Below are 103809 nucleotides of genomic sequence, written 5' to 3'. Positions count from 1 at the left end.
GCGGGCCTCTCGGCGGCGGCCGGCTTGGGAGCCGGCGGGCGCGGGGCGGCCGGACGGGCGGCCTGCGCGGGAGAGGGGGCTGCCGGCCTGGCCGGGGCAGCCTTGCGTGCGGAGGCGGGCTTGCCGCCTCCGTTGCCCTGCTGGAGGGCGTCCGTCAACTTACGGACAACGGGCGCTTCGATGGTCGAAGACGCCGAACGGACGAATTCACCGAGTTCCTGGAGCTTGGCCATGACGACCTTGCTCTCCACCCCGAACTCCTTGGCGAGTTCGTATACCCGGACCTTAGCCACTTCGCTCCTTTTAGGTCCGGGTGCGTCCGGACCGTCGCTACTTCATGGGCGTACTCATCGCGTGCTCATCGAGTGCTCATCGCAATCTCGACCTACTTCCAACTCGCGGGGTACCAGGGCCGCACGGGGGTTCCGCGCGACGCTTCTTACGGTGTTGCCTGCTCAGCAACTGTCTGTCTGCTCGACGTACTGGCGCAACGCCTTTATGTCGAGCGCTCCCGGGGCGCGCAACGCCCGCGTGAACGCCCGGCGGCGTACCGCCTGGTCGAGACAGACCAGAACGGGGTGTACGTACGCACCCCGGCCGGGCAGCGTACCGCGAGGATCGGGGACGCATGCGTCCTCGATCGCCACGATGCGCAGCAGATCGGTCTTGGCCGTTCGCTGCCTGCAACCCACACAGGTGCGTTCAGGGCATGCTCGGGCGGGCGTCCGGCCAGACACTCTTAAGTCTACCTCCCCGTACCGACCTCACCCTTTGGGGGCAGCGATCGAACGGTTGTTGTCGTGATCTGAGCCACCTACGGCTTGGATCTATTCCCCGGTCCTATTCGCCGGCCTGCTCGGTGTCCGGCCGGATGTCGATCCGCCAGCCGGTGAGCCGGGCCGCGAGCCGGGCGTTCTGCCCCTCCTTGCCGATGGCGAGGGAGAGTTGGTAGTCGGGGACCGTCACCCGCGCGGAGCGGGCGGCCATGTCCACGACCTCGACCTTGGACACCCGGGCCGGCGACAGCGCGTTGGCGACCATCTCGGCCGGGTCGTCCGACCAGTCGACGATGTCGATCTTCTCACCGTTCAGCTCACCCATGACATTGCGCACACGTCCGCCCATGGGGCCGATGCAGGCGCCCTTGGCGTTCAGGCCCGACCGGGTGGACCGTACGGCGATCTTGGTGCGGTGACCGGCCTCGCGGGCGATCGCGGCGATCTCGACGGACCCGTCGGCGATCTCCGGCACCTCCAGGGCGAAGAGCTTCTTCACCAGATTGGGGTGTGTGCGGGACAGGGTGACGGACGGACCACGCACACCCCTGGCCACCCGTACGACGTACGACCGCAGCCGCATCCCGTGCGGATATGTCTCACCGGGGACCTGCTCCTGCACCGGCAGGATGGCCTCCAGCTTGCCGATGTCGACGAGCACGTTCTTCGGGTCGCGGCCCTGCTGGACCACACCCATGACGATGTCGCCCTCGCGCCCCGCGTACTCGCCGAGCGTCGCGTCATCCTCGGCGTCGCGCAGCCGCTGCAGGATGACCTGCTTGGCGGTGGTGGCGGCGATACGGCCGAAGCCGGACGGGGTGTCGTCGAACTCGCGGGCCTCCTGACCCTCCTCCAGGTCCTCGGGATCCTCCTTCGCCCACACGGTCACATGGCCGCTCTCGCGGTTGAGCTCCACGCGCGCGTGACGGCGGCTTCCCTCGGTGCGGTGGTAGGCGATGAGGAGGGCCGACTCGATCGCCTCGACCAACAGGTCGAAGGAGATCTCCTTCTCCCGTACCAAGCCCCGCAGGGCACTCATGTCGATGTCCACGGCTACGCCTCCTCTTCCTGCTCGTTTTCGTTCTTGCTGTCCTTGCGGCTGAACTCGACCTGCACGCGTGCCCTGTCGAAGTCGGAGAAGGCGAGTCTGCGGGCGGTGGCCTTGCGGCCCTTCACGCCGGGCACTTCGAGGTCGAGGCCCTCGTCGTCGACCTTCAGGATCCTGGCGACCAGTTCACCCCCGCCCTCGGTCAGCTGGAACTTCACCAGCCGGTCCACGGCGCGCACGTAGTGACGGTGCTCCTTGAGAAGGCGCTCCGCGCCCGGGGTGCCGACCTCGAGGGTGTACTCCCCCGCGCCCATCGCGTCGGTCTCGTCGAGCGTCGCCGAGAGCGCGCGGCTCACATCGGCGATCTGGTCCAGATCGGCACCGGTGTCCGAGTCGACCACGACGCGCAGCACTCGCTTTCGCCCTACGGAGTCCACGGCGATCTCTTCGAGATCCAGGCCCTGGGAGGTGACGAGCGGTTCCAGGAGCTCTCGCAGCCTCTCGCTCTGGGTGGTGCTCATCCGGGTGACTCCTCGGCCGCGTGTGCTGTTGTGGGTAGGTCGCGTGTCTGGTCAAAGGGTATCCGGTCGCAGGGGGTGTTGCCGTCCAGGTGACCTCGGATGCGCGGGTACCGTGATCGCCGGCGGGCTCGACCTCCCGCCCATGTGTTCGTACGAGCTTCCTGAGGACGTCTGTCGTGCCGTACCCCCCTCCGCCGCGCGTCCCCTCGGGGCCGCGCAGAAGATCCCTGCTCGCCTCGGTCGCCGGGGGCGCCCTGCTGGTCGGCTGCTCCGACGGCAGCGGGAACAACGAGGAGGACACCGCCGGCAGTCCGTCCGTCGTCGAGCGGGCACGCCTGCGTGCGGCTCGGGACAGCCGGGGGATCGTCGAGCGGTACGACGCCGTTCTCGCCGCCCATCCGGCGCTGGCGGAGCGGCTGGGGCCGTTGCGGGCGGAAGCGGTGCGGCATGCGGAGGCGTTCGGGGAGACGGTCACCAAGTCCTCACCCACCGCGTCGCCGGCCTCGCCCTCACCGTCGGTCACGGTGCCCGCGGCCGAGAAGGACGCCCTGGCCCAGCTCGCCGCCGCCGAACGGGCGCTCGCGGACCGGCGGGCCAGGGCGCTGCTGGACGTACCGGGCGAGCTGGCCAGGCTGCTGGCCTCCGTGGCCGCGGCCGGTGCGGCGCACGCCTATCTGCTGATGGAGGGTGCCCGGTGAGCGACGACGACAAGGAGCTGGAGGCCTTCCAGAAGGCGCTGGCCGCCGAGCACGCGGCCGTGTACGGCTACGGCGTCGTCGGCGGCCGGATCGGTGCGGGCCGCCGAACGGAGGCCAAGTCCGCCTATGACGCCCACCGGGCCCGGCGGGACGGGCTGGTGCGCCAGGTACGGAACATGGGCGGGAAGCCGGTGGCCGCGGCCGCGGCGTACGCGCTGCCCTTCCCGGTCGCGGACGCGGCCGCGGCGGTACGGCTCGCCGCCGATCTGGAGGAGCGGGTGGCCGGGGTGTACTCCGACCTGGTGCGGGCAACCGAGGGCGGGCGGCGGAGCACGGCCGCCGAGGCGCTGCGGGAGGCCGCGGTGCGGGCGGCGCGCTGGCGCGGCGGGAGCGTAGCCTTCCCTGGGCTCGCCGAGCGGGCGGTCAAGGTGTCGCCTTCGGCCTCGGTCTCGGCTTCCTCGTCGGTTCACACGGCGTAACGCCGTACAGGAAGGAAACGACTCGCGCATGGCTTTCGAACCACCGCAGCGGCTGGTGCGGGCGCTCGGCGAGAGCGCGCCGGACGGTGACGACTGGGTGGAGAGGCTGCCCGAGACCGCCGAACAGGCCGTCGCGCTGCGCGAGTTGACCGTGGAGCGGGTTCAGGTGCCCGGCGGACGCAGCAGCCTCGTGGTGCTCGTGCGGCGCGCTGACGGGACCCCGGCCGTGCTCAAGCTGGCCCCGGCCCGGTCCCGGCCGGAGAGCGAGCGGGCGGCGCTCGCGCACTGGGACGGGCGGGCGGCCGTACAGCTGCTGGAGCCCTTTGTCGCCGAGGGAGTGCTGCTGCTCGAGCGGCTGCATCCGGATGTGTCCGTGCGGACCCTGCCGGAGGCGAAGGCGCTGCTGGAGGCTGCCGGGGCGCTGCGGCGGCTGTGGGTGGAGCCGCCCGGTGACCATGTCTTCGAGACGGTGGCCGCGCGCACCGGGCGGCAGGCCGCGGCCATGCGGGGTGCTTCCGCGGAGGTGGCGGGGCTGGTGAGCGCCGCTCTCGATGCGCGGGAGTCGCTGCTGGCCGCGCCGCCGGAGGAGCGGCTGCTGCATGGGACGTTCCGGCAGAGCAAGGTGCTTTCCGGGGTGCGCTCACCCTGGCTCGCCGTCGGCCCTGATCCGGTCGTCGGGGAGTGCGCGTTCGATCTCGCCCGGCTGGTGCGGGACCGGGTGGAGGACCTGATCGCCTCACCGTCGGGGGCGGCGACGACCCGCCGGCGGATCAAGCGGCTCGCGGAGTCCCTCGAGGTGGATCAGGAGCGGCTGCGGGGCTGGACGTTGTTCCGTGCCGTGGAGTCGGGGGTCCGGGCGCTGCGGGTGGGACGGCCGAAGGACGCCGAGTTGCTGCTGGAGTTCGCCGGGTGGCTCTGAGACCGTAGGGCGGCGGCCGCCGGTGCGGACGCCGCCGTACGCGCTCTGTCAGGCGGTCAGGCGGGCGATCGCCTCGTCCACCGTCAGCTCCTCGCGCTCACCGCTGCGGCGGTCCTTGAGCTCCAGGACGCCCTCGGCGGAGCGGCGGCCCGCGACCAGGATCTTCGGTACACCGATGAGCTCGGAGTCGGTGAACTTCACACCCGGGGAGACCCCGGCGCGGTCGTCGACGAGGACCCTGAGACCCGCCGCACGCAGCTTCTCGGAGACGTCGAGGGCCAGTTCGATCTGGAGAGCCTTGCCGGCGGCGACGACGTGCACGTCGGCCGGGGCGACCTCGGCGGGCCAGCACAGGCCCTTGTCGTCGGCGGTCTGCTCGGCGAGGGCGGCCACCGCGCGGGAGACGCCGATGCCGTACGAGCCCATGGTCACGCGGACCGGCTTGCCGTTCTGGCCGAGGACGTCGAGCTTGAGGGCGTCGGCGTACTTGCGGCCGAGCTGGAAGATGTGGCCGATCTCGATGGCCCGGTCCAGCTTGAGGCCGGTGCCGCACTTCGGGCACGGGTCGCCCTCCTGGACGACCACGACGTCGACATACTCGTCGACCTCGAAGTCACGGCCCGCGACGACGTTCTTCGCGTGCGTGTGCTCCTTGTTGGCGCCGGTGATCCAGGCGGTGCCGGGGGCGACGCGCGGGTCGGCGATGTACTTCACCTTCTCGCCCAGGCCCTGCGGACCGACGTACCCGCGGACGAGGTCGGGACGGCCGACGAAGTCCTCGGCGCTCACCAGCTCCACGGCGGCCGGCGCGAAGTGCGCCTCCACCTTGCCCAGGTCGACCTCGCGGTCGCCGGGGACGCCGACGGCCACGATCTCGCCGCCGACCTTCACGAGGAGGTTCTTGAGGGTGTCGGAGGCCTCGACGCCGAGGTGGGCGGCGAGGGTCTCGATGGTCGGGGTGTCGGGGGTGGGGATCTCCTCGAGGGCGGCCACGCCGTCCGCGTCCACCGGCTTCAACTCGTAGGTGATCGCCTCGGTGTTGGCCGCGAAATCACAGTTCGGGCAGTCCGCGAAGGTGTCCTCGCCGGCCTCGGCGGGGGCGAGGAACTCCTCCGACTTGGAGCCGCCCATCGCGCCGGCCGTGGCGGCGCAGATGCGGTAGTCCAGGCCCAGGCGCTCGAAGACCTTCCGGTAGGCCTCGCGGTGCAGGGCGTAGGACCGGGCCAGACCCTCGTCCTCGGTGTCGAAGGAGTACGAGTCCTTCATCAGGAACTCACGGCCGCGCAGGACGCCGGCCCGCGGGCGGGCCTCGTCACGGTACTTGTTCTGGATCTGGTAGAGGATGACCGGCAGGTCCTTGTAGGAGGACGCCTGGTCCTTCACCAGCAGGGTGAAGATCTCCTCGTGGGTCGGGCCGAGGAGGTAGTCGCCGCCCTTGCGGTCCTGGAGGCGGAACAGCTCGGGGCCGTACTCGTCCCAGCGGCCGGTCGCCTCGTACGGCTCCCGCGGCAGGATCGCGGGGAGCAGCACCTCCTGGGCGCCGATCGCGTCCATCTCCTCGCGGACGATCCGCTCGACGTTGGCCAGCACCTTCTTGCCGAGCGGCAGCCAGCTCCAGATGCCGGCCGCGGTCCGGCGGACGTACCCGGCGCGGACGAGCAGCTTGTGGCTGAGGACCTCGGCGTCCGCCGGGTCGTCGCGCAGCGTCTTCGCCATCAACTGGGACATGCGCTGGACCGGTGCGTTCGCCATGGTTCTCGTACTCCTGCTGCGTCTAGGTGATGCCAGGAGGGTAGCCGGGCGGGCTGGGCCGGTGGAAATCCGTCAGCGGCGGCGCAGCGGCAGGGGGGCGCCCATCACGGCGTACGGCTTCGGGGCGCTCGGGAAGAGGACCTGGCGGGCGAGGTCCTGGTAGCCGAGGGAGTGGTACAGGCCGCGGGCCGGGCTGTCGGTGTCGATCGCGGAGAGGATCGAGCGGGGCTCCGCGGCGCTGTCGGTGATCGTGGTGATCAGGCTGCGGCCGATGCCTCGGTTCTGGTGGTGGGGGTGGACATGCAGCTCGGTGATCACGAACGAGTCGTCGAGCCAGTTGTCGTTGTGCTGCGCGCGCAGGTAGGGCTCCACGACGGTGGACCACCAGTGGGTGCGGTTGTTGGGCATGCCGTACACGAATCCGACGAGGTGCCCTCCGACGGTCGCGCCGAGGGCCCTCGCACCGGGGTAGGTCATGTGGCGGAGCACGATCTGGCGGCGGACCGCTACCTCGTCGGCGCCGAGGCCGAATGCGATGGCCTGTACTGCCAGGGCCTCGTCCACGTGGGCGGACAGGTCCAGGGGGCCGATGACGAGGTCCATGCGGGCAGGGTACAGGGGGGTTTCAGGTGTGTGCCGGGGGCGGGTCGGCTCAGAAGAGGATGCTCATGAACGCGCCGATCTCCTGGAACCCCACCCTTGTGTACGTCCGCCTCGCCGGGGTGTTGAAGTCGTTGACGTACAGGCTCACCAGCGGGGCAACGTCCGCCAGGGCGTACCGCAGTACCGCCGCCATGCCCGGGGCCGCCACTCCCCTGCCCCGGTACTCGGGGGCCACCCACACACCCTGGATCTGGCAGGCCCGGTCCGTCGCGGCGCCGATCTCCGCCTTGAAGACGACCTTGCCGTGCTCGTCGAGGCGGGCGAAGGAACGGCCGGAACCGACCAGTTCGGCGACTCGGGCCTGGTAGAGGAGGCCGCCGTCGCCGGCCAACGGGGAGACGCCGACCTCTTCCGTGAACATCGCCACGCACGCCGGCATGATCGTTTCCATCTCGTCCTTGCGGATGCGGCGGACGTACGGATCCGGGGCGATGTCGGTGGGCATGCGGTCGGTGACCATGAGGGGCTGCTGGGCACGGACCTCTCGCGCCGGGCCCCAGCTCGGTTCCAGCAGGCGCCAGAGCTGGGCGGTGGGTTCGGCCGGGCCGACGATGGAGGAGCAGCGGCGACCGGAACGCCGGGCACGGTCGGCGAAGGCGCGGACGGCTCGGGGGGTCGCGCAGATCGGGACCAGGTTGGCGCCGGCGTAGCAGAGGGACGTGAGCATGCCGTCCTCGTACCAGCCCCACATCTCGCCGCCGAGCCGCCACGGGTCGAGGCCGGCGACCTGCACCCTCGACGTCACGAAGGCGTTCGCGACCGGATCGCGGTCGAGCACGGCGAGCGCGGCATCCAGGTCGCTCGGTTCGAGGACCCGGGAGGTCGTCTGGGTCAACACGGGCGGGGCCTCACACTGGGGTCTGCTGATCTCCGCACTGTACCTGCGGAAGCTGAGCCCCGCCGCCCCCGGTTCAGAGGCCGTTCGCTGCAGACACAGCCGACCCGCGCTGATATGAACGTCGGATGATCTCGACCCCTGTGCGATCCGACGCCCGGGCATGGCCCGATGAGCAGCTCGCGGAGTTGTTCAGCGAGGGCTTCCCCGCGTTCATCACCGCCGACCGGCTGGTGAAGGAGTACATCGGCCGGGTACGGGAGTTCTTCGCGGGGCTGGATCTGATGCTGCTGGACGCGGACGGGGTACCCGTCGCCGCCGGGTGGGCGGTGCCGCTGCGGTGGGACGGCCGGGCCGGCGCGCTGCCCTCGGGATACACGGACGCGCTGGTGCGGGCCGTCGAGGGTCATGAGCAGGGCGTCGAACCCGACACCCTGGTGATCTGCGGGGCGATCGTCACCCCGTCGCTCAAGGGGCAGGGGCTCGCCGGGCGGATGCTCACCGCCTTGCGGGAGGCCGGACACGACGCGGGGCTGGCACGGGTCATCGCGCCCGTGCGGCCCACGACCAAGGCCCGCTATCCGCTGACGCCCATCGAGTCGTTCCTGCGCTGGCGGCGGGAGGACGGGACCGCCCTCGATCCCTGGATCCGGACCCACGAACGGCTCGGCGCCCGGATCCTCGCACCGGCCCCCGTCTCACAGACGATGACCGGCACGGTCGCCGAGTGGGAGGGCTGGACGGACCTCGCCCTCCCCGAATCCGGCGACTACGTCATCCCGGACGGGCTGAGTGTGCTGCGGGTCGACCGGGACGCCGACGTCGGCCGCTATCAGGAGCCGAACGTCTGGATGCGGCACCAGTGAGCCACAGGCGTCAGCCCGCGACCGACACCGACGGCTCGCCGGAGGCGATGCCCTCCGCCTCCATCTGCTCGGCGATCTTCATCGCCTCTTCGATGAGGGTCTCCACGATCTTCGACTCGGGGACGGTCTTGATGACCTCGCCCTTGACGAAGATCTGGCCCTTGCCGTTTCCGGAGGCGACGCCGAGGTCGGCCTCGCGGGCCTCGCCGGGGCCGTTCACCACGCAGCCCATGACCGCGACGCGCAGCGGGACCTCCATGCCGGTCAGGCCCGCGGTGACCTCTTCGGCCAGCTTGTAGACGTCGACCTGGGCGCGACCGCAGGACGGGCAGGAGACGATCTCCAGGCCCCGCTGCTTGAGGTTCAGGGACTCCAGGATCTGGTTGCCGACCTTGACCTCCTCGACCGGCGGGGCGCTCAGCGACACCCGGATGGTGTCGCCGATGCCCTGGGAGAGCAGCGCGCCGAAGGCCACGGCCGACTTGATCGTGCCCTGGAAGGCGGGGCCGGCCTCGGTCACGCCGAGGTGCAGCGGGTAGTCGCACTGGGCGGCGAGCTGGCGGTACGCCTCGACCATGACGACCGGGTCGTTGTGCTTGACCGAGATCTTGATGTCCCGGAAGTCGTGCTCCTCGAAGAGGGAGGCCTCCCACAGGGCGGACTCGGCCAGCGCCTCGGGGGTCGCCTTGCCGTACTTCTGGAGCAGCCGGCGGTCCAGCGAACCCGCGTTGACACCGATCCGGATCGGCGTGCCGTGGTCCTTCGCGGCCCGCGCGATCTCCTTGACCTTGTCGTCGAACTGCTTGATGTTGCCCGGGTTGACGCGTACGGCAGCGCAGCCGGCCTCGATCGCCGCGAAGACGTATTTCGGCTGGAAGTGGATGTCCGCGATCACCGGGATCTGCGACTTGCGCGCGATGGTCGCCAGGGCGTCCGCGTCGTCCTGGGTCGGGCAGGCCACGCGCACGATCTGGCAGCCGGACGCCGTGAGCTCGGCGATCTGCTGCAGTGTGGCGCCGATGTCGGACGTACGGGTCGTCGTCATGGACTGGACCGACACCGGGGCGTCACCGCCCACCGCGACCGAACCGACCTGGATCTGCCGGCTCTTCCGGCGCTCGGCGAGCCTGGTCGGAACGGACGGCATGCCGAGAGAAATCGCAGTCATCTGCTGTGCAACCCCAAGTCGTGGATCAAGGTCCAGGTCCCGTCAGCGCCGGGCTCCGGACTTCGAGATTACGGCACGAGCCCCGGCGCGAGCACATCCCGGCCCTCAAACCCACTCAATGGAGAGCGGCCCGCCACACACCGTGCCGGGCCGCCTCGAACGCCGTATGGCCAGGAGATTCTGACCGGGTTAACCGCGCGGGCACCCACCAGCCGGTCCATCGTGAGCCACCTGTCGAGTCCCGGTTCCCCCAATGCCTGGTCGCAGCACTCAAGTACGGCCCCGGCATCCTCGATCTGCCAGAGACAGCACCAGATGGCTGCTTCGGTCCGCCCCAAACGGTCAAGGCTTGACACCAGTACGACGTCGAACCGGCCTGCGGCGATTTCCGCGAGCAGCTCATTCAGTGCAGGCCTCGAAGTCGTCGAGCCTGATTCGCCGAGGTCTTCCCACGATGCCGCGAGTCGCAACGCCGAGCGCTTCTCCACGAACGTTCGAGTGGCGTCGGCCTGAGCCGGAATTCCGTACCTTCTCTTCTGCTCCGCTGTCGAGACCCGCATATACGCGGCGACGGCGAGCGCCTCGGAGCCTTTGCCCTTGCCTTCTGCGCACGGCGCAGTACCTTGCTGCATGTCAGTCCCTTCGAGACTGGCCAGGCCCCAGGGTGTTGGCGCACCGCTGGGGTCACCCATGAACAGCAAGAACGTACGAAGTCCGCACCTGTTCCGTACGAATAAGCCTCGCCTTTCACCCGTGTGAGCTACACGAGGGAAAGGTGAGGCGTTATCACCGTGATAGAAAATGACCGATTCTCAGCTGAGTTTGACTGGATTAACTACATCCGCGACGAGCACCAGCAAGGTAAAGCAGATGAAGATCCCCGCCACCACATAAGCGACCGGCATCAGCTTCGCCACGTCGAACGGGCCCGGGTCCGGGCGCTTGAGGACCTTCGCCAGGTTGCGGCGCAGGGACTCCCACAGGGCGCCCGCGATGTGGCCGCCGTCCAGGGGCAGCAGCGGGAGCATGTTGAAGAGGAACAGGGAGAGGTTGAAGCCCGCGACCAGCATGAGCGCCATGGCGAGTTGCTGGGTCGGGGGGATGTCGAGTGTGAAGATCTCGCCGCCCACCCTGGCTGCACCGACCACGCCCATCGGGGAGTCCGGCTCGCGCGGGGCGTCGCCGAAGGCCGCGTTCCACAGGGCCGGGATCTTGCCGGGCAGGGCGGCCAGGGAGTCGACGGCCTCGCCGACACGGTCGCCCATCCACACCACGGAATCGCCGAAGTCCTGCTTGACGATACCGGTGGCCGCGCTGAAGCCGAGGAAGCCCGCGGTGACGTACTCGCCCTGGACGTACTGGCCGCTGGAGTCCTTCTTGGCGACCTGGTTGCTCGCGATCTTCGCGGTGAGGGTGACGTCCTTGCCGTCGCGCTCGACGACTATCGGGACGGTCTTGTCGGGGTTGGCGCGGATGAGGTCGGAGAGCTTGTTCCAGTCGTCCGTCCGCACGCCGTCGAACGAGAGGATCTTGTCGCCCGCCTTGAGGCCGGCCGCCGCGGCCGGGGAGGCCGGGTCGGAGGCCTTGCAGGTCTGGCGGTTCTGGCTCTGGGAGATCACGCACTTGGAGACGGAGCTGACCGTGTTGGTCTGCTGGGAGATGCCGAAGCCCATGAGGACCGTGAGGAACAGCGCCACCGCGAGGATCAGGTTCGCGAAGGGGCCGGCGAACATCACGATGACGCGTTTCCAGGGCTTACGGGTGTAGAAGAGTCGTTTCTCGTCGCCGGGCTGGAGCTCCTCGAAGGCGGCGGAGCGGGCGTCCTCGATCATGCCGCGCCAGGGGGAGGTGGAGCGGGCGGTGATACGGCCGTCGTCGCCGGGCGGGAACATGCCGATCATGCGGATGTAGCCGCCGAAGGGGACGGCCTTGATGCCGTACTCCGTCTCGCCCTTCTTGCGCGAGAAGACGGTCGGTCCGAAGCCGACCATGTACTGCGGCACGCGGATGCCGAAGAGCTTGGCGAAGGACAGGTGCCCCAGCTCGTGCCACGCGATCGACACCAGCAGGCCCAAGGCGAAGAGCCCTATGCCGAGGATGAACATCAGGGTCGTCATGCACGGGCCTCCGCCGTCTGTGCCGTCAGTTCCCGGGCCCGGGTCCGCGCCCAGGTCTCCGCTTCGAGGACGTCCGCGACGGTGAGCGAGGTTCCCTTTGACGGGGTGCCGTGCTCGTCCACCACCCGGGTCACGGTCTCCATGATCCCGTTGAACGGCAGCGCGCCGGCCCGGAAGGCCTCGACGCACTCCTCGTTGGCGGCATTGAACACCGCCGGGGCCGTGCCCGCGAGCTGTCCCACGTGTCTCGCAAGGTTGACCGAAGGAAACGCGTCGTTGTCGAGCGGGAAGAACTCCCAGGTCGACGCCTTGCTCCAGTCGAACGCGGGTGCCGCGTCGGGGACGCGCTCGGGCCAGCCCAGGCCGATGGCGATCGGCCCGCGCATGTCGGGGGGCGTCGCCTGCGCGATCGTGGATCCGTCCGTGAACTCAACCATCGAGTGGACATACGACTGGGGATGCACGACCACCTCAATGCGGTCGAAGGGAATGTCGTAGAGGAGGTGTGCCTCGATGACCTCCAGCCCCTTGTTGACGAGGGTCGCGGAGTTGATCGTGATGACCGGGCCCATGGCCCAGGTGGGGTGGGCGAGGGCGTCCTCGACGCTCACCCGGGCGAGGTCGGCTTTCGTACGGCCGCGGAAGGGGCCGCCGGACGCGGTGACGACGAGCTTGCGTACGTCGGCCCTCGTCCCGGAGGCCAGGGCCTGGAAGAGGGCCGCGTGCTCGGAGTCGACCGGGATGATCTGGCCGGGCTCGGCCAGGGCCTTCACCAGCGGGCCGCCCACGATGAGCGACTCCTTGTTGGCGAGCGCGAGGGTGCGGCCCGCCTCCAGGGCGGCGAGGGTCGGGGCGAGGCCGATGGAACCGGTGATGCCGTTGAGGACGGTGTGCGCGTCGGAGGCGGCGAGCTGCGTGGCCGCGTCCGGGCCGGCGAGGATCTCGGGGAGCGGCTCGCCCGTGCCGTAGAGACCGCTGAGCGCCTCGCGCAGCTGCGGTACGACGTCCTCGCGGGCGACCGCGACGGTCCGTGCCTGCAACCGGTGCGCCTGCTCGGCGAGGAGCGCGACCCGGCCGCCGTTGGCGGAGAGCCCGGTCACCCGGAACCGGTCGGGGTTGCGCAGCACGAGGTCGATGGCCTGGGTGCCGATGGAGCCCGTGGAGCCGAGGATCACCACGTCCTTGGGTCCGTCGCCCGGGAGGGGGTCGTAGACCAGGTGCGGGTCGGCGAGGGTGCGGGCCGGAAGCCCCGTCGTCCGCCCGGAGGGCGGGTCGTACGGCGCCAGGTGCGTGCTCTCGCCGTGCCGGGCGTCGGCCCTCGTACTGGATGTACTCGGGTCGGCGCCCGGTGTGGCGAGGGCGCGTGCTTGGCGTCGCGGGGCAGACGGGGCTTCCGGCCCGTGCCCTCGAGGGGCTGGACTGTCGCTCATGCCTCCATTGTGGCCGTAAGAGCGGCGTAGGAGGACAGCGCGTCCCTCTCGGGGGCACGCTGTCCTCGCGGGGTCACCGGATCGGGCGGTGGACGTTTTCCTTCTCGGAGGGGCCGGGGGTCGCGTCCGCGATCCAGACGCCCTCGCCCGAGGGGTCGACGATGCCGTCCTCCAGCCAGGAGTAGGTGCCGGACATGACTCCCTTGACGACCTTGCGGTCCTGGTCGTCGGTGTTGTTCCACAGGCGGCCGAAGAGTTCCTCGACGCGCAGGCGGGACTGGTGGCAGAAGGCGTCGGCGAGCTGGTAGGCCTCGCGGCCGTGGGACTCGGTGGTGTAGAGGAGTTCGGCGCGTACGCAGGCCGCGCTCATCGCGAAGAGTTCGGCGCCGATGTCGACGATCCGGCCGAGGAAGCCCTGCTTGGTCTCCATGCGGCCCTGCCAGCGGGACATGGCGTAGAAGGTGGAGCGGGCGAGTTTGCGGGCGGTCCGTTCGACGTAGCGCAGGTGTACCGAGAGGTCTACTTCGCGCTTGAACTGGGCGTACGAGTTGGGGAGTTGGCCGGGTCCCGCCACCAGCTTCGGGAGCCACTTGGCGTAGAAGACGCCCGCGTTCGCGCCCGCCTTCGCCTTGTCGCCGAGGGATTTCTCCGGGTCGATGAGGTCGCCCGCGACCGAGAGGTGGGCGTCGACGGCCTCGCGGGCGATCAGCAGGTGCATGATCTCCGTGGAGCCCTCGAAGATGCGGTTGATGCGCAGGTCGCGCAGGACCTGTTCGGCGGGGACCGCCTTCTCGCCGCGGGCCCTGAGGGATTCGGCGGTCTCGAAGCCCCGGCCGCCGCGGATCTGGACCAGTTCGTCGGCGACGAGCCAGGCCATCTCGGAGGCGTAGAGCTTGGCGAGGGCGCCCTCGATACGGATGTCGTTGCGGTTCTCGTCGGCCATCTGGCTCGAGAGGTCGAGTACGGCCTCCAGGGCGAAGGTCGTCGCCGCGATGAAGGAGATCTTGGAGCCGACGGCCTCGTGGTGGGCGATCGGCTTGCCCCACTGTTCGCGGGCCGCGGACCATTCGCGGGCGATCTTCAGGCACCACTTGCCGGCGGCCACGCAGGAGGCGGGCAGTGAGAGTCGCCCGGTGTTCAGGGTGGTCAGGGCGATCTTCAGGCCGGTGCCCTCGGGGCCGATGCGGTTGGCCGCGGGTACCCGGACCTGGTGGAAGCGGGTGACGCCGTTCTCGATGCCGCGCAGGCCCATGAAGGCGTTGCGGTTCTCGACGGTGATGCCGGGTGAGCCGGTCTCGACGACGAAGGCGGTGATGCCGCCCTTGTGGCCCTCGGACTTGGGGACGCGGGCCATCACGACGAGCAGATCGGCGACCACACCGTTGGTGGTCCACAGTTTCACTCCGTCGAGGATGTAGTCGTCCCCGTCGGGCACCGCGGTGGTCGCGAGGCGTGCCGGGTCGGAGCCGACGTCCGGTTCGGTGAGGAGGAAGGCGCTGATGTCGGTGCGGGCGCACCGGGGCAGGAACCGCTCCTTCTGTTCCTGCGTGCCGAAGAGCTTCAGCGGCTGGGGCACGCCGATCGACTGGTGGGCCGACAGCAGTACGCCGATCGCGGGGCTCGCGGAGCCCACGAGGGCCAGCGCCTTGTTGTAGTACACCTGGGTGAGGCCGAGGCCGCCGTACTTGGTGTCGATCTTCATGCCGAAGGCGCCGAGTTCCTTGAGCCCGTCCACGACGTCGTCGGGGATCCGGGCCTCGCGTTCGATGAGGGCGCCGTCCACCTTGGTCTCGCAGAAGTCGCGGAGCTTGGCCAGGAAGTCCTCGCCGCGCTGGGCGTCCTCCTCGGGGGGCATCGGGTGGGGGTGGATGAGGTCGAGCCGGAAACGCCCGAGGAACAGTTCCTTGGCGAAGCTGGGCTTGCGCCAGTCCTGTTCCCGGGCGGCCTCCGCCACCTCGCGGGCCTCGCGCTCGGTGACGACGGGCTTGGTGGACGGTGCGGACATCAGGCTCACCTCGTCGTGAATCGGGATCTTGGGGGCTGTATGGTTACCGACGGGTGCTACCCGATCGTATGTACCCGATCCGGGGCGAGGCCACCACCCTTCGTGCGGCCGTTCGGCCGATGTCGACGGAAAACGAGTTGATGTCCAGTCGGCCGACGCCCCTTGAGACCCGGGTGCCGGACCCGATGCCGGAGACGTACTTGCCGTAACTCGGCAGCTTCCGCCGGACGGGTGACTGGGTGAGGTCGTCGCGGTCGAGGGCGCTGACCTTCGCCGTGTGGGCCCGCCCCCTCCTTCTACGGCCCCCACCGGTGGCCGCGCGCCGGAAAGGGTGCCGCCGGGCCGGGGGCGGGCCTGGAGGCGGCGGTCGGGGAGGAAGGGGACGTCGACCGGTTCACTGCCGACGGCCTCAAGGACGCTGGGGGGCCGAGGGCGCGAGCTTGCCCCGAGGGCCCAGGCGGACCCGCATGCGCGGGGTGGACAGCCGCAGCGCCCTCGGGATGGGCGGTACTGCGGCGGATGGTCCGGCCCCATCGCACGTCGACGGCGGTGCCGCCGCGCACGGCCCCGGGCCCGTGGCGCATGCGGGTCTGGAGGCGGCGGTCGGCGAGGAACTGGACGTCGACCGGTTCACTGCCGACGGCCACAAGGACCCTGGGGGCCTGAGGGCCCCGGCGTGCCCCGAGCGCCCAGGCAGCCCTGCACGCGCGGGGTGACAGCCGCAGCGCCCTCGGGGTGCGCGGTGCCGGCGGTGGATGGCCCGGCCCCGTCGCCATCGGGGGCGGTGCCGCCGCGTATGGTCCGCCCCCGTCGCGCCTCGGGCGCGGTGCCGCCGCGGATAGCCCCCGCCCCGTCGCCCGTCGGCGGTGGTGCCGCCGCGGATGGTCCGGCCCCGTCGCGCGTCGGGGCAACGCCCGACGGCTCGAGGCCGGGGCGGACCGGTGCCGCTCGCCCGCACATCCTCACCCCCGCAGGCCGCCCGCCCGCACCCCGCCGCAGCGGTACCGTGCCCCTCCCGCTCTCGCCGGGCTCCCCGCCGGGCGGGTTCTCGCGTCTCCGTTCCATGGCTCCCCGCGGCCGGTCGTGGTAGGCAGGAAGCCGTGTCCCGTCGAGGCCGTGAACGGGCAGGCCGGAGTGGGTTCGCCGGTGTCGGGGGCCGCTCCGTGCGTCGCTCGCCCGAGACTGTCTGTCGAAGCGCTTCGACAACCTATGGACACCCACTCCCGGGGGAGCTACTGTCGAACCACCCTCACCCGCCACTGTTCCCACTGCGCACTGTCGAAGCGCTTCACAAAGCTTGGAGAGCTGGATGGTCACCCTCGCCGAGGTCGCCCAGCACGCCGGAGTCTCGGCGAGCACGGTGAGCTATGTCCTCAGTGGCAAGCGGTCCATCTCGACGACCACCCGGCACCGCGTCGAGGAGAGCATCCGCGAGCTCGGCTACCACCCGAACGCCGGCGCCCGCGCCCTCGCCAGCAGCAGGTCGAACATCATCGCGCTGATGATCCCGCTCCGCACCGACATGTACGTGCCGGTGATGATGGAGATCGCCATCGCGGTGGCCACCACCGCACGGACGCACGGGTACGACGTCCTGCTGCTCACCGGCGAGGAGGGTCCCGACGCCGTACGACGTGTCACCGGCAGCGGGCTCGCCGACGCGATGATCCTGATGGACGTCGAACTCGACGACGAGCGGCTGCCGTTCCTGCGCGGCACCGACCAGCCCTCCGTGCTCATCGGCCTCCCCGCCGACACCTCCGGGCTCACCTGCGTCGATCTCGACTTCCGGGCCACCGGCGCCCTGTGCGTCGAGCACCTCGCGAAGCTCGGTCACCGCGACATCGCTGTCATCGGCGAGGCTCCCGCCGTCTACGAACGGCACACCGGTTTCGCCGAACGCACTCTGGACGGACTGCGGTCGCGGGCCCAGGAGTTGGGCGTACGACTGCTGCACCGGCCGTGCGACGGCGGGTACGACGCGATGGCCGTGACGCTCGCCCGTGTCCTCGACGAGCGTCCGTCCACCACGGGCTTCGTCGTGCAGAACGAGCAGGCGGTCGAGCCGCTGCTCGCGCTGCTGCGCCAGCAGGGCCGGGCCATTCCCGAGGACGTCTCGGTGGTCGCGATCTGCCCCGAACAGGTCGCCGTCCAGGCCTCGGTACGGCTGACGTCGGTCGCCATTCCCGCCCAGGAGATGGGCCGGCACGCCCTGGAGCGGCTGGTCGCCAAGCTGGAGGGCCGCGGCGAGGACGAAGTCGTCCTGATCGAACCCGTGTTGACGGTCCGGGCGAGCACGGGCCCGGCGCCTTCGGTGTCCTGACACCTCACCCACCAGACCTCACACACCACGCCTCCCGTGCCTGTGCGGCACGCCCCTGTCTGCATTCCTTCAGGAGCACTCCTCGTGAATCAGCCTGCCGAAATCCAGCCCAAGGTCACTCTCGCGCAGTCGTCCCCCACCGTCGGCACGTTCCGGGAGCGGGACGGCGCGCTGGAGTGGAGCGGGCGTCAGGAGACCGTCCGGGTCGAGCCCTGGGGCCCGGACGCGGTCCGGGTGCGGGCCCGGCTCGGCGGGCCGATCCTCGAGGGGCTGCCGGGCGCCCTGCTCGACGAGCCGCCGGCCACCGAGAGCACGGTCAAGATCGGTGACGGGGAAGGCCAGTTGACGGTGGGCGCGCTGACCGTCCACGTCGACGCCGAGGGGCAGCTCCGCTTCCTGCGCACCGCGGACTCCGCCGAGCTCCTCGCGGAGGCCCGCGCCCACTTCTGGTGGCCCGGCTCGCGTCTGTACACCGCGGTCGGCAACGGCCATCACCGTCTCGAGCAGCGCTTCGCCGCCTACGACGACGAGAAGCTGTACGGCCTCGGCCAGCACCAGCACGGCAAGCTGGATCAGAAGGGCCTGGTCCTCGACCTGGTCCAGCGCAACGCCGAGGTGGGCATCCCGGTTCTCGCCTCCAGCCGCGGCTACACCCTCCTCTGGAACAACCCGGCGATCGGCCGCGTGGAACTCGCCCGCAACGGCACGCGCTGGGTGGCCGACTCGGCCCGCCAGATCGACTACTGGATCACCGCGGGCACCCCGGCCGACGGTCAGCGCCGCTACAGCGGGGTGACCGGCAGGACGCCGATGCTGCCGGACTGGGCGGCGGGCTTCTGGCAGTGCAAGCTGCGCTACCGCACTCAGGACGAACTCCTTTCCGTGGCACGGGAGTACAAGCGGCGCGGGCTTCCCGTCTCCGCGATCGTCTGCGACTTCTTCCACTGGACGCACCTCGGCGAGTGGAAGTTCGACCCGGCCGAGTGGCCCGACCCGGCGGCGATGGTCCGTGAACTGGAGGAGTTGGGCATCAAGTTGGTGGTCAGCGTCTGGCCGTCGGTGTCGCCGCTCAGCGAGAACCACCCGGTCATGGAGCAGCGCGGCTACTTCATCGGCACCCAGTACGGCCCGATGGCGCACGCCGACTGGCCCGACAAGGGGGTCGCCTCCACCGTCCAGGTCGCCTTCTACGACGCCACGAACCCGGAGGCCCGGGAGTTCATGTGGTCGAAGGTCCGTGACAACTACCTTGCCCCGTACGGCATCACGGCCTTCTGGCTGGACGCCTGCGAGCCGGAGCTCAAGCCCGGCTTCCAGGAGAACCTGCGCTACTGGGCGGGGCCCGGCCTCGAGGTCGGCAACATGTACCCGGCCGAGAACTCCCGCACCTTCCACGAGGGCCTGACGGCCGCGGGCGAGGAGGTCATCACCCTCAACCGCTCGGCCTGGGCGGGCAGTCAGCGCTACGGCGCCGCCCTGTGGTCCGGTGACATCGGCACCGACTTCCCGACCCTGCGCGAGCAGATCGCCGCGGGTCTCAACACGGCGATGTCGGGCATCCCGTGGTGGAACACGGACATCGGCGGCTTCCACGGTGGCGACCCGGACGACCCGGCGTACCGCGAGGTCATGGTCCGCTGGTTCCAGTTCGGCGCGCTGTCCCCGCTCATGCGCCTGCACGGCTTCCGCGACCCGGGCATGCCGCTGGGTCCGGAGATGACCGGCGGCCCGAACGAGGTGTGGTCGTACGGCGAGGAGGCCGGCGCGATCATGGAGAAGTACCTGCGACTGCGCGAGCGGCTGAAGCCGTACGTCCTGAAGGTCATGCGCGAGGCCCACGAGGAGGGCCTGACGCCGATGCGCCCGCTGTTCCTGGAGTTCCCGGACGACCAGGCGACGTGGACGGTCGACGACGCGTATCTCTTCGGCGCGGATCTTCTGGTCGCCCCGGTCCTCACGGCGGGCGCGACGGCCCGTACGACCTATCTCCCGGCGGGCGCGTCCTGGACGGACGCGTGGACCGGTGAGACGTACGAGGGGGGCAGGACGGTGACCGTCGACGCCCCGCTGGACCGCATCCCGTTGTTCCTGCGGGACGGGGCGCGGCTTCCGGTGGCGGAGTAGCCCTGCAGAAGCGGCCGGTCCCACGGGGGTGGGCCGGCCGCTTCGTCGTGTGGGGGTTGTGGGGGTCAGTCAGCTTCCGCAGACCGAGCGCAGGGCGCGGGCCAGGGCCCTGGTGTGCAGGGCGTCGAGGTGGTCGTCGTGACGGACCTGGAGGGCGGTGAGAAGGAGTTCGGGTCGGCAGGTGACGGCGCCGCGGTCGTCGGCGGTGGTGGCGAGGGCCTCGACCAGTGCGCTGGTCACCCGGTTGATCTCCTGGCGTACGACGCTCAGGTCCGGCTTGGTCGTCGGCGCCTGGTCGGGGTGGTCGGTCCACCGCTGGAACAGGCCGTGCTGGACGGTCTTGTTCGCCTCGATCTGGTCGCGGAAGATCACTCGGATCTCGTCGGGGTCGGCGCCGAGCTGCTGGGCCTGGGCGGCGACGTTGTCGAGGACCTGCTGTTCGCGGGCGGGGTCGTCGATGGGGCTGTCGGTGCCCCACTTGGCCGCGGCGACCAGGTCGGCGGTGGCCAGGCGTGCGGCGGCGAGTTCGACGACGGGATGCAGGGCGGAGAGGGAGCGGGCGGTGGCGTGGGGTGCCGCGGCCGTCCCGGAGAGGGGAACCGCGACCGCGGAACCCGTCGCGGTGAGAACGACGGCCGCGGTCGCGGTCACGGTGATCAGGGCGCGTCGGAGGGGGGTGGTGGTACGCATGCCCCCATCAAACCCGACCCTGCCCCACGATCAGGTCAACTGCTGCTTACGGTCAGGTTGTTGGCGGCGAAGTCGAGACCACCGGACGAGCTGGTGATCTCGAAGCCGAACTGCACGTCGCCGATGGTCTCGTTGCCGAACCAGCCCTTGGTGTCCTTGATCCACTTCAGGATCGGGAGGATGTTGACCGTGCCGGAGGTGGAGTTGGAGGTGCGGACGAACGAGAAGACCTGGTTCGCGCCGTTGGTGCCCTTGTAGACGGTCCAGGTGTGGCCGCCGAGCGTCACGTTGCCCTGCGAGGTGCCGAGCGGTCCGACGGCGCCGGTCTTGTTGACCCAGAGCATGATCTCGTAGTCGTAGTCGGTGTCCCAGATGTCGTACGACGTGTTGTACGCGCCGGACGACGGGACGGAGACGTTGTAGCTGCTGGAGAGCGATCCGAGGGAGGTGATCGACTTGTTGATCACCTTCTTGGAGTTGGGGTAGGACTTGATGCCGCCGGTGTTGGGGTGGTTGGCGTTGACACCCCAGTTGGTGCCGGAGTTGGCCCAGATGCACTGGCTGCCGGCGCCGGAGCCCCAGATGTTGTTGTAGAGCGTGTAGCCGTTCAGGCTCGTGTTGCCGTACTGGGCGCAGGAGCTCCAGACGGCGGCGGACGCGGGGGCCGAGGCGAGTCCGACGGTGGCGCCGATGGCCATCGCCGGGGCCAGCACCGCCATGGTGATCTTACGAAGAGTGCTTGCCATGGTGTCCCTTTCCATGGGTGGGGGGAAATGCGGGGGGAGTTACCACGCCTCCAGACGGAGGACGTGGTCTTCTCCGGCGACGAGGTCGAGCGGCTCGGTGCCGGAGGAAGTCCTGACTTCGACGCGGTGGCTGCGGGTGGGGCGCAGCACCGCCGTCGCTTCGGTGGGGCTCCAGGTGAGGTCGAGTACGGCCCCGAACCTGGTGCGGACGCCCCGTAGTTCACCTCGGGGGCAGGTGGCGGGAACCGCCGGGAGCAGCACCAGCCGGTCCGGTGTCGACTGCACGAGCATCTCGACGAGGACGGCGGGCAGGGTGTGGGCGGCGTCCGCGTTGTAGACGCGCCGGTTCGGGTAGTGGGCGCTCATCAGCGAGGTGTGGAAGAAGTCGCCCTTGAGGACCTGGCCGAGGGCGTGCGCGACCCGTTTGCCGTCGCGCAGCCGGGCCGCGACGAGGGCGTGGTGGAGATGGCCGTGGGCCGAGTCGTTCTCGGAGCCGCGGAGTTCGAGGGCGCGGTGGGCGGCCGCGGCGAGGTCGGGGGTGTCGTAGGGGGTGATCTCGTCGAGCGGCCAGACACCGTAGAGGTGGCTGAGGTGACGGTGGTCGTAGGTGTCGTCGAGGTCGGGCCGGGCCCATTCGGCGAGGGCGCCGTCGGCGTTGACCCGGTGGGGAGGGAGCCGGTCGGCGAGGGCGCGCCAGGCCTGTGCCTTCTCGGGGTGGTAGGCGGCGGCCGTGCGCAGGGCGTGCCGGGCTGCCGAGAGGTCCATGGCCGCGTTGACCGCGCCCCAGCTGGCGTTCGCGGGGCGGTTCTCGGGTGAGTAGGAGGGGACGACGACGAGTTGGCCGTCGGCGTCGGTGCGGGTGAGGAAGTCCTCGTAGAACAGGGCGACTTCGGCGAGCGCACGGGCGGTCCGCGGGTCCTGTTCGCCGCGGGTCTCGTCGTGGTCGACGAGGGGCTTGAGCAGCCAGTCGGCGCCCGCGGTCCACAGATGCAGCGGGTATTCGCGGCTGAAGTGGTACGTCAGCCCGGACTCGCCGTCGGAGTGCGGCGGGGCCACGGCACCCCGGGTACCGAAGATCTCCCGGGCGTTGTCCTGCCAGTCGGGCAGCTGACGGTGGATCAGTGAGGCGAGGGCTTCGGTGACTTCGGGAAGGGCCGCGCAGGCGGCCGAAGCGGTCTGGAGGTTGACGTTGGCGTCGTTGGTGAACGCCCCCGACCATGCCGTGTCCCAGTCGCCGGTCCACAGGCCGGTGAGGCGGGGCGGCAAGAGGCCGGCGGCGGAGAGCAGGTGGTAGCGGCCGGCGGCGAAGAGGCGTTCCAGGAGGGCGGGGCTGTCTGGCCGCTCCAGCAACTGCGAGCCCGGAAGGGCGCGTTCGGCGGGGTCCGCGGCGAGGTCGAGGGTGACGCGTTCGTAGGCGGTCCGGTGGGACTCGATGTGGCGGGCCAGAAGGCCGTCGTAGGGATCCTGCCGGTCGGGCAGCAGCTCGCCCAGGGCGCGGGCCTCGGCGAGCGCGTCCGGATCGTCGGTGTGCCGCAGGACGCGGGTCAGCAGGAGGACGCAGTCCGCGCCGGTGACGCGGAGTCCGGGGGGCGTGAGTGTCGTTCGGCCGCCCGTGACCACGACGAGGGTCACGCCGGTGTAGGCGCGGTCGCTGCCGGGGTAGCGGGCGCTCAGGGTGAGCAGGGCGCCCTCGGGGGTGAGCACGGCGCCGTGGCCGACGGCGAGGCCGTGCGGGGCGTTCGGGAGCCGGTGGTCGAGGAAGATGTCCAGGTCGGGAGTGGTGGCCTGGTGGACGACGACGTCGTCGGCCCGGGAGACGAAGACGCGGCTGAGGCGGCCGTCGTACTCCGTCTGCGCGACGCCGGTGGTGAAGTCGACGGAGCGCCGGTAGCCGGAACCTTCGGCGGAGGCGGTGCGCCGCAGCCGGATCGCGAAGGCCGGGTGGAAGGGCTGCACCCACTGGAGCTCGCGCCGGTCGGTGAAGCTCTCGGCCGCGTGGACGTCACCGGCGAGCAATCGATCCTGGAGCGCCGGGAGTTCGGCGGCGAGCCGGGGCGGGCGGGCGTGTTCGGCACCGTTGGGGCGGACGAGGGTGTGGTGGGTGACGACGACCCGCTCGTCGGTCGGATCGCCGAACAGCAGGGCGCCGTGGTGGCCGTTGCCGCTGAGGAAGCCGTCCTCCCAGCGCGCGGTCGGTTCGGGCTCCCAGGTGCCGTGGACGAGGTTCATGGGCGCAGTACCGCCACGCCGTAACGTTCCAGGGTGAGCCGGTTCGTGACGGCCGTTCCGGTCAGCAGGTCGTGGTGAGTGCCCGGCACCGGGACCGTCACCGGCTCGCGGCCGTGGTTGAGCAGGAAGAGCAGGTCACCGCGGCGGACGGCCTCGACCTGGTCGGGCAGTCCGTCGAGGACCGGTCGCACGCCCGCCCCCGCGGCGATCCCGGCGAGGAGCTCGCGCAGGGCGCCCGGCTCGGGAAGCGTCGAGAGGTACCAGGCGCGGCCCCTGCGCAGCACGGCGGGCAGCCCGTCGAGCTCACCGCCCTTGTACGAGGACTCCGTTGTGGCGTCCTCGGTCTTGTCGATCTCCTCCGACCACAGGGTGCCGCGGAAGTCGTCGCATTCCGCGTATTCCCCCGCGTCCAGCGGCCACCACTCGTGCAGGGTGCGGACGCCGAACAGCTCGCGCAGCCGGGCGTCCATGCCGCCGGGGCGCACCCGGTCGTCCTGGTCGGCGACGCCGGTGAGGAATCCGGAGACGAGGGTGCCGCCCTGGCGGACGTAGGCGAGGAGGTTGTCGATCGCCGTGTCGGTGAGGGCGTACAGCTGGGGGACGACGACCACCTTGTAGGCGGTGAGGTCGTGTTCGGGGTGGGCGAAGTCGGTGGTGAGGTGGGCTTCCCAGAGCGCGCGGTGCCAGGCCCTGAGGACGTCGGGGTAGTCGACCTCGCTGGAGAGGCGGCCGTCCTGGGCGCCCGCCCACCAGGCGTGCCAGTCGTGCAGGACGGCGATGTCGTTGGCGGTGTGACGCTCAGTCACCTGGGGGGAGATCGTGGCCAGTTCGGCTCCGAGCCGCTTGACCTCCTGATAGGTGCGGCCCTCCTCCCCCGCGTGGCTGACCATTCCGGAGTGGAACTTCTCCGCGCCCTGCCGGGACTGGCGCCACTGGAAGTAGCAGACGGCGTCCGCACCGCGGGCGACGGCCTGCAGGGACCAAAGGCGGTTCAGGCCACGGGGTTTGGGGTGGTTCACACCCCGCCAATTCACCGGTCCGGCGGCCTGTTCCATGAGCATCCACGGCCCACGGGCCTGCGAGCGGGTCATGTCCTGCACGAGAGCGCCCTGTTGGGCTCCGAGAGGATCACGGGGGTCGGGATAGAGGTCGACGGAGACGACGTCCTCCTCCTCGGCCCAGCGCCAGGCGTCCTGGCCCACCCACAGCGGCATGAAGTTGCTGGTCACCGGGGTCTGCGGGGTGGCCCGGCGGACGATGTCCCGCTCGGCGAGGTAGCACTCGAGGAGCATGTCGGAGGTGAAGCGCTTGAAGTCCAGCACCTGGGTGGGGTTCTTCATGTAGTGGGCGTTGCGGGGTGTGTGGACCTCGGCCCAGTCGCTGTATCCCTGGCTCCAGAAGGCGGTTCCCCAGGCGGAGTTGAGGGCGTCGAGGGAGCCGTAGCGCCCCTGCAGCCAGCTCCGGAAGCGGGCGGCGGCCTCGTCGCTCCAGTCGTAGGTGCAGTACTCGTTGTTGATGTGCCACATCGTGAGGGCCGGGTGGCCGCCGTAGCGGGCGGCGAGGTCCTCGGTGATGGCGGCGGCGTAACGGCGGTAGGTGGCGCTGGAGTGCGAGAAGTGCTGGCGTCCGCCCCAGTACTCGGTGCGGCCGTCCTCGGTGACGGGCAGGGTGTCGGGGTGCAGGTGGCCCATCCACGGCGGTGGCGAGGAGGTGGGGGTGGCGAGGACGACGCCGATGCCGTTGTCGTGCATGAGATCCATCAGCCGGTCCAGCCAGCCGAAGTCCCGCTCCCCCGGCCGGGGTTCGAGCCTGGCCCAGGAGAAGACGCCGAGGGTGACGGAGTTGACGCCGGCGGCCCTCATCAGCCGGACGTCCTCCTGCCAGGTCTCCTCGGGCCACTGTTCGGGGTTGTAGTCGCCGCCGTAGAGGATGCGGCCGTTGGTCACCGCGCTCAGCCCGGCCATCAGACGGGCTCCCCGTACTGGATGCCCCGGCCGTTCGTGGCGATGTAGACACGGCCGTACAGCCGCGGGTCGGCGGCGATGGTCGCGCCGATCCAGCCCCACTGATGCCGGTCGTCGTTGACGCGCACCCAGGATTTCGCGCCGTCGTCGGAGCGGTACACGCCGGTGATCGCCTCCGTGGCGCCGACCTGGTAGATCGCCGGGTAGCCGGCGCCCTTGGCCGCCTTGCCGAAAGCGAGGGTGTGCGAGGCCCGGCAGCTGGTGAGCTTGGTGAAGGTCGCGCCGCCGTCGGTGGACCGGTAGAGGCCGTTCGTCTTGGTGCTCAGCCACAGGTCGCCGGAGCGCCCCGGGGCCGCGGCCAGCTGGAACTGGCTGTCGCCGGAGGGCAGTCCGCTCGCGCGCCCGGTGAAGGTGAGGCCGCCGTCCGTGCTGGCGAACAGGGTGCCGGTGTCGGTGTCGTAGGCGTAGAAGCGCGTCGGGTCGGCCGGGTCGGCGAGCGGGGTGGCGCCCTTGGGATAGGTAGGGACCTCTGACCAGGTCGCTCCGTTGTCCGTGGAGCGCTGGGCGGGGTACTTGGTGCCGTCCCAGTGCACGAAGGTCCACAGCAGCACACTGCCGTCGCTGTTGGTGGCGATCGGCCCGGGCGCGTCCTTGGCGAGGGCGGGCTGGGCCGCGAAGGGTGCCCAGGACTTGCCGCCGTCGTTCGAGAAGGCGCCGTTGCCGTGGTCGCCGAAGCCCGTGCGGACGACGTACGACGGTCTGGCCGCGGCCTGCGCGAGGCCCGTCGCCGACCCGAAAACGGGGTTGCTCGCCATACCCCGCGACGGCGACGCCGTGAGCCGCTCGTGGTACATCACCCCGACGTCGCCGAGACCGCTGAGCAGGTGCGCCTCCCCGGTCGGGGGCGAGATCAGCAGCCGTACGGAGGTCTCCTCCAGGCCGCGGATCTGCGGCGCCCAGTGCTTCAGGTCCCGGGTGCCGTAGAGGGTGGCGCCGGTGCCGTGGACGAGGTGCTTCGAGTCGTACGGATCGACGGCGAGGGCCTGGATCCACCAGCCGAACTTGGGCGCGTCGGCCCCGAAGGTGAGGAACGGGGTCTCGGACACGTCGAGGACCGCGGAGTCCTTCAAGGACGTCCAGGTGCGGCCACCGTTCGTGCTCCGGTACAGGGTGTCGACGGCCGCCCAGCGGTTGTTGGTGGAGACGACGATCGTGCCGGGCCGGCGGGCGTCGACGGCGACCCCGCCGTACCCGAAGGAGTCGGAGGAGCCGTCGCTCGTGGTCCCGCCGGGCTTCGCAGGTGTCACGTCGGTCCACTCGCCGCTCGCCGTGGCCAGCTTGTGCACACTGCCGTCGGACTGTCCGTTGGGGCCGGGCGCGTCGGCGTAGGTGACGTACAGCTCGCGGGTGTGGCAGTCGTAGGCGGCCCGGATGGGCACCTTGGCGGCGGCGCCGGAGGGCTGCGCGGGGACGGCTTCCCAGGTGGTTCCGTCGGCCGTCCGGTACAGGTTGGCGGCGGTGTCGTCCGAGTCGCCCCAGCCGGCGTAGACGCTGCGGCCCGCCGCGACGAGGAGGGTGATGCCCTGGCCGGTGCCGCTCGGGGTGGCCGGGAAGCTCACGGCCCGCCAAGTCGCTCCCCGGTCAGTGGACTTGAGCAGCCCGTCGTGTCTGGTCCCCAGCCACAACGTGTCGCTGTCCCGAGGATCGACGAGCAGCCGCTCGCCGGTCCCCCGCCCGTCCTCGTTCCCCCCGAGCTTCACGGCGAGATCGGTACGGGCCCAGGTGACACCACGGTCCTCGGACCGCAGGACCGCCCCGTTGCCGGCCCAGGGCTGGGCGTAGGTGCCGAGGGCGAGGTAGAGCCGGTCGGGATGGGCGGGGTCGACGGCGATGGCCTCGACCCCGAGGAGGTTCCAGTCGTCCCAGCCGAGATCGTCGTTGAGCGGAGTCCAGCGTGCGCTCCGGTCGTCCCAGCGATAGGCCCCGCCGATGTCGGTACGGGCGTAGGCGAGTCCTCGCACGGAGGGATGGAAGAGCACACCGGTGACGAATCCGGTCCCGCCGATGGCGACTTGGCGCCAGCGATAGGTGGGGGTGGGCGAGGTGGCGGCCTCGGCACGCCCCTCGAAGGACGGAAAGGTCGTGAACGCGGCAGCGGCCGCAGCTCCACCAAGAACGGCACGACGACTAGGCCCGGACGCGCGCATGACACATACCTCGCTGTATGAGAAAAGGGGAAGAGAGAACCACCTAGGGGCGCGGGGAACTGCGCGACCAGCCACAACGGACTCGCAGTCGCCTGCCTTCAGAAGCCGCCCGTTTATTGGGCGCAGGTCACCCCTTCACCGCACCCGTCAACATGCCCTTCTTGAAATGCCGCTGGACGAACGGAGAAGCAACCGCGACAGGAATCAGCGCCAGCACCATGACCGCCATCTGCAACCCCAGCGCCGACAACTGCCCCGTACGCACCGCCTGCTGCAACCCCGTGGGGTTCGCCGTGTTCTTCTGGACCAGCTGAATGAGCACGTTCTGCAACGGCATCATGTCCTGGTCGCTCAGATAGATCGACGCGTTGAACCAGGCACTCCAGTAACCCACCGCGTAGAAGAGGGAGATCACGGCCAGCACGGCCCGCGACAGCGGCATGATGATGGTCAGCAGGATCCGCAGGTCACCGGCCCCGTCGATGCGCGCGGACTCGGTGAGCTCGGGCGAGATGCCCATGAAGAAGGCGCGCAGCACCAGGATGTTGAAGACGCTGACCGCACTCGGCAGGATCAGCGACAGATAGGTGTCCGTGAGTCCCAGCGACTGCACGAGCAGGTAGGTCGGGATGAGCCCGGCGCCGAAGAACATCGTGGCCATCATGGTGATGAGGAAGAACCGATGGCCCAGACTCCCCGGCCGCGACAGCCCGTAGGCCGCCATTACCGACACCGCCATGGAGAACACCGTGCCGGTGAGCGTGACCCCGACCGAGACCATGATGGCCCGGCTGACCTGGCCGCCGCTGAGCAGTTCGGTGTAGTTGACGAAGGTGATGCCCTGGGGGATCACGACCAGGCCACCGACCCGGTCGATCACGGGCTTCGGGGAGAGGCTGGTGACGATCACGATCCACAGCGGACCGAGCACTCCCAGACAGCACAGGGCGAGGAAGCCGCTCTTCGCGGTGATGCCGGCCTTGCTGGGCGGCTCCTCCCACACCGGGCGGGCGGGGGCCTGGAGACTGCGCACGAGCTGCGTGTTGAGGCTCACTTCTGGTACACCCCCTGCTCGCCCAGCAGGTGCGCGAACTTGTTCGCGGCCAGGACGAGACACACTCCGATGGCTCCCTTGACGAGGCCGACCGCGGCCGCGTAGCTGAAGTCGCCGTTCTGGATACCCATGTTCCACACGTAGGTGTCGAGGACCTCGCTGGCACCCACCCCGACTGCGTCCCGCTGGAGCAGGAACTGCTCGAAGCCGACGCTGAGCGCGTCGCCCACCCGCAGGACCAGCAGCAGGGCGATCACCGGGCGCAGTGCGGGCAGCGTGACGTGCCACATGCGGCGCCAGCGCCCGGCGCCGTCCATGGCGGCGGCCTCGTACAGGTCGGTGCTGACGGCGGCCAGCGCGGCGAGGAAGACGATGATCCCCCAGCCGGCGTCCTTCCAGACGGCCTGCGCGGTGACCAGGTACTTGAAAAGGCTCGCGTTGGTCATCAGGTCGAAGCCGGACCACCCGTGGTCCTCCAGGGTCTGGGCGATGATGCCCGCGCCGCCGAAGACCTGCTGGAACACGGTGACCACGAGGACCCAAGAGAAGAAGTGCGGCAGATACATGATCGCCTGCGCCACGGCCCGGACCCGTGGCCTGATCACGCTGTTGATGAGCAGCGCGAGGGCGATCGGGATCGGGAAGAACAGCACCAACTGGAGCACGAACAGCAGGAGGGTGTTCTTCGCGGCGCCCCAGAACAGCGGGTCGTCGATCATCCGCGAGAACTGCTCGACCCCGACCCAGGGGCTGTGGAAGATCGCGGTGACGCCGTTGCTGGAGACGTAGGGGTCGTAGTCCTGGAAGGCGACGATGTTGCCGAGCAGCGGGACGTAGTTGAAGAGCAGGAGCAGGAGGATGACGGGCAGCGTCATGAGGATGAGCGCGCGGTCGCGGCGCAGCCGGACCCGGAAGGGGATCTTTCCCGCCCTGGCCGCCTTGCGCGGCACCCGCGTCCTCGTCACCGCCGCGGCGACCGCGGCCGTCGGTTCCTCGACGGCCGCGGGAGGACGGGTCCCGTCGGGCCTGCTCCCGGCCGTGAGAGACATCAGTTGCCGCTGCCGTTCTTGTCGATGAGCTCCTTGTACCAGTCGCGCAGCTTGTCGCCGCCGGAGGACTTCCAGGTGGAGATGGCGGCCTGGACGTCGGACAGCTTGCGGTTGCCGCGCACGTAGTCGATCTCCAACTGCTCGAACTGGCTGGAGAGGTTGGCGTAGCGGGTCGGTTCGACGATGTTCATGCCGAAGGTGGCCGTCTTCTTCATGAAGGCGCCCATCCGCTGCTGCCACTCGACCTGCTTGCGGGCGACCTCGGGGAAGTCGGGGTGGGCGTAGTAGGCGGCCGGGGCGGCCAGCATCACCCAGGCGTTGAGGACCTCCGAGTTGCCGAGGTCGTTCTTGACCGGGACGCCGTCCTTGACCGTGTAGTGGGTGCCCTCGACGCCGTAGTCGACGAGCATCCGCTCCTTGGTGCCGTACGGGGCCGCCGAGAAGTTGGCGGCGGCCAGGGCGTTCTCGATCGTCGTCTTCGAGGCGCCCTTGCGGATCAGCGACCAGATGGTGGCGGGCGAGGACGCGTACAGCGTCGGGTCGCCGCCGTCCGCACCGTAGAGGTCGATGGCGTCGATCTGGAGGTCCGGGTTGGACTGCGCCTGTTCGGAGACCTTCCCGTACCAGTCGGCGATGTTGGTGTTGTAGACCAGGATCTGCCCGGCGGTGAACCGCTGGCCCTGGTCGCCGGTGCGGGCCTTGTCGTCGGGATGGACGACACCGGCGTCGAACAGCTTGCGGACCCACTCCAGGGCTTCGAGGTACTCGGGCTGCTCGATGCGGTACGTCAGCTTGCCGTCGGACCCGATGTCCCAGCCGATCGGACCGGAGCCGCGGACACCGAAGTTGCTCCACGCGGACCAGGTCATGTCACCGCAGGCCCACACCTTGGCCTTGGCGCTGGTGGCCTCCTTGGCCCAGCTCATGAACTCGTCCGGCGACTTGGGTACCGAGTAGCCCTTCTTGTCGAAGAGGTCCTTGCGGTACAGCGGCGTGATCCAGTTCGCGGTGGCGGCCGGCATCGGTATGCCGCGCAGCGCACCGCCGAAGATGCCCATGCGCCAGGCGTCCGAGGGGATCGCGGCCAGGTTCGGATACTTCTTGACCTTGTCGCCCGCCAGGTAGGGGCCGAGGTCCATGAACTTCGCGGTGACCGCGTTGACGATCTTGCCGACCAGTTCCCAGCTGGGCACGACCACCATGTCGGGTATGGAGCTCGAGGCGAGGACGGCGCCGAGCTTCTGGCCGTAGGTGTTGCCGTCCTGGTTCTGCCAGGTGACCTTGGTGCCCGCGGCCGCGTCGAGCGCCGTGTAGTAGGCGCAGCCGGCCTTCGGCGGGGAGCCCCAGAACGGGGACATGATCTTGAAGCGGGCGCCGGTGCCGAGCTTCTCCGGGACCGAGGCCTTGAGGGCGGCGAGGTCGACCTTGCCCGTGTAGCCGGCGGCCGAGCCGTTCTTGGACGGCAGGTCCGGGTTCGCGACCGTGCTGGCGACGAACGCCGGGAGGAGCTTGTCCGCGGCCTTGCCCGACGTGGTCCCTTCGCGCTCGCCGCTGTCCGAGCCGCCACAGGCGGCAAGCAGCGGCATCCCGCCCGCCACCGCTGCGGTGGCGACCGCGGTGGAGGCGAGGAAGCTTCTCCGGCTGGGGCCGGAAGGACCCGAGGAGAGGGCAGCGGCGTTCGGCGTCATTGCGTCAACCCTTCATGGCGCACCAGGACACCCGGCGGTGGAGCCGTCGGCTGCGGTGTCTTGAGTGGATCTGGCTGAGCTGAAGCGATGCTTCGACCGTTGCGACGGAATCCGTAGTCGAAGCGCTTCGATGTTGCTGTGAGGTTAAGTGAACACCCAGGGGTGCACAAGGGTCGATCCCAAGATTCCTCAGAGGTATAGGGGGCGACCTTTTCTTATGCACCGCCTGAAGTGACGGTGTGGATCCCTTGACACCCGCCCTGATGTCGAATGAGCATCGAAGCGCTTCGAAAGCATCGAACCGATCCATCGCAAGGGGATCCCCACGTGACCGCACACCCGCCGCACACACCACCGTTTCGCGATCCGCACCTGCCGTTCGCGAAGCGCATCGACGATCTGCTGTCGCGGCTGACCCTCGACGAGAAGACCGGATTCCTGCACCAGTTCACCCCGGCCGTCGAACGGCTCGGCATCTCCGCGTTCCGCACCGGCCAGGAGGCGCTGCACGGCGTCGCGTGGATGGGACCCGCGACGGTCTTCCCCCAGGCGGTCGGTCTCGGCGCGACCTGGAACACCGATCTCGTACGCCGGATCGGCGAGGCGGTGTCCAAGGAGGTCCGGGCGATGCGCGCCCGCGACGACAGGGTCGGCCTCAACATCTGGGCGCCGACGGTCAATCTGCTCCGGCACCCGCTGTGGGGCCGTAACGAGGAGGGCTACTCGGAGGACCCGAAGCTCACCTCGGCCATCGCCACCGCCTACACCCAGGGGCTGCGCGGCGACCACCCCACGTACTGGCGCACCGCCCCGGTGCTCAAGCACTGGCTCGCCCACAACAACGAGACGGACCGGGCCACTTCGTCGAGCTCGGTGCGTCCGCGGGTGCTGCACGAGTACGACCTGCGCGCCTTCCGCGAGACGGTCGAGGCGGGCGCGGTGGCCGGGGTGATGCCGGCGTACAACCTGGTCAACGGCCGCCCCAACCACGTCTCGCCGTATCTGCGCGAGCACCTGCGCGCCTGGACCGACGAGGAGCTGCTGGTCTGCTCGGACGCGGGCGCGCCCTCCAACCTGGTCGACCACGAGCACTACTTCGACACCCACGAGGAGGCCACGGCGGCCTCCCTGCGGGCCGGCGTCGACAGCTTCACGGACCACGGCACGGACAGCTCGCAGATGGTCGGGCGGATCCGGAAGGCCTACGAGCAGGGCCTGTTGACCGAGGCCGACATCGACACCGCGGTCCGGCGGCAGCTCTCGGTCCGTTTCCGGCTCGGTGAGTTCGACCCGCACGCCGACCCGCACGCCGGCGTCAAGGACTTCGACACCCCGGAGCACCGCGCGCTCGCCGAGGAGGCCGCCGAGCAGGCGATCGTGCTGCTCAGGAACGACGGCGTGCTCCCGCTCGCCCCCGGCACCCGGCTCGCCGTGGTCGGCCTGCTCGCCGACGAGTGCAAGCGCGACTGGTACAGCGGCACGCTCATCCACCGCTCCACCCCGCTGGAGGGGCTGTACGAGCGGTTCGGCGCCGAGCAGGTGGAGTTCGCGGAGGGCGTGGACCGGGTCCGGCTGAAGACCTCGGCCGGGACGTTTCTGCATGTCCTGGCCGCCGAGGACGGCGAGGACGAGGTGCGCGGTGCCGAGGGCGCACTGGATCCGGCGCTGCTCGCGGGCCGCACGGATCTGCCCCCGCTGACGACCGACGTGACCGGTACCGAGTTCGCGCTGATCGACTGGGGCGAGGGCGTCCTCACGCTTCGCGCCCCCGACGGCCGCTATCTCTCCGTCGCCGAGGACGGTTACCTGCGCGCCTCCGCCGACCAGCCGGGCGGCTGGGTCGTCCAGGAGACCTTCCGCCTGGAACCGCACGCCAGCGGTCACCTCCTTCGGCACATCGGCACGGGCCGCCATGTCACTGTCGCCGCGGACGGAGTGAAGGTTGCCGACGACAACGCGGAAACTTTCGAGCTGATCATCGCCGAACGCGGCGAGGACGCAGTGACCCGCGTCACGTCCGAGGCGGACGTGGTCCTGGTCGTCGCGGGCAACGACCCGCACATCAACGGCCGCGAGACCGAGGACCGGGCGTCCCTGCGGCTCCCCGCGCACCAGGAGCGCCTGCTGCGGGCGGCACGCGCCGCCAACCCCCGTACGGTCCTGGCGCTGGTCTCGGCCTACCCCTACGCGGTCGACACGTCCGACCTGGCCGCGGTGCTCTGGACGGCCCACGGCGGCCAGGCGGCCGGCACCGCCCTGGCCCGCGTCCTGGCCGGGGACGTCTCTCCCGCGGGCCGCCTCCCCCAGACCTGGTACGAGAGCGACGCCGACCTCCCCGGCCTCCTCGACTACGACGTCATCGGCAGCCGCCAGACGTACCTGTACTTCGAGGGCACGCCCCTGTTCCCGTTCGGCCACGGGCTGTCGTACACGTCCTTCTCGTACGGCGACCTGACGTCCCGTGTGACGGAAGGGACGCTGCATGTGTCGTTCGCGATCACGAACACCGGTGACGTCACCGCCGACGAGGTCGCCCAGCTCTACACCCGGGCGGTGGACCCGGCACTCCCCCGCCCGCGCCGCGAACTGGTCGCCCACCGGCGGGTGACGCTCGCTCCGGGTGCCCGGGAGGAGCTGACCTTCGAAGTCCCCTTGCGCGCCTTCGAGTTCTGGGACGTGACGCAGGGCCGCCCGCGCCTGGAGCCGGGCCCGTACGAACTGCTGGCCGGTGCCTCCAGCGAGGACATCCGGCTGCGGACGACGGTGCTGCTCGACGGCGAGCCCGGCGCACCGCGCCCCGTGCTCCAACGGGGCCTGGACGGGGCGGACTTCGACGAGCAGAGCGGCGTCGAGATCGTCGACCGGACGAGGACGGCGGGCGACGCGGTGACGGCGGGCGAGGGCGGCACCGGCCAACTGGTCTACCGGGACTGCGACTTCGGGGACGGCGTCTCCGAGGTCACCGTGACGGTCGCCGGCGAGGGCACGGTCGAACTGTCGCTGGACGGGGGCACGGTGCTCGCCGTACTGCAGGTGGAGGAATCCGAGTCCGGCCCGTACGACTACACCACCCTCGGCGCCGGAATCGTCGCCGAGGGCGTGCACGACGTGCACCTCGGACTGCGCGGCCCGCTGCGGCTCGCGCACGTCGGCTTCTCCGGCTGAGGGTCCGGAGCGGCTGACGACAGGAAGAGGCCCGGCACCGGAAGGCATCGGTGCCGGGCCTCTGACCGGAGTCCGGCCCTAGAGGGCGAGCCCCGTCAGCACCAGCACCCGCTCGTACGTGTAGTCGTCCATCGCGAACTTCACGCCCTCGCGGCCCACGCCGGACTGCTTGACGCCGCCGTACGGCATCTGGTCGGCGCGGTAGGAGGGCACGTCACCGACGACCACGCCGCCGACCTCCAGCGCGCGGTGGGCGCGGAAGGCGGCCTGCAGATCATGGGTGAACACGCCCGCCTGGAGCCCGTACTTGGAGGCGTTGACGGCGGCGAACGCAGCCGCCTCGCCGTCGGCCTTCTGCACGGTGAGGACGGGGCCGAAGACCTCCTCGCAGGAGATCGTCGTGTCGGCCGGGACGTCGGTGAGGACGGTCGGCGCGTAGGAGGCGCCGTCGCGGTCGCCCCCGGTGAGCAGGCTGGCGCCCGCCTCGACGGCCTCCTTCACCCACGTCTCGACGCGGATCGCCGCGTCCTCGCTGACCAGCGGGCCCACGTCGGTCCTGTCGTCGCCCGGGTCACCGGTGACCTGGGCCTCGACGGCGGCGACGATCCGCGGCACCAGCCGGTCGTACACGGACGCGTCGGCGATCACCCGCTGCACCGAGATGCAGGACTGGCCGCCCTGGTAGTTGGAGAAGGTCGCGATGCGGGTCGCGGCCCAGTCGAGGTCCTCGTCGCTCGCGTAGTCGCCGAGGACGACCGCCGCGCCGTTGCCGCCGAGCTCCAGGGTGCAGTGCTTGCGCGGCACCGAGTCCATGATCGCGTAACCGACCTTCTCGGAACCGGTGAAGGAGATCACGGGCAGGCGCTCGTCCTGGACGAGGGCGGGCATCCGGTCGTTCGGGACGGGCAGGATGCTCCAGGAACCCGCTGGCAGCCCGGTCTCGGCGAGGAGGTCGCCGATGATCAGCCCGGAGAGCGGGGTGGCCGGGGCCGGCTTCAGGATGATCGGGGCGCCGGCCGCGATCGCCGGGGCGATCTTGTGGGCGCAGAGGTTGAGCGGGAAGTTGAAGGGCGCGATACCGAGCACGACGCCCTTCGGGAAGCGCCGGGTCAGCGCGAGGCGCCCCTGACCGCCGGGGTCGGTGTCGAGGCGCTGGGCCTCACCGCCGTTGAACCGACGGGCCTCCTCCGCGGCGAACCGGAACACCGAGACGGCACGGCCGACCTCCCCCCGGGCCCACTTGACCGGCTTGCCGTTCTCGGCGGAGATCAGCTGCGCGATCTCCTCCGTGCGTTCGACGAGCCTGCGGCTGACGTGGTCGAGGGCGGCGGCGCGGACGTGGGCGGGAGTGGCGGCGAACTCGTCCCGTACGGCGTACGCGGCGGCCACGGCCTCCTCGATCTGCTCGTCGTCCGGTACGGCGACCCTGCCCACGAGCCGGCCGTCCCACGGGGAGGTGACGTCGAAGGTGTCCTCGCCGGTGACCTGGCGGCCGGCGAGCCAGAAGGCGTGGGTGGAAGTCATGACTCCACCGTAGGGCCGGAACGACGGGATCGAATTTGTCCGGGGTGTAGCAGTGGGGCACTCGGACACTCCGGTTCGGCGCTCCCGGCGGTGTCTACTCCGCCGACGTCGTCGCCTTCAACGCCAGCCACAGCTCCATCCGCACATCGGGATCGTCCAGCGACCGGCCGAGGATCTCCTCGACCCGGCGCATCCGGTACCGCAGGGTGTGCCGGTGAACGCCGAGGTCCGCGGCCGCCGCGTCCCACTGGCCGTGCCGCGAGAGCCAGGCCCGCAGCGAGGCGACCAGGTCGCCCCGGCCGGTCGCGTCGTGCTCGTACAGCGGCCGCAGCAGCCCGTCCGCGAAGGCCCGTACCGCGTCGTCGGCGAGCAGCGGCAGCACCGACCCGGAGGCCAGCTGTTCGTGCTCGACGTACACCCGGCCCCGTCGCCGGGCGACCGACAGTGCCTGTTCGGCCTGCTTGTAGGCGGCCGCGGCGGCGATCGGTCCCACGGGGGCGGACACACCGACGACCAGTTCGTCCTCGTCCCCGGCGCCCGCCTGTTCGCCTGTCCGCGCCGCCTCCAGCGCCACCGTGTACTCGCCGCACGCGGTGACGGCGGCCCCGCCGTCCGCGGCCAGCACCACGAGCCGCTCCCGCTCGGGGACCACGAGCAGGGCCTCGCCGGAGCGGGCCGCCGCGGACTCCACGACCTCGGTGAGCGCCTCGAGCGGATCGCCGATCGCGCCGGCGGCCGCGGCGAGCCCGGCGGCGGACGGGACCCGGGCGGGGGCGTCGGCGGCGATCCGCACGGACGACACGGCGACCGTCTCCGCCACGATGAGCCGGAAGGGCGCGTCCAGGAGCCCGCCGTACAGATCACCCGCGACCGTGCGGGCGTGCTCCGGCTCGCCCGCGAGCAGCATCCGCAGCACCGCCGCCCCGATCCGCTGTTCGGCCGCCTGCAAAGAGCGGGACCGCTCGGTCGTGAGCGTCAGCAGCGCGATCGCCGAGTGCACCGCGTACCGCTCCGCCGTACCGAGCGCCGCGGCCGTCCCGACCGCCAGCGCGGACCGCGGCCGTCGCCCGGTGCCCAGGGAGTGCAGCTCCACCCGGTCGTCGTTGTCGGAAGTGCCCGGCCCCCCGACCACGGAGGAGGCGGGCGCGGGCCGTTCCCGCAGCCGTTCCACGTCGGCGGTCAGGCGCGCGGCCCGGCGGCCGGCCCACTCCGGCGCGGTGGCGACGACGGCGCCCGAGGCGTCGTAGAGCGCCGCCCAGCCGTCCACCTGGGAGGCGAGCGCGGCGAGCAGCCCCTCCGGGCCGCCGGTCAGGGCCTGCTTGGTCAGTTCGCGCTGGGCGGCGAAGCCCGCGGTGACGGACCGGTACTGGTCGGCGGCGATCGCCGCGGACACGGCCTTGCTGATCGCGAGGAAAGGAGTGCGGCGCGGCACCTCGAGCAGCGGGAGCCCCTCGTCGCGCGCCGCCTCGACGAGGGCCACGGGGATGTCGTCGTAGTTGACCCCGACGGCGAACCCGAGCCCCACCACCCCCGCCCCGGCCAGCCGCTTCACATACCGCCGCATCGCCTCCGGATCCTCCGCGTCCAGCTTCAGCGCGGTGATCAGCAGCAGCTCCCCGCCCTCCATGTAGGGGACGGGGTCGGCCAGCTCACTGACGTGCGCCCAGCGGACGGGGACGTCCAGCCGGTCCTCGCCCGCGCGCACGGTCAGCTTGAGCGCGGAGTGATGAACGAGCGAGGCGAGGGTGGGTGGCATGAGGTCCGGGACCTTCGGAGAGGAGTACGCAGAGGCGTGATCTTTTGGCCGCCGTGTATGAACGACCTGTGACGATTCTGCCTCACTGTACGGTCCTCAGCTCAGTCATCCCCGCAGGTCCACCAGCAGCGGCGGCGCGTGCTCCCCCTTCACCGTGGTCAGCGACAGCACCGCGTGCCCGGGCGGCACCCCGTGCGCGAGCTCGGACGCGGACCACCGCTCCCGCTCGACCTGCCGCACGGTCACCGCCCGCGCGGTCGGCGCCTTGCCGGTGATGACCCGGCGCACCGCGTGCAGCACCTTGCCGGCCGGGGTCTCGGCGATGATCTGCCGGTCGGTGACGTCCCGCGCCTCGATCCACTCCTTGCCCCACACCTCGGCGAAGTCCTGCCCGTCCCACGGGGTGAGCCCGGACAGCGCCATGCGGCACCCGGTGGCCCCGAGCAGGGGCCCGCGCAGCGGACGCGGTACGTCGTCCAGCGTCCGCAGCGTCAGCACCACTCCCGCGTTGCCGGACCGCAGCCGCTGGACGCCCCGTACGGCTTCGGGGGTCACGACCCCCGTGGCGTCGTCGATGACCAGACAGGCGAACAGCGACCGGTCCTCCCGCACCGCGACGCTCGCCGTGAACTGTGCGAGCACCAGCCGCGCCAGCATCCGCGAGGCGTCGGCGTGCCCGCGCTGGGGCAGGTCGATCCGGACCCGGACGGGGTGGTCGAGAGCCTTCAGCGAGAACGGCCGCGACTGTCCGGACGTGTCGAAGAACCCCGCGAAGGCGGGCCGGTCGAGCAGCGCGACCCGGTCCGCGAGGATGCCCCCCACATCACCCGGATTGCCCATCTGCCGCTCCCGCGCGTCGAGTTCACGCAGCAGCGACTCCTGCCGGGAGTCCTCGAGCCCCTTGCGCAGCGCGGCCATCGGCCCCGGCGCCCCGTCGAGCAGCTGACGCAGCTCCGGTACGGAGGGGAAGCGGCCGTGGACCGTCCGGAACGGTCCGAGGAGCTGGGCCAGCACGGTGGTGGACCGCCGGGTGTCACCTCCCTGGTGAGGCTCGGCGAGGTCTCCGACGAGCGCCTCGGCGAGCACGGCCGCGGCCTCGTCCGGATCGGACGTACCGCCGTACAGGTCGAGGTCGTACACCGACTCCGGATTCCCGATCTGTACGACGACGTCGTAGGCGTCGGCCGGCCCGAGCCCCGCGCCCGCGGCCCCGACCACCACGACGGCGGCCCGTCCGGCGAGGGCGTGCAGACACAACGACTCGGCGAGCGGCCTGATGACGGTCCCGGTCTTCCCGGACCCGGCCGGCCCCACGGCGAGCAGCGAGGTGCCGAGCAGCTCGGGCCCGAGCCCGAGTCCGGTCCCCCGGTAGGCGTAGGGATTACGGGCGTCGTCGGCGGTCGTCCCCAGCCGCACCTGCCCGGTGAGGAGATCGTGCCGAGCGAGCCGGGCGGGCAGATCCCGCTCCCCGGAGGGATGCAGACAGGCGGCCGCACCGTCCTGGAGCACGGCCCCGGTGAACGTGCCAAGCCCGAACCGCCCACTGCGCACACCCTGCCAGGCACGGGCGATGCGGGCGTGATCTACGTCGCGCATCTTCCCGGCCCTGGCCTCGGCGGCGAGCCGCTCGGCAGCGTCGACGGCACCGGCAGCGCGGAGCTGAGGCCATTCGGCGGGGTCCTGCTCGGGGGCGGGCGGCGGCTCGTGCACGGGGGCAGTCCGACGCCAGGCGGGGGGGCCGAAGCGGCGCCAGACCTCGCCCCAACGGCCGAGCTTGCCTACGACGACCATGATGATCAAGGCGATGAGCACCTTGTAACCCGTGTAGAGGAGGGCGGTGCCCGTCTGGCCGAGGGCGCCGTCGCGGCCGCGCCAGGAGTCAGGGGTGATCAGAAGAAGCGGAAGCCACCACCAGGTCCCGACATAGCCGTTCTGAAGCAGCGACCAGACGAGCCAGCCGACGAGGAACGCAATCAACGCGCCACTGATCAACTGGCGGCCAGGAATCAGTGCCGGTTCCGCCTCCGGCCGGGGCCGGTGTCCGAACCGCCACACCCCGGGCAGCGTCTCGGGTCGTGGCGTCCGCAGCCACGTCAGGAAAGCCGAGCTGTCCGGCAATGGTGGCACCCCAGGCGCCTGGGACGGCATCGGCGGCATATCGGACCGTGCCCGTGGCACAGGATTCGCATGCGTACCCCGCGCGTCCCGCGTCCCGTCGCTGTCCATCGCCCCTGCTCCCTGACCAGCCGTTCCGTCCACCATCAGCGGTCAATCTAACGCCCCCGCCAAGGGAGTTCACTGCTTACGTGGCCGGGCGTCGCGGCCGGCGCCATGTCCACCGCGGACAACCCGATCTCCTGACAACGCCCACATGGAGCATGCCCACCCCCCGGTCCCCGGCCTAGCCTGCGAGAAGAGAACGTAAGCGTCAGCACCACCCCAGGAGCCCCTCATGACCGCAATTCCGCAGGAGCGCCGCCTCGTCACCGCCATCCCCGGACCCAAGTCGCAGGAGCTGCAGGCCCGCCGGGTCGCCGCGGTCGCGCAGGGCGTGGGGTCCGTGCTGCCCGTCTTCACGGCGCGCGCGGGCGGCGGGATCGTCGAGGACGTCGACGGGAACCGGCTGATCGACTTCGGTTCCGGCATCGCCGTGACGTCCGTCGGCGCCTCCGCCGAGGCCGTCGTACGCCGGGCCTCCGCCCAGTTGGCCGACTTCACCCACACCTGTTTCATGGTCACCCCGTACGAGGGCTATGTGGAGGTCGCCGAGGCCCTCGCCGAGCTCACCCCGGGTGACCACGCCAAGAAGTCGGCCCTGTTCAACAGCGGCGCCGAGGCCGTGGAGAACGCCGTCAAGATCGCCCGCGCCCACACCAAGCGGCAGGCCGTCGTCGTCTTCGACCACGGCTACCACGGCCGCACCAACCTCACCATGGCGCTGACCGCGAAGAACATGCCGTACAAGCACGGCTTCGGCCCCTTCGCGCCCGAGGTCTACCGCGTCCCCGTCGCCTACGGCTACCGCTGGCCCACCGGCCCCGAGAACGCGGGACCCGAGGCCGCCGCCCAGGCCATCGACCAGATCACCAAGCAGGTCGGCCCGGAGAACGTCGCCGCGATCATCATCGAGCCCGTCCTGGGCGAGGGCGGCTTCATCGAGCCCGCCAAGGGCTTCCTGCCGGCGATCAGCCGATTCGCCAGTGACAACGGCATCGTCTTCGTCGCCGACGAGATCCAGTCCGGCTTCTGCCGCACCGGCCAGTGGTTCGCCTGCGAGGACGAGGGCATCGTCCCGGACCTGATCACCACGGCCAAGGGCATCGCCGGCGGCCTCCCGCTCGCCGCCGTCACCGGCCGCGCCGAGATCATGGACGCCGCCCACGCCGGCGGCCTCGGCGGCACCTACGGCGGCAACCCGGTGGCCTGCGCGGGCGCGCTCGGCTCGATCGAGACGATGAAGGAGCTCGACCTCAACGCCAGGGCGAAGAACATCGAGACGGTCATGAAGGCCCGCCTCACCGCCATGGCGGACAAGTTCGACGTCATCGGCGACATCCGCGGCCGCGGCGCCATGATCGCCATCGAGCTCGTCAAGGACCGTACGACCAAGGAGCCGAACCCGGAGGCGACCGCCGCGCTCGCCAAGGCCTGCCACCAGGAGGGCCTGCTGGTCCTGACCTGTGGCACCTACGGCAACGTCCTGCGCTTCCTGCCCCCGCTCGTCATCGGCGAGGACCTGCTCAACGAGGGCCTCGACATCATCGAGCAGGCCTTCACCCGTATCTGAGGAGAAACACAGCAGGTCGGAAGCGGACTCGTGCCTTCCGACACCAGCCGCCCCAGGCGTTGCATCCCCCGGGATTCCGGGGCTGCGACGGCGAACGGCAGAGCGTGTGAAGAAGGTGTGCGAGGTGGCTGTGAGGACGCGATTCTGCCTGTCGTACGCCGCCCCCCTGCCGTAGGTTCTACCCAGATGAGAGATACACCCCGCCCACAGGGGACTGTGGGCGACATCAGGCCGGGGCCTCCCCAGCTTCGACCTGGTCGTGCCCTCGCGCACACAACTGGAGCCTCCGGCTCCGGATCTCCTCACCGATCGGACAGTCGCCCGCCCCAAACCCCCCGGGGCGGCCGACCATCCGATCCGATCGGCCGCCCCGGAACCACCCCCCCTGTTCCGGGGCGGCCGGCCTTCCTCATCTTCCTTCTCGGAAGCGCGGTCCTCCTCTTCGCCCTGATCACCTGGCAGGTCGTCGAGGACGGGCCGCTTCTGCGCGTCGACGAGCGGGTCAGCCGCGCGCTGGTCCACCCGGACCTCGCCTCGGCGGGCCTCGCCGACCTGGGCAATGTCGAGGTCGCGGTGCCGGTCCTGATCGCGGCCATCTTCTGGTCGGCCCGGCGGGCCCGTCGCACGGGTACAGACCGCTGGTGGCTGCCGCCCACCGCGGCGGCCGTCCTGATGGCACTGGTCCCGGCCCTGGTGGTCCCTCTCAAGGAGCTCACCGACCGCTCGGGCACCCCGGTCGTCCCGCCCGGTACCGGCTACTACCCCTCGGGACACACCGCCACGGCCGCCATCGCCTACGGCGCCGCCACCCTGCTCGTCCTGCCCTGGCTCCGCACCACCCGCGCCCGCCGCGCCCTCGTCGTCCTCTACGGCCTGCTCGTTCTCGGCGTCTCCTTCGGCCTGGTCCGCCACGGCTGGCACTGGCCCCTGGACGTGGTGGCCAGCTGGTGCCTCTGCACGGCGCTGCTGCTCGGGTTCTGGCTTTTCCTGGCACGGCTCGACCGCAGCTGAGCTCCTGGGCACACTGGGCGTTGTCGCTGCCGGCGGGGGACGCCCGCAGCGCCGAACTCCCACTGTGCACAGGACGCTCCGGTTCACGTCGGCCGCACGGGCGGCCGACGACGGCGCGGTGGTACGTCGGTTCAGCCGTCGCCCTCCGTCGCCAGGCCCGCCGCCGCCTCGTGCATCGCCAGTTCGAGCAGCGCCGGATCGACGAGAATGCCGGAGCCGTCCGGCGGGACCAGCCAGCGCACCCCGCCCCCGGCCACCCGGCCCGGGTACGGCACCACGATCCAGGTGCCGGCACCGGCCGTACGGATACCGGTGCCGAGCCAGCGTGCCGCCGTGCCCGGCGGCACGAAGAAGCCCATCCGCGCGTCGCCGAAGTCGACGAGCACCGGGCCGAGCCGGTCGAGGATGCGGGTGAGGACGTCGAGCGTCGGATAGCCGAGTTCGCCCGGCAGGATCAGTACGTCCCAGGCCTTGCCGGCCGGCAGCAGTGCGACCCCGAGGGGGTTGCGCTCCCACTCCCAGCGGCAGGCCTCGGGATTCGGTGCGACGGATGCCAGCCACTCGACCGCCGTCTTCGCCCCAGTCATGACAGGACCTCCCTCTCTCTCATCGACGCTGATCACGTCATGAGAGAGAGGGAGGTCCCCTGCTGAGCATTACGCGGGTTCTGAGCACTCGTTGGAGTGAATCAGATCACCTACGACCGTTCAGCTGTCGAATCCCAGACCGAGTTTGTCCATGGTCCGCAGCCACAGGTTGCGCCGCCCGCCGTGCGCGTCGGCACGGGCCAGCGACCACTTGGTGAGCGCGATCCCCGTCCAGGCGAACGGCTCCGGCGGGAAGGGCAGCGGCTTCTTGCGGACCATCTCCAGCGAGGTCCGCTCGGTACTCTTTCCGGCCAGCAGGTCGAGCATCACGTCCGCCCCGAACCGGGTCGCACCGACACCGAGACCCGTGTAGCCGGCCGCGTACGCGACCTTGCCGTGGTGCGCGGTGCCGTAGAACGCGGAGAACCGCGAGCAGGTGTCGATCGCGCCGCCCCACGCGTGCGTGAAGCGGACGCCCTCCAGCTGCGGGAAGCAGGTGAAGAAGTGCTCGGCGAGCTTGGCGTACGTCTCCGGCCGGTCGTCGTACTCGGCCCGCACCCGGCCGCCGTACGGGTAGACGGCGTCGTAACCGCCCCACAGGATGCGGTTGTCGGCGGAGAGCCGGAAGTAGTGGAACTGGTTGGCGCTGTCGCCCAGGCCTTGCCGGTTCTTCCAGCCGATCGCCTCGATCTGCTCGTCGCTCAGCGGCTCGGTCATCAGCGCGTAGTCGTAGACCGGCACGGTGTACGCCCGCACCCGCTTGACCAGGCTCGGGAAGATGTTCGTACCGAGCGCGACCTGCCGGGCCCGGACCGAACCGTACGGCGTGCGTACGGCCATGCCGGCGCCGTACGGCTTCAGGTCCAGCGCGGGCGTGTTCTCGTGGATTCGGACACCGAGTCCCAGACACGCCCGCTTCAGGCCCCACACGAGCTTGGCCGGGTTGAGCATGGCCACGCCCCGGCGGTCCCACAGCCCCGCCTCGAAGGTCGGCGAGTCCACCTGCTCCCGCACCGCGTCGGCGTCCAGGAAGTCGACACCGTCGGCGAGGCCCTTCTCCTGGAGCTCCTCGTACCAGTCACGGAGTTCCCGGGCCTGGTACGTCTCGGTCGCCACGTCGATCTCGCCGGTGCGCTCGAACTCGCAGTCGAGGTCGTGCCGGGCGACCGCCTTCTCGATCTCGTCGAGGTTGCGGGCGCCCAGCTCCTGGAGCTGGTGGATCTCGTTCGGCCAGCGGGTCAGCCCGTTGGACAGACCGTGGGTGAGGGAGGCGGCGCAGAAGCCGCCGTTGCGACCGGAGGCCGCCCAGCCCACCTCACGGCCTTCCAGCAGGACCACGTCCCGCTGCGGGTCACGCTCCTTCGCGTTGAGCGCGGTCCACAGCCCGCTGTAGCCACCACCGACGACCAGCAGGTCACAGGTCTCGGCGCCGGTGAGGGCGGGCTCGGGGCGGGGCCTGCCGGGGTCGTCCAGCCAGTACGGGACCGGCCGGACTTCGGAAAGTGCCTTCGTCCACTGGCTCATGCTTACGCCTTTTGCCTGTTACGGCGGTTCCCGATGACCATCGAGAACAGCACGAGCAGCACGGCGACGAGGAACATGGTCGTACCGATGACGTTGATCTGGACGGGCGTTCCGCGCTGTGCCGAGCCCCAGACGAACATGGGGAAGGTGACGGTCGAGCCCGCGTTGAAGTTGGTGATGATGAAGTCGTCGAAGGAGAGCGCGAAGGCGAGCAGCGCGCCCGCGGCGATTCCGGGGGCCGCGATGGGGAGCGTGACGCGGAGGAACGTCTGGAGCGGTCCCGCGTAGAGGTCCTGCGCCGCCTGTTCCAGCCTCGGGTCCATCGACATCACGCGCGCCTTGACCGCCGTCACGACGAAGCTGAGGCAGAACATGATGTGGGCGATGAGGATCGTCCAGAAGCCCAGCTGCGCGCCCATGTTCAGGAACAGGGTGAGCAGCGAGGCCGCCATGACGACCTCGGGCATCGCCATGGGGAGGAAGATCAGCGAGTTCACGGCGCCGCGGGCGCGGAAGCGGTAGCGGACCAGCGCGAAGGCGATCATCGTGCCGAGGGCGGTCGCGCCGACCGTCGCCCAGAACGCGATCTGGAGACTGATGGACAGGGAGCCGCACATGTCGGCGACCCCGCAGGGGTCCCTCCAGGCGTCCAGGGAGAACTGCTGCCACTGGTAGTTGAAGCGGCCCTTCGGTTTGTTGAAGGAGAACACCGTGACGACGACGTTCGGCAGCAGCAGATATCCGAGCGTGATCAGCCCGGCGATGACGACGAAGTGGCGCTTGAGCCAGTTGACGAAGGTCATTTAAACCAGATCCTCCGTGCCGGACCTACGGATGTAGAGCGTGACCATGAAGAGAATCGCGGCCATCAGGATGAAGGAGAGAGCCGCGGCCGTCGGATAGTCCAGAATCCTCAGGAACTGCGTCTGGATGACGTTTCCGACCATGCGGGTGTCCGTGGAGCCGAGCAGATCGGCGTTGACGTAGTCACCGGCAGCCGGGATGAAGGTCAGCAGCGTCCCGGAGACCACGCCCGGCATCGACAGCGGGAAGGTGACCTTGCGAAAGGTGGTGACCGGCTTGGCGTACAGGTCGCCCGCCGCCTCGTGCAGGCGCCCGTCGATGCGTTCCAGTGAGGTGTAGAGCGGCAGGATCATGAACGGCAGGAAGTTGTACGTCAGACCGCACACCACCGCGAGCGGCGTGGCCAGCACCCGGTCGCCGGCGGTCCAGCCCAGCCAGTTGGTGACGTCCAGGACGTGCAGCGTGTTGAGCACGCTCACCACCGGGCCGCTGTCCGCGAGGATCGTCTTCCAGGCGAGGGTGCGGATCAGGAAGCTGGTGAAGAACGGCGCGATCACCAGGACCATGATCAGGTTCCGCCAGCGCCCCGCGCGGAACGCGATGAGATACGCGAGCGGATACCCCAGCACCAGACAGAGGACCGTCGCGGCACCGGCGTAGAGGATCGAGCGCAAGAACTGCGGCCAGTACTGCGACAGCGCGTCCCAGTAGGTCGCGAAGTGCCAGGTGACCTTGTAGCCCTCCTCCAGGGAGCCCGTCTGCACGGAGGTGGAGGCCTGGTAGATCATCGGCAGCGCGAAGAAGACCAGCAGCCACAGGATGCCGGGCAGCAGGAGCCAGTACGGCGTGAAGCGGCCCCTCTTGCGCGGGGGCTTCTTCTCGGGCGCGGTCGGGGTCAGAGGCGGCGGCGCCTCGGTGAGCGTCGCCATCAGACCGTCGCCTCTTCCTGGATGCCGGCGTCGATGTCCTGGTCGGCGTCCAGACCGAAGGTGTGGGCCGGGTTCCAGTGCAGGACGACCTCGGCGCCGGGCACGAGCCGGTCGTCGCGGTCGATGTTCTGGGCGTAGACCTCGAACTCGGGGCAGACGGGGCTGTCGATGACGTACTGCGTGGAGACACCGATGAAGGAGGAGTCGGCGATCTTCCCGGTGATCCGGTTGCGTCCGTCCGCGATCTCCCCGGCCTCGTCGGCGTGGGTGAGGGAGATCTTCTCCGGCCGGACGCCGACCAGCACCTTGCCGCCGGTCGTGGTGGGACCGGCGTAGCGCGCCTCGGGCAGCACCAGCTTCCCGCCGCCCGCCTTCAGCACGATCTCGCCGCCGCTCCTGGAGTCGACCTCGGCCTCGATGAGGTTGGAGGTGCCGAGGAAGTTGGCGACGAAGGTGGTGTTGGGGTTCTCGTACAGGTCGGTCGGTGAGCCGAGCTGCTCCACACGGCCCGCGTTCATCACGGCGACCGTGTCGGCCATGGTCATGGCCTCCTCCTGGTCGTGCGTGACGTGCACGAAGGTGATGCCGACCTCGGTCTGGATGCGCTTGAGCTCCAGCTGCATCTGACGGCGCAGCTTGAGGTCGAGGGCGCCGAGCGGCTCGTCAAGGAGCAGCACCTTGGGCGTGTTGATCAGCGCCCGCGCCACGGCGACCCGCTGCTGCTGGCCGCCGGACAGCTGGTGCGGCTTCTTGCGGGCCTGCTCCCCCAGCTGCACGAGTTCCAGCATGTCCTCGACCTGCTTCTTCACCGACTTGATGCCGCGTCGGCGCAGACCGAAGGCGACGTTCTCGAAGATGTCGAGGTGCGGGAAGAGGGCGTACGACTGGAAGACGGTGTTCACCGGCCGCTTGTAGGGCGGCAGCCGGGTGACCTCCTGGTCGCCGAGGTGCACGGTGCCCGTCGTGGGCTCCTCGAGGCCGGCGATCATGCGCAGGGTGGTCGTCTTACCGCAGCCGGAGGCGCCGAGCAGAGCGAAGAACGAGCCCTGGGGGACGGTCAGGTCGAGCGGCTGTACGGCGGTGAAGCCGTTGTCGTACGTCTTGCTGATGCCGGAGAGACGGACGTCGCCGCTGCTGTCGGTGTTCTTGTTCGTCATGGTGGTCACGCCCCAGTCAGCTTCGCGAACTTCTCTTCAAAGGCCGTCTCTTCCTTCGAGCTCAGGGAGCGGAAGGCGTGGGACTTCGCGGCCATGGCCTTGTCGGGGATGATCAGCGGGTTGTTCGCCGCATCCGGGTCGAGCTTTTCCAGCTCGGGCTTCACACCGTCGACGGGAGACACGTAGTTGATGTACGCGGCGAGCTCGGCGGCCGGCTTCGGCTCGTAGTAGAAGTCGATGAGCCGCTCGGCGTTCGTCTTGTGACGCGCCTTGTTGGGGATCAGCATGTTGTCGGTCGACGTCATGTATCCGCTGTCCGGGATGATGAAGTCGATGTCCGGGCTGTCCGCCTTCAGCTGTACGACGTCACCGGCCCAGGCGATACAGGCCGCGAAGTCGCCGCTGGTCAGGTCGGAGGTGTAGTCGTTACCGGTGAAGCGGCGGATCTGCCCCTTGTCGACGGCCTTCTGGAGCCGTGCGATCGCCGCGTCGTAGTCGTCGGCGGTGAAGTGCGAGGGGTCCTTGCCCATGTCGAGCAGGGTCATGCCGATGCTGTCGCGCATCTCCGACAGGAAGCCCACGCGCCCCTTGAGCTTGGCGTTGTCGAGCAGGTCGGAGACCGACTTGACCTCCACGCCGTCGAGGGCCTTCTTGTTGTAGGCGATGACGGTCGAGATGCCCTGCCACACATAACTGTAGGCACGCCCGGGATCCCAGTCCGGGTCACGGAACTGCGCGGACAGATTGGCGTACGCGTGCGGGAGGTTGGAGGCATCCAGTTTCTGGACCCACCCGAGGCGGATGAGCCGGGCGGCGAGCCAGTCCGTGAGGACGATGATGTCGCGTCCGGTGTCCTGACCGGCGGCCAGCTGCGGCTTGATCTTCCCGAAGAACTCGACGTTGTCGTTGATGTCCTCGGTGTACTTCACCGATATGCCGGTCTGCTTCTTGAACTGATCGAGCGTGGGGTGGTGCTTCTCGCTCTCGTCCACGTCGATGTACTCGGTCCAGTTGGAGAAGTTGACGACCTTCTCCTGGGCCGAGTGGTCCTCCGCGGAGACACCGCCCTTGGTGTTGCCGGCCGCGGGGATGCCACAGGCGCTCAGCGCCCCGAGACCGCCGACCGTGAGCGCGCCGCCCGCGGAGGCACGCAACAGGGACCGCCGGGTCATGGCGGCCCGGCCGCTTCGGAAGCTGCGCCGCATGGCGGCCACTTGGGCCGGGGACAGGCGGTCGGGCTCGTACTGCTCCATGCGCTGGTGCCCTTTCGGGAAAGTGGGCGGCCGCGGGTCGGGCGGCCTGAGATCGGCTATCGGTCCCCGAAGATCGTGCGGTGCCAGTCCTTCGCCGCCACCGCCGTGTTGTCGAACATGACGTGCTTGATCTGGGTGTACTCCTCGAACGAGTACGAGGACATGTCCTTGCCGAAGCCGGACGCCTTGTACCCGCCGTGGGGCATCTCGCTGATGATCGGGATGTGGTCGTTGACCCACACGCACCCGGCCTTGATCTCCCGGGTGGCCCGGTTCGCCCGGTAGACGTCCCGGCTCCAGGCGGAGGCGGCGAGCCCGTAGGGGGTGTCGTTGGCGAGCCGGATGCCTTCGTCGTCGGTGTCGAACGGCAGGACGACGAGGACGGGTCCGAAGATCTCGGACTGGACGATCTCGCTGTCCTGGGCGGCGTCGGCGACGAGGGTCGGCCGGTAGTACGCCCCCTTGGCGAGCTCCCCCTCGGGCACCTCGCCGCCGGTCACCACGCGCGCGTAGGCACGCGCGCGGTCGACGAACCCGGCGACCCGGTCCCGCTGGACGTGCGAGATGAGCGGGCCGAGATCGGTGCCGGCGGCGAAGGGGTCTCCCAGCCGGACGGTCTCCATGAGCGCGGCGGTCTTCTCGACGAAGGCGTCGTACAGCGGCCGCTGCACGTACGCGCGCGTGGCGGCCGTACAGTCCTGCCCGGTGTTGATGAGCGCGCCCGCGACGGCTCCGTTGACGGCGGCTTCGAGGTCGGCGTCGTCGAAGACGACGAAGGGAGCCTTGCCGCCGAGCTCCAGGTGCAGCCGCTTGACGGTGGCGGTGGCGATCTCGGCCACGCGCCTGCCCACGGCCGTCGACCCGGTGAACGAGGTCATGGCCACGTCGGGATGGCCGACCAGACGCTCCCCGGCCTCCTTCCCGGTCCCGGTGACGATGTTGACGACACCGTCGGGAATGCCCGCGCGGGTGGCGGCCTGGGCGAAGAGCAGCGAGGTGAGCGGGGTGATCTCGGCGGGCTTGAGCACGATCGTGTTGCCCGCGGCGATCGCCGGAAGGATCTTCCAGGCGGCCATCTGCAACGGATAGTTCCAGGGCGCGATGGACCCCACGACACCGATGGGCTCACGCCGCACATACGACGTGTGATCCCCGGAGTACTCACCGGCGGACTGCCCCTGAAGATGCCGGGCGGCCCCGGCGAAGAATGAAGCGTTGTCGATGGTGCCCGGAACGTCGAACTCCCGGGTCAGCTTCAGCGGCTTCCCGCACTGGAGCGACTCCGCGCGGGCGAAGTCCTCGGCGCACTCGGCGAGCACGGCGGCGAACCGGTGCAGGGCGTCGGACCGCTCACCGGGCGTGAGGGCCGCCCAGCCGGGGAAGGCCGCGCGAGCCGCGGCGACGGCGGCGTCCACATCCTCGACGCTCGCGAGCTCATAGGTGAAGACCTCCTCCCCACTCGCGGGATCCACGACCGCGTGCGTACGACCGGAGGTCCCCTTGGTGAGGCGTCCTCCGATGAACTGCGCGCCTTCGGCGAACCGCTCCTGGGCCGCGAACCGGTCCGGGGTGGCACTGCCCGGCTTGTGCATGTCGCTCTCCTCCGCCGTGACCCCGCGGCTTCCGCGGGTGGGTGGCGTAGCTCCAGCTCGATTTGAGTGCCGATCCTGACAGAGCAATGGCACTCCTACAAGGGATTCCGTTGTTGCCTTTCGGTTACGCGACGGAATCTGTCGACCACGTGTCGAGCCATCCCCGAAAAGAAAGGACGGAGTGTCAGTGGCAGCTGCCAGACTCGGATGCATGGGGAAGATCGATTCGCAGGACGCCCTTGTCAAGCAGGTCCGGGCCGGAGCGAAGATCAAGTATCTGCACTTCTGGGGCCACCGCCCACGTCCGGACGGCCGCGTCGGCGCGAGCTGTCTGAGCCAGTGGTGGCCCTCACCCTTCGTGGTGGACGGGGTGAGCTATGCGACCGCCGAGCACTGGATGATGGCGGGCAAGGCGCGCCTTTTCGAAGATCAGGAGGCCGAGCACCGCGTCCTGGCGGCCGGATCTCCGGCTCAGGCCAAGAACGTGGGCCGGCTGGTCCGCGGCTTCGACGAGCAGACCTGGCGCCGCGAGCGCTTCGGGATCGTCGTCGAGGGCAGCGTCCACAAGTTCGCGGCGCACGAGGACCTGCGGGAGTTCCTCCTGAACACTGGCGACCGAGTGCTGGTGGAGGCCAGCCCGATGGACCGGGTATGGGGCATCGGCCTCGCGGCGGACGACGAGGCGGCGGGAAACCCGGAGCGCTGGCGAGGCCCGAACCTCCTGGGCTTCGCGCTGATGGAGGCGAGACACCGCCTCAGAACGGCCTGAAGGGGACCACCGAACCCCGGCGATCCCCTCCCTGCTCCCTCCGGGACGACCGCTACGCCACCGAGACGGAGGCAGCCACGACGGCGAGGGAGCCGTCGTAGTAGTCGGAGTCGTCGTCCGAGTTGATGGCGGCGGTGATGCCGATGGCGAGCAGCACGATCACGGCGACGCCCAGGATTGTCCCGATGATCCCCATGATGAATCCGGCCTGCGCCTGCCCGTGGTTGGTGGCCTCACCCCGCTCGGCCCGTTTGCGTCCCTTGACCCCGAAGACGATGGCGAGAACCCCGAGCACCAGCGAAAGGATGCCGTACATGCAGAACAGCGCGCAGGACAGGATGCCCAGCACCATCGCCGCGACACCCATACCGTTCTGCGGGGGCATCGGCGGGGCGGGCCAACCCCCGTACCCCTGCGGGTAGTTGGGGTAGGCGTAGCCGACGGGCCCGCCGGGGCCCTCCGGCCCGACGGGCGGGGGCGGCACGGAGGCGGGCCCACCGGGTATGCCGGGTCCGGGTCCGCCGACGGGCACGCCCTGTGCCGGGCCGGGGTAGCCGTAGCCGGGAGTGGGGGCGGGTCCCGCGGCTCCGGGAGGCGGAAAGCCGTACCCGTCGTTCGGTACGGACGTCACGGTGGCCTGATCGTGCAGGGGCGGAGACGGCGGCTGACCGGCACCGGGCGACGCGCTCTTCTCCAGCGAAGGCCCACTCTCCGGCGGCGCCCACGGATCCCGACCGTCCCCGCTCGACTGCGTTCCGTCCGTCATGCTCACGTCCCCCTAGGTCGTTCGTGCGGCCATGCTACGGGAGCGGGGCGCTTGCGCTGGGCTTGGGCGGGGCGCCTAGGGGGGTGCCGGGTGCTGTCGTACGGCGGGTGCGGGCCGGTGGGGGCTGGTCGCGCAGTTCCCCGCGCCCCTAGGTGGGTGCAGTCACCCGCGCCACGACGGACCGATCCCCACCTCACGCACCACGACGGATCACTCGCCGCACCCCACGCCACGACAGGCCGTTGGCCGCACCGCGCGCCACGACGGACCGTTCGCCGCACCGCGCGCCACGACGGACCGTTCGCCGCACCGCGCGCCACGACGGACCGTTCGCCGTACCGTGCGCCACGACGGACCGTTCGCCGCACTGCGCGCCACGACGGACCGTTCGCCGCACCGCGCGCCACGACGGGCCGGTAGTCGCGTACGGCGCGAAGGGGCCGGGGTGGGGGGTGTCCGCCCGCAGCGGCCGGCGTCCGTCACCGAGCACATCCCAAAGCAACAGCAACCGCCGGACCGAGGACGGACACCCCCCACCCCGGCCCCGACCCACCCACCGAACCCCACGCGCTACACCCGCCCCCACCGAAGCCGAAACAGGCCGCCGCAGGCACCCAGGGGCGCGGGGAACTGCGCAAAAAACGCCCGCCCCCACCGAACCCGCACGACACCCCCGCCTAACATGTTCCGCATCGATCAGCCGATCAGCCGATCACCGCGCCAGGCGCCCAGCAAGGGAAGGCCCCCATGACGACGACCGACAACCTGCACGCCTTCATCGCCGACCTGCCCAAGGCAGAACTCCACGTGCACCACGTCGGATCGGCCTCCCCCCGCATCGTCTCCGAACTGGCCGCCCGCCACCCCGACTCCAAGGTCCCCACGGACCCCGAGGCGCTCGTCGACTACTTCACCTTCACGGACTTCGCCCACTTCATCGACGTGTACCTGAGCGTCGTGGACCTGATCCGCACCCCCGAGGACGTACGCCTCCTCACCTACGAGGTCGCCCGGGACCTCGCCCGCCAGCAGGTTCGCTACGCCGAGCTCACCATCACCCCGTTCTCCTCGACCCGCCGCGGCATCGACGAGCGCGCGTTCATGGAGGCCATAGAGGACGCCCGCAAGGCGGCGGAGTCCGAGTTCGGCACGGTCCTGCGCTGGTGCTTCGACATCCCCGGCGAGGCCGGCCTGGAGGCCGCCGAGGAGACGACCCGCCTCGCCACCGACGACCGCCTCCGCCCGGAGGGCCTCGTGAGCTTCGGCCTCGGCGGTCCCGAGATCGGCGTACCCCGCCCCCAGTTCAAGCCGTACTTCGACCGCGCGATCGCCGCGGGCCTCCACTCGGTCCCGCACGCCGGCGAGACGACCGGCCCGGAGACGGTGTGGGACGCCCTCACCCACCTCCGCGCCGAGCGCATCGGCCACGGCACCAACTCCTTCCAGGACCCGGCGCTCCTCACCCACCTCGCCGAACACCGCATCCCGCTGGAGGTGTGCCCCACCTCCAACATCGCGACCCGAGCCGTCCGCACCCTCGACGAGCACCCGATAAAGGCGTTCGTAGAGGCGGGCATCGTCGTCACGATCAACTCCGACGACCCCCCGATGTTCGGCACCGACCTGAACAGCGAGTACGCGGTGGCGGCAAGGCTCCTGAACCTCGACGAACGGGGTCTCGCCGAACTCGCGAAGAACGCGGTGGACGTGTCGTTCCTCGACGAACCGGGCAAGGCGCGGATCAAGGACGAGATCGACACGTACACCACCACCTGGCTCGCACCCTGAGCGAACGCCCCCACCACAATGGGCGCATGCAGAAGCTGACGGCCGTGGCACACCGCGGCGACCCCTACCGCGTCCGTGAGAACACGATCGACTCCCTGCGTTCCGCGCTCGACCGGGGCGCGGACGCGGTGGAGGTCGACGTACGGGTCACCAGGGACGGCGTACCGGTGCTGCTCCACGACGAGACGCTGAAGCGACTGTGGGAGCACGACCGTCCCCTCCTCGCCCTGTCGGCGGACGAGGTGCGAGGGCTGACGGACGGCAGGGTGCCGACGCTCGCGGAGGCTCTCCGGGCCACGGACGGCCACCGGCTGATGCTCGACCTGCCCGGCACGAGGGAGGTACGGGTCGCCCGCCGTGTCGTCGACGTGGTCCGCGAGTGCGGAGCCCAGGACCGCGTCTACTACTGCGCCGACGCCACCGCCATGCTCGCCGTACGCGCGGCCGACCCGGCCGCGGAGATCGCGCTCACCTGGACGACCCTCGCGCCCCCGCGTCCCACCCTCCTGGACGTGGTGCGGCCCCGCTGGCTCAACTACCGTTTCGGCCTGCTCGACCGCGGCCTCGCCGACCGGGTCCACGCCGACGGCTACCTGATCTCCGTCTGGACCCCCGACACCCGCCGCTCGATGCGCCGCCTCGCCGCTCTGGGCGTCGACTCGATCACGACGAACAGGGTGGACGTCCTGTGCGCACTGAGAGCACAGGCGAACGGGAGTGGGACGGAGACCTACGGTGCCGACACCCGGGACTCCTGAGCGACGGTCGCCGTGTCAGCAGGCGTCGAGCGGGTGACGTACTGCGGTACGGGGGTGTCGTCCTTGCCGGTGTCGCGGACCAGGCCGTAGCGCTTGACGCCCTGGTCGGGGCCGGTGGTGATGTCCTTCTCCGCCGCGTCCCAGCTGGACGGGAAGACGCTGAGGCCGTAGTCGGCGCCGCGTTCGTTGACCGTGAGGGTGACGCTGCCGTCGAGGTAGAAGTACTCGTTCTGCCACATCTGCTGGGTGCCGGCGGGCAGGACGGTGTAGCCGACGGTGGAGTTGCCCATGCCGGTGGCGGTGCTGTCGGTGGCGCTGACGGGGTCGTCCATACGGCGGCCGCCGCCCGAGGCGACGTGGAAGAGCTCACCCCTCAGCCCGGTCCAGGACGGCATGACCAGTCCGCCGGCCCGGTACTGCGGTGAGATCTGCCAGCGGACGAGGACGTAGCCCTTGCCGGTGAGCGTGACGCCGTCCCCGCGGTGGTTCAGGACGGCGTGCGCCCCGCCGGTGCTGGTGACGCCGGTCTCGGGCCGGTGCGGCAGGGCGGCGGGCGGAGTGTCGGGGTCCGGGGCGCGGTCGACGGCGTCGACGACGCTGCCGTAGCGGACGGTCTCCGTGGGTGTCGCCGACGGGGAGGTGGACGGCGACGGGGAGACCGCCGGGGTGTCCGCCACAGGCGGCGGCCGATGTGTACTCGCCGCCGTGGGCGAGACCGCCACCCGCGGTGGCGGGGCGTCCGGGGCCTGCGTGACGACGTACGCCCCGCCCGCGACGATCGTCGCCCCCGCTGTGGCCGCGACGACGGGCTGGGTGAGGGCGCTCAGCACCTTGGCGGACCAGCTGACGGACGCGACCGTGGCGCCGGCGGCCGCGGCCGTCTTGCCGCCGAGGGCCAGCGAGAGGGTGAAGCCGACGGGGACCGGCACCAGCGCGATCCCGACGAGCAGCCGCTCCGGCGGTACGACGGACTCGCGGGTGTCTCCGCAGTAGCCGCAGCCGCGGATGTGCCGGGCCAGCCGCTTGCGCCAGACCGAGTCGGGGCGGCCGTTCCAGCGGGTGGTCAGTTCGCGCAGGTCGGGGCAGGCCCCGTCGAGGGCGCGGACGATGCCCCGGGAGGTCTCCAGGCGCTCCTTCATCCGCTGGACGCGTACGGCGGCGTGCTGTCTGCTGATGCCGACGGCGGCGGCCAGTTCCCGTCGGGTGAGCTCACCGGCGACCTCCAGCCACCACAGCGAGAGCAGTTGCCGGTCCTCGTCGTCGAGCCAGCGCACGGCCTCCGCGACCTCGCGCCGCTGCCCCTCCAACTGGAGTCGCAGGACGGTGAGTTCGGCGAAGTCGGCGGCTCCGCTCGCGGCCGACTCGTCCAGCCGGGCGGGGGTCCTGCGGCGGGCCCGGTCCCGTATCTGCCGCATGGCGATGGCGACCAGCCAGGACCGGAAGCTGTCCGGGTCGCGCAGGCTGCCGAGGTTGTCCACGGCCCGCAGCATGGTCTCCTGGACGACGTCGTCGACATCGGCGTGGCCGTTCAGGGCGCGGCCGACGATGTTGTACACCAGCGGCAGCCAGCCCTCGACGAGCTCGTCCAGCGCCCGCCGGTCGCCGTCCTGCGCCGCCGCGATGGTGTCGCGCCACTGCCGCGTGTCCACGTGGTCCTTTCCGGCCGGTGCCCCCTCGTGCGTGGAGACGGAGTGAAGGGCTCCGCGATAACACTTTTTCGCCCCCTAGGGGACCTCACCCACAACTCCCGTGAAAGCAGCAGGAGTTGCTCAGGGTTGCGCCAGGGGTCGGCCCCTCCTCGCCGACGATCCCGTCACCTCGCCGGCCACGCAGGATGATCACACACATCCCACACCCCCAGGAGCCGACTCGTGCGTGACCTTCGTCGCAGAAGCATCCTCGCCGGCGCTCTCGCCGTACCCCTGACCGCCGGCCTGCCGACCGCGTCGGCGACCGCGCACAGCGCCGGCGCACCGGACGCCAAGGCGCTGCGCGCGGCGCTCGCGGGGCTCCCCGACGCGGACGCCACCGCGGCCCTGGTCCGGGTCGGCGGCACCGGCGGGGGCTGGCGCGGCAGCTCGGGCGTGCACGACCTGGAGAGCGGGCGGCCCGCCGATCCGGGCGCGCGGTTCCGGGCCGGTTCGACGACGAAGGTGGTCACGGCGGCGGCCATACTGCGTCTGGTGGCCGAGGGACGGATCGACCTGAACACGCCCATCCAGCGCTACCTGCCGGGCCTTCTGGGCGCGCGGTTCCGGCCGGTCACCGTACGGCAGCTGCTCAACCACACCAGCGGCATCCCGGCGGGCGACGGTCTGGGCGACACCTTCGAGGAGGTGTACGCCCACCGCTTCGACACGCTCACCCCGCAGCGGGTCGCAGCGTCCGCGGGCGCTAAGCAGCCGGAGTTCTGCCCGGGCAGGCAGCAGCACTACCTCAACATCAACTACACCTTCCTCGGCCTGCTGATCGAGAGGGTGACCGGGCGGTCGTACGCCTCCGAGGCCGCCCGGCTGGTACTGGCACCGGCCGGGATGCGGGACACGTACTTCCCGGGCACCGACCCGCGCATCCTCGGCCCGCACAATCGGGGCTACCAGGCGGTGAAGCGGGCCGACGGGACGACGGAGTTCGTGGACGTCACGGAGTGGAACCAGGCGGACCGGTTCGCGGCCGGGGACATGATCTCCACGATCGAGGACCTGGAGCGGCTGCTCACCTGTCTCTTCCGGGGCCGGATCGTCGAGCGGCCGCAGCTGAAGGAGGTGTTCTCGGTCCCGTCGGGCATCACCGGCGCGAGTTACAGCGCGGGCGGCCTCCAGCGCTACGAGTCCGGCGGGAAGGTCTACTGGGTCAAGTCCGGTGCCCGGTACGGCTACAGCTCGGCGATCGCCGCCACCCGCGATCTGAGCCGCACGCTCGTCTACTCGGTCAACTCCACCGACGCGAAGAGCGAGGACGCGAACCCCGTCGTCGTCCGGATCATCACGGCCGCACTCAAGTAGCGGGCACGGCGGCGGTGTCGTGCGGGGGGTTGTGCCGTGCGAGTGCCTCCAGCCGCTTGATCCTCCTCCGTACGACGTACAGCGGGAGCACCCCGCACACCCCGAACGCCATGTCGATCACGCTCCACCAGAACGGGATCCCCCGGATCGGTCCGCAGATCAGGGCGAGCGGGACGATCCCGGCGCAGGCGATCATGCCGAACTCGACGACCCAGATGTTGCGGACCGGGTCGCGGTAGGGGCCGTAGAAGGCGACCGCGATGACCAGGTGGGCGAAGGCCAGCCAGTCCGTGCCGTAGAGGAGGAAGGGGTAGTCGGAGTCGGCGGTGTCGAGCCCGCGCCGGACGCGGGCGATCCAGTCCGTCAGGGCGTCCGGCGCGGGAAGGTGCCGCAGCACGTCCTCGGTCCAGCGCAGTTCGTGGACCAGCGGGAAGGCGGTGGCGCCGCTGAGCACCAGGCAGACGACGAAGAAGACCAGCCATGCGCGGATGCCCCTGAGTTGGGCGGCTCTGTCGCTCATGGCAGCAGCGTACGCCTGGAATTGAACATGTTCAAAACATTGTGGGTGCGGGGATCGAGGTCAGGACGCCGCCGCCGTCTCGGCCAGCTTCTGGAACTCCCCCAGGTCGTAGTTGGCGAGCGTCGAGTCCAGGTTGGTCAGCGCGCCGAGGTGCTCGACGAACCCCTTGGGGTCGTACTCGATCTGCAGCGTCACCCGGCTCGTGGTGTCACCGAGCCGGTGGAAGGTGACCACGCCCGCGTGGTGAACCCCCTCCACCGTGCGCCAGGCGATGCGGTCCTCGGCGATGACCTCGGTGAGCTCGGCGACGAAGTTCTTGTCGGCGCCGGGCAGTTGCAGCTGCCAGGCGAAGCGGCGCTCGTCCAGCCGCTCCACCAGGCGTACGTGGCTCAGAAAGGTCGGCCACCGGGTCACATCGCTCCACAGGGCCCATGCGACAGCGACGGGAGCCTCGATGTCGACCGTTTCCACGAGGGACGCGGACATGCGGTACCTCTCCTTCCGATCAGCCGGGGGCCGGCGCTCGACGGTTGCGGTGGGAAGCGGATACCCCGGCCGGGACGGCACACACGGTCCTGCCCACGGACTACCCCGGAGGGGTCTCGGTGGTACCCGGGTACCACTCGGGCCCCGAGGATTCCCCCGCGGTCCCAGAGTCCTGGCCTGTGGCGCTCCTAACGTCGACAGCAGACACCGCGGCGCCTCGGCCGACGGGGTCGAGTCCCAGGCAGGAAAGGCCCCTTCCCATGATCGAAGCGCGTGAGCTGACCAAGCGGTACGGCGACAAGACCGTCGTCGACCACCTGAGCTTCACCGTCAAGTCCGGCGAGGTGACCGGCTTCCTCGGTCCCAACGGCGCCGGCAAGTCCACGACCATGCGCATGGTCGTCGGCCTGGACGCCCCCACCAAGGGATCGGTCACCGTGGGCGGCCGTTCCTACGCCAGTCAGGCCGCGCCCCTGCACGAGATCGGCACTCTGCTGGAGGCCAAGTCCGTCCATCCAGGGCGCAGCGCGTTCAACCACCTGATGGCGCTCGCGTACACCCACGGCATTCCGCGCCGCCGGGTGGACGAGGTGATCGAGCTGGCGGGGCTGACGAGCGTGGCCGGCAAGCGGGTGGGCGCCTTCTCCCTCGGTATGGGACAGCGGCTCGGCATCGCCGCGGCCCTGCTCGGCGACCCAGCCGTCGTCATGCTCGACGAACCGGTCAACGGCCTTGATCCGGAAGGCGTGTTGTGGGTGCGCAACCTGCTGCGCTCGCTGGCCGACGAGGGCCGGGCCGTGATGCTGTCCTCGCACCTGATGAGCGAGACCGCGCTGATCGCCGACCACCTGGTGATCATCGGACGCGGCCGGCTGCTCGCCGACACCACGGTCGACGACTTCACCCACGCGGCCGGCGGCGGGGGCGTGAAGGTCGCGACCGCCGAGGCGGCGAAGCTGCGCTCGCTGCTGGCCGGCCCCGACGTCACGGTCACCTCCTCCAGCGCCGAAGAGCTGCTGGTCAACGGACGCGACGCGCGTGAGATCGGGGCGATCGCCGCCCGGCACGGAGTGGCGCTGCACGAACTCACCCCACAGTCCGTCTCCCTGGAGGCGGCGTTCATGGACCTCACCCGCGATGTCGTCGAGTACCAGAGCGCTCCGGCCGACGCCGAACGAAAGGCCGCCTGATGACCGTCACCAGCCTCGCCCCCGCTCCTGCCCGCACGGCGGAGTACAAGGTCACCGGTGTCCGGGTGCTGCGCTCGGAGTGGGCCAAGTTCTGGTCCCTGCGCTCCAGTTGGATCACCCTGGGTGTCGCGGTGTTCCTGCTGGTCCTGTTCGGGACGATCGCCTCCTACACCTACAGTCCCGACGTCACCGCGCCCGGACCGGGCGGACCGGGAGGCGGCAGCGGTGACAGCACCGCGGTGAGCCTGGCCCTGACCGGAGCCACGTTCGCCTCGCTGGCCATCGGGGTGCTCGGAGTGCTGATGTCGGCCGGCGAGTACAGCACCGGCATGATCCGCTCGACGCTCACCGCCGTACCGCGCCGCCTGCCCGTCCTGTGGTCGAAGGCCGCCGTGATCGGTCCGGTCGCCCTGGTCCTCACCGGCGTCGGCGCCGTGGCCGCGTTCCTGCTGGGAACCCCGGGCCTGGACGGCGAGAAGATCGCCTTGTCCCTCGGTGACGACGGCGTCCTGCGCAGCCTGGCCGGCGCCGGGGTCTACCTCGGCCTGGTCGCCGTGTTCGGCGTGGCCCTGGGCGTGCTGATCCGGTCCTCCGCAGGAGCCATCGCGGCCCTGGTCGGCATCCTGCTCATCCTGCCCGGCCTGGCCACGCTGCTGCCCGACTCGCTGTACGACAGCATCAATCCCTACTTCCCCGGCAACGCGGGCTCGGCCGCCTACGCCCTGCACCAGTCCTCGGACGCCCTCTCCCCCGGCGCGGGCCTCGCGGTGTTCGCCGGATGGGTGGCCCTGGCACTGGCCGGGGCGGCCTTCCGGCTCGTGAAGTCCGACGCCTGACCTGGGCACGGGGACAATGGTGTCCATGACCGCGCACCGTGCCGCGGCCCCCGCGGACCCGGACCGGGGGACGGCGGCCCCGCCGTCCCCCGGAATCGACGCCGCGTGGGCGCACCCGCTCCTGGGCCGTATGCTGCGCGACCGGGGCCGCCTCACGCGGCTGGACCGCCGGCACCCGTGGCTGTTCGACACGGCCCTGGTGCTGGCCGTCGCCCTGTTCAGCCTGCCGGTCCTGCTCCGGGGCGGGGGCGAGCCCCCGTTCGCGGAGACCGAGGTCCGTGAGCTGCCGCCCGGTGTCCTGGTCGCCTGCGTCGCCGCGTTCGTCGTTCCGCTGTGGTGGCGCCGCAAGGTCCCGGCCGTCACGTACTTCGTGATCATGTCGGTGTCCCTCGTCCAGTGGTCGCTGGGGATCTGGCTGCCGGCCGGCGTCGCGGCGCTCATCGCCCTGTACACCGTGGCCAGGACCGCGTCACTGCGGCTGCTGGGCTGGGCCGCCGCGCTGACCGTGGTCGAGGCGGTGCTGGCGGTCTCCGTCCTGGTCCCGGTCGAGCATCCGCTGCTCAGCGCCTTCTTCCTGCTGGGCACGGCGACGGCGGCCGTCGCCACGGGCCTGACGCTGCGCATCCGGCAGATGTATCTGGCGGCGCTGGAGGACCGCGCCCGGCGTCTGGAGATCGAGCACGAGCAACGCGTCCGGCTCACGGCCGCCGCCGAGCGCTCCCGGGTCGCCCGCGAGATGCACGACATCGTCGGCCACAACCTCTCCGTCATGGTCAGCGTCGCGGACGGCGCCGCGACCCTCGCCGCCAACCGGAACGAGCGGTCCGCCGACGCCCTGCGCATCCTCGGCGACACCGGCCGCCAGGCCATGAGTGAACTGCGCCGTGTGCTGGGCGTCCTGCGCGATGAGCGGGGACCTGACGAAGACGCGCGGCCACTCAGCCCTCAGCCCGGCATCCGCGACCTGGACCCCCTTCTCGCGCGGGTGCGGGCGGCAGGCCTGCCGGTCACCTATAGGACTGTGGGCGATCTGGACGCACTGAGCAGCGGCGTACAGCTCACCGTGTACCGCATCGTCCAGGAGTCGCTGACCAACTCCCTCAAGCACGCGGGGACCGGCACGTCCGCCGAGGTCACCCTCGCCGCCGGGAGAGGAGACGTACGCGTCAAGGTCGCCGACACCGGCACACCGCCCGGCGCACCCGCGCCGGCGAAGCCGCCGACAGACGGCGACGGTCCCGGCCACGGCCTCGTCGGCATCCGCCAGCGCGCCGCCATGTTCGGCGGCACCGTCATCATCGGCCCACGCGACACCGGCCACGGCTGGCTCGTGGACGTCGTGCTCGACGTACCACCGGGAGATCCCCTGCCATGACCACCGTCCTCATCGCCGACGACCAGCCCCTGCAGCGCATGGGCGTCCGCATGCTCCTGGAGGGCACGCCGGGCCTGGAGGCGGTCGGCGAGGCCGAGCACGGCGCCGAGGCCGTCCGCATGGCCGCCGAACTGCGCCCCGACGTCGTCCTCATGGACATCCGCATGCCCGGCATGGACGGCATCGAGGCCACCCGCCGCATCACCGCCACCGGCGGCCGTACCCGCGTCCTGATCGTCACCACCTTCGACCTCGACGAGTACGCCTACGAAGGCCTGCGGGCAGGGGCCAGCGGCTTCCTGCTCAAGGACGCCCGCCCGGAGGAGCTCGTCGCCGGCATCCTCGCGGTCGCCACCGGCGACGCGGTCGTGGCCCCCCGCCTGACCCGCCGTCTCCTGGACGCCTACGCCCACCAGGTCCTCGCCCCGACCGACGCCGCCCCCGACGACCCCCGGCTCCGGACCCTCAGCGACCGCGAGCGCGAGGTCCTCGTCGCCATCGGGCAGGGCTGGACGAACACGGAGATCGCCGAGCGGCTCGTGCTCACCGAGTCCACGGTGAAGAAGCACGTCGGCCGCGTCCTCGCCAAGATCGGGGCCCGCGACCGCATCCAGGCCGTGATCACGGCGTACGACACCGGCCTGGTGAGAGCCAAGCCGTAGACCGGCGGGCCGGAGAGCCCCGTCACCTCGTCCGTGTCGATGCGGAGCGGCCGGTTCGCCCAGGTGAGCCGTCTGTCGGTGGCGGAGTGGCCGGTGACGGCCCGGTCGCTCGCGGCCATGTACGCGGCGGGCACCCCGCACCCGGCGAGCCCGCCGGGGACGTCTTCGCACCCCGTCGAGCGGGCGCCACCGTGACCCCGTAGCCATCTCGGCCGCGGGATACCGCAATTCCCCTCAGGGGCGCGGGGAACTGCGCAACCAGCCCCCACGCACCCGCGGCCGAAGGACCACCCGCGGAAGCGCACCTCCCGCGGCGGAAGAACTACGCGTCCAGCGACGTCATCACGTGCTTGATCCGTGTGTAGTCGTCGAAGCCGTAGCCCGAGAGGTCCTTGCCGTAGCCGGACTTCTTGAAGCCGCCATGGGGCATCTCGGCGACCAGCGGAATGTGCGTGTTGATCCACACACATCCGAAGTCCAGCTTCTTGGACATCCGCATCGCGCGGCCGTGGTCCTTGGTCCACACCGAGGAGGCGAGCGCGTACTCGACCCCGTTGGCCCACGACACGGCCTGCTCCTCGTCCGTGAAGGACTGGACGGTGATGACCGGCCCGAAGACCTCCTTCTGGATGATCTCGTCGTCCTGCTTCAGCCCGGACACGACGGTTGGCGCGTAGAAGTACCCCTTCTCGCCGACCTGGTGACCACCGGCCTCGACCTTGGCGTGCGCGGGCAGCCGCTCGATGAACCCGGAGACCTGCTTGAGCTGGTTCGGGTTGTTGAGCGGCCCGTACAGCACGTCCTCGTCGTCCGGCTGCCCGGTCTTCGTGTCGGCGGCGGCCTTCGCGAGCGCCGCGACGAACTCGTCGTGGATCGACGACTGCACCAGCACCCGCGTGGCCGCCGTGCAGTCCTGCCCGGCGTTGAAGAAGCCCGCCACCGAGATGTCCTCGACGGCCTTCGGGATGTCGGTGTCCTCGAAGACGACGACCGGGGCCTTGCCGCCCAGCTCCAGGTGCACCCGCTTCAGGTCCTTGGAGGCGGACTCGGCGACCGACATACCGGCCCGCACCGACCCCGTGATGGACGCCATCGCCGGCGTCGGGTGCTCGACCATCAGGCGCCCGGTGTCCCGGTCACCGGTGACGACGTTGAAGACGCCCTTCGGCAGGATGGACCCGATGATCTCCGCGATCAGCACGGTCGACGCGGGCGTCGTGTCCGACGGCTTCAGCACCACGGTGTTGCCCGCCGCGATCGCCGGCGCGAACTTCCACACGGCCATCATCATCGGGTAGTTCCACGGCGCCACCTGGGCGCAGACCCCGACCGGCTCGCGCCGCACGATGGAGGTCAGACCCTCCATGTACTCACCGGCCGACCGCCCCTCCAGCATCCGCGCCGCGCCGGCGAAGAAGCGGATCTGGTCGACCATGGGCGGGATCTCCTCGGACCGCGTGAGCCCGATCGGCTTGCCGGTGTTCTCCACCTCGGCCGCGATGAGCTCCTCGGCCCGCTCCTCGAACGCGTCCGCGATCTTCAACAGGGCCTTCTGCCGCTCGGCGGGGGTCTGGTCGCGCCAGCCCGGGAAGGCGGCGGCAGCGGCGGCCATCGCCGCGTCCACGTCCGCCGGTCCGGACAGCGGCGCGGTCGCGTACGCCTCACCGGTCGCGGGGTTGACCACCTCGGTGGTGCGCCCGTCGGCGGCGTCCCGGAACTCACCGTCGATGTAGTTGCGCAGACGACGCAGCTCGGTGCTCACTGCCGGCCTCCTGTGGGGTTTGGAACTGTCCACTGACTGAGACACCCACCCTAATCCGGCGGCCCACGTTTTCAACACCCCCGATCGCGCCAAGGCTGCGAAATCCGCAGGTCTCAGTCACGTAAACAACGAATTTCATCGCCCCGACCTTGCGTAAGTGACGAGACCTCGTGCACAGTGACGTCGTGGCCAGTCGAAGCGCAGACCCCAAGGACTCCCGCGAGTCCAGGAGCGAGTCCAGGAACGGCGCCGGCCCGAACCTGGACGCCGTCTCCCTCGCCATCATCGAGCAGCTCCAGGAGGACGGCCGCCGTCCGTACGCCGCGATCGGCAAGGCCGTGGGCCTGTCGGAGGCGGCCGTGCGCCAGCGCGTCCAAAAGCTGCTCGACCAGGGCGTGATGCAGATCGTCGCCGTCACGGACCCGCTCACCGTGGGCTTCCGGCGCCAGGCGATGGTCGGCATTCATGTCGAGGGCGACGTGGAGTCCGTGGCCGACGCGCTGACCGGCATGGCCGAATGCGAGTACGTGGTGATGACCGCCGGCTCCTTCGACCTGATGGTGGAGATCGTCTGCGAGGACGACGACCACCTTCTGGAGGTCATCAACCGCCGTATCCGGGCCATCCCCGGAGTGCGCTCCACCGAGAGCTTCGTCTATCTGAAGCTCAAGAAGCAGACCTACATGTGGGGAACCCGATAACCGTGAGGACCCGATAACCGTGAGCTCCAAGGACCTCAGCCGCACCGCGTACGACCACCTGTGGATGCACTTCACCCGCATGTCCTCGTACGAGAACTCCCCGGTCCCGACCATCGTCCGGGGCGAGGGCACCTACATCTACGACGACAAGGGCAAGCGCTACCTCGACGGTCTCGCGGGCCTGTTCGTGGTCCAGGCCGGTCACGGCCGTACGGAACTCGCCGAGGCCGCCTTCAAGCAGGCGCAGGACCTGGCGTTCTTCCCGGTGTGGTCCTACGCCCACCCGAAGGCCGTCGAACTCGCGGAGCGCCTCGCGCAGCACGCGCCCGGCGACCTGAACAAGGTCTTCTTCACCACCGGCGGCGGCGAGGCGGTCGAGACCGCCTGGAAGCTCGCCAAGCAGTACTTCAAGCTCACCGGCAAGCCCACGAAGTACAAGGTCATCTCCCGGGCGGTCGCCTACCACGGCACCCCGCAGGGCGCCCTGTCGATCACCGGCCTGCCGGCTCTGAAGGCCCCCTTCGAGCCGCTGGTCCCGGGCGCCCACAAAGTCCCGAACACCAACATCTACCGCGCCCCGATCCACGGCGACGACCCCGAGGCCTACGGCCGCTGGGCCGCCGACCAGATCGAGCAGCAGATCCTCTTCGAGGGCCCGGACACCGTCGCCGCGGTCTTCCTGGAGCCCGTGCAGAACGCGGGCGGCTGCTTCCCGCCCCCGCCCGGCTACTTCCAGCGGGTCCGCGAGATCTGCGACCAGTACGACGTGCTGCTCGTCTCCGACGAGGTCATCTGCGCCTTCGGCCGCCTCGGCACCATGTTCGCCTGCGACAAGTTCGACTACGTCCCGGACATGATCACCTGCGCCAAGGGCATGACCTCGGGCTACTCGCCGATCGGCGCCTGCATCATCTCCGACCGCTTGGCCGAGCCGTTCTACAAGGAGGACAACGTCTTCCTGCACGGCTACACCTTCGGCGGCCACCCCGTGTCGGCCGCGGTGGGTCTGGCGAACCTCGACCTGTTCGAGCGCGAGAACCTCAACCAGCACGTCCTCGACAACGAGGGCGCCTTCCGCGCCACCCTGGAGAAGCTCCACGACCTGCCGATCGTCGGCGACGTCCGCGGCAACGGCTTCTTCTACGGCATCGAGCTGGTCAAGGACAAGGCGACGAAGGAGTCCTTCAACGACGAGGAGACCGAGCGCGTCCTGTACGGCTTCCTCTCCAAGGCCCTGTACGACAACGGCCTGTACTGCCGTGCCGACGACCGCGGCGACCCGGTCGTCCAGCTCGCCCCGCCGCTGATCTCCGACCAGGGGACCTTCGACGAGATCGAGCAGATCCTGCGCGCGACCCTCACCGAGGCCTGGACGAAGCTCTAGCCCCCGGCGATTCAGCGGCCGGCACGGCCCGGCGTGCACCCGTCCGAGTGACAGGCGTGCACCCCGGGCCGTGTGCTGTACGGCGTCCCGCCCCCGTCTCCTTAGCGTGCCTGGTAACCGATCGGCCCTGCTTTCGTTCCCCCGCTCGGGGGATTGCAAGGCACAACGGACCAGAACGAGGTGTACGCCCATGGAGGCCCCGCCGGACAACGATGTGCTCTGGGCACGCTCCCTGCACTTCACCCACCGCGACGGCTCGCCGGCGCTGCAGGGCGTCTCCCTCGGCGTGCGCGAGGGCGAGATCCTCGCCGTGAGCGGCCCGCGCGGCAGCGGCAAGACCGCGCTGCTCAGATGTCTGGCGGGACTCACCCCGGCCCAGCGCGGCGAGGTCTGGTTCAACAGCGTTCCCGTGCACACGATGGGCCCGATGACCCGCGAGCGCCTGCGTCGCGACCGCTTCGGCTGGATCGACCCGGCCCCCGCGCTGGTCCCGGAGCTCAACGCCTGGGAGAACGTCGCCCTCCCCCTCATGCTGCGCGGCACCGGCCGCAGGCGCGCCAGGACGGCCGCCCTGGAGTGGCTGGAGCGCCTCGACATCGGCGACCGGACCGCCAGCCGCCCGCACGAGCTGACCCAGTCCGAACGCCAGCGCGTCTGCATCGCCCGCGCCCTGGCCCCGGCCCCGTCCGTGCTGTTCGCGGACGAACCGACGGCTCCCCTGTACCGGGCGGACCGCGCGCACGTCCTGCGGACGCTCACGACGGCCGCCCGCTCCCACGGCATCACCGTGCTCCTGGCGACGCACGACGCCCACACCGCAGCGCTGGCGGACCGCACGGTCACCCTCCTGGACGGACGCCGGGTGAACACCGTGCACCTGCCCCCGATGGCCGACTCGGAGGACCGTACCGCGTGCTCGCTCTCCGTCTGATGCGGGGCGCCCGTCCCGCCGTACAGCTGCGCCGCCTCCTGGTGGCACTCGCCTCGGCAGGCACGGGCTTCCTCCTCCTGTGCGCTCTCGGCCACGCGATCAGTCACCCCGGGGACCCGTCCGGCGCCCTGCTGCGCCTGGCATGGTGTCTGACACCCCTGGCGGCGACGGTCCACTTCGCCCTGGCGGTCGCCCGCACCGACCCGGGCACCCGCCCCCGCTCCGGTCTCGCGGCCATCGGCCTGGGCCCGGCCCGTCTGATGGCCGTGTCGGCCACGACAACTGCCCTGTCCTGCACCCTCGGCTCCCTGCTGGCCCTGCTCTTCTTCCTCCATCTCCGGGGCGACCTGACGGGCATGCCCTTCGACGGAGCGGCGGCGGACTTCCTGGCGGCGGACGTCCCGCTCCCGTTGCCGGCCGCCCTGACCCTGCTGGGCCTGGTCCCGGTGGTCGCGTCGGCCACGGTGGGATTCGTCCTGCGGCCACGGGACGACAGGCCGGCATCGGCGAAGAGGGAGGCGCGGTCGTACGGCCGTTTCGGCGCGTACGGCAGGACGGCGGCCAGGGAGACCTTCGGCTCGTACGGCCGTTTCAGGGCTCACCGGCCCACGGGCGGTCGCGCCGCCGGCACCGAACATGGGCGCAACCCGCAAGCGAGGGCGGCAGAAAGCACCCCTACGGCGCCCTTGGCCGAGGCCGGCCAGACCGAGGACCTCGGCCGAGAAGCCCTGCCCGCCCCCCAGGAAGCCCCCAAGGGCCTCCCCTGGGGCATCGCCGTGCTCGCCGCGGGCCTGGCGGTGGAGGCCTACGCCAACCGGCAAGGGACCGACCCCTCCGCTCCCCTGCCCGGCGGCCTGGCAGGCACCCCCTCCGTCCTCATCGGCTGGCTCCTGACCGCCGTGGGCCTGGCGGTCGCCGGCCCCGGCCTCACCCACCTCTGCGGCCGCCTCCTGCAGTCCACCCACCCCGGCGCCCTGCGCCTGCTCGCCGGAAGAGTCCTCATGTCGGAAGCCGCCCGCATCGGCCGCCCTCTGGGCATCGTCTGCGCGGTGACGTCCGGCATCTACGCCATGGCCACCCTGTACGACCCGGCAGGCCCCGAGGTGGGCCCCCTGACCACCCTCGGCCTGCTCCTGGTGTCGAGCTGCACGATCGCCACGCTGCTCACGGCCGCCGTCGAGGCCAAGCACGCGAGGTCGGACACCACAGCCGCGTTGCTCCGCCTGGGCGCCCCGGCGACCATGCTCCGCAGCGCGGCGGCCCTCCGCGCCAGCGCCCTGCTGGCCCTCTTCGGCCCGCTCACCCTGATCGTGGCCGAGCTGGCGGCCCTCCCCCTGACCTCCTGAGCCCCGTACGAAATAGCCGTACGAAATAGCCGTACGAAAAAAAATCACGGCCACCGATGAGTTCCGCCGCGTCCACCCGTCTACCCACCGAACAGCACGCACCCGATGGGAGAGACTCCGATGACCTCGCCGACCTACCAGCAGATGATCTTCGTGAACCTGGCCGTGAACGACCTCGACGCCTCGAAGACGTTCTTCACCGAGCTCGGCTACTCGATCAACCCGCAGTTCAGCAACGACGACGCGGCGTCCGTCGTGATCAGCGACACCATCGTCGCGATGCTGATGACGAAGGCGTTCTACGCGACCTTCACCAAGAAGGAGATCGCGGACGCGACGAAGACCAGCGAGGTCCTGATCGCACTGAGCGCGGAGAGCCGCGCGAAGGTCGACGAGCTGGTCGACAAGGCGCTCGCGGCGGGCGGCACCCTGTCCGGGGAGACCCAGGACCACGGCTTCATGTACGGCCGCTCCTTCGACGACCTCGACGGCCACAGCTGGGAGGTCGTCTGGATGGACCCGGCGGTGATCGAGGGCTGACCCACGGCCGCAACTCGGCGTGCGAGCATGGGCGGGTGCAGACGAGCCCCGCCCATGCGGCACACCACGACGACCGTGAGATCGAGACGCTGGAGGAGTTCGACGCGGTCGTACCGGCCCGCGGCACCCTCGCCGGTTTCCGGGTCCAGGCGGTCGATCTGACGGACCGGACAAGGGAGTTGCTGGCCACCGACACCGCGGGCGCCGTCTTCCTCGGCTGCCCGATGCGGGAGAACGCCGCCAAGAAGATCCGCGCGGACGGCGCCCTGGTCTTCCCGCCCGTCCCGAACCTGCCCTTCGACCCGTACCGCGGACTGCTCTACTCCCCCGACGAGTTGTTCGACGGGCTGGAGAAGGGATACGAGCAGACCCCCGACGCGCTCGCCTACGCCTGGTTCCAGCGCACCAAGGCCGACGGCGACATATACGCGTCGATGCTGCGCTCCGTCCATGACGACGCCGTCTCCGACGCCCTCGACGAACTCCTGCGCGGCACAAGGGTCGTGGGGGTGATGGGCGGCCACGCGATGGCCCGCGGCACCCGCGAATACGCCGGCGCCGCCCGCCTCGGCCGCGAACTGGCCCGCGCCGGGCTCATCGTGGCCACCGGTGGCGGCCCGGGTGCGATGGAGGCGGCCAACCTCGGCGCCTACGCGGCCCCCTTCGAGGACGCCATGCTCGACGAGGCGTGCGCAATCCTCTCCGAGGCACCGTCGTTCACGCCGTCGATCAGCGACTGGGCGCGCGCCGCCTTCGAGGTCCGCGCCCGCTGGCCCCGGGGCGGCCACTCCGTCGGCATCCCGACCTGGTTCTACGGGCACGAGCCGCCGAACGCCTTCGCTTCGCACATCGCCAAGTACTTCGCCAACGCCACCCGCGAGGACGGCCTGCTCGCCCGCTCCACCGCGGGTGTGGTCTTCCTGCCGGGCGCCGCCGGCACCGTGCAGGAGATCTTCGACAACGCGACGCCCAACTACTACGAGTCGCGCGGCGAACCCACGCCGATGGTGCTCGTGAACCGCGTCCACTGGACGGAGAAGCTGCCCACCTGGCCGCTGCTCCAGGCCCTCGCGCGGGAGCGGTCAATGGAGGCCCGAATCGCCCTTGTTGACCGGATCGAGGACGCCGGAGAGGCGCTGAAACGTCTCACACCTTAATAAGCAGGCAAAGTCAACACTTGTAGGGCGCCTACACGTTGACACTTCTTATGCTGCGCTTATAGACCTGTGAGACTCCTGGGGACGGTGATGTCACATCACCATCCCTTCAGCCCCCCGCATTTGAGCTTCCTGTGAAGGACGAACGTGGCATTTACGCCCATATCCCGCCGCACCGCCCGCGTCTCGCGCTTCCTCGGCGTCGCCGCCGCATCGACCGCGATCGTGCTCGGTGCCTCCGGCAACGCGCTTGCCTGCAACATCAATGAGTTCTCCGCCGAAGCCAAGTGCGACGGCACCCAGGGCGTCATCACCGTCACCGACGTCGACAAGTCCGGCGTCGAGGCGACTGTCTCCGTGTACCTGCAGAGCAACGGCGCCGACGCGAAGAAGGTCGGCGAGCAGACGGTGAAGGGCTCCAAGGAGGGCACCACCATCACCTTCGAGGAGGACTGGGCGCCGAACGCGGAGTACCGCGTGCACGTCGAGGCCCAGCCCTACATCAAGGGCGCGGACATCAAGCCGAACCTGACCACCCCGGCGACCGCCTGCAAGACCGAGGACACGCCGACCCCGACGCCCACGCCCACCCCGTCGGACTCCGCCAGCACTCCGGCCGAGGAGTCCGCGACCCCGACCCCGTCGGCCTCGGAGGGCACCACCGCTCCGGCCACCGTCGAGAGCAACGCCCCGTCGCCCGCGGCCGGCGACTCCAACCTCGCCGAGACCGGTGCGAACTCCAACACCGGCCTGATCGCCGGGATCGCGGTCGCCCTGGTCGCCATCGGCGGCGGCGCCGTGTTCTTCGGCCTGCGCCGTCGTGGGGCCGGCACCCGCTGACGACAGTCGTGCGTGGCCCGTCCCGAGTTCGGGGCGGGCCACACCCATGTCATCCGAAGCTCGCCCGCTCCAGCCAGAACTCCAGCAGCTCCCGCTCCCCGAGGACTTCCAACTCCGGGCTGTCCAGGGGCAGTCGGCGGTAGAACGCGAGCATCACGGCGGTCAGCGGGCCCCGCAGGGCGACCGTCGCCTTCTCGTGCCCGCGCCGCCACACGATGACGTCCTCGGTGAACTCGATCACCCACTCGGCGTTCAGTCGAGGCGTCCCGTCGGTGGCGTGCAGATGGATACTGCGCCCTGAGCCGCGCAGTTCCCTCGACTCGTCGTCCGGAATGGTCCGCTGTGCGAACTCCACGATCTGCAACCACTCGTCGATCGCGTCGGCGGCGATCTCCGGGGCCACTTCGTACGGCTGTCCGGCGGCGAGCGCGGCGTCGGCACGGTGGACCGTGAGTTCGTGTGCCATCCGGCGGGCCCAGAAGCCCGAGGTGGGGATCCCGGCCCAGGACCACACCCTGGCATCCCGCCCGGCCTCCCGAAGCGCGGCGACGAGCATCTGCCCCGTCTCCGCGAGCCAGGCGTCCAGCGCCCCGGCGTCCTCGGGTCCCTCCCCCGACGGCACCCGGTCCTCGGGCACTTCCTCCCCGGCCCGGGTCCGCACCATCAACTCCACCCAGCGCAGGGCACCCCCGGTGTGCCGCACCAGCTGCTCCAGCGACCACTCCGGGCAGGTCGGCACGGTCAGGGACAGGTCGGCCCCGGACGTCAGTACGTCCCTCAGCAGGCCGACTTGGTGAGTGATCTCGTCGCAGTACCGGTCATGTGCGAGCAGGGTCATGCCCCGCACCTTATGTCCGCCCCGGTCAGTTCAGCACGACGATTTCGGCCGGGTCGAACTCCACCCCGACGGTGTCCCCGACCTCCGGCGCCTCGCGGAGCGCGCACGCGGCCTCCAACCGCGGCCCGCCTTCCTGAGGGTGCACATGTACGGCCACGTGGGTGCCCTTGAAGGTCCGCGCGGCCACCGTGCAGCGCAAACCCTCGTCAGCCGCCAGGAGCCGCACTCCCGCCGGCCGCACCAGCACGCTCCTGACCCCCTGGGCGGCTCCCGAAGGCACCGGAACCTTCCCCCACGCCGTGTCCGCGACCTCTCCCGCCACCGTGCCCTCGACGACGTTCTCGAAGCCGAGGAAGCGGGCCACGAACTCGTCCGCCGGCCGCTGCCACACCTCAAGAGGCGTACCGGACTGGGCGATCCGCCCGTCCCGCATCACCACGACCCGGTCGGCGAGCGCGAAGGCCTCACCCTGGTCGTGGGTGACCGCGAGCACCGTGGTGCCCAACCGCCCGAACAGCTCCCGCAGTTCGACGACCAGCCGCTCCCGCAGCGAGCGGTCCAGCTGTCCGAGCGGCTCGTCGAGCATCAGCAGCCGGGGCCGGGGCGCGAGCGCGCGGGCCAGTGCGACCCGCTGCTGCTCACCGCCGGAGAGCGCGCCGACGGCCCGGCGGGCGGCACCGGGAAGCCCGACGAGGTCGAGCAACTCCCGTACCCGCTCGTCCTGTTGTGTCCTAGTGGCCCCGTGCATCCGCAGTCCGAAGGCCACGTTGGCGCCCACGTCCCGCTGCGGGAAGAGCTGATGGTCCTGGAACATCAGCCCGACGCCACGCTTGTGCGCGGGCACTCCGCCCTGGTCACGCCCGTCGAGCAGGACCCGGCCCTCATCGAGCGGTTGCAGGCCGGCCACCACCCGCAGCAGCGTCGACTTGCCGCTGCCGCTGGGCCCGAGCACACACACGATCTCGTGCTCGGCGACATCGAGACCGACCTCGTCGAGCACGGCCCGCCCGCCGAACCGTACCGTCGCGTCCGCAAGGCTCAGCAGCATCAGAACTCCCCGGTCCGGTCGGTCCGCAGCCGTTCGAGGACCAGCAGCGCCACCGCGCACACCACCATCAGGATCGTCGAAAGGGCCATCGCCTGGCCGTAGTTGAGATCACCGGCCCGCCCGAGCAGCCGTGCCACGGCGACCGGCAGGGTCGGGTTGTCGGGCCGTGCGATGAACACCGTCGCCCCGAACTCGCCCAGCGACACGGCGAAGGCGAAGCCCGCGGCGATCAGCAACGCTCGGCGCACCATGGGCAGATCGACCTCCCGCCACACCCGCCACGGCGAGGCCCCGAGCACGGCCGCGGCCTCCCGCAGCCGGTGGTCCACGGCCCGCAGCACCGGCAGCATGGTCCGGACGACGAAGGGCACCCCGACCAGGGCCTGCGCGAGCGGCACCAGGATCCAGGACTGCCTGAGGTCCAGCGGCGGCTCGTCGAGCGAGATCAGGAACCCGAACCCGACGGTCACCGCGGACACCCCGAGCGGCAGCATCAGCAGCGCGTCGAAGCCCCGTACGAACCGGCCCGCGTCCCGCCGCGTGAGCGCGGCCGCCGCGAGGCCCCCGATCACCACCGCGATGGCGGTGGCGGCGAGGGCGTACTCGAGTGAGTTCCCGACCGCCTCGATCGGCGCGACGAGGAAGACCCCGCCGTCGCTGTGGGTCAGCGCCCGGTAGTAGCCGAAGTCGGCAGCGCCGAGCGACCGCTGCACCAGCACCGCGAGCGGCAGCACCAGGAGGACGGCGACGCTGCCCACGACCCCGGCCAGCAGCCCCCACTCCCCCGCCCCGCGCGGCCGCCGGGCGGTGAGGGACTCGTCCACGAGCCGCAGCGCGGTCTCCCGGCGCCGTACGGTCCACGCGTGCAGGGCGAGGACAGCGCCCACCGCGACGAACTGGATCAGCGTCAGCACGGCGGCCGTGGACAGGTCGAAGATCTCGGATGTCTGCCGGTAGATCTCCACTTCGAGGGTCGAGAAGGTCGGCCCACCGAGGATCTGCACCACGCCGAAGGAGGTGAAGGTGAAGAGGAAGACCATGAGGGCGGCGGCGGCCACGGCGGGCCCGAGCGCGGGGAGCGTGACGGTCCGCCAGGCCCTGAGCCGGGACGCACCCAGCATCCGCGCGGCCTCCTCCTGACGGGGATCCAGCTGGGCCCACAGTCCGCCGACGGTCCGTACGACGACCGCGTAGTTGAAGAAGACGTGGGCGAGCAGGATCGCCCACACGGTGGTGTCCAGCCGTACGCCCCACCACTCGTCCAGCAACCCGCCGCGGCCGACGAGCGCGAGGAAGGCCGTACCGACGACGACGGTCGGCAGCACGAAGGGGACGGTGACCACGGCCCGCAGGATCTGCTTGCCGGGGAAGTCGAAGCGCGCGAAGACATACGCGCCGGGGAGCGCGACCAGGAGCGTGAGCGTGGTGGAGACGAGGGCCTGCCAGGTGGTGAACCACAGGACGTGCCGGATGTCCGACTGGGAGAGGACGTCGGTGATCCGGCCGAACTGCCAGGTCCCGTCGGTCTTGAGGCCGCGCGCGACGATCGCGGCGACGGGGTAGGCGAAGAAGACGGCGAAGAACGCGACGGGCACGGCCATGAGACCGAGCCGGGCCGCCGCGTTCCTGACGCCCTTGCGGGGCCTTACTTCAGTACGAGCGAGGTCCACGACTTGACCCAGTCGTCACGGTTGTCGGCGATCTTCGCCGGGTCCATGGTCTCGGGGTCCTTGGCCTGCGGACCGTACTGCGTGAACTCGGCAGGCACCTGGGCGCCGTCCACGACCGGGTAGACGAACATGTTGAGCGGCATATCCTGCTGGAACTCCTTGGTGAGCAGGAAGTCCAGGAACGCCTTGCCGCCCTTGGTGTTCGCGGCGTTGCTCAGCAGTCCGGCGTACTCGATCTGCCGGAAGCAGGTGCCCTGCGCCACGCCGGTGGGGGCGGTCGTCGGCTTGGGGTCGGCGTAGATCACCTCGGCGGGCGGCGAGGAGGCGTACGACACGACGAGCGGCCGGTCGGCCTTGGCCTTCTTGCCCCCGGCGGAACCGGAGAACTCCTCGTTGTAGGCCTGCTCCCAGCCGTCGACGACCTTGACGCCGTTGGCCTTGAGCTTCTTCCAGTAGCCCTGCCAGCCGTCGTCGCCGTACTTCGCGGCACTCCCGAGGAGGAAGCCGAGCCCCGGCGAGGAGGTGGAGGCGTTCTCGGTGACGAGGAGGTTCTTGTAGGCGGGCTTGATCAGATCGTCGTACGACGTCGGCGGCTGGAGCTTGTGCTCGGTGAAGTAGGCCTTGTCGTAGTTGACGCAGATGTCGCCGGTGTCGATGGGCGTGACCTTGTCCCCGTCGACCCGGTACCCGGCCTTGATCCGATCGGCGCCCTTGGCCTCGTACGACTGGAAGAGCCCGTTGTCGAGCGCGCGGGACAGCAGGGTGTTGTCGACGCCGAAGAAGACGTCGCCCTGCGGGTTGTCCTTGGTGAGGATGGCCTTGTTGACGGCCTGCCCGGCGTCGCCGTCCTCCAGGACCTTCACCCGGTAGCCGGACTTCTTTTCGAAGTCGGCGAGGACGTTCTTGGAGACGGCCCACGAGTCGTGGCTGACGAGGGTGACGGTCTTGGAGTCGGAGCTCTTGGAGTCGTCGGACGACGAGCCGCACGCGGACAGCGTGACCAGGCCGAGGCCGACGACGGCAGCAAGAAACTTCTTGTTGTTCACGGTGATGACCGAACTTCCTACCCAGAATGACCTGGGCGAGGTTCAGAGGGTCTGCGGCCCTGTGGCCGCACTCTCAGCGCTGTGGCGCTCCCCTGTCGGATATGAAGATGTACGTACGTCCGTCAGACTACCGCTCGGTGGCCGCGAGCTGACCACAGGCCCCGTCGATCTCCTGTCCACGGGTGTCCCGGACCGTCACCGGCACACCATGGGCGGCGATGGCCTCGACGAAGGCCTTCTCGTCCTCGGGCCGGGAGGCGGTCCACTTGGACCCGGGAGTGGGGTTCAGCGGGATCAGGTTGACGTGCACCGGCTTGCCCTTGAGCAGGCGGCCGAGCCGGTCACCGCGCCAGGCCTGGTCGTTGATGTCGCGGATCAGCGCGTACTCGATGGACAGGCGCCGCCCCGACTTCTCGACGTACTCGAACCCGGCGTCGAGCACTTCGCGCACCTTCCACCGCGTGTTCACGGGGACGAGGGTGTCGCGCAGTTCGTCGTCGGGCGCGTGCAGGGAGATCGCGAGCCGGCACTTGAAGCCCTCGTCGGAGAACCGGTGGATGGCGGGCACGAGCCCCACGGTCGACACGGTGATGCCGCGCTGGGAGAGACCGAGCCCGTCGGGCGCGGGATCGGTGAGCGCGCGAATGGAGCCGACGACCCGCTTGTAGTTGGCGAGCGGTTCGCCCATCCCCATGAAGACGATGTTGGAGAGCCGCGCGGGTCCGCCCGGCACCTCTCCGTCCCGGAGCGCCCGCATCCCGTCCACGATCTGATGCACGATCTCGGCGGTCGACAGATTGCGGTCGAGCCCCGCCTGCCCGGTGGCGCAGAAGGGGCAGTTCATGCCGCAGCCCGCCTGCGAGCTGATGCACATGGTCACCCGGTCCGGATACCGCATCAGCACCGACTCAACGAGCGTCCCGTCGAACAGCCGCCACAGCGTCTTGCGCGTGGTCCCCTGGTCGGTCGACAGATGCCGTACGACGGTCATGAGCTCGGGAAGCAACGCCTCCTGGAGCTTTCCACGCGCCCCGGCCGGGATGTCGGTCCACTCCGCCGGGTCGTGCGCGTACCGCGCGAAGTAGTGCTGCGAGAGCTGCTTGGCGCGAAACGGCTTCTCCCCGATCCCCGCCACGACCTCCTTGCGCTCGGCGGGCGTGAGATCGGCAAGGTGCCGCGGCGGCTTCTTGGCTCCGCGGGGGGCGACGAAAGTGAGTTCTCCGGGTGCAGGCATAACCCTTCCAGTGTGGCAGATCAACTCTGGTGGCCCAGGCCGGAGGGGGGTGGGGGTGGTCACCTGTGGATGGCATTTGTCAGCGTTGTTCGACCTCGCGGGGCCGGGGACGGCCCAGGAGTCGGGTCGGCGACGCCGGTCAACGCATCGGGTGCCTGCGGGACAGGGAGCGGGCTTCCCGCGCGCGATGCCCGGAAGGCTTCTACGGTTGAGGGAGGACGCGGCGCCTGCGGATGCCCGTTTCCGTCCGCCTCCGCCGCACACCATCTCGGGGTCATCAGCGCCCTAGGAGGCACTCCGTATGTCCACCGCATCCGACACCCCTGTCCTGGACACCCTCGCCGCCATGACCATCGACTCCCTCGAGCGGTGCGGTCTTCCCCCGGACACGCTCATCCTGACCCGCATCGCTGCGCTCGCGGCCTCGGACGCGCCTCCCATCTCCTACGTCGCCCACATCGATCCCGCGCTCAGGGCCAACCTGACCGCCGCCCAGGTGCAGGACGTCCTGGTCGCCATCGCTCCCATCGTGGGCACCGCCCGCGTGATGACGGCGGCGGGCAACCTCGCCGCAGCGCTCGGCATCGCCATCGCGGTGGCCGACGCCGAGACCGCGGCGGGGGTCAAGGCCGGGAGCTGAGGTCGATCGTCGAGATCCACCTGACCCTGACGCTACGACGCCCCTGACCGGCCGTGCCCTCAGCTTGGGCAGCCGCCGTGACGTGACGATCAGCGGCGGAGCGACATGGCCGGCGCCCGCTGCTCGAGCGACGACGCGGCCCCCGCCCTGAAGAGGACGGGGGCCGGGAAAGTCGTACAAGCGGACTGAGTCAGCCGGAGCCCACGAACAGCACCAGGAGCAGCCACACCACCGGAGCCGTCGGCAGGAGGGAGTCCAGGCGGTCCATGATGCCGCCGTGGCCCGGCAGCAGTGTGCCCATGTCCTTGATGCCGAGGTCCCGCTTGATCATCGACTCGCCGAGGTCACCCAGCGTCGCGCTGGCCGCGACCGCGAGGCCGAGGAGCAGGCCCTGCCACCAGGTGCCGTCGTCGATCAGGAACTGCATGCACAGCGCGCCCGCCACCATCGCGAACAGCACCGCCCCGGCAAGGCCCTCGCGGGTCTTGCCGGGGCTGATGCGCGGCGCGAGCTTGTGGGTGCCGAAGCGCCAGCCGACGGCGTACGCGCCGGTGTCGCTGACGACGGTCAGGAGCAGGAACATCAGTACCCGGGCCGCCCCGTCCTCGGCCGTCAGCATCATCGCGACGAACGTGGCCAGGAACGGCACGTAGAACGCCGCGAAGACGCCCGCCGTGACGTCCTTGAGGTAGCCCTCCGGTGGTTCCGTCATCCGCCAGACCAGGACGGCGAGTGCCGTGAGCGCCATGGCGACCCACGCCCCCTCGGCGCCCCTGACGTACCCCGTGACGACCATCGCGGCCCCGCCGAGCGCCAGCGGCACGAGCGGCGCCTTGATGCCCTTGCGCTCCTGAAGCCTGCTGGTCAGCTCCCACAGACCCACGACGACGGCGACCGCTATCACGCCGACGAACGCGGCCTTGACGAAGAACAGCGACGCGATGATCACCGCACCGAGTCCGACGCCGACCCCTATGGCGGCACCCAGATCCCGCCCCGCGCTCTTCTTCTGCGGCGCGGGCGCCGGCTGCGAGGAGTCGGGCATGGGCTCCGGATTCTGCTTCTGCGGCGCTGCCGCGTAGGGCTGCGCCGACGTGGTCTCGTCGCGGAACCTGTCGTTCCGGAACGCCTCGTCCCGGAACTGCTCGTCCCGGAACAGGGGACCGCTCAGCCGAGCGGCCCCCCGGTCGTCATCCTGGTCGCCGCCGTACCGAGGTTCAGCGGGTCCGTCGGGCACGATGGGCATGGGCCGAGTGTGCTGCGCGTCATGCGCATCGTACGTGGGACCCGCCGGGGCAGCCCCCTGGGCAGGCCCCTGGTCGGACGGCCCCCAGTACCCGGCGTGGGGCGGCGTTCCCCAGGAAGAGTCGTTCATCAGACCTCGAGAAGCTCAGCTTCCTTGTGCTTGAGGAGCTCGTCCACCTGGGCGACGTACTTGTGCGTCGCGTCGTCGAGCTCCTTCTCCGCACGGCGGCCCTCGTCCTCGCCGACCTCGCCGTCCTTGACGAGCTTGTCGATCGCGTCCTTGGCCTTGCGGCGGACCGAGCGGATGGACACGCGCGAGTCCTCGGCCTTGGCCTTGGCGACCTTGATGTAGTCGCGGCGGCGCTCCTCGGTGAGCTCGGGGAACACCACCCGGATGATGTTGCCGTCGTTGCTCGGGTTGACGCCCAGGTCGGAGTCGCGGATCGCCTGTTCGATGTTGCGCAGGGCGGTCTTGTCGAACGGGGTCACCACGGCCATGCGCGGCTCCGGCACGGAGAACGAAGCCAGCTGGTTGATCGGCGTCGGCGCGCCGTAGTAGTCGGCCACGATCTTGTTGAACATCGCCGGGTGCGCACGCCCGGTGCGGATCGCGGCGAAGTCCTCCTTGGCGACCACGACGGCCTTCTCCATCTTCTCCTCGGCCTCGAGGAGGGTCTCTTCGATCACCACTTGCTCCTGCGTGTCTTGAGTAGGCCCGGCTGCTGTTCCATGTGCGTGGGGGCGGCGGCCGGCTGCGTCGCGTCTTCTTCCTGCACGGTTCCCGACCGGCAGGACATTGTCCATCCCCCGGTCAGGGACCGGGTGTATCCCGGGGTCAGTCCCGGCTGTCCTGGTCACCCACAAGCGTGCCGATCTTCTCACCCTTGACGGCGCGGGCGATATTGCCCTCCGCCAGGAGCTCGAACACCAGGATCGGAAGCTTGTTGTCGCGGCACAGTGTGACGGCGGTGGCGTCGGCGACCTTCAGGTCACGGGTGATGACCTCGCCGTATCCGAGGGCGTCGAACTTGACCGCGTCGGGGTTGGTCTTCGGGTCGGAGTCGTAGACCCCGTCCACGCCGTTCTTGCCCATGAGCAGCGCCTCGGCGTCGATCTCCAGGGCGCGCTGGGCGGCGGTGGTGTCGGTGGAGAAGTACGGCATGCCCATACCGGCGCCGAAGATGACCACGCGGCCCTTCTCCAGGTGGCGCACGGCACGCAGCGGGATGTACGGCTCGGCGACCTGGCCCATGGTGATGGCGGTCTGCACCCGGGACTGGATGCCCTCCTTCTCCAGGAAGTCCTGGAGGGCGAGGCAGTTCATCACGGTGCCGAGCATGCCCATGTAGTCCGAACGGGCGCGGTCCATGCCGCGCTGCTGGAGTTCGGCACCTCGGAAGAAGTTGCCGCCACCGATGACGACGGCGATCTCGGCGCCGTCCCGGACGACGGCGGCGATCTCACGGGCGATCTTGTGCACCACGTCGGGGTCCACACCCAGGCCCCCGCCACCGGCGAACGCCTCTCCGGACAGCTTCAGCAGAAACCGGCCGCGCACTTTGCCGTCGTCGCTCTTCTGGGCCTTGGTGGTCATGGGGATCCCGCCTCTTTCACCTGTTGCACATACGAAGAAGGCCATTGCCGGTGGGAACTGGTTCGCATCCCATGCGCGGCAATGGCCTCCTCGTCAGATCTGCTGTCGTCCGCCACGCGCGTGCGTGGCGGCGTACCGGACGACTGCTGACGACCCTATAGGGCCCGCGCGTCGCTCGCGGTACGGACTCAGATGCCGACCTTGATGCGCGTGAAGCGCTTCAGGGTGACACCGGCCTCGTCCAGAACCTTCTGGACCGACTTCTTGTTGTCGAGCGCGTACGGCTGACCGAGCAGCGTGGCGTCCTTGAAGAAGCCGTTGAGGCGACCCTCGACGATCTTCGGCAGGGCGGCCTCGGGCTTGCCCTCGGCGCGGGTGGTCTCCTCGGCGACGCGACGCTCGGACTCGACGACCTCGGCCGGCACGTCCTCCTTGGAGAGGTACTTCGGCGCGAAGGCGGCGATGTGCTGGGCGACACCGCGCGCGACCTCGGCGTTGGGCTTGTCCAGCTCGACGAGGACACCGATCTGCGGGGGCAGGTCGGGCATCGTGCGGTGCATGTACGCCGTCACGAAGCCGTCGGCGAACACCGCGAAGCGGTCCAGGACGATCTTCTCGCCCAGGTTGGCGTTGGCCTCGTCCACGAACGCCTGGACGGTCTTGCCGGCCTCGATCTCGGAGGCGAGCAGCGCCTCCAGGTCGGCCGGGGAGGTCTTGGCGACGTGCTCGGCGATCGTGTTGGCGACGGACTGGAACTTCTCGCCCTTGGCGACGAAGTCCGTCTCGCACTTGAGCTCGACGAGGACGCCGGAGGAGTTGTCGTCGGCGATGATCGAGACCACGGCGCCGTTCTCGGCGGAGCGGCCCTCGCGCTTGGCGACGCCCTTCTGGCCCTTGATCCGAAGCGCCTCGACAGCCTTCTCGACGTCGCCCGCGGCCTCGTCCAGCGCCTTCTTGCAGTCCATCATGCCGGCGCCCGTGAGCTCACGGAGCTTCTTGACGTCGGCGGCGGTGTAGTTCGCCATGAGTCTGTGAATCTTTCTCGAAGTCTGGAAGATCGAAGATCTACGGGGTCTACGGCCCCTATGTAGCCGGGGCCGCCGACTCTCCGCTGACCTACGGGTGAACGGCGGGAGCGGAGTTCATGCCCCCGCTCCCGCCGTCACCCCTGACGCTGACGGATCAGGCCTGCTCGGCGTCCGCGGCCGGAGCGGCCTCGGCGGCGGGAGCCTCGGCAGCGGGCGCCTCAACCGGGGCCTCGGCCGGGGCCTCGGTCTCGGCGGCGGGGGCCTCGGCAGCAGGAGCCTCGGTGGCCTCCGCGGCCGGAGCGGCCTCGGCGGGAGCCTCCTCGGCCTTCTTCTCGCCACCCTCGAGCAGGTCGCGCTCCCACTCGGCGAGCGGCTCGCCCGCGGCCTTCTCGCCCTTGTCACCGGTGGCGACGCGCGAGCGGGAGATGAGCCCCTCGGCGACGGCGTCGGCGATCACGCGGGTGAGCAGGGTGACGGAGCGGATCGCGTCGTCGTTGCCCGGGATCTTGTAGTCGACCTCGTCGGGGTCGCAGTTGGTGTCGAGGATGGCGACGACCGGGATGTTGAGCTTCCGGGCCTCGCCGACCGCGATGTGCTCCTTCTTGGTGTCCACGATCCAGACGGCGCTGGGCACCTTCTGCATCTCGCGGATACCACCGAGGGTCTTCTCCAGCTTGGCCTTCTCGCGCGAGAGCACGAGAAGCTCCTTCTTGGTCAGACCCGACGCGGCGACGTCCTCGAAGTCGATCTGCTCGAGCTCCTTGAGGCGCTGCAGACGCTTGTAGACGGTCGAGAAGTTGGTGAGCATGCCGCCCAGCCAGCGCTGGTTGACGTAGGGCATGCCGACGCGGGTGGCCTGCTCGGCGATGGCCTCCTGCGCCTGCTTCTTCGTGCCGACGAACATGACCGTGCCGCCGTGGGCGACGGTCTCCTTGACGAACTCGTAGGCGCGGTCGATGTACGACAGCGACTGGAGCAGGTCGATGATGTAGATGCCGTTGCGCTCCGTGAAGATGAACCGCTTCATCTTCGGGTTCCAACGACGGGTCTGGTGACCGAAGTGGACGCCGCTTTCCAGCAGCTCCCGCATCGTGACGACGGCCATGGCCGTTCTCCTTGGTGTTCTCGGTTGTGCCGCGCGCGCCGGATGGCACTCGCGCCTGACGCCCGCGATGCGCCTTGCCACTAGGGACCGAGAGGCGCTGACACCGGCTCTGTGAGGGCCTGATGTCGGGGCGTGCGAAGTCGACCCGGTGACCCGGATCGCCAGAAGAAGTGTACGGGACCCGCGAGGTACCGGGTGACGCCGATGTCCACAACCCGGGAGTAGTCCACAGGTCCCGGCCTTGGCGGGGGCGGATGCGGGACGGTTTCCGCATGCGAGCGAAGCGATACGGGCGATGCGGTACGTGGCTGGTGCTGGGGTTTGTGCTGCTGTTGACGGCGCCGACGTCCACACCCCGGCCGGCCTTTCTCACCCCGGCGGCCACGGACACGTCGGTCCCGGCGATCGGCCGCAGCTGGCCCGTGGGCGCCCGTCCGACGGTTCTGCGCGGCTGGGAGCCCCCGGCGACGGTGTACGGCCGTGGCCACCGGGGCGTGGACCTGGCGGCCCCTCCCGGAAGCCCGGTACGAGCGGTGGCGCCGGGCCGGGTGTCCTTCGCGGGGCGGGTGGCGGGCAAGGGGGTGGTCTCGGTGGAACTGACGGGAACGGACCTTCGAACGACCTACGAACCGGTGACGGCGTCGGTGGAGAAGGGCGCAGAGGTGGCGGCGGGCGAGGTGGTGGGCGCGGTCGAACCGACGGGCTCCCACTGCACGACCGCATGCGTGCACTGGGGCCTGCGCAGGGGCGAGGCCTACCTGGATCCGCTGTCGCTGCTCCCGCCGTGGCTGCTGCGCAGGGGTCCGTCGAGACTGCTTCCGGTACTGGACGTCCCGCTGCCCTGATGACCGCGGGCAGCAGCCGCTCGGGCCGGCTCCCGACCCACGGGGGCGGCACGCCGCAGGAGCGGGCAGGCGAAGCCACGCCCACCCGGCGTCAGCCCCGCACACCCCGCAGCGCCATGGAAACCGCGGCCTCGGTGATCACGGGCGGCTCCTCCGCGGCCCCCAGCTCGATCCTCCGCACGGCCGCGTCCACCACCCCCTGCACCAACATCGCCGCCAGCCGGGGCTCTTCATGTCCCATCTCGCCGAGCGCCTCGACGATCATCGCCACCAGCCCGCCGTGCGCCGCCCGGATCTTCTCCCGGGCTCCCGCGTCCAGCTCACTCGCGGAGATGGCCACGACAGCCCGGTGCCGCCGGTCCCCCACCAGCGCCAGCTGCTGCCGCACATACGCCTCGACCCTGGCCGCGGGGTCCTCCGCCGCGTCCATCGCCGCCGAGACCTCCGCGGCCCAGACAGGGAAGTCGACGGCGCACAGTTCCTCGACGACGGCGGCCCGTGACCGGAAGTACTCGTACACGGACGAGCGCGCGAGCCCCGTCCGCTCGGCGAGAGCCGGGAAGGTCAGCGCCTCCGTCCCGCCCTCGGACAGCAGAGAGCGAGCCGCGTCCAGCAGGGCGGCTCGCTGCATCGACCGGTGCTCGGCCACGGAGGCCGCTCGAATCCTTGGCACGTCAACCACTGTACGGACGCACCACCGCGGACGGGAGTCACTCCACCCGGCCGGCCGTGACCGAGACGCCGTTCGGCCAGGTCAGCGACCGAAACTGGCCAGCTTGGCCCGCAGTTGCAGCACGGACTTGGTGTGGATCTGACTGACCCGGCTCTCGGTCACGCCCAGGACGTTCCCGATCTCCGCGAGGGTGAGCCCCTCGTAGTAGTACAGGGTGACGACGGTCTTCTCGCGCTCGGGCAGGGTGTTGATGGCCCGCGCCAAGAACCGTCTGAGCTCCCGGTCCTCGGCGACCTCCACGGGGTTGTCCGCGGCGGTGTCCTCCAGGGTGTCCATGAGGCTCAGCCGGTCGCCGCCCTCGCCGCCGACGTGCAGCAGCTCCTCCAGCGCCACCACGTTGGCCAGCGACAACTGGCTGAAGACCGCATGGAGATCGTCGACCGCGATCCCCAGCTCGCCGGCGACCTCCCCCTCCGTGGGCGTCCGCCTGAGCCGTGCCTCCAGCGTCGCGTAGGCCCGCTCGACGTTGCGCGCCTTCTGCCGCACCGACCGCGGGATCCAGTCCAGCGCCCGCAGTTCGTCGATCATCGCTCCCCGGATCCGGGTGATCGCGTACGTCTCGAACTTGATCTCCCGGTCGATGTCGAACTTCTCGATCGCGTCGATGAGCCCGAAGACCCCCGAGGACACGAAGTCCGCCTGCTCGACATTGGGCGGCAGCCCGACGCTCACCCGCCCGGCCACGTACTTCACGAGCGGCGAGTAGTGCAGGATCAGCTGCTCACGCAGCCGCTCGTCCCCCGTCGCCTTGTACGACCGCCACAGCTCGTCGAGCGTCGAGGGAGCGGGCGGCCGCACGCTGCCACCGTCACGGGCGGCTGGGGGGATCGCCGCCCGGTCGGACCCGGAGGTGTGCTGGGGCATTCGTCGCCTTGTGCCGTTCTGCCGTGAAGTACGCGATGTACGTGAAGTGCGTCGGAATCCCCGTGAGCGTAGCGTGACTGAAGAGTCGCAGTGCGCAAACAACGTGGCCGGGTGCATGCGCAGATGCGTTCCGCTGACCGCTCCCCCGGGGCATGACTGTCACCCTGTGTGATCACCAGAACACTCCAACTGCGGTAAATCACAAGGGTTTCGGGCTTCGCCCGGACGGCCGAACACGCTCGGTCAGCACGGGCCGCGACCGCCTCGGACGGAGGTCATCGCCTGGCGTGTCAACTTCCAGCTGTCGCCGTGTCGTTCGACGTAACCCAGTGCACGGAGTTCGTACAGTCTCGCGACGGCGTCGTCCCGCGTCGTCTGCGCACCGCGCGCGATCTCCTCCACACCGGCCTCCCGTCGGCCGGGCAGCGCGGACAGCACCCTGCGTGCCGCAGGGGCCAGCAGATCGCGCGGCAGCACGGGCCCGCGCCGGTCCGGAGCCAGCTCCCCCATGTCGCCGACCAGCTCAACGACTTCCGCCGCGTCCGTGACCAGCGCGGCGTCCCCGCGCAGCAGCTCGTGCACTCCGGCCGACAGGCTGCTGGTGGCCGGCCCGGGCACTCCTATCGTGTGACGGCCCAACCGCTGTGCCGCGCGGGCGGTGACCAGCGAGCCGCTGCGGAGGGCGGCCTCGACGACCACGGTGCCCCGGGTGAGAGCCGCGATCACCCTGTTGCGCAGCACGAACCTGCTGGGCGTCGGATGATCGCCGGGCGGCAACTCCCCGATCACCAGCCCCTGTTCCGCGATCCTGTTGATCAACTGGGTATGTCCGCGTGGGTAGGGCCGGTCGACCCCGCAGGCCAGGACCGCCACGGTGGCGCCGCCCGCACCGAGAGCACCACGGTGGGCGGCGCCGTCGACCCCGTACGCCCCGCCCGACACGACGACCCAGCCACGCTCGGCGAGCCCGGTGCCGAGGGTGGCCGCCATGTGAGCCCCGTACTCGGTACAGGCGCGGGCCCCCACGAGGGCGACGGACCGCAACGCCCACATCCGCAGGCTGGGCAGCCCCCGCACCCACAGTCCGATCGGCCGCGCGTCTCCGAGATCGTCGAGCTGCCCCGGCCACTCGGCGCTCCCGGGGACGACGAAGCGCGCACCGGCCTCGTACGCGACCGCCAGATCCCGGCGGGGGTCGGCCACCCGAGCCCTGGCCCGCAACCCGCTCCACCGCTTCTCAGTCATCCCGGGCAACGGCTCCCCGGACCCCCGCAACCGCGAGGCCACCTCCGCCACACCCCACTCCCGGATCCACCGCCCCCCGACCTCGTCCCCGGGCTCGACGACCCGAGCCAGAAAGACACGGTCGAGCAGCTCGCCGTCGGGTTCGTCGCCGGTCATACCGTCGCGGGTCATACCGTCGCCGGTCATGTCAGCGCCCCGATGGCCAAGGGCACTCCCCGGGGCACTCCGGTGCGCAGTTGCAGCGCCAGGGCGACGTCCGTCGCGTCCGGACGGTCGTGGCCGGCGAGGTCCGCGACCGTCCAGGCGACACGCAGGACGCGGTCGAGCCCTCGGGCGGTCAGGACGCCCCGCTCCAGATTGCGCTCGGCCTCGTCCATCGCCCCGGACACGGCGTGCCAGCGGCTCCGCAGCTCGCGCCCGGGCACGTCGCTGTTGGTCCGCCACGGGGTGCCGGCGAAGCGCATCGCCGCCCTTTCCCTGGCGGCCCGGACCCGGTCGGCGACCACGGCGGTCGACTCACCCCGGGCACCGCGTCCGGCAAGCTGGTCGCGCGTGACCCGGTCCACCTGCACCCGCAGGTCGACCCGGTCGAGCAGTGGACCGGAGAGCCGGGCCTGGTAGCGCCGGATCGCCGAGGGCGGACACTCGCAGAAGTCGTCGGTCTGCGAGAAGCGACCGCACGGGCACGGATTGGCGGCGAGCACCATCAGGAACTTCGCCGGGAACCGTACGACGCCCGCGCTGCGCGCGATCACCACGTGCCCCGCCTCCAACGGCTGCCGCAGCGCGTCCAGGGCCCGGCTGGTGAACTCGGGTGTCTCGTCGAGAAACAGCACCCCACGATGGGACAGCGAGACGGCACCCGGACGGGCCACCCCGGCTCCGCCACCGACGAGGGCCTGCATGGTGGCCGAGTGGTGCGGAGCGCAGTAGGGGGCGACGTCGATCAGGGGCTTGCCCGGTGGCAGCAGACCCGCGACCGAGTGCACCGCCGTCACCTCGAGCGACTCCTCCCGTGCCAGCCGGGGCAGGACCGCGGGCAGCCGCTCGGCGAGCATCGTCTTGCCCGCGCCGGGCGGGCCCTCCAGGAACAGGTGGTGGCCACCGGCCGCCGCCACCTCCACCGCGGTCCGCGCCGAGCTCTGACCGACGACGTCGGCCAGGTCGTGACCGTGGTCCTGCTGCGCGGCTCCGGAGCTGTGCATGCCGGTGGCGGCGCCCGTGCCCGGCACCCGCAGTCCGGCCAGGAGCGGATCGGGGCGGCCCGGCTCGTCGGGTTCCTCGTCGGGCACCGGTTCGTCCGCGAGGACCGCGATCAGCTGCCGCAGGGTGCGCACGCCGAGCACGGAGACCCCGGGCACCAGCGAAGCCTCGGCGGCCGCGCACTCCGGCACCACGACCTGCTCGTAACCGGCGTCCGCCGCGGCCAGTACCGCGGGCAGGATGCCTCGAACGGGCCGCACCCGGCCGTCCAGCCCCAGCTCTCCGATCATCACGATGTCGGCGAGCACGCGCGGGTCGATCCGCTCGGAGGCACCCAGTACGGCACACGCGACCGCAAGGTCGAATCCCGAACCCGCCTTCGGCACCGATGCGGGACTGAGCCCCACCGTGAGCTTCTTCTGAGGCCATTCACCACCCGAGTTCACGACGGCCGCCCGAACCCGGTCCCGGCTCTCCGTCAAGCTCTTGTCCGGCAACCCCACCAGCGTGAACGCCGCCACCCCGGGCTCCAGGTCCGCCTGGACCTCGACCACGACTCCCTCGACGCCCACCAGCGCCACCGAGCACGTACGAGCGAAACCCATCTCAGGCCACCCCCCGCGCATGCTCGACGACGGGCGCGCCGCGCTGCGGCAGGACCACGCCCACCAGGTCGATGCGGACGCCTCCCGGTGGCGCGCCTCCGTGGGCGTGGATCCAGCAGGCGGCGAGGCCACGCAGGCGCTCCGCCTTCTCGGGGGTCACCGCGGCCATGGGGTGCTCGAAGGCACCCGTCCGCCGTGTCTTGACCTCGCAGACGACCAGGACCTCGCCGTCCCGCGCCACGATGTCGATCTCGCCCGTCCTGCCACAGCGCCAGTTGCGCTCCAGGACCGTCATCCCGGCCTCGGTCAGCCGCCTCGCTGCCAGACTCTCGCCGTACTTGCCGAGTGCACTGCGTGCGTTCATGTCGGCACCACCTCCGGTGTCGACGATCACGCAATCCCGTCCACCGAGTTGATCTTGGTGGACTACTCACCGGTTGTGGAAAACCGGGTCACCCGCAAGGGTCACCCGCCCGGCAACTCCAGATCGTTCTTGTTCAACTCCTCGATGTTCACGTCCTTGAACGTCAACACCCGGACCTGCTTCACGAAGCGAGCCGGCCGATACATGTCCCACACCCACGCATCCGCCATGGACACCTCGAAGAACACTTCGCCCTGGACCGAGTGCACCTGCATCTCGTAGTCGTTGGTCAGGTAGAAGCGCCGCTCGGTCTCGATCACGTATTTGAACAGACCGACGACATCGCGGTACTCCCGGTAGAGCTTGAGCTCCATCTCGGTCTCGTACTTCTCGAGGTCCTCGGCGCTCATGGCATGTTCCCCTTCAGCCGTGCGATCCCACCATTGTGCGCCAGTCCCGTCAGCCCCTAGACGATTTCGGTGTCCAGGGTCACGGGCCCGGCCGGGGGACCTTCGTCGAGCAGCCTGCGCAGCAGCTCGGCGAGTCTGGTCGGATACACCGTCTCATGTGCCTGGCTCAGTTCCTGACACGTCCACCAGCGCGCTCCGGCGACACTGCGCCGCTCGAGCTCGGTCAGGGCCGTGGCCCCGGTGGCCGTCACCGTCGTACGGGCCAGGTAGTACCACTCGTCCTGGTCCCAACGACGGCCCGCGAACGGGAACGAGCATGTCCGCCGCCAGAGCACCGGCCCGAGTTCCACCTCGGTGATGCCGGTCTCCTCGGCGAGTTCCCTCAGCGCGGCCTCTTCACGGGTCTCCTCGCCCTCCAGTCCGCCGCCAGGTGTGAACCACCAGTCGTCGGCCGGGTCGTCCGGCTCGTGGCCGTGCAGGAGCAGGATGCGGTCCTCGGGGTCGAGCAGGACCACCCGGGCCACCTTGCGCAGTCCGCCCTCGGGCGAGTCGTCGTGCCCGGCCGGCGCATCAGCGGGCACCGACGGTCTCCGTCCGGACGCGGGAGCGTCCGCCGAAGAGCTTGGCGACGGGCCCGTACGCCCCGCCGCCCAGCACAAGCACCGCGCCGGCCAGGATCACGATGAAGATCGCACGCAGCGGTCCTGGCGAGGAGAGCGCGCCGAGCGGCTCGAAGCCGGTGGGGCGCTCCAGCATGCCCTTCCAGGGCCATACGACAGCGTCCACCCGAGCAGTCACGGCAGACCGCGCGACGGTGCCCTGGGCGGCGTCGGTGAGGTGGGCGGAGGAGTCCAGCGAGCCCTGACGCTCGTCGCCGAGCAGGAACAGGCGGTCCTTGGGAACCTTCACCGTCGGGATGGACTTGTCCTCGACCGGGCCGCCCTTGAGATACGTCTCGTCGATCTTCTTACCGTTGACGGTCAGCTTCCCGTCGGTGCAGCAGGAGACGGTGTCCCCGCCGACCGCGACCACCCGCTTGACCACCGAGGCGCCGGTCACCCAGCTCGTGTCGGTGAAGACGACGACATCGCCCCGGCGTATCTCGTCGCCGTCGACGCGCTGTGCCAGCACCCGGTCGCCCGCGTCGATCGTGGGCGTCATCGAGCCGGTGGGCACGGTGTACGGCCGGTACAGCACCGCTCCCCAGGCGAATCCCCCGAGAAACAGCACCAGGCCCAGTGCGACGGCCAGTCCGGACAGTCGCTGTCCGGTCCGGCCGCCCACCGGGCCCGTGCTGGTGCCGCCGCTCCGCGGGGCCGTACGTGTAGTGCTCTCGCCACCCATGGATCCGCACCCTACCCGGCGGTACCCGGCCGGGGCAGCCCCTCCTCCCCGGCCGGGGTCACCCGCTCCGCAAAGCTTTCGCCAGGTCGCGCGGCACTCCCGGTGAAGAAGGTGTGATCAGCGGGACCGCTCCACGGTGATCCTCCTGCGCCGCCACAACGCCACCGGCACCACACCGACGAGGGCGATCCCCTGCGGCGCGACGGTCAGGGCGGCGGAGGCCGACGACCCGTTGTTGATGCCGGCCTGGTCGAAGGTGTCGGGCTTGGGCAGCGTGCCCCAGCGGTTGAGCGGCCAGGCCTTCACGACGGCGCGCCCGACGACGTCGTCGACCGGGACCATGCCGTGGTGCTTGTCCGACTGGTTGTAGCGCGAGTCACGGGAGTTCTGCCGGTGGTCGCCCATCACCCAGATGTAGCCCTTGGGGACCTTCACCGTGAACTGGCCGCCCTGGTCGTCCTGGCTGCACGGGGTGTTGCCCGCGTAGACGTAGGACGCCTCGCTCAGCGCCTTGCCGTTGACCTTCAGCGGGCCGGTGCCCTCGCAGGAGACCGTGTCACCACCCACGCCGACGACGCGCTTGATGAGGTCCTTCTCCTCGGCGGAGGGCATCAGGCCGATCCAGGAGAGGAACGTCTGTACGGCGTTCGGGTCCGCCGTCGGCTCGCCCGCCAGCCAGTTGTCGGGGTCGTGGAAGACGACCACCTCGCCGCGCTCGGGCTCGGAGCCGAACCACGGGGTGAGCTTGTCGACCAGGACGCGGTCACCCTCCTGGAGGGTGTTCTGCATCGAGTCCGACGGGATCGAGAAGGCCTGCACCAGAAACGTCTTGATCAGCAGCGCCAGTACGAGCGCGATGCCGACCAGGATGGGCAGCTCCTTCCAGAAGGAGCGCTGCTTCTTCGCCTTGGGGGCCGAGTCGCCGGGCCCCCCTCCCTTTACCTCCGTCGCCATGCCGTCCTCGGTCGCCCCGGAGTCACTCCCGGAGGTCACGGCGCTGTCCGCGGCCGGGTCGGCTGCTTCCACGGGGCGTCCGCGGTGCTCCTCGCCGTCGTGCCCGGATCGTGCGCCAACCGCCACATCCCCCACGCCAACTCCTTACTCTGTGCCGCCGCCTGCCCCAGGTTCGGCGCAGGCCCACCACTCCCATAACGAGCGGGAGTTCCGCAGGGCTCGGGAGTTGGATCGCTTCGTTCGGATCCTCGGGAGCAACCCTAAGCGACGCCTGGGAGCCTGAGGTCGTCCCTGGTGCCGAGTCGGCCACGGAAGAGTAAGTTTTCGGTTCTTTCAGTGTCGTCATGTGCCCGAAGGGCCAGGCGATGACCATGGCCCGCCCGACCACCGAGTCCAGGGAGACGGTGCCGCCGTAGTCGGTGTCCTGGTGGGCGCGCGAGTCCGCGGAGTTGCCGCGGTGGTCCCCCATGACCCACAGCCGTCCCTGGGGGACGGTGATGTCGAACTCCTGGGTGGAGGGGGCGTTTCCCGGATAGAGGTAGTCGGTCTCGCTCAGGGGGACGCCGTTGACGGTCACCCGCCCCTGGGTGTCACAGCACTTGACGCGGTCGCCACCGACCCCGACGACCCGCTTGATGAGGTCCTTCTCGTTGTCGGACGGCAGCAGGCCGATGAAGGTCAGGCCCTCCTTGACCTGCTTGACGACGACGGGGTCGTCCTTCTTCGTCGTGGTCTGCTCGTCCTGGAGCCAGCCGCCGGGGTCCTTGAAGACGACGACGTCCCCGCGCTGCGGCTCGGAGCCGAACCACGGGGTGAACTTGTCGACCAGGACGCGGTCGCCGATCCGGATCGTCTGCTCCATCGAGCCGGACGGGATCACGAACGCCTGGACGAGGAAGGTCTTCAGGACCAGGGCTATGAGGACGGCCACGCCGACGAGGAGGGGTATCTCCTTGACCGCGCCCCGCCTCCTGCGCCGCTTGACCTTGCGCTGGAGCTTGCGCCGCTCCGCGCGCGAGCGGCCGCCGCCCGCGGAGCCGGCGGAACGCCGGACGCCGGTGGGCAGCAGATTGTCGGCGGCGGAACTCGACACACCGCGCGGTTTGCCGCGGTTACCCATGCGCACCCTCCGCTGCGGGCACGCGCGCGTAGGCGGCGGAACGGTGCAGACGGGTGGCGTGGCCGGTGGGCCAGACGATCCAGTCGGCCCGTCCGAGCACGTCGTCGACGGGGATCATGCCGCCGCCCGGTGAGCCCAGATGGTTCCGGGAGTCGCTGGAGACGCTGCGGTGGTCACCGAGGACGAAGAGCGCGCCGTCGGGCACCTCGACGTCGAAGGACACCGAGGACGGGCTGTCGCCCGGGTACAGGAAGCCCGATTCGTCGACCGACCGGCCGTTCACCTCGATCCTCCCCACCTTGTCGCAGCAGACCACGTGGTCTCCCCCCACACCCACAACGCGTTTGATGTAGTCCCCGTCCCCGAAATACCCGGTTCCGTCGAACACGACCACATCTCCCCGCCGCGGCTCGGCACCGAAACGGTACGCCAACCTATTTACGAGAACCCGGTCCCCGATCCTCAATCCGTTTTCCATGGATCCGCTGGGAATCTGGAATGGTCTGACCACGAACGTACTGATCAACAGAAGAAAGACCAGGCAGAGCAGCAGGGCCAGGGAGATCCGGCCCCCTGGCAGCCCTTCGGTGATCCTCGACACCAACGCGAAACGCGACCGTCCCTCCACGGCCCCTGGTGCGGGGCGGGAGGAGCGGTCGCGCTCCGTCGGCTGTGCTTCGGTGTCCATCGGAGCCAGATGCTATCCGGCCCCGCTGTGACCTCCGAAAAGCGCTCAGTTGTCGCGCTTCTCCTTGATCTTCGCGGCCTTGCCGCGGAGCTCGCGCAGGTAGTACAGCTTCGCGCGACGCACGTCACCGCGGGTGACGAGCTCGATCTTCTCGACGATCGGGGTGTGCACCGGGAAGGTGCGCTCGACGCCGACGGAGAACGAGACCTTGCGGACCGTGAAGGTCTCGCGGACACCGGCGCCCTGGCGACGGATCACCACGCCCTTGAACTGCTGCACACGGGAGCGGTTGCCCTCGATGACGCGGACGTGGACGTTGACGGTGTCACCCGGGCGGAAGGCCGGGATGTCGGTGCGCAGCGACGCGGAGTCGACGATGTCGAGCAGGTGAGACATTTCGTCTGCTTTCTTCGCCCATGCCACAGGTCATCGGCGGTAGTTAGTGTTTCGTGAGGAGGCTGTCCGTGCCGGGGCGGGCGTCGTATCCCCCTGTGGCAGGGGCGCACGCCGGACGACGCACAACAGCGGCCTATTGTTCCACGCCTTCCGGCCTGCGCCAAAATCGGCCGTACGGCTCCCCCGCCGGGTCCGGCGCCCAGCCCAGGATGGAGAGCATCTCGCGGTCCTTCTTGTCGAAGATCCCCGGGTCACAGCGCTCGATGAGGTCGGGCCTGTTGGCCGCCGTACGCCGGAGTGCCTCGTCGCGGCGCCAGCGGGCGATCTTGCCGTGGTGCCCGCTCAGCAGCACGTCCGGGATGCCGCGGCCGCGCCACTCGGGCGGCTTGGTGTAGACGGGGCCTTCGAGCAGGTTCGCCATGGCTCCGGGCGCGAAGGAGTCGTCCCGGTGCGATTCGGCGTTGCCCAGCACACCGGGTAGCAGCCGGGCCACCGCCTCGGTGACCACCAGTACGGCCGCTTCGCCGCCGGCGAGGACGTAGTCGCCGATGGACACCTCGTGGACGGGCATGCGGGTGGCGTACTCGTCGATCACCCGGCGGTCGATGCCCTCGTAGCGCGCCGGGGTGAAGATCAGCCAGGGGCGCTCGGAGAGCTCCACGGCGAGTTCCTGGGTGAAGGGGCGGCCGCTCGGGGTGGGGACGATGAGCGCGGGCGCGTGGGAGCCCGTCTCGTAGCCGTCCGCGAGCACGCAGTCCAGCGCGTCCCCCCAGGGGTCGGTCTTCATGACCATGCCCGGGCCGCCGCCGTACGGGGTGTCGTCGACGGTGTTGTGCCGGTCGTGCGTCCACTCGCGCAGATCGTGGACGTGCACGTCCAGCTGCCCACGCGCGCGTGCCTTGCCGACCAGGGAGACGTTCAGGGGTTCGAGGTACGCGGGGAAGATCGTGACGACGTCGAGCCGCATCAGGACTCGTCCTCGGAGTCCCGGGAGGACGCGATCTCGGCGCGGTCGTCGATCAGCCCGGGCGGTGGTGTGATGACCGCCTTCTGCTCCGCCAGGTCGATCTCGGCGACGATCTCCTCGACGAAGGGGATCAGCACCTCACTGCCGTCGGGCCGCTCGACGATGAAGAGGTCCTGGGAGGGCAGGTGGGAGATCTCGGTGATCCGGCCGACCTCGACGCCGTCCGCGGTGACCACGTCGAGATCCATCAGCTGGTGGTCGTAGTACTCGTCCTCCTCCTCCGGCAGCTCCTCCGGATCGACCTCGGCGATCAGGAGGGTGTTGCGGAGGGCTTCGGCGGCGCTGCGGTCCTTCACGCCCTCGAAGCGCAGGAGGAGACGGCCGCTGTGGACGCGGCCGGTCTCGATGGTGAGCGGCCCCGTGGAGGCCGGGTCGGTGGCCAGGACGGCACCGGGGGCGAGCCTGAGTTCGGGCTCGTCGGTTCGTACCTCGACGGTGACGTCGCCCTTGATGCCGTGGGCGCGGCCGATCCGTGCGACTACCAGCTGCACTGTGCTTGCTCTCCTGTCATACGACTACGGGCCGGGGACGGCCCGATGGCCCTCCCCGGCCCGAGCCGGTGCTGCGTTTGACGTCAGCGGACGTGGTCGACGTCGACGAGGTCGACGCGGACACCGCGGCCGCCGATGGCACCCACGACGGTGCGCAGAGCACGCGCGGTGCGGCCGTTGCGGCCGATCACCTTGCCGAGGTCGTCGGGGTGGACCCGGACCTCGAGAACGCGCCCGCGGCGCAGGTCGCGCGAGGCGACCTGCACATCGTCAGGGTTGTCGACGATGCCCTTCACGAGGTGCTCGAGAGCCTCCTCGAGCATGCTCAGGCCTCGGTCGACCCGGACTCGGCCGGAGCCTCGTCCTTCTTCTCAGCCTTCTTCTTCTGGGTGATGGCCTCACCCTTGCCCTCGTCGTCGCCACCAAGGGCCTCGAACGAGGGACGCGCGGCCTTCTCGGCCGGCTGGAGCAGCGGAGCAGGGGCGGGCTCGCCCTTGAACTTCTGCCAGTCGCCGGTCTTCTTCAGGATGGCGAGCACGGGCTCGGTCGGCTGTGCGCCGACACCGAGCCAGTACGCCACACGGTCGGCGTCGACCTCGATGCGCGAGGGGTTCTGCACCGGGTGGTACAGGCCGATCTCCTCGATCGCACGGCCGTCACGGCGAGTGCGGGAGTCGGCGACGACGATGCGGTAGTGAGGCGAACGGATCTTGCCCAGACGCTTCAGCTTGATCTTGACTGCCACGGGAGTGGGTTCTCCTGGATTTGACGTGGTTGGGCACGGCGAGACTGCCGCGTGGGGTTGCGGTACCCGAGTGCCCGATGGACGCGTCAGCCGGAGGCGAGAGGGTTCCTGTGCGGCTGTCGAGTACAGCTAGCCATTGTGCCACACCCCGCGGCTCACCTCGGACCGAGGCCGCGCACGTGCATGCCTGAGGGGCACCCGGCGTGCCAGGTGCCCTCCGGCCGACCGCGACTGCCACGAGCAGCCGCGATCTCAGCCTGCCGCCGCGCCCACGACGTCGGGGATGCGGAACGGCTTGCCGCAGCCCCCGCAGACGATCGGCGCCTGGGCCAGGACGGAGGGGACGACCCTCACATTGCGGCCGCAGTCGCAGACCGCCTTGACCCGGACCCCGCCTCCGGAGGAGCCGTGACGGGCCGCCGGTCCCCGGAAGGAGCGGGCGGTGTCGGCGGAGGTCGCCGCCGTGTGGGCCTTGAGGGCGCGCTGGAGCTGATCGATGGTCGGGCGATAGCGACGCTTTGCCTCGGGGGTGAGCGTGACCAGTGAGAAGCCGCTGCTCGGGTGCGGCTCCTCGGGGTGGTCCAGGCCCATCTCCTCGGCGATCGCGAGGAATCTGCGGTTGTGGTAGCGGCCGGCGCGGGAGGTGTCGCGGATGCCTCGCGCGGCGGCGATGCCGTGGACTGCCTCATGAAGCAGTCGCTCGAAGGAGAGTTCGTGACCGCACGCGGACGACGACTCCCCGATCAGGGACTCTGGCGCGGCAAGGTCGGGCAGTTCGGGGTGGTACCGCTGAATGTCGGCCCACGCCTCTGCCAGCTCTGCGGCGAGAACAGGTGGTGTCTGTGTCGTGCTCACGTAATGACAACGAGCCGGGGTGCCCCAGTGTTCCTATTCCGGGGCATCCCAAATAATTTGCACGTACCCGTCAGTTGCCGCTGATGCGTGGAGACGAGGGCGGGTGCGCTGATCTGCGGAGAAGCCTCACAGCTCATACCAAGCTGGTGCGTAGTGTGAGGTACGCCCCAGCGCGTAGATCGTGTCCACGCGCCGGTGCGGTTGTGATCCGCAGTTGCGCAAGAGGCGTTTCGGCCGCTCTCGCACCGGAAGGGCTCTGCCTCAGTAAGCGCGCGCGACGACCGCGACGTTACCGGGCGCGTCGTCGGCACTCGGCACCGACCCGTCCTCCGCGACCAGACACCGTACGGTCACCGCGTGCTCGGCCAGCCCGGCCTCGCCTTCTTCGCCGAGGGTGGCCCACGGGATCCGCGCCCAGCCGCCGGCGACGGCGGCCTCGACGGCTTCGCCGAACGTCGACACCTCGGTCGTACGGGACTCGCGGCGCTCGCGGGACTGGGCCAGCAGCAGCGCCTGGTCCTCCTCGAGGACGGCCGGGAGCAGTCGTACGAGATCCTCGACGGCGATCGCTTGCTTGCCTCCCGGGATCCGCCGCGCCACCATCGCGGTGCCGCTCTCCAGGTCACGGGGCCCGACCTCGACGCGGACCGGTACGCCCTTGAGCTCCCAGTCGACCGCGCGGCGGCCGAAGGGGGTGTCGGTGCGGTCGTCGACGTGGACGCGGATGCCCGCCGCCCTCAACCGGTCGCCGATCTCGCGGACCTTGGCCAGAACCGGCTCGTCGCCCTTGATCGCGAGGACGACGACCTGGGTCTGCGCGAGCCGCGGCGGGACGCGGAGACCGTGGTCGTCGCCGTGCATCATCACCAGGGCGCCGATCATGCGGGTGGTCGAGCCCCAGGAGGTCTGCCAGACGAGTTCCTGGGTGCCGTCCTTGGACAGGTACGAGGTGTTGAAGGCCTTGGCGAAGTTCTGGCCCAACTCGTGGCTGGTGGCCATCTGGAGGGCCTTGCCGTCGCCCATCATGCCTTCGAGCGTCAGAGTGTTGACGGCCCCGGCGAAGCGCTCCTTGACGGTCTTGCGGCCGGCGACGACGTCCATGGCGAGGACATCGGTCATGAAGTCCTCGTAGACCTGCCGGTGGATGTGCGAGGCGAACGCACGCGCGTCCTCCTCGGTCGCGTGCGCGGTGTGCCCCTCCTGCCACAGGAACTCCGTCGTCCGCAGGAAGAGCCGGGGCCGGAGTTCCCAACGCACCACGTTCGCCCACTGGTTGATCAGCAGCGGCAGGTCGCGGTAGCTCTGCACCCACTTCGAGAAGTAATCGTTGATGATCATCTCGGAGGTGGGGCGGACGACCGCGGGCTCCTCGAGTTCCTTGCCGCCGCCGTGGGTGACCACCGCGAGTTCGGGCGCGAACCCCTCGACATGGTCGGCCTCGCGGGTGAGGTACGACTGCGGGATCAGCAGCGGGAAGTACGCGTTCTGGGTGCCCGTCTCCTTGATGCGGGCGTCCATCTCGGCCTGCATCCGCTCCCACAGTCCGTACCCGTACGGTCGGATGACCATGGTGCCGCGCACCGGACCGTTGTCGGCCAGTTCGGCCTTGCTGATCAGATCCTGGTACCAGCGCGGGAAGTCGTCCGCCCGGGGTGTGAGAACAGGTGCCTTTGCCATGGCGCGATGTTACGGGCGCAGATTGCCGGGATGTGAATTCTTTTCCCCGGCACATGCCAACCGGCAACCGGGCCCTTCTGCCTCTGGACGAGCGGTCGAGTGCGGAGTTACCTGGCATACGGGGGAAGTGCGAGCGCACGTCACGGGGGCTACGAAATCAGGCACAGAGACAACTCTCGGCGGATTGGGGCGCTTATCCATGACACCTACGCTCGTGCGGCAGCACCTGTCTCATACGGGAGCGGGATCCCGTGCGGACCTCGGTGCACGCGCGCGTGACTGGTCCGAGATCCAGGAGCGGATGCTGGTTCCGCTGTACGAGGCCGTCTACGAGCGACTGGAAGTGGGCTCCGCGACGCGGGTGTTGGGCCTCGGCTGCGGCAGCGGGCTCGCCCTGCTGATGGCGTCCTCAAGAGGCGCCGCGGTCGCCGGTGTCGAGCCGTCCTGCCCGGAACGGCTGGCGCTCGCGCGGCAGCGGCTGCTGCCGGAGACGGGGGGCACACGCGCGCGTGCCGGCACCCGGCTCGTCGAGGGAACCCCCGGGGACACCGCCGACGACGGCACTCCCCCGTACACCCTTGTGACCGCCTTCGAGCCGATCGGGTGTCTCGCGGGCGACTCGGAGGGGCTCGGTGAACTTCTCGCCTCGGCGATCCCGCTCACCCAGCGGGGAGCGCCCGTGGCGCTCGTCGGCTGGGGTCCGCCGGAGCGGTGCGCCACGTCGTCCGTGCTGCGGGTGGCCACCAAGCTGGCGGATCCGCTGCGCAGCACGGGCAGTTGGCGCCCGGCCCTGCGCGACGACCTGGAGGAGGTCGCCCAGCGGGCGGGCCTGAGGCCCGACGGCTCGGGGCGAGTGTCCTGCCCCTTCGGGTACGCCGGTCTCGACAGCGCGCTCAAGGGGCTGCTGTCGACCGGGCTCTTCGACGCGGCCATCGAGGCGACCGACCAGGCACAGGTGGACAAGGAAGTGACGGAAGCCCTGCATCCGTATCAGCGCCGGGACGGCACGGTGTGGATGCCGAACGTCTTCCGTTACCTGATCGCGAGGGTCCCCTAGGCCTCCCCTAGGGCCTGTTGCGAAAGTGGCCTCTGCCGTCCGACGCCCGGCACGCACTCTCGCCGCACCGCCCGAAAGCCCGAATACGCCCAGTACGAGGCCTTCCGGGCGGCACGCCGAGAGCACGCACCGAACGCCGCGCGGCCGCCCTCCGGGCGACGAGGCCACTTTCGCAACAGGCCCTAGACCTCCGTGTCCTTCTTCAGCCGTGTGATCCCGGCGATCCGGTACGCGTCCGTCTCCTCCAGCGTCTCGCTCGCCAGCAGGGCCTCGGCCAGCGCGTTCAGCTGCCCCCGGTGCTCGGTGAGCTTACGGAGGGCCTCCGCGTAGCAGTCGTCCACGATCCGCCGCATCTCACTGTCGATCACATCGAGGGTCTGGGGTGCGGCGGCGAGGCCGTACGCCTGCTGGGCGTCGCTGGGGAGGGCGGACAGGCGTCCCACCCGCTCGCTCATCCCCCACCGCGCGACCATCCCGCGCGCGATGTTCGTGACCTGTTCGAGGTCGTTCTCGGCGCCGGTCGTGACGACGCCGTACACGACCTGTTCCGCGGCCATGCCGCCGAGCGCGCCGATGATCCGGCCGCGCAGGTATTCCTCGGAGAGCGCGTACCGCTCCACCTCGGGCGTCGACATGGTCACTCCGAGCGCCCGGCCGCGCGGCACGATCGTCACCTTGCGGACCGGGTCGGCGCCGGGCTGCAGCATGCCGAGGAGGGCGTGCCCGCTCTCGTGGTACGCGGTACGACGCCGGTCCTCCTCCGGCATCACCAGCGTGCGCTCCGCCCCGAGCTGCACCTTCTCCAGGGCTTCCGACAGGTCGGACTGCGTCACCTGCTCCTGCTTGCGCTTCACGGCGAGCAGCGCGGCCTCGTTGGCGAGATTGGCCAGATCCGCCCCTGTCATGCCCGGGGTCGTGCGCGCCACCCGGGCCAGGTCCACCTCGGGCGCGAGCGGGATCTCGCGGGTGTGGATGGCGAGGATCGCCTCGCGTCCGGCGCGGTCCGGCGGGGAGACGTTGACCACCCGGTCGAAGCGGCCAGGCCGGGTCAGCGCCGGGTCCAGGATGTCGGCGCGGTTGGTCGCCGCGATGACGACGACGCCCTCGGACCCCGAGAAGCCGTCCATCTCGGTGAGGATCTGGTTCAGCGTCTGCTCGCGCTCGTCGTGACCGCCCACCGAGGCGCCGCCGCTGCGGACCCGCCCGATGGTGTCGATCTCGTCGATGAAGATGATCGACGGGGCCACCTTGCGGGCCTCGGCGAACAGCTCACGGACCCGGGACGCGCCGACTCCGACGATCATCTCGATGAACTCGGAGGCCGAGGCGGAGAAGAACGGCACGCCCGCCTCGCCCGCCACGGCACGCGCCAGCAGGGTCTTGCCGGTGCCGGGCGAACCGGCGAGCAGCACACCGCGGGGCATCTTCGCGCCCATCCTGCGGTAGACGTCGGGATGCTCCAGGAAGTCGACGACGTCGTCCAGCTCGCCCTTGACCTCGTCGATGCCGGCCACGTCGGCGAAGGTGGTGCGCTGGGTGCCGGGCCGCAGGCCCACCGGCTTGGGCGGCGCCTTGCGCCCGAGCATGCCGCCCGCACCACCCAGCCCGCCGCCGAGCCGCCGGGCGAAGAAGATCCACACGGCGGCCAGGAGGACGATCGGCACCAGCGAGAGCAGCAGGTTGGGCAGCAGACCGCGCTGCTGCACGACCGGTCGCGCGGTCACCGTGACGTCGTGTCTGCTCAGGTGCTGCCAGAGGGCGTCGTCGGCGAATGCCGGGCGCTGGGTCCTGAACGTGGTGTACTTGCCGCCGCCGTCGGGATCGTCCCGGGACTGCTTGAGCTGGCCCTGGATCGCGTCGCCCTTGGAGTAGATCTTGTCGACGTTGCCCGCGTCGACCTGTCTGCTGAACTCCGTGTAGGAGATCGTCGGCTCGTCGCCGCCGCCGAGGTAGTTCAGCCCGACGTACACCAGCAGGAAGACGATGACCGCGGTGACGGCCAGGCCCCACCAGCGGCCGCGCGGCCGCCTCCCGCCAGGGGGCCGTGGTCCGTCGTCCGGGGTGCCCTCGGTGCGCCAGGGCTGGTCGGGGGCTTTGCGCGCCGGAGCGGCATTGCTCATATCTGGACGTTACGGCAGACCTCGGGCCTCGGCACGCGCTGAGGGCGCCCTCCGGCAGGGAGGGCGCCCTCGACGTCGTACGGGGACTCAGCCCATGAACTTCTTGAACTCGTCCGGCAGCTCGAAGTCCTGCGGGGCCTGCTGGCCGGGCACGCCGAAGGCGCTGCCCGCCTGGGCAGCCCTGCGCTCGGCCTCCTCCTGCTCCTGCTGCTTGCGCTTCATCGGGTTGCCGGAGCGCTGCTTGCCCTTGGCCTTCTTGGGCTGCTTCTTGGAGCGGCCGGGGCCGCCGCCCATGCCCGGGACACCCGGCATCCCCGGCATTCCGCCGCCCTGAGCCATGCGCGACATCATCTTGCGGGCCTCGAAGAACCGCTCGACGAGGTTCTTGACCGCGCTGACCTCGACGCCGGAGCCCTTGGCGATACGGGCGCGGCGCGAGCCGTTGATGATCGTGGCGTCGGCGCGCTCGGCCGGGGTCATCGACTTGATGATGGCGGCCGTGCGGTCGACGTCCCGCTCGTCGAGGTTGTTGATCTGGTCCTTGATCTGGCCCATGCCCGGGAGCATGCCGAGCAGCTTGGAGATGCTGCCCATCTTCCGGACCTGCTCCATCTGGGCCAGGAAGTCGTCCAGGGTGAAGTCCTGGCCCTTCTTGGACGCCAGCTTGGAGGCCATCTTCTCGGCCTCTTCCTGGCTGAACGTCTTCTCCGCCTGCTCGATCAGGGTGAGCAGGTCACCCATGTCGAGGATGCGGGAAGCCATCCGGTCAGGGTGGAAGGCGTCGAAGTCCTCGAGCTTCTCGCCGTTCGACGCGAACATGATCGGCTTGCCGGTGATCTGCCGGATCGACAGGGCCGCGCCACCGCGGGCGTCACCGTCGAGCTTGGAGAGCACCACGCCGTCGAAGCCGACGCCGTCGCGGAAGGACTCGGCGGTGTTGACCGCGTCCTGACCGATCATCGCGTCGACGACGAAGAGGATCTCGTCGGGCGAGACGGCGTCGCGGATGTCCGCGGCCTGCTGCATCAGTTCCTGGTCGATACCCAGGCGGCCGGCGGTGTCCACGATCACGATGTCGTGGACCTTGGACTTCGCGAACTCGATGGAGTCCTTGGCGACCTTGACCGGGTCACCGACGCCGTTGCCCGGCTCGGGCGCGTAGACCGCGACACCGGCGCGCTCGGCGACGACGCTGAGCTGGTTGACGGCGTTGGGACGCTGGAGGTCGGCGGCGACGAGCAGCGGCGAGTGGCCCTGCTCCTTCAGCCAGTGGCCGAGCTTGCCCGCGAGGGTGGTCTTACCGGCACCCTGGAGACCCGCCAGCATGATCACGGTGGGCGGGTTCTTGGCGAACCGCAGCCGCCGGGTCTCGCCGCCGAGGATCGTGACGAGCTCGTCGTTCACGATCTTCAGGACCTGCTGGGCGGGGTTCAGCGCCCGCGAGACATCGGCACCGAGGGCACGCTCCTTGACGTTCTTGATGAACGTCCGGACGACCGGGAGGGCCACGTCCGCTTCCAGAAGGGCGATCCGGATCTCGCGCGCGGTGGCGTCGATGTCCGCCTCGGAGAGCCGTCCCTTGCCGCGCAGGTTCTTGAAAGTCGCTGAGAGGCGATCGGAAAGAGTATCGAACACGGCGCTCGCGGTCCTCGGGGTCGGTGGCAGCTGGGAATCGCCCTCCAGGGTATCCCGGCGACACACGTAGCCGGGATCCCCCGGTCAGCCCCGCAGGGTCTCCTCCAGCTTCCGGGCCACGGAAGCCGCTTCACCGGCCCCGAGCGGGGCGCCCTTGCCGTCGGTGACGTAGAAGGCGTCCACCGCGTTGGCGCCCAGCGTCGACACGTGCGCGCTGCGCATCCGCACCCCGGCGTCCTCCAGGGCGCGCCCGATGCGGAACAGCAGTCCCGGGGCGTCCTGGGCCCGCACCTCGATCACCGTCGCGTGCCGGGAGGCCGCCGGAGCGACCGTCACGCGGGCGGCGGGCGCGATAACACCCCGGCGCCTCGGATACGCGGCGTCGCGCTCGGCCAGCCGCCCGGCGACGTCCAGTGAGCCGTCCAGGGCCCGTACGAGATCGGCGCGCAGCCGGGCGGCCTGGGGCAGCGAGCCGTACTGGGCGGCGACCCGCCAGTTCAGCAGGAGCACGGAGCCCTCGACGCCGTCGGGCAGGTCCAGGGCCCGCAGCTCCGCGGTACGCACGGTCAGCCGGTGCACGGCCAGCACCCCGGCGACTGCGGGCAGTACCCGAGGCTGGTCCGGTACGGCGATGAGGAGCTCCACGCCGAGCGGCTCGGGGTCTCCGGCGGGCTGGCCCTCCGTGAGAGCCGGCGGTTCGGTCTGCGCGCGCAGGGACAGCACCGGG

Annotated in this window: 94 protein-coding genes and 1 riboswitch (1 of these 95 only partly in view); of the genes, 28 read left to right on the top strand and 66 right to left on the bottom strand. The window is 70.4% G+C overall.

The features are described from left to right. The 4 genes from BFN33_RS42015 to rimP all read right to left on the bottom strand — a co-directional run. The coding region (locus BFN33_RS42015; RefSeq protein WP_141758053.1) for a translation initiation factor IF-2 N-terminal domain-containing protein at positions 1-293 on the bottom strand (293 nt) is incomplete at its 3' end. A 162-nt stretch (positions 294-455) separates the two neighbouring features. Continuing rightward, positions 456-737, bottom strand: coding sequence for a YlxR family protein (locus BFN33_RS50795; protein ID WP_079141310.1), 282 nt, complete (start codon positions 735-737; stop codon positions 456-458). Between the two features lie 103 nt (positions 738-840). Further along, positions 841-1827 carry a transcription termination factor NusA gene (nusA, locus tag BFN33_RS42010; protein ID WP_057616701.1) on the bottom strand — a complete coding sequence of 329 codons (987 nt, stop codon included), beginning with the start codon at positions 1825-1827 and terminating at the stop codon, positions 841-843. A 2-nt stretch (positions 1828-1829) separates the two neighbouring features. Next, positions 1830-2345, bottom strand: coding sequence for a ribosome maturation factor RimP (gene rimP, locus BFN33_RS42005; protein WP_069765488.1), 516 nt, complete (start codon positions 2343-2345; stop codon positions 1830-1832). 176 nt (positions 2346-2521) lie between these two features. Here rimP and BFN33_RS42000 point away from each other — a divergent pair, with 176 nt between their 5' ends. From BFN33_RS42000 to BFN33_RS41990, 3 genes are read left to right on the top strand one after another with little or no spacing between them, the layout of a single operon-like run. Further along, positions 2522-3043 (top strand): hypothetical protein, encoded by a 522-nt coding sequence (locus BFN33_RS42000; RefSeq protein WP_069765487.1) that lies wholly within the window; start codon positions 2522-2524, stop codon positions 3041-3043. Continuing rightward, on the top strand, positions 3040-3522 hold the full coding sequence (locus tag BFN33_RS41995) for a ferritin-like domain-containing protein (RefSeq protein ID WP_069765486.1): 483 nt from the start codon (positions 3040-3042) through the stop codon (positions 3520-3522). Before BFN33_RS42000 ends, BFN33_RS41995 begins: the two co-directional genes overlap by 4 nt. A gap of 28 nt (positions 3523-3550) precedes the next feature. Beyond that, positions 3551-4441: an aminoglycoside phosphotransferase family protein gene (locus tag BFN33_RS41990; RefSeq protein ID WP_069765485.1), complete on the top strand. Its 891-nt coding sequence runs from the start codon at positions 3551-3553 to the stop codon at positions 4439-4441. A gap of 48 nt (positions 4442-4489) precedes the next feature. Here the strand turns inward: BFN33_RS41990 and BFN33_RS41985 are convergent, their stop codons facing one another. The 3 genes from BFN33_RS41985 to BFN33_RS41975 form a co-directional block, all read right to left on the bottom strand. Continuing rightward, on the bottom strand, positions 4490-6193 hold the full coding sequence (locus tag BFN33_RS41985; RefSeq protein ID WP_069765484.1) for a proline--tRNA ligase: 1704 nt from the start codon (positions 6191-6193) through the stop codon (positions 4490-4492). A gap of 72 nt (positions 6194-6265) precedes the next feature. Beyond that, positions 6266-6796, bottom strand: a complete 531-nt coding sequence (locus tag BFN33_RS41980; RefSeq protein ID WP_069765483.1) for a GNAT family N-acetyltransferase — start codon at positions 6794-6796, stop codon at positions 6266-6268. 49 nt (positions 6797-6845) lie between these two features. Then, positions 6846-7694: a GNAT family N-acetyltransferase gene (locus BFN33_RS41975; RefSeq protein ID WP_069765482.1), complete on the bottom strand. Its 849-nt coding sequence runs from the start codon at positions 7692-7694 to the stop codon at positions 6846-6848. 125 nt (positions 7695-7819) lie between these two features. Between BFN33_RS41975 and BFN33_RS41970 the strand changes: the two genes are divergently transcribed. Then, the gene (locus BFN33_RS41970) at positions 7820-8557 is read left to right on the top strand and encodes a hypothetical protein (RefSeq protein WP_069765481.1); all 738 of its coding nucleotides are present in this window, start codon (positions 7820-7822) and stop codon (positions 8555-8557) included. Positions 8558-8567: 10 nt separating this feature from the next. Here BFN33_RS41970 and ispG read toward each other — a convergent pair whose 3' ends face one another. The 5 genes from ispG to BFN33_RS41950 form a co-directional block, all read right to left on the bottom strand. After that, on the bottom strand, positions 8568-9725 hold the full coding sequence (ispG, locus tag BFN33_RS41965; RefSeq protein ID WP_059208583.1) for a flavodoxin-dependent (E)-4-hydroxy-3-methylbut-2-enyl-diphosphate synthase: 1158 nt from the start codon (positions 9723-9725) through the stop codon (positions 8568-8570). A gap of 68 nt (positions 9726-9793) precedes the next feature. Then, positions 9794-10357 (bottom strand): recombinase family protein, encoded by a 564-nt coding sequence (locus BFN33_RS50790; protein ID WP_176742606.1) that lies wholly within the window; start codon positions 10355-10357, stop codon positions 9794-9796. 180 nt (positions 10358-10537) lie between these two features. Next, on the bottom strand, positions 10538-11830 hold the full coding sequence (locus BFN33_RS41960; protein WP_088245503.1) for an RIP metalloprotease: 1293 nt from the start codon (positions 11828-11830) through the stop codon (positions 10538-10540). An 8-nt stretch (positions 11831-11838) separates the two neighbouring features. Then, the gene (dxr, locus tag BFN33_RS41955) at positions 11839-13272 is read right to left on the bottom strand and encodes a 1-deoxy-D-xylulose-5-phosphate reductoisomerase (protein ID WP_256123022.1); all 1434 of its coding nucleotides are present in this window, start codon (positions 13270-13272) and stop codon (positions 11839-11841) included. A 73-nt stretch (positions 13273-13345) separates the two neighbouring features. After that, positions 13346-15277, bottom strand: coding sequence for an acyl-CoA dehydrogenase family protein (locus BFN33_RS41950; protein WP_069765479.1), 1932 nt, complete (start codon positions 15275-15277; stop codon positions 13346-13348). Between the two features lie 1309 nt (positions 15278-16586). Between BFN33_RS41950 and BFN33_RS41940 the strand changes: the two genes are divergently transcribed. Both BFN33_RS41940 and BFN33_RS41935 read left to right on the top strand, forming a co-directional pair. Beyond that, a complete protein-coding gene (locus BFN33_RS41940) occupies positions 16587-17600 on the top strand; it encodes a LacI family DNA-binding transcriptional regulator (RefSeq protein WP_069765477.1) in 1014 nt (337 codons plus the stop codon). A gap of 84 nt (positions 17601-17684) precedes the next feature. Further along, the gene (locus tag BFN33_RS41935; RefSeq protein WP_069765476.1) at positions 17685-19724 is read left to right on the top strand and encodes a TIM-barrel domain-containing protein; all 2040 of its coding nucleotides are present in this window, start codon (positions 17685-17687) and stop codon (positions 19722-19724) included. Positions 19725-19793: 69 nt separating this feature from the next. Here the strand turns inward: BFN33_RS41935 and BFN33_RS41930 are convergent, their stop codons facing one another. From BFN33_RS41930 to BFN33_RS41895, 8 genes are all read right to left on the bottom strand, one after another. Continuing rightward, on the bottom strand, positions 19794-20414 hold the full coding sequence (locus tag BFN33_RS41930; protein ID WP_069765475.1) for a chorismate mutase: 621 nt from the start codon (positions 20412-20414) through the stop codon (positions 19794-19796). Positions 20415-20449: 35 nt separating this feature from the next. Continuing rightward, complete coding sequence (locus BFN33_RS41925) at positions 20450-21160, bottom strand: hypothetical protein (RefSeq protein ID WP_069765496.1); 711 nt, start codon at positions 21158-21160, stop codon at positions 20450-20452. 39 nt (positions 21161-21199) lie between these two features. Then, a complete protein-coding gene (locus tag BFN33_RS41920; RefSeq protein ID WP_069765474.1) occupies positions 21200-23389 on the bottom strand; it encodes a glycoside hydrolase N-terminal domain-containing protein in 2190 nt (729 codons plus the stop codon). Then, on the bottom strand, positions 23386-25353 hold the full coding sequence (locus tag BFN33_RS41915) for a beta-galactosidase (RefSeq protein ID WP_069765473.1): 1968 nt from the start codon (positions 25351-25353) through the stop codon (positions 23386-23388). Before BFN33_RS41915 ends, BFN33_RS41920 begins: the two co-directional genes overlap by 4 nt. Beyond that, the gene (locus BFN33_RS41910) at positions 25353-27560 is read right to left on the bottom strand and encodes a sialidase family protein (RefSeq protein WP_069765472.1); all 2208 of its coding nucleotides are present in this window, start codon (positions 27558-27560) and stop codon (positions 25353-25355) included. The genes BFN33_RS41915 and BFN33_RS41910 overlap by 1 nt, the downstream gene beginning before the upstream one ends. Positions 27561-27687: 127 nt before the next feature. Then, entirely contained in the window at positions 27688-28614 is a 927-nt protein-coding gene (locus BFN33_RS41905; protein ID WP_069765471.1) for a carbohydrate ABC transporter permease, read from the bottom strand. Then, positions 28611-29663: a sugar ABC transporter permease gene (locus tag BFN33_RS41900; RefSeq protein WP_069765470.1), complete on the bottom strand. Its 1053-nt coding sequence runs from the start codon at positions 29661-29663 to the stop codon at positions 28611-28613. Before BFN33_RS41900 ends, BFN33_RS41905 begins: the two co-directional genes overlap by 4 nt. After that, complete coding sequence (locus tag BFN33_RS41895; protein WP_069765469.1) at positions 29663-31351, bottom strand: extracellular solute-binding protein; 1689 nt, start codon at positions 31349-31351, stop codon at positions 29663-29665. The genes BFN33_RS41900 and BFN33_RS41895 overlap by 1 nt, the downstream gene beginning before the upstream one ends. Before the next feature lie 327 nt (positions 31352-31678). Between BFN33_RS41895 and BFN33_RS41890 the strand changes: the two genes are divergently transcribed. Further along, positions 31679-34516, top strand: a complete 2838-nt coding sequence (locus tag BFN33_RS41890; protein WP_069765468.1) for a glycoside hydrolase family 3 C-terminal domain-containing protein — start codon at positions 31679-31681, stop codon at positions 34514-34516. Between the two features lie 78 nt (positions 34517-34594). Here BFN33_RS41890 and BFN33_RS41885 read toward each other — a convergent pair whose 3' ends face one another. From BFN33_RS41885 to BFN33_RS41875, 3 genes are all read right to left on the bottom strand, one after another. Next, entirely contained in the window at positions 34595-36040 is a 1446-nt protein-coding gene (locus BFN33_RS41885; RefSeq protein WP_069765467.1) for an aldehyde dehydrogenase family protein, read from the bottom strand. 94 nt (positions 36041-36134) lie between these two features. Beyond that, positions 36135-37796, bottom strand: a complete 1662-nt coding sequence (locus BFN33_RS41880; RefSeq protein WP_069765466.1) for a PucR family transcriptional regulator — start codon at positions 37794-37796, stop codon at positions 36135-36137. A 105-nt stretch (positions 37797-37901) separates the two neighbouring features. Next, a complete protein-coding gene (locus BFN33_RS41875; protein WP_069765465.1) occupies positions 37902-40022 on the bottom strand; it encodes an ATP-binding protein in 2121 nt (706 codons plus the stop codon). A gap of 226 nt (positions 40023-40248) precedes the next feature. On the opposite strand from BFN33_RS41875, the gene gabT reads away from it, so the two are divergent. Then, on the top strand, positions 40249-41583 hold the full coding sequence (gene gabT, locus BFN33_RS41870) for a 4-aminobutyrate--2-oxoglutarate transaminase (protein WP_069765464.1): 1335 nt from the start codon (positions 40249-40251) through the stop codon (positions 41581-41583). Positions 41584-41799: 216 nt separating this feature from the next. Beyond that, positions 41800-42594 (top strand): phosphatase PAP2 family protein, encoded by a 795-nt coding sequence (locus BFN33_RS41865; protein ID WP_069765463.1) that lies wholly within the window; start codon positions 41800-41802, stop codon positions 42592-42594. 131 nt (positions 42595-42725) lie between these two features. On the opposite strand, the gene BFN33_RS41860 is transcribed toward BFN33_RS41865, so the two are convergent. The 7 genes from BFN33_RS41860 to BFN33_RS41830 form a co-directional block, all read right to left on the bottom strand. Continuing rightward, a complete protein-coding gene (locus tag BFN33_RS41860; protein WP_069765462.1) occupies positions 42726-43181 on the bottom strand; it encodes a hypothetical protein in 456 nt (151 codons plus the stop codon). A gap of 120 nt (positions 43182-43301) precedes the next feature. Further along, the gene (locus BFN33_RS41855) at positions 43302-44705 is read right to left on the bottom strand and encodes an FAD-binding oxidoreductase (RefSeq protein ID WP_069765461.1); all 1404 of its coding nucleotides are present in this window, start codon (positions 44703-44705) and stop codon (positions 43302-43304) included. A 2-nt stretch (positions 44706-44707) separates the two neighbouring features. After that, entirely contained in the window at positions 44708-45508 is an 801-nt protein-coding gene (locus tag BFN33_RS41850) for an ABC transporter permease (protein WP_069765460.1), read from the bottom strand. Then, positions 45509-46438, bottom strand: a complete 930-nt coding sequence (locus tag BFN33_RS41845) for an ABC transporter permease (RefSeq protein ID WP_069765459.1) — start codon at positions 46436-46438, stop codon at positions 45509-45511. Beyond that, on the bottom strand, positions 46438-47595 hold the full coding sequence (locus BFN33_RS41840; RefSeq protein ID WP_069765495.1) for an ABC transporter ATP-binding protein: 1158 nt from the start codon (positions 47593-47595) through the stop codon (positions 46438-46440). Before BFN33_RS41840 ends, BFN33_RS41845 begins: the two co-directional genes overlap by 1 nt. A 5-nt stretch (positions 47596-47600) precedes the next feature. Beyond that, positions 47601-48848 carry a PotD/PotF family extracellular solute-binding protein gene (locus BFN33_RS41835; RefSeq protein ID WP_069765458.1) on the bottom strand — a complete coding sequence of 416 codons (1248 nt, stop codon included), beginning with the start codon at positions 48846-48848 and terminating at the stop codon, positions 47601-47603. 56 nt (positions 48849-48904) lie between these two features. After that, on the bottom strand, positions 48905-50440 hold the full coding sequence (locus tag BFN33_RS41830) for a gamma-aminobutyraldehyde dehydrogenase (RefSeq protein ID WP_069765457.1): 1536 nt from the start codon (positions 50438-50440) through the stop codon (positions 48905-48907). A gap of 211 nt (positions 50441-50651) precedes the next feature. Here BFN33_RS41830 and BFN33_RS41825 point away from each other — a divergent pair, with 211 nt between their 5' ends. Further along, a complete protein-coding gene (locus tag BFN33_RS41825; RefSeq protein ID WP_069765456.1) occupies positions 50652-51209 on the top strand; it encodes an NADAR family protein in 558 nt (185 codons plus the stop codon). Between the two features lie 52 nt (positions 51210-51261). On the opposite strand, the gene BFN33_RS41820 is transcribed toward BFN33_RS41825, so the two are convergent. Next, positions 51262-51975 (bottom strand): DUF4190 domain-containing protein, encoded by a 714-nt coding sequence (locus tag BFN33_RS41820; RefSeq protein ID WP_069765455.1) that lies wholly within the window; start codon positions 51973-51975, stop codon positions 51262-51264. A 747-nt stretch (positions 51976-52722) separates the two neighbouring features. Here BFN33_RS41820 and BFN33_RS41815 point away from each other — a divergent pair. Both BFN33_RS41815 and BFN33_RS41810 read left to right on the top strand, forming a co-directional pair. Continuing rightward, complete coding sequence (locus tag BFN33_RS41815) at positions 52723-53763, top strand: adenosine deaminase (protein ID WP_069765454.1); 1041 nt, start codon at positions 52723-52725, stop codon at positions 53761-53763. Positions 53764-53789: 26 nt separating this feature from the next. Further along, positions 53790-54521: a glycerophosphodiester phosphodiesterase gene (locus BFN33_RS41810; protein WP_069765453.1), complete on the top strand. Its 732-nt coding sequence runs from the start codon at positions 53790-53792 to the stop codon at positions 54519-54521. On the opposite strand, the gene BFN33_RS41805 is transcribed toward BFN33_RS41810, so the two are convergent. Then, on the bottom strand, positions 54494-56170 hold the full coding sequence (locus BFN33_RS41805; protein ID WP_069765452.1) for an RNA polymerase sigma factor: 1677 nt from the start codon (positions 56168-56170) through the stop codon (positions 54494-54496). The two genes, BFN33_RS41810 and BFN33_RS41805, sit on opposite strands and share 28 nt — an antisense overlap. A gap of 222 nt (positions 56171-56392) precedes the next feature. Between BFN33_RS41805 and BFN33_RS41800 the strand changes: the two genes are divergently transcribed. Continuing rightward, positions 56393-57526, top strand: coding sequence for a serine hydrolase (locus BFN33_RS41800; protein ID WP_069765451.1), 1134 nt, complete (start codon positions 56393-56395; stop codon positions 57524-57526). Here BFN33_RS41800 and BFN33_RS41795 read toward each other — a convergent pair. Both BFN33_RS41795 and BFN33_RS41790 read right to left on the bottom strand, forming a co-directional pair. Beyond that, a complete protein-coding gene (locus BFN33_RS41795) occupies positions 57519-58046 on the bottom strand; it encodes a hypothetical protein (RefSeq protein ID WP_069765450.1) in 528 nt (175 codons plus the stop codon). The two genes, BFN33_RS41800 and BFN33_RS41795, sit on opposite strands and share 8 nt — an antisense overlap. Positions 58047-58106: 60 nt before the next feature. Next, positions 58107-58532 carry an SRPBCC family protein gene (locus BFN33_RS41790; RefSeq protein WP_069765449.1) on the bottom strand — a complete coding sequence of 142 codons (426 nt, stop codon included), beginning with the start codon at positions 58530-58532 and terminating at the stop codon, positions 58107-58109. A gap of 260 nt (positions 58533-58792) precedes the next feature. On the opposite strand from BFN33_RS41790, the gene BFN33_RS41785 reads away from it, so the two are divergent. The 5 genes from BFN33_RS41785 to BFN33_RS55700 are packed head-to-tail and all read left to right on the top strand — an operon-like array spanning position 58793 to position 62790. Next, a complete protein-coding gene (locus BFN33_RS41785) occupies positions 58793-59722 on the top strand; it encodes an ABC transporter ATP-binding protein (protein WP_069765448.1) in 930 nt (309 codons plus the stop codon). After that, entirely contained in the window at positions 59722-60558 is an 837-nt protein-coding gene (locus tag BFN33_RS41780; RefSeq protein WP_088245501.1) for a hypothetical protein, read from the top strand. Before BFN33_RS41785 ends, BFN33_RS41780 begins: the two co-directional genes overlap by 1 nt. Before the next feature lie 25 nt (positions 60559-60583). Next, positions 60584-61933 carry a sensor histidine kinase gene (locus BFN33_RS41775; RefSeq protein WP_069765494.1) on the top strand — a complete coding sequence of 450 codons (1350 nt, stop codon included), beginning with the start codon at positions 60584-60586 and terminating at the stop codon, positions 61931-61933. Continuing rightward, a complete protein-coding gene (locus BFN33_RS41770) occupies positions 61930-62595 on the top strand; it encodes a response regulator transcription factor (RefSeq protein WP_069765446.1) in 666 nt (221 codons plus the stop codon). Before BFN33_RS41775 ends, BFN33_RS41770 begins: the two co-directional genes overlap by 4 nt. Before the next feature lie 33 nt (positions 62596-62628). After that, entirely contained in the window at positions 62629-62790 is a 162-nt protein-coding gene (locus BFN33_RS55700; RefSeq protein WP_218109077.1) for a hypothetical protein, read from the top strand. 127 nt (positions 62791-62917) lie between these two features. On the opposite strand, the gene BFN33_RS41765 is transcribed toward BFN33_RS55700, so the two are convergent. Then, the gene (locus tag BFN33_RS41765; protein WP_069765445.1) at positions 62918-64357 is read right to left on the bottom strand and encodes a gamma-aminobutyraldehyde dehydrogenase; all 1440 of its coding nucleotides are present in this window, start codon (positions 64355-64357) and stop codon (positions 62918-62920) included. A gap of 170 nt (positions 64358-64527) precedes the next feature. Here BFN33_RS41765 and BFN33_RS41760 point away from each other — a divergent pair, with 170 nt between their 5' ends. From BFN33_RS41760 to BFN33_RS41730, 7 genes are all read left to right on the top strand, one after another. Then, positions 64528-65058, top strand: coding sequence for an Lrp/AsnC family transcriptional regulator (locus tag BFN33_RS41760; RefSeq protein ID WP_069765444.1), 531 nt, complete (start codon positions 64528-64530; stop codon positions 65056-65058). Positions 65059-65077: 19 nt separating this feature from the next. Beyond that, positions 65078-66442 carry an aspartate aminotransferase family protein gene (locus BFN33_RS41755; RefSeq protein ID WP_069765443.1) on the top strand — a complete coding sequence of 455 codons (1365 nt, stop codon included), beginning with the start codon at positions 65078-65080 and terminating at the stop codon, positions 66440-66442. 190 nt (positions 66443-66632) lie between these two features. Then, a complete protein-coding gene (locus BFN33_RS41750) occupies positions 66633-67373 on the top strand; it encodes an ABC transporter ATP-binding protein (RefSeq protein ID WP_069765442.1) in 741 nt (246 codons plus the stop codon). After that, positions 67355-68719, top strand: coding sequence for a hypothetical protein (locus BFN33_RS41745; protein WP_069765441.1), 1365 nt, complete (start codon positions 67355-67357; stop codon positions 68717-68719). Before BFN33_RS41750 ends, BFN33_RS41745 begins: the two co-directional genes overlap by 19 nt. Positions 68720-68839: 120 nt before the next feature. Beyond that, positions 68840-69259, top strand: a complete 420-nt coding sequence (locus BFN33_RS41740) for a VOC family protein (protein WP_069765440.1) — start codon at positions 68840-68842, stop codon at positions 69257-69259. Between the two features lie 35 nt (positions 69260-69294). Continuing rightward, positions 69295-70416 (top strand): LOG family protein, encoded by a 1122-nt coding sequence (locus BFN33_RS41735; RefSeq protein WP_069765439.1) that lies wholly within the window; start codon positions 69295-69297, stop codon positions 70414-70416. Between the two features lie 147 nt (positions 70417-70563). Then, on the top strand, positions 70564-71256 hold the full coding sequence (locus BFN33_RS41730; RefSeq protein ID WP_069765438.1) for an LAETG motif-containing sortase-dependent surface protein: 693 nt from the start codon (positions 70564-70566) through the stop codon (positions 71254-71256). A 49-nt stretch (positions 71257-71305) separates the two neighbouring features. On the opposite strand, the gene BFN33_RS41725 is transcribed toward BFN33_RS41730, so the two are convergent. From BFN33_RS41725 to rlmN, 5 genes are all read right to left on the bottom strand, one after another. After that, the gene (locus tag BFN33_RS41725) at positions 71306-72094 is read right to left on the bottom strand and encodes a maleylpyruvate isomerase family mycothiol-dependent enzyme (RefSeq protein WP_069765437.1); all 789 of its coding nucleotides are present in this window, start codon (positions 72092-72094) and stop codon (positions 71306-71308) included. Positions 72095-72119: 25 nt separating this feature from the next. Further along, positions 72120-73142, bottom strand: coding sequence for an ABC transporter ATP-binding protein (locus BFN33_RS41720; protein WP_069765436.1), 1023 nt, complete (start codon positions 73140-73142; stop codon positions 72120-72122). Next, positions 73142-74812, bottom strand: coding sequence for an iron ABC transporter permease (locus BFN33_RS41715; RefSeq protein WP_079141308.1), 1671 nt, complete (start codon positions 74810-74812; stop codon positions 73142-73144). The genes BFN33_RS41720 and BFN33_RS41715 overlap by 1 nt, the downstream gene beginning before the upstream one ends. After that, on the bottom strand, positions 74788-75858 hold the full coding sequence (locus BFN33_RS41710) for a thiamine ABC transporter substrate binding subunit (protein ID WP_069765493.1): 1071 nt from the start codon (positions 75856-75858) through the stop codon (positions 74788-74790). Before BFN33_RS41710 ends, BFN33_RS41715 begins: the two co-directional genes overlap by 25 nt. Beyond that, positions 75855-75962, bottom strand: a riboswitch (TPP riboswitch). (Overlaps the previous gene by 4 nt.) A 23-nt stretch (positions 75963-75985) precedes the next feature. Next, positions 75986-77092, bottom strand: a complete 1107-nt coding sequence (gene rlmN / locus BFN33_RS41705) for a 23S rRNA (adenine(2503)-C(2))-methyltransferase RlmN (protein WP_057616579.1) — start codon at positions 77090-77092, stop codon at positions 75986-75988. 301 nt (positions 77093-77393) lie between these two features. Here rlmN and BFN33_RS41700 point away from each other — a divergent pair, with 301 nt between their 5' ends. Then, entirely contained in the window at positions 77394-77732 is a 339-nt protein-coding gene (locus BFN33_RS41700; RefSeq protein WP_069765434.1) for a carboxymuconolactone decarboxylase family protein, read from the top strand. A gap of 190 nt (positions 77733-77922) precedes the next feature. Here BFN33_RS41700 and BFN33_RS41695 read toward each other — a convergent pair whose 3' ends face one another. The 5 genes from BFN33_RS41695 to rpsB form a co-directional block, all read right to left on the bottom strand. Continuing rightward, positions 77923-79107, bottom strand: a complete 1185-nt coding sequence (locus BFN33_RS41695) for a phosphatidate cytidylyltransferase (protein WP_069765433.1) — start codon at positions 79105-79107, stop codon at positions 77923-77925. Then, positions 79107-79664, bottom strand: a complete 558-nt coding sequence (frr, locus tag BFN33_RS41690) for a ribosome recycling factor (RefSeq protein WP_057616820.1) — start codon at positions 79662-79664, stop codon at positions 79107-79109. The genes BFN33_RS41695 and frr overlap by 1 nt, the downstream gene beginning before the upstream one ends. 148 nt (positions 79665-79812) lie before the next feature. Beyond that, the gene (gene pyrH, locus BFN33_RS41685; protein WP_069765432.1) at positions 79813-80571 is read right to left on the bottom strand and encodes a UMP kinase; all 759 of its coding nucleotides are present in this window, start codon (positions 80569-80571) and stop codon (positions 79813-79815) included. Positions 80572-80759: 188 nt separating this feature from the next. Beyond that, on the bottom strand, positions 80760-81596 hold the full coding sequence (gene tsf, locus BFN33_RS41680; protein WP_069765431.1) for a translation elongation factor Ts: 837 nt from the start codon (positions 81594-81596) through the stop codon (positions 80760-80762). Positions 81597-81753: 157 nt separating this feature from the next. Continuing rightward, complete coding sequence (gene rpsB / locus BFN33_RS41675; RefSeq protein ID WP_069765430.1) at positions 81754-82704, bottom strand: 30S ribosomal protein S2; 951 nt, start codon at positions 82702-82704, stop codon at positions 81754-81756. A 272-nt stretch (positions 82705-82976) separates the two neighbouring features. Between rpsB and BFN33_RS41670 the strand changes: the two genes are divergently transcribed. Next, positions 82977-83549 (top strand): murein hydrolase activator EnvC, encoded by a 573-nt coding sequence (locus BFN33_RS41670; protein WP_256123020.1) that lies wholly within the window; start codon positions 82977-82979, stop codon positions 83547-83549. 91 nt (positions 83550-83640) lie between these two features. Here BFN33_RS41670 and BFN33_RS41665 read toward each other — a convergent pair whose 3' ends face one another. The 18 genes from BFN33_RS41665 to proS all read right to left on the bottom strand — a co-directional run bounded on the left by BFN33_RS41665 (position 83641) and on the right by proS (position 98270). Next, positions 83641-84198: a TetR/AcrR family transcriptional regulator gene (locus BFN33_RS41665; protein WP_069765428.1), complete on the bottom strand. Its 558-nt coding sequence runs from the start codon at positions 84196-84198 to the stop codon at positions 83641-83643. Positions 84199-84303: 105 nt separating this feature from the next. Next, positions 84304-85146, bottom strand: a complete 843-nt coding sequence (gene whiG / locus BFN33_RS41660; RefSeq protein WP_057616558.1) for an RNA polymerase sigma factor WhiG — start codon at positions 85144-85146, stop codon at positions 84304-84306. Between the two features lie 243 nt (positions 85147-85389). Further along, entirely contained in the window at positions 85390-86577 is a 1188-nt protein-coding gene (dprA, locus tag BFN33_RS41655) for a DNA-processing protein DprA (RefSeq protein ID WP_079141307.1), read from the bottom strand. Further along, positions 86574-88199, bottom strand: a complete 1626-nt coding sequence (locus BFN33_RS41650; RefSeq protein ID WP_069765427.1) for a YifB family Mg chelatase-like AAA ATPase — start codon at positions 88197-88199, stop codon at positions 86574-86576. The genes dprA and BFN33_RS41650 overlap by 4 nt, the downstream gene beginning before the upstream one ends. A 1-nt stretch (position 88200) precedes the next feature. Continuing rightward, on the bottom strand, positions 88201-88563 hold the full coding sequence (locus BFN33_RS41645; protein ID WP_069765491.1) for a YraN family protein: 363 nt from the start codon (positions 88561-88563) through the stop codon (positions 88201-88203). 101 nt (positions 88564-88664) lie between these two features. Continuing rightward, the gene (locus BFN33_RS41640) at positions 88665-88973 is read right to left on the bottom strand and encodes a DUF2469 domain-containing protein (RefSeq protein WP_069765426.1); all 309 of its coding nucleotides are present in this window, start codon (positions 88971-88973) and stop codon (positions 88665-88667) included. Between the two features lie 56 nt (positions 88974-89029). Next, positions 89030-89554 (bottom strand): NUDIX hydrolase, encoded by a 525-nt coding sequence (locus BFN33_RS41635; protein WP_069765425.1) that lies wholly within the window; start codon positions 89552-89554, stop codon positions 89030-89032. Further along, a complete protein-coding gene (lepB, locus tag BFN33_RS41630) occupies positions 89544-90317 on the bottom strand; it encodes a signal peptidase I (RefSeq protein ID WP_069765424.1) in 774 nt (257 codons plus the stop codon). The genes BFN33_RS41635 and lepB (BFN33_RS41630) overlap by 11 nt, the downstream gene beginning before the upstream one ends. Before the next feature lie 117 nt (positions 90318-90434). Next, the gene (gene lepB / locus BFN33_RS41625; RefSeq protein ID WP_079141306.1) at positions 90435-91406 is read right to left on the bottom strand and encodes a signal peptidase I; all 972 of its coding nucleotides are present in this window, start codon (positions 91404-91406) and stop codon (positions 90435-90437) included. Then, positions 91294-92391, bottom strand: a complete 1098-nt coding sequence (gene lepB / locus BFN33_RS41620) for a signal peptidase I (protein ID WP_069765423.1) — start codon at positions 92389-92391, stop codon at positions 91294-91296. The genes lepB (BFN33_RS41625) and lepB (BFN33_RS41620) overlap by 113 nt, the downstream gene beginning before the upstream one ends. Then, on the bottom strand, positions 92384-93079 hold the full coding sequence (lepB, locus tag BFN33_RS41615; RefSeq protein ID WP_069765422.1) for a signal peptidase I: 696 nt from the start codon (positions 93077-93079) through the stop codon (positions 92384-92386). Before lepB (BFN33_RS41615) ends, lepB (BFN33_RS41620) begins: the two co-directional genes overlap by 8 nt. A gap of 45 nt (positions 93080-93124) precedes the next feature. Further along, a complete protein-coding gene (gene rplS / locus BFN33_RS41610) occupies positions 93125-93475 on the bottom strand; it encodes a 50S ribosomal protein L19 (protein WP_069765421.1) in 351 nt (116 codons plus the stop codon). 133 nt (positions 93476-93608) lie between these two features. After that, entirely contained in the window at positions 93609-94442 is an 834-nt protein-coding gene (gene trmD / locus BFN33_RS41605) for a tRNA (guanosine(37)-N1)-methyltransferase TrmD (protein ID WP_069765420.1), read from the bottom strand. Next, positions 94442-94993: a ribosome maturation factor RimM gene (rimM, locus tag BFN33_RS41600; protein ID WP_069765419.1), complete on the bottom strand. Its 552-nt coding sequence runs from the start codon at positions 94991-94993 to the stop codon at positions 94442-94444. Before rimM ends, trmD begins: the two co-directional genes overlap by 1 nt. An 83-nt stretch (positions 94994-95076) precedes the next feature. Further along, positions 95077-95316 (bottom strand): RNA-binding protein, encoded by a 240-nt coding sequence (locus BFN33_RS41595; RefSeq protein WP_005479813.1) that lies wholly within the window; start codon positions 95314-95316, stop codon positions 95077-95079. 2 nt (positions 95317-95318) lie between these two features. Then, positions 95319-95738, bottom strand: a complete 420-nt coding sequence (rpsP, locus tag BFN33_RS41590; protein ID WP_069765418.1) for a 30S ribosomal protein S16 — start codon at positions 95736-95738, stop codon at positions 95319-95321. A 252-nt stretch (positions 95739-95990) separates the two neighbouring features. Beyond that, positions 95991-96593, bottom strand: coding sequence for a hypothetical protein (locus BFN33_RS41585; protein ID WP_069765417.1), 603 nt, complete (start codon positions 96591-96593; stop codon positions 95991-95993). Between the two features lie 261 nt (positions 96594-96854). Continuing rightward, on the bottom strand, positions 96855-98270 hold the full coding sequence (proS, locus tag BFN33_RS41580; protein ID WP_069765416.1) for a proline--tRNA ligase: 1416 nt from the start codon (positions 98268-98270) through the stop codon (positions 96855-96857). Positions 98271-98469: 199 nt separating this feature from the next. Here proS and BFN33_RS41575 point away from each other — a divergent pair, with 199 nt between their 5' ends. After that, entirely contained in the window at positions 98470-99327 is an 858-nt protein-coding gene (locus BFN33_RS41575; protein WP_079141305.1) for a class I SAM-dependent methyltransferase, read from the top strand. Between the two features lie 182 nt (positions 99328-99509). Here the strand turns inward: BFN33_RS41575 and ftsH are convergent, their stop codons facing one another. From ftsH to BFN33_RS41560, 3 genes are all read right to left on the bottom strand, one after another. Then, positions 99510-101447: an ATP-dependent zinc metalloprotease FtsH gene (gene ftsH / locus BFN33_RS41570; RefSeq protein ID WP_069765414.1), complete on the bottom strand. Its 1938-nt coding sequence runs from the start codon at positions 101445-101447 to the stop codon at positions 99510-99512. 87 nt (positions 101448-101534) lie between these two features. Continuing rightward, entirely contained in the window at positions 101535-103082 is a 1548-nt protein-coding gene (gene ffh, locus BFN33_RS41565; protein ID WP_069765413.1) for a signal recognition particle protein, read from the bottom strand. Between the two features lie 84 nt (positions 103083-103166). Then, positions 103167-103809 carry the end of a [protein-PII] uridylyltransferase gene (locus BFN33_RS41560; protein ID WP_069765412.1) on the bottom strand. It continues 1811 nt past the right edge of the window, so 643 of the gene's 2454 nt are visible here — the last part of the coding sequence; the start codon falls outside the window, past its right edge; its stop codon occupies positions 103167-103169.

The organism is Streptomyces sp. LUP47B (assembly GCF_001746295.1).
In the GTDB taxonomy this organism is placed as follows: Bacteria; Actinomycetota; Actinomycetes; order Streptomycetales; family Streptomycetaceae; genus Streptomyces.
Note: the sequence above shows the minus strand (reverse complement) of the source record. Positions and strands in the feature narration are given on the sequence as shown.

Bases quoted from the DNA above. Each gene is read 5' to 3' on its own strand.
- BFN33_RS41875 (WP_069765465.1), bottom strand. From the start codon at position 40,022: ATGGACAGCGACGGGACGCGGGACGCGCGGGGTACGCATGCGAATCCT.
- proS (WP_069765416.1), bottom strand. From the start codon at position 98,270: ATGGCAAAGGCACCTGTTCTCACACCCCGGGCGGACGACTTCCCGCGC.
- BFN33_RS41970 (WP_069765481.1), top strand. From the start codon at position 7,820: ATGATCTCGACCCCTGTGCGATCCGACGCCCGGGCATGGCCCGATGAG.
- BFN33_RS41700 (WP_069765434.1), top strand. From the start codon at position 77,394: ATGTCCACCGCATCCGACACCCCTGTCCTGGACACCCTCGCCGCCATG.
- BFN33_RS41650 (WP_069765427.1), bottom strand. From the start codon at position 88,199: ATGGGTTTCGCTCGTACGTGCTCGGTGGCGCTGGTGGGCGTCGAGGGA.
- BFN33_RS41770 (WP_069765446.1), top strand. From the start codon at position 61,930: ATGACCACCGTCCTCATCGCCGACGACCAGCCCCTGCAGCGCATGGGC.
- BFN33_RS41910 (WP_069765472.1), bottom strand. From the start codon at position 27,560: ATGCGCGCGTCCGGGCCTAGTCGTCGTGCCGTTCTTGGTGGAGCTGCG.
- BFN33_RS41810 (WP_069765453.1), top strand. From the start codon at position 53,790: ATGCAGAAGCTGACGGCCGTGGCACACCGCGGCGACCCCTACCGCGTC.
- BFN33_RS41920 (WP_069765474.1), bottom strand. From the start codon at position 23,389: ATGAACCTCGTCCACGGCACCTGGGAGCCCGAACCGACCGCGCGCTGG.
- BFN33_RS41915 (WP_069765473.1), bottom strand. From the start codon at position 25,353: ATGGCCGGGCTGAGCGCGGTGACCAACGGCCGCATCCTCTACGGCGGC.
- trmD (WP_069765420.1), bottom strand. From the start codon at position 94,442: ATGCGGCTCGACGTCGTCACGATCTTCCCCGCGTACCTCGAACCCCTG.
- BFN33_RS41775 (WP_069765494.1), top strand. From the start codon at position 60,584: ATGACCGCGCACCGTGCCGCGGCCCCCGCGGACCCGGACCGGGGGACG.
- ispG (WP_059208583.1), bottom strand. From the start codon at position 9,725: ATGACTGCGATTTCTCTCGGCATGCCGTCCGTTCCGACCAGGCTCGCC.
- BFN33_RS41855 (WP_069765461.1), bottom strand. From the start codon at position 44,705: ATGAGCCAGTGGACGAAGGCACTTTCCGAAGTCCGGCCGGTCCCGTAC.
- BFN33_RS41740 (WP_069765440.1), top strand. From the start codon at position 68,840: ATGACCTCGCCGACCTACCAGCAGATGATCTTCGTGAACCTGGCCGTG.
- BFN33_RS41790 (WP_069765449.1), bottom strand. From the start codon at position 58,532: ATGTCCGCGTCCCTCGTGGAAACGGTCGACATCGAGGCTCCCGTCGCT.
- pyrH (WP_069765432.1), bottom strand. From the start codon at position 80,571: ATGACCACCAAGGCCCAGAAGAGCGACGACGGCAAAGTGCGCGGCCGG.
- BFN33_RS41640 (WP_069765426.1), bottom strand. From the start codon at position 88,973: ATGAGCGCCGAGGACCTCGAGAAGTACGAGACCGAGATGGAGCTCAAG.
- BFN33_RS41960 (WP_088245503.1), bottom strand. From the start codon at position 11,830: ATGTTCATCCTCGGCATAGGGCTCTTCGCCTTGGGCCTGCTGGTGTCG.
- BFN33_RS41850 (WP_069765460.1), bottom strand. From the start codon at position 45,508: ATGACCTTCGTCAACTGGCTCAAGCGCCACTTCGTCGTCATCGCCGGG.
- rimP (WP_069765488.1), bottom strand. From the start codon at position 2,345: ATGAGCACCACCCAGAGCGAGAGGCTGCGAGAGCTCCTGGAACCGCTC.
- BFN33_RS41825 (WP_069765456.1), top strand. From the start codon at position 50,652: ATGGGGAAGATCGATTCGCAGGACGCCCTTGTCAAGCAGGTCCGGGCC.
- BFN33_RS41900 (WP_069765470.1), bottom strand. From the start codon at position 29,663: ATGTCTCTCACGGCCGGGAGCAGGCCCGACGGGACCCGTCCTCCCGCG.
- BFN33_RS41785 (WP_069765448.1), top strand. From the start codon at position 58,793: ATGATCGAAGCGCGTGAGCTGACCAAGCGGTACGGCGACAAGACCGTC.
- BFN33_RS41670 (WP_256123020.1), top strand. From the start codon at position 82,977: ATGCGAGCGAAGCGATACGGGCGATGCGGTACGTGGCTGGTGCTGGGG.
- BFN33_RS41885 (WP_069765467.1), bottom strand. From the start codon at position 36,040: ATGACTTCCACCCACGCCTTCTGGCTCGCCGGCCGCCAGGTCACCGGC.
- BFN33_RS41990 (WP_069765485.1), top strand. From the start codon at position 3,551: ATGGCTTTCGAACCACCGCAGCGGCTGGTGCGGGCGCTCGGCGAGAGC.
- BFN33_RS41925 (WP_069765496.1), bottom strand. From the start codon at position 21,160: ATGGCAAGCACTCTTCGTAAGATCACCATGGCGGTGCTGGCCCCGGCG.
- BFN33_RS41595 (WP_005479813.1), bottom strand. From the start codon at position 95,316: ATGCTCGAGGAGGCTCTCGAGCACCTCGTGAAGGGCATCGTCGACAAC.
- BFN33_RS41930 (WP_069765475.1), bottom strand. From the start codon at position 20,414: ATGCGTACCACCACCCCCCTCCGACGCGCCCTGATCACCGTGACCGCG.
- BFN33_RS41795 (WP_069765450.1), bottom strand. From the start codon at position 58,046: ATGAGCGACAGAGCCGCCCAACTCAGGGGCATCCGCGCATGGCTGGTC.
- BFN33_RS41695 (WP_069765433.1), bottom strand. From the start codon at position 79,107: ATGAACGACTCTTCCTGGGGAACGCCGCCCCACGCCGGGTACTGGGGG.
- gabT (WP_069765464.1), top strand. From the start codon at position 40,249: ATGACCGCAATTCCGCAGGAGCGCCGCCTCGTCACCGCCATCCCCGGA.
- whiG (WP_057616558.1), bottom strand. From the start codon at position 85,146: ATGCCCCAGCACACCTCCGGGTCCGACCGGGCGGCGATCCCCCCAGCC.
- BFN33_RS41940 (WP_069765477.1), top strand. From the start codon at position 16,587: ATGGTCACCCTCGCCGAGGTCGCCCAGCACGCCGGAGTCTCGGCGAGC.
- BFN33_RS41720 (WP_069765436.1), bottom strand. From the start codon at position 73,142: ATGCTGCTGAGCCTTGCGGACGCGACGGTACGGTTCGGCGGGCGGGCC.
- BFN33_RS41830 (WP_069765457.1), bottom strand. From the start codon at position 50,440: ATGCACAAGCCGGGCAGTGCCACCCCGGACCGGTTCGCGGCCCAGGAG.
- BFN33_RS41645 (WP_069765491.1), bottom strand. From the start codon at position 88,563: ATGAACGCACGCAGTGCACTCGGCAAGTACGGCGAGAGTCTGGCAGCG.
- BFN33_RS41750 (WP_069765442.1), top strand. From the start codon at position 66,633: ATGGAGGCCCCGCCGGACAACGATGTGCTCTGGGCACGCTCCCTGCAC.
- lepB (WP_069765423.1), bottom strand. From the start codon at position 92,391: ATGGGTAACCGCGGCAAACCGCGCGGTGTGTCGAGTTCCGCCGCCGAC.
- dprA (WP_079141307.1), bottom strand. From the start codon at position 86,577: ATGACCGGCGACGGTATGACCCGCGACGGTATGACCGGCGACGAACCC.
- BFN33_RS41575 (WP_079141305.1), top strand. From the start codon at position 98,470: ATGACACCTACGCTCGTGCGGCAGCACCTGTCTCATACGGGAGCGGGA.
- rpsB (WP_069765430.1), bottom strand. From the start codon at position 82,704: ATGGCCGTCGTCACGATGCGGGAGCTGCTGGAAAGCGGCGTCCACTTC.
- BFN33_RS41845 (WP_069765459.1), bottom strand. From the start codon at position 46,438: ATGGCGACGCTCACCGAGGCGCCGCCGCCTCTGACCCCGACCGCGCCC.
- BFN33_RS50790 (WP_176742606.1), bottom strand. From the start codon at position 10,357: ATGCAGCAAGGTACTGCGCCGTGCGCAGAAGGCAAGGGCAAAGGCTCC.
- BFN33_RS41780 (WP_088245501.1), top strand. From the start codon at position 59,722: ATGACCGTCACCAGCCTCGCCCCCGCTCCTGCCCGCACGGCGGAGTAC.
- ftsH (WP_069765414.1), bottom strand. From the start codon at position 101,447: ATGAGCAATGCCGCTCCGGCGCGCAAAGCCCCCGACCAGCCCTGGCGC.
- rlmN (WP_057616579.1), bottom strand. From the start codon at position 77,092: ATGCCTGCACCCGGAGAACTCACTTTCGTCGCCCCCCGCGGAGCCAAG.
- lepB (WP_069765422.1), bottom strand. From the start codon at position 93,079: ATGGACACCGAAGCACAGCCGACGGAGCGCGACCGCTCCTCCCGCCCC.
- BFN33_RS41820 (WP_069765455.1), bottom strand. From the start codon at position 51,975: ATGACGGACGGAACGCAGTCGAGCGGGGACGGTCGGGATCCGTGGGCG.
- rplS (WP_069765421.1), bottom strand. From the start codon at position 93,475: ATGTCTCACCTGCTCGACATCGTCGACTCCGCGTCGCTGCGCACCGAC.
- BFN33_RS41815 (WP_069765454.1), top strand. From the start codon at position 52,723: ATGACGACGACCGACAACCTGCACGCCTTCATCGCCGACCTGCCCAAG.
- lepB (WP_069765424.1), bottom strand. From the start codon at position 90,317: ATGGGTGGCGAGAGCACTACACGTACGGCCCCGCGGAGCGGCGGCACC.
- BFN33_RS41835 (WP_069765458.1), bottom strand. From the start codon at position 48,848: ATGGAGCAGTACGAGCCCGACCGCCTGTCCCCGGCCCAAGTGGCCGCC.
- BFN33_RS41860 (WP_069765462.1), bottom strand. From the start codon at position 43,181: ATGACTGGGGCGAAGACGGCGGTCGAGTGGCTGGCATCCGTCGCACCG.
- BFN33_RS41895 (WP_069765469.1), bottom strand. From the start codon at position 31,351: ATGACGCCGAACGCCGCTGCCCTCTCCTCGGGTCCTTCCGGCCCCAGC.
- BFN33_RS41725 (WP_069765437.1), bottom strand. From the start codon at position 72,094: ATGACCCTGCTCGCACATGACCGGTACTGCGACGAGATCACTCACCAA.
- BFN33_RS41950 (WP_069765479.1), bottom strand. From the start codon at position 15,277: ATGTCCGCACCGTCCACCAAGCCCGTCGTCACCGAGCGCGAGGCCCGC.
- dxr (WP_256123022.1), bottom strand. From the start codon at position 13,272: ATGAGCGACAGTCCAGCCCCTCGAGGGCACGGGCCGGAAGCCCCGTCT.
- BFN33_RS41980 (WP_069765483.1), bottom strand. From the start codon at position 6,796: ATGGACCTCGTCATCGGCCCCCTGGACCTGTCCGCCCACGTGGACGAG.
- BFN33_RS41840 (WP_069765495.1), bottom strand. From the start codon at position 47,595: ATGACGAACAAGAACACCGACAGCAGCGGCGACGTCCGTCTCTCCGGC.
- BFN33_RS41985 (WP_069765484.1), bottom strand. From the start codon at position 6,193: ATGGCGAACGCACCGGTCCAGCGCATGTCCCAGTTGATGGCGAAGACG.
- BFN33_RS41880 (WP_069765466.1), bottom strand. From the start codon at position 37,796: ATGCCACCCACCCTCGCCTCGCTCGTTCATCACTCCGCGCTCAAGCTG.
- tsf (WP_069765431.1), bottom strand. From the start codon at position 81,596: ATGGCGAACTACACCGCCGCCGACGTCAAGAAGCTCCGTGAGCTCACG.